Genomic DNA, 112,925 nt, shown 5'->3' on the forward strand with positions numbered 1-112,925 from the left:
GGTGTTTCCGACTCTATCAGATCTTTTCTCGATCCGATTTCCTCGGTGCTTTCCAGGTTCCCGCTCTCGCGTTTCCCTTTCCGGCGGTTCCGACTTTATCAGAAGCTTTTGGCCGGTCTGACCGGCCGCTCATTTCTGAGGAGTAAGTCGGAGGTGCTTCTCGGAATCGCAGTCGCGATTTCTTGGAAGCAGATAGATTCTAGCGATCTGCCCCGAACCTGTCCAGTTCTAGGCAACTCATTGAATCTACCTCCCCACTCCATCCGTGTCAACGGTTCTTGCGGGGCGAAGAGGAGACTAGCAGGTCACAGGGCCCGAACGCACATCAAGCGGCCGTGGGCACGGCGGCGCTTCGCTCGGTCGCCTCAAGGTCGCCCGTGTCGCCGGCGCGTGCCGCGCGACCGCCGAGCACGTAGACGTATGCCAGGAATGCCAGCTCGGCCGCGATCCCGATGCCTATGCGGGCCCAGGTGGGGAGGCCGGACGGAGTGACGAAGCCTTCGATGGCGCCGGAGACGAACAGGACCAGTGCGAGACCTATCGCCATGCCCACGGCGGCCCGGCCCTCCTCGGCGAGAGCGACACGGCGGCTGCGGGGACCTGGGTCGATGACGGTCCAGCCGAGGCGGAGGCCGGTGCCGGCGGCCACGAAGACCGCGGTCAGTTCGAGCAGGCCGTGCGGGAGGATCAGGCCGAGGAAGGTGTCCAGGCGGCCGGCGGAGGACATGAGGCCGAAGCCGACGCCCAGGTTGAGCATGTTCTGGAAGAGGATCCAGAGCACGGGCAGGCCCAAAAAGACGCCCAGGACCAGGCACATCGCGGCGGCCCGGGCGTTGTTCGTCCACACCTGGGCGGCGAAGGAGGCCGCGGGGTGGCTCGAGTAGTAGGTCTCGTACTCACCACCGGGGCGTGTCAGCTCGCGCAGCTGGCTGGGGGCCGCGATGGTCGACTGCACTTCCGGGTGGGTGCCTATCCAGCAACCCAGGAGGATCGCGACGACGGTGGAGACGAGCGCGGTGGGCACCCACCAGTGGCGCGCGCGGTAGACCGCGGCGGGGAAGCTCTGGCCGAGGAAGCGCGTGACGTCGCGCCATGAGGCGCGGCGGGTGCCGGTGACAGCGCTGCGCGCGCGTGCCACGAGTTGGCTGAGCCGTCCCGTCAGCTGCGGATCGGGAGCGCTGGACTGTATGAGCGAGAGGTGGGTCGCGGTGCGCTGGTAGAGGGCGACGAGTTCGTCGGCCTCGGTGCCGTTGAGGCGTCGCTGACGGCGGAGCAGGGCGTCGAGGCGGTCCCATTCGGCTCGGTGTGCGGAGACGAAGACGTCCAGGTCCATCGGGTCTGCCTGCTCCTCGGCTGGTCGTCCACTGCTCGTCGTGGAGGCTCGTGATGCTGTCAGCTTGTCGTACTGGGGCACGATGCGCCCTCAGCTTGGCAGACTTGCGGTTCACAGGGCAGACCAGGGAAGGACGGCGGGCGTGAGTGAGCTGGTGACCGGCGAGGCGGTGGCGCTCGAACTGCGGCCCGCGAAGCTGCCGAGCAGGGCGTTGGCGATCCTGCTCGACCTGGTGGTGGCCGTGCTCGTGTACATCGGCGCGACCTTCGCGCTGGTGTCCTCGACCTCGTCCTTGGACGACGCCGCTCAGATGGCGTTGTCGATCGCGGTCTTTCTGTTGGTGCTGGTCGGCGGGCCGATCGCGGTGGAGACCCTCAGCCGTGGGCGCTCGCTGGGGAAGCTGGCGTTCGGCCTGCGTGTGGTGCGGGACGACGGCGGGCCCATCCGGTTCCGGCATGCGCTGGTGCGGGGCGCGATCGGTGTGGTCGAGATCCTGATGACGTTCGGGATCGTGGCCTGCATCGCCTCGCTGGTGTCGGCGCGGGGTCGACGGCTCGGCGACGTCTTCGCGGGCACTCTGGTCGTGCGCGAGCGGATTCCCGTCGGGCGGGTGGGCCTGGTGCCTCCTCCTCCGCCGTGGCTCGCGGGACGGTTCGCCGAGCTGGACCTGTCGTCCGTGCCGGACGGGCTGTGGCTTGCCGTCCGGCAGTACCTGACGCGGATGCAGCAGCTCGATCCGCAGGTGTCCTGGGACATGGCGCAACGGCTCGCGGCCGACCTCGCGGCTCGTACAGGAGCTCAGCTCCCGCAGGGTGTGCACCCGGCCGCTTTCCTGGCCGCCGTGGTCCATGAGCGGCAGGCTCGCGACACCCGGCAGGCGTTCGGAGCCCCGGGTCCGGTCCCGGCGCAGGGCGCGCCTTCCGGCTACGCGCCCGGCATGCCCGGTGGTTATCCCCCGCCGGTGCCGCAGCCACCCACCGCGCACCCGTATCAGTCTCAGGCGCCCGGGCTGCCCGGGAATCCTGCTCAGCGTGCCCCGTCCCCGGCCCAGGACTCGCCGCAGCCGCAGGCTCCCGTCGCGCAGCCCGTGCGGCCGCCGCAGGACGAGCCGCCGTCGGGCCGCCCCGCCTCGGGATCCGGTTCCACCGGGTTCGCGCCGCCGGCCTAGCAGGCTGTGTCGCGCGTGTCGCCTCCGTCCGCTCAGTCGAATCGCGACGGCGGTGACTGAAGGTCCTCCAGCTCGATTCCGGGCGCCTGCAGGACCACGTCGCCGGCGATGTGCACGGTGTGCTGCTCGCCCGTGTCCAGGGCTGTGACCTGGTATTCGTCCACGGTCAGAGGGCCGCTGTCAGTGGCGTGTGCTTCGCTGTTCAGCAAGGCCCAGGACTGGTCCAGGGTGCGGGGGGCGAGGACCGGGTCCGTGAAGGCCACGAGGCGTACCCGGGTCGCGGCGGAGGGGGTGAGGCGCAGGAGACGGACGGTGGCGACGAGGAACGCGGGGGACGTGCCGGTGAAGGCATGGGCGCGCACATTGCCTTCGGTGGCCTGAGCGCCGGTGGGGTCGGTGCGGACCCAGGTGACGCCGTCGAGGGCGGCGCCGCGCACCTGCCAGCCTCCCGCGTGGAGTTCGAGGCGGATGGGGCGGCCGAGGTCGTCCAGGGTGAGGTCGACCGAGCCTTGGTGGTCGCCCGCGGGGGTGGTCAGCCGGGAGACGTAGCGCCAGCCGGACGGGCCGGGGGCGCACTGGAAGTGCTCTTCTGCGAGGGGGGTGTGATCGTGCGGATCGTGGAGCGAATATCGGCCGCGGGGCATGGGGGTCCTGGGTCTTGACGGTCCGGTCCGGCCAGAGGCCAAAGGGGCAGGCCCCCGGCACGGGGGTGCGGGGGCCTGCCTCGAAGGATCTGCGGACGTGCGGACTCAGTAGCGGTAGTGGTCCGACTTGTACGGGCCCTCGACGTCCACGCCGATGTACGCGGCCTGCTCGGGGCGCAGCTCGGTGAGCTTCACGCCTAGCGCGTCCAGGTGGAGGCGGGCGACCTTCTCGTCGAGGTGCTTGGGCAGCGTGTAGACGCCGGTCGGGTACTCGTCGGGCTTGGTGAACAGCTCGATCTGCGCCAGGGTCTGGTCCGCGAAGGAGTTGGACATCACGAACGACGGGTGACCGGTGGCGTTGCCCAGGTTCAGCAGGCGGCCCTCGGACAGCACGATGATCACCTTGCCGTCCGCGAAGGTCCAGGTGTGGACCTGCGGCTTGACCTCGTCCTTGACGATGCCCGGGATCTTGGCGAGGCCGGCCATGTCGATCTCGTTGTCGAAGTGGCCGATGTTGCCGACGATCGCCTGGTGCTTCATCTTCGCCATGTCCGACGCAAGGATGATGTCCTTGTTGCCGGTGGTGGTGATGAAGATGTCGGCGGTCTCGACGACCTCGTCCAGGGTCGTGACCTGGTAGCCGTCCATCGCCGCCTGCAGGGCGCAGATCGGGTCGATCTCGGTGATGATCACTCGGGCGCCCTGGCCGCGCAGCGACTCGGCGCAGCCCTTGCCCACGTCGCCGTAGCCGCAGATGACGGCGGTCTTGCCGCCGATCAGGGTGTCGGTGGCGCGGTTGATGCCGTCGACGAGGGAGTGGCGGCAGCCGTACTTGTTGTCGAACTTCGACTTGGTGACGGCGTCGTTGACGTTGATCGCCGGGAAGAGGAGGACGCCGTCGCGCTGCATCTCGTACAGGCGGTGGACGCCGGTCGTGGTCTCCTCCGTGACACCACGGATCTCGGAGGCCAGCTGGGTCCACTTCTGCGAGCCGTCGGTGATGGTGCGGTGCAGCAGTTGGAGGATGACGCGGTGCTCGTCGGACTCGGCGGTCTCCAGGCCGGGGACCTTGCCGTCCTTCTCGTACTCGACGCCCTTGTGGACGAGGAGGGTGGCGTCACCACCGTCGTCCAGGATCATGTTCGGGCCGCCGGTGGGGCTGTCCGGCCAGGTCAGCGCCTGCTCGGTGCACCACCAGTACTCCTCGAGGGTCTCGCCCTTCCAGGCGAAGACCGGGACGCCCTGCGGGCTGTCGGGCGTGCCGTTCGGGCCGACTGCGATGGCGGCCGCCGCGTGGTCCTGGGTGGAGAAGATGTTGCAGGAGGCCCAGCGGACCTCGGCGCCGAGGGCGACCAGGGTCTCGATGAGGACGGCGGTCTGCACGGTCATGTGCAGGGAGCCGGTGACACGGGCGCCGGCGAGGGGCTGGGCCTCGGCGTACTCCTTGCGGATCGCCATCAGGCCCGGCATCTCGTGCTCGGCGAGGGTGATCTCCTTGCGGCCGAACTCGGCCAGGGAGAGGTCGGCGACCTTGAAGTCCTGTCGGTTGTCGACAGTCGTCATTGCGAGCTGCTCCTCGGGATTGGGTCGAGGTGGGTAGGGCTGGTCTGCGCGGCGGCGGACACAGGGGTGCCCGAGAGGACACAGGCATGCCCGCGTACGCGCAGCGCAGTCCGTCGGAGGCCCTCTCTCCCTCGGTCGGTCCGCGCTGGGACCGCCCGACCGCCATCAGCAGCGACGTCTGGCTTCGTCCCAAGCTACACCGGAGGGCCGGGCCGTCCCCAGTCCGCCTCCGAACAGTTCGCGTCGTTCGGGGGATGCGGCCGGGGGTCGGAGCGGGGTGCGAAGAACGTCCGGGAGGCCGGCCGGAAAGCATGGGGCAGGAGACTGCAAACCGGCATGAACAGGGACTTTCGCACCTTTGAGTCGAGGGCGGGGTGTTGCAGGATGCAGGGAGATCGGGAGTTCCGATCGATCTCGCGGGGTGTCCGGGACAGTGCCTCGTGTGACAAAGGCGTTAGGAGATCGACGTGACCAGTCCGGCCGGCCCTCCCCCCACGGGCGGCGGTGACGAGCAGCAGCGGATCAGGCTGCTCGCGGTGACCGCATGCCCGACCGGCATCGCGCACACGTACATGGCGGCGGAGAAGCTCGCGCAGGCCGCCGCAGGCCTCGGTATCGAGATGAAGGTGGAGACACAGGGATCCATCGGAGCCGAGAACGTCCTCGATGACAACGATGTCAGAAGCGCCGACGGCATCATCGTCGCCGCGGACAAGGACGTCGACCTGAGCCGTTTCGCGGGCAAGCGCGTGCTGACGGTCGGGGTCGCCGAGGGCATCCACCACCCCGAGCGGCTGATCGAGCGGGTGCGGTCGGCACCCGTGCACACGCCCGGCGGCGCTCCCACCGGGAGAGCGGCCGCGGCGGGCGGCGGCAAGGAGCGGGGCCCGGTCTACAAGGCGCTGATGAACGGTGTCTCGTACATGATCCCGTTCGTGGTCGTCGGCGGTCTGCTGATCGCGGTCTCGCTGGCGCTCGGCGGCCATGCGACGGCCAAGGGGTATGTGATCCCGGAGGGCACCTTCTGGGCGCACGTCAACGCGATCGGCGGGATCGGCTTCCAGCTGATGATTCCGATCCTGTCCGGATACATCGCCTACGCGATCGCGGACCGGCCCGCGCTGGTGCCGGGCATGATCGGCGGCTGGATCGCCAACACGGGCGCGCTGTACGACTCCAAGGCGGGCGCGGGCTTCATCGGGGCGATCGTGACCGGGTTCCTCGCCGGATATCTGGTGCTGTGGATCAAGAAGGTCCGGGTCCCGAAGTTCGTACAGCCGATCATGCCGATCATCGTGATCCCGATCGTGGCGACGACGGCGCTCGGGCTGTTCTTCATATACGTCATCGGCAAGCCGATCTCCTGGGTGTTCGAGCATCTGACCAGCTGGCTCGGCGGAATGACCGGCAGCAGCGCGGTGCTGCTGGGCGCGATCCTGGGGCTGATGATCGCCTTCGACATGGGCGGGCCGGTCAACAAGACGGCGTTCCTGTTCGGCGCGGGGCTCATCGCGAGCGGCAACCAGACGGTCATGGGCATGTGCGCGGCCGCGATCCCGGTGATGCCGCTGGGCCAGGGTCTGGCCACGCTGATCCGCAGGCGGCTGTACACCGAGCAGGAACGGGAGACGGGGCTCGCGGCGCTGTTCATGGGCTGCTTCGGTATCTCCGAGGGGGCGATCCCGTTCGCGGCGGCGCGGCCCGCTCAGGTGATCCCGGCCAACATGCTGGGCGGGGCGGTGGCCGGTGCGGTCGCGGGGCTGGCCGGGGTGAAGGACGCGGTGCCGCACGGCGGGCCGGTGGTGGCGGTGCTGGGCGCGGTGGGCGGCGTACCGACGTTCTTCGTGGCCGTGGCGATCGGCACGGTGGTGACGGCGCTGACGACCGTGACGCTGGTGGACGTGGCCGAGCGCCGGAGGCGGTCCGAGTCGGCCGGCGGGGCCGAGCCCGTGCCGGCCGGGGCCGGTGCGGTCGTTCCCGGGCAGGCCCGGCGCGAGCCCATGACGGTCGCCGCTGTTCCGGCGCCTGCCGAGGCGGGGGCGGAGGCCCACGGGGCGCGTGCCGAAGGAGCGGCCGGTGCGGCGGAGACCTCCGGCGAGGCGCCCGAGGTGCTCTCCGGGTATCTCACCGAGCGGACGGTCGAGGTCGCTCTCGCCGCGGACGGCAAGGGGGCCGCGATCCGGGAGATGGCGGAGCTGCTGAGCCGCAGTGACCGGGTCGCCGACGTCGAGGAACTGGTCGCGGTCGCGCTGCGGCGCGAGGAGCAGGGGACGACCGGACTGGGCGAGGAGATCGCGATCCCGCATGCCAAGACGGACGCGGTGACCGCTCCGGTCGTCGGCTTCGCGCGGTCGGCGCGGGGCGTCGAGTGGGGCTCGCTGGACGGTACGAAGGCCCGGCTGTTCTTCATGATCGCCGTACCGGAGGCGGCCGCCGGTGACGAACATCTGCGGATCCTCGCGATGCTGTCCCGCAAGCTGATGGACCCCGGGTTCCGGGAGCGGCTGCTGGCGGCCGCGGACGAGCGAGCGGTACTCGACGTGCTAGGCGAGGTCGGGTGAGCTGAGGAAACGGTGTGCGGGGCCGGTTCCGGGCCCGCACACCGCCCTCTTCCCGGGCCGCACGGTGGGGTGCCGACGGCGCCCCGGCCCGTGCAGCCGGTCCGACGACCGGCGTGCGGAAAGCGGACGGGGCCTGCCCGGCCATGGGCAGGCCCCGTCGTCGCACCGGGTGATTCAGTGACCGGCCGTGTCCGGGGTCGGACCGCCCGGGGTCGCCTCCGGGTCCGGGCCCTTCGCGGCCTCGGCCTCGCTGTAGATGTCCGGCTCCAGGTAGATGACGCGGGCGATGGGGACGGCGGCGCGGATGCGGGCCTCGGCCGCGTTGATGGCGTTCGCGACCTCGGTGGCCGTGTCGTCGTGCTGGACGGCGATCTTGGCGGCGACGAGCAGTTCCTCGGGGCCGAGGTGGAGGGTGCGCATGTGGATGACGCCGGTGACCGTGTCGCCGTCGACGACCGCGGCCTCGATCTTCTTGACCTCCTCGATGCCCGCGGCCTCGCCGAGCAGCAGCGACTTGGTCTCGGCGGCCAGGACCAGGGCGATCAGGACGAGCAGGACACCGATGCAGACGGTGCCGATGCCGTCCCAGACGCCGTCGCCGGTGAGCAGGGCGAGACCGACGCCACCGAGGGCGAGGACGAGGCCGATGAGCGCACCGAAGTCCTCCAGCAGGACGACCGGCAGCTCGGGGGCCTTGGCGCGGCGGATGAACTGCGACCAGGACAGCTTGCCGCGCAGCTCGTTGGACTCCTTGATGGCCGTGCGGAAGGAGAAGCCCTCGGCGATGATCGCGAAGACGAGGACGCCCACCGGCCAGTACCAGTGCTCGACCTCGTGCGGGTGGCGGATCTTCTCGAAGCCCTCGTATACGGCGAACATGCCACCGACGGAGAAGAGGACGATCGAGACGAGGAAGGCGTAGATGTACCGCTCGCGGCCGTAGCCGAAGGGGTGCTGCGGGGTCGCCTCGCGCTGGGCCTTCTTGCCGCCGATCAGCAGCAGGAACTGGTTGCCGGAGTCGGCGAGCGAGTGGACGCCCTCGGCGAGCATCGACGAGGAGCCGCTGAACGCGAACGCCACGAACTTCGATGCCGCGATCGCGAGATTGGCGCCGAGTGCCGCCACGATCGCCCTGGTTCCGCCTGACGCGCTCATGTGTCCGCGTTGTCCCTTCGCCCTCGTACGTCTACGCCGTCCAGGCGTGTGCCCGTCTTTGCCCGTGCTTTGCCGGTGGGTCATTCTTGCAGCCCGGCCGGGCGGCGGCGTGTCAGGTATCCACAGTCCCGGTCATACGATCACGGTGGCGCGGAAGACCGTGCCTGCGCCGGACACTTCGGCCTTCTCGTCGGCCGGGACGAAGACCGACTGGCCGGGGGCGAGTTCGAGCTCGCCCGCCCGGACGGAACCGGCCGTGCAGAGCAGGATCTGCGGGGTGTCCAGGGTGAGGTCGTGCGCGGTGCCGCCCTCCGGGAGGACGTACCGGGAGAGCCGGAACTCGTCGATCGGCGTCTCGTAGACCTCCTCGCCGTCCGGGGAGGCCTCGGGGCGCAGCACGCCCGCGTCGCCGGCCTCGAAGCGGACGACGCGCAGGAGCTCGGGGACGTCGACGTGCTTGGGGGTCAGACCGCAGCGCAGGACGTTGTCCGAGTTGGCCATGATCTCCACGCCCATGCCGCTGAGGTAGGCGTGCGGGATTCCCGCGCCGAGGAACAGGGCCTCGCCGGGCTGCAGGCGGACGTGGTTGAGCAGCATGGCCGCGATGACACCGCGGTCGCCGGGGTAGTGGTGGGCGAGGCCGGCGTAGGGGGCGTGGTCGCCGCCGAGGCGGGTGCAGGCGGCGGTGGCCTCGGCGACCGTGTGGGCCATCTCCTCCGGGTCGGCGGTGAGGACCGCCGTGAGCACCTCACGCAGGGCCGCTTCCTCGGGGTGCGCGCGCAGCAGATCGACGTACGGCTTCAGGGAGTCGACACCGAGACCGTCGAGCAGGTCGGCGGTCCGGAGCGGGTCGCGGAAGCCGCACAGGCCGTCGAACTCGGTGAGCGCGCAGATCAGTTCGGGCTTGTGGTTGGCGTCCTTGTAGTTGCGGTGCGGGGCGTCCAGGGGGACGCCGCGCAGCTCCTCGTCCGCGAATCCCTCCTGCGCCTGCTCCAGGTCGGGATGCACCTGGAGGGACAGGGGCGCTCCGGCGGCGAGGATCTTCAGGAGGAACGGCAGCCGCGGGCCGAACTTCGCGACCGCCCCGGCACCCAGTTCGCGCTCCGGGTCGGTGTCGACGACCTCGACGAGCGTCCCGCGCTCGGTGCGCGAGGGAGCACCCGGGTGTGCGCCCATCCACATCTCCGCCTGCGGTTCGCCGGTCGGCTGGACACCGAGCAGGTGCGGGATGGCGGTGGGGGAACCCCAGGCGTACGGGCGGACGGTGTTGTCGAGGCGGTCCATGTGGTTTCTCTGTCTCCGTTTGTTCGCTGCGCGGCCGGCGCCGTTGCCGGTTCCTGTTCCGGTGGTGGGCGCGGGTCGGTCGACCCGGAGCAAGGTCAGGCCCCGGAAGCGAGCGCCAGGTAAACGGCGGCGAAATCCGTGATGGCGATCAGTTCAGCGAGGGTCTCCAGGTCCCCGCCCTCTTCCGGTTCGAGTTCGCTGATCGGCGTGTCGTGGCCGAGGGCCAGGTCACGGGCGGCGGGGGCGGCGGTGAGGCCGCCGATCGGCCGGTCGCGGAGGAGCACCACGCGCGCGTGCAGCGCGGGCGCCTCCTCCACGCGGTCACGGAAGAAGTCGTCGGGATCGGCGCTGGCCGCGAGGGGGCCGGCCAGCAGTGCGCTGTGCGCGGCGAGTGCCTCGGGAAGTTCGGCGACCACGGCGGGGCGGCCGGCGAGTTCGGCGAGGGCGTCGGCGAAACGACGGCCGGCGGGCCCGGCCGAGTTTCCCTCCGTCCATACGACGGGCAGCGCGTCGGCGAGTTCGGCGGCGAGTGTCTTGGCCGGGTTGCTGTAGGTGGCGATGGCCGGGCCGCAGCGTTCGGCGATGTGGTCCAGGCGGTCGGCGACCTTCTCCAGGGCGTCCGGCGCTGCGCCGATCAGGCCGATGCGGTCGAGAAGCACCAGCAGCGGGGCGAGGAGGGCCCAGAAGACGCCCGAGGAGGACGCGGCGACGGGTTCCTCCTGGTCGTACGGCGCCGTCGCCATCGGTACGAACAGGCCGTGCGCACCGGCCATCGCCTCGGCGAGCGGGGTGCCGGCCGGGGCCACGGCGACGACCGAGCAGCCGCGGCGGTAGGCCTGCTCGGCGAGCAGGGTGAGGCTGGGTTCGGTGCCGTCCGAAGTTGCGATCAGCAGCAGGTCGACGGAACCGGCCCAGCCCGGCAGTTCCCAGCGCAGGGCTCCCGCGGCCGGGGCGACGCCGGTCGGGGCCAAACGGGTGACGGGGCTGCCGGGACCGGCGAGGCTGCCGATGAGGTCGGCGGTGTGGGTGGCGGCGGCTCCCGGGCCCGCGATCAGCACGGCGCGGGGGCGGCCGTCGGGCTTCAGGTCGCCGACTCCGGCCTCGACGGCGTGCCGGGCCGCGGTACGGACGCGGGCGCCGGCCTCGGCCGCGCCGCGCAGGAGGCCTCGGCGGTCGGCCTCGGCGAGGCCTTCTGGGGTGTCGAGCAGCGATTCGTCGAGCATGGGCGGCAGCCTCCGATCGCCGGGGGTCCTGTGCGTGGGGTCGAGCACGGGGGTGGGCGCCGCGTCGTTCGCGCGGCGGCGGCCCTGTTACGCGGGGCGGCGGGCCTCGTCGACGAGCAGGACCGGGATGCCGTCGCGGACGGGGTATGTCAGACCGCAGTCCTGGCCGGTGCAGATCAGCTCGGTGTCCTGCTCCTTGAGGGCGGCGTGGCAGGCCGGGCAGGCGAGGATCTCCAGGAGGCCGGCTTCGAGCGGCATGGGGTGTCCCTTCTGGGCGGGTACGGCTTTGCTGATGTGCTGGTCAGCGTACCGCCGGTGGGGCGGTGCTGGAGGGTCCGGTGGGCTCGGGGGCGGCCCGGGGGGGGCGCCGCCCCCGGGCCCTCGGCCCGTGCCCACCCGGCATCCGGCCCGGTGGGCCGGACACGACCGGGTATCAACCCCGGATGATCGCCAGCGCCTCGTCGCGGATCTCGGTCATCGTCGCCTTGTCCTTCGCCTCCGCGTTCAGGCGGAGCAGGGGTTCCGTGTTGGACGGGCGCACGTTGAACCACCAGTCGGCGGCGGAGACCGTGAGGCCGTCGAGGTCGTCCAGGGTGATGCCCGGGCGGCCTTCGTAGGCGCTGCGGACGGCGGCGAGGCGAGCGGCCTGGTCAGCGACCGTGGAGTTGATCTCGCCGGAGCCGGCGTAGCGGTCGTACTGGGCGACGAGGGCGGACAGGGTGCCGTCCTGGCCGCCGAGGGCGGCGAGGACGTGCAGGGCGGCCAGCATGCCCGTGTCGGCGTTCCAGAAGTCCTTGAAGTAGTAGTGGGCGGAGTGCTCGCCGCCGAAGATCGCGCCGGCCCGGGCCATCTCGGCCTTGATGAAGGAGTGGCCGACGCGGGTGCGGACCGGGGTGCCGCCGTTCTCCTTCACCACCTCCGGGACCGTGCGGGACGTGATCAGGTTGTGGATGACCGTGCCCCGGCCGCCGTTGCGGGCCAGCTCGCGGGCGGCGACCAGCGCGGTGATCGCCGACGGGGAGACCGGGTCGCCGTTCTCGTCCACGACGAAGCAGCGGTCGGCGTCGCCGTCGAAGGCGATGCCCAGGTCGGCGCCCTCCGCCGGGACCCGCTTCTGCAGGTCCACGATGTTGGCCGGGTCGAGCGGGTTGGCCTCGTGGTTCGGGAAGGTGCCGTCCAGTTCGAAGTACATCGGGACGAGGGTCAGGGGCAGGCCGGCGAAGACCGTGGGGACCGTGTGGCCGCCCATGCCGTTACCGGCGTCGACGACGACCTTCAGGTGGCGGATGGAGGTCAGGTCGACGAGGGAGCGCAGATGCGCCGCGTAGTCCTCCAACGTCTCGCGCGCGGTGAGGGTTCCCGGCTCGGCGGCCGGCTCCGGAGCGCCCGACTCCAGCCACCGCTCGGCCAGTTCGCGGATCTGGGCGAGGCCGGTGTCCTGGCCGACGGGGGCGGCGCCCGCGCGGCACATCTTGATGCCGTTGTACTGCGCCGGGTTGTGGGAAGCCGTGAACATCGCGCCCGGGAGGTTCAGCGCGCCCGAGGCGTAGTACAGCTGGTCCGTGGAGCACAGGCCGATCTCGGTGACGTCCACCCCGCGGTCCGCCGCGCCGCGCGCGAAGGCGCGGGACAGGCCGGGGGACGAGGGACGCATGTCGTGGCCCACGACGATCGCCGTCGCGCCCGTCACCTCGGCGAAGGCGGCACCGAAGAGGCCGGCCAGCGACTCGTCCCACTGGTCCGGAACCACTCCGCGTACGTCGTACGCCTTCACGATCTGCGACAGATCAGCAGCCACGGCCAACCCTCCTGAAAGTCCTATGGGTGCCCACAAACTACCCGTCAGGGGCAGGGGGCGGGGGGCGGACACCAGGTGGACTCCCGGGCGCCTTCGAGTCGTAACGCCGCATGGGGGACGGCGGGAGGTGCTGGCGGAGGGCCGAATGCCGGTGAACGGGGCGCAGTTGTCCGGCGGGCGGGGCTCAGTTGTCCGGTGAGCGGAGGACGCGGAGGTGGCCTCGGCGGGCGACCTCCATGGGGTCCACGGTGCGTGCGCCGCCGCCTGCCTGTGCCGCCCGTTCCTGGGGACGGGCCGCCTCGCGCACGGCGTTGGCAAGCGCTTCCAGATCGTCTCCGCTGGGCCGTGCCGGAGCGGAGCCGTCGAGGAGGCGTACGACCTCCCAGCCACGGGGGGCGGTGAGGCGCTCGGAGTGCTCGGCGCACAGGTCGTAGCAGTGGGGTTCGGCGTAGGTGGCGAGCGGGCCGAGGACCGCGGTCGAGTCGGCGTAGACGTACGTCAGCGTCGCGACGGCGGGTCGGCCGCAGGCGGTTCGCGAACAGCGACGTACAGGGCTCACGACGTTGGACGGTACCGCACTCTTGAGCGGGCCGCGACGACTCTCCCCCAGGTCACTCCACCGTGTCGGCCTGTGAGACGCCCCACACGCCTTTCCGAACAGGCCTTGCTGACCTGCGTGGACGGGTCTGCGCGGAGTCTCGGGCGAGGCCGCGTCCGGTCATGAGTCCGTACAAACAACGTCAATTGCCTTGAGTTCACCGGTCTTGGAAGGTTACGGAAACGAGCCAGACCTTGGCCGGATCGGTCATCCGGCGACATGGGTCGGTGGTGGCCGGTTGCCGTTCGGTCAAGGTCCCGGTGCCGCGTGGGGCCGGGCGGGCGGAGCGCGCGGGGACTACGCTTCACCAGTGATGGACAACCGTGTACCGCCCCGTGCCGCCGGCCCCGGGCCCCGCCGCCGTGATCGTCATGGGCGGGGCATGCGGGGACCGATCGCGCCCCCGCAGGTGCCGCTGGCGGCCAGCCGTGCCGAGGTGTTCGCGGACCTGGTGCAGGACTCCGTGGAGCGTCTTGAGCGGCGGTGGCCGCAGCTGGCCGACATCGATTTCCTGGTGCTCGAGGTGCCTCGGCTGGAGGGGCGGAGTACGGAGGCCTGGGACGACGAGGCCGTGCCGCTGGGCGGGATCATCCCCGCGCGTGAGGGGCGGCGGGCTCGGGTCGTGGTGTACCGGCGGCCGGTGGAGATCCGGACCAAGGGGCGCGACGAGCGGGCGGCCTTGGTGCACGAGGTCGTTGTCGAGCAGGTGGCCGAGCTGCTGGGACTGACGCCGGAGACCGTGGATCCCCGGTACGGGGAGGACTAGTGCCGCGGCAGGCAACGTTCGCCCCGTCGCGACGCCCGGCCGCGGCCGGAGCCGCGGACCATGTCGGCCGGCGCCGCGGTCATGTCGCTGCCGGGGCGGGCCCGTTCCTGATCACTTCTGCAGTACCGACAAGTCCTCGTCCGTCCGGGGCACCGACACCAGGCCCCGGTCGTTCGGGAGGGTCTGGATGGTGAAGCCCGGGATGCCGGACTCGGTGGCCGCGAGGGTGCGGGAGGCATAGACCGGGGTGCCGGAGACGGGCTCCACGGTGAGGGCGTAGGTGCCCTTCGAACCCGAGGGGACGGGCGCGCTGATGTCCTGGGTGGTGCCGGACTTGATCGTGTAGGTCTTCGTGACCGGGGTGCCGCCCCCGCTGCCCGCCGATGCGGTGACCTTGACCGTGGCGGTGCCGGTGGGTGCGGTCAGGGAGAGGGTCGTGGTCCTGCCGCTGTTGTCGGCCGCGGTCGCGCGCGTGCCGACGGGGGCCGTGGCGGGGATGAACGCCGTCTCCTGCTTGGCCCCCTTGCCCCGGACCACCCGCAGTGCCGCCACGACCGGGACCGACTGGTCGGTGGGGGTCAGGACCAGGGAGCCCGCCTCGCCGCGGGTGATCTCGCCGAGGTCGGCTGCGGTCGTCATACCGGACTTGACGTGCAGCGTCTCGTTCCCGGCCGGGGTGATCAGGCCGTCGGGCGAGGCCAGGCGGACCTTCAGGTCCGCGTCGGCGTCGCCGGGCGTGAAAGCGATCAGGCGGACGTCGGTGGCGTCCTTCGGGATGCCGGGCAGGACCAGGCTGCCGGCCGGGTCGGCGGCCGCGGCCAGCCAGTCGCCGCCCGTCTTGTCGTCCAGGGCCTGCACCGCCGCGCCGACCCGGCCGCTGCGCACGTTGACGTGCACGGTCAGGTCGGACTGCCGCTCATCGGTGAGGGTGGAGAGCAGGATCGGTTTGCCGGCGTGCGGCGGGATCGCGATGCCGTCCCCCACCGCGGACTTGATGGCGCCGTTCTTGCCGTACAGCTCGATGTCGACGACGGCCGCGGAGTCGTCGGGGTTGGTGAGGTGCACGTAGTCGGTGCGGCCGGCGGCCGTGCTGGTGCCCGGGAACCAGAACTCGGTGTCGGGAGCGGTGCAGTTGACTCCCTGGAGGCCGCGGCCGGAGCCCGCGGCGACCTCGGTGGTCTCCTGGACGGTCCAGCCCGGTGCGAACTTCCCGTCGGCGGTGCCGACCAGCGCGGGCGCGTCGGCACCGGAGGTGTCGCCGGTGACCGGCGTGCCGGGTTCCTTCGGTGTGAGGACCGGCTTGCCGGCCTTCTTCTTGGCGCCCTTGCCCGTCTTGGTGCCGCCCGTGCCGTCCGCCGACTGCTCGGTGGCCGCCTGGAGTTCGGCCTTGCCGCCGCTCGCGGCACCCTTGGTGACGGGCGTGTACGACGTGTACGACGTGTCGGCGATGTCGGACATGCTCGGCGCGGGGCACAGCAGGCTGGTGCGCTCCACGGGCAGCTCGGCGGCCGCCTCGGCGGCGCCCGCACCGGACGCGGACGGGGTGTCCAGCGCGGCGAAGGCGGTGACGGCGGCCAGCGCGGTCGTGCCGGCGATCAGGGACAGGGTCGTGCGGTTCACTGCTGGCTCCCGTCGGGGCGCTCACTGCCGTTGCCGTAGGGCTGCTGGGCCGGGTCGTAGCCCTGCTGGTAGGCCGTCGGGTCGTACGGCATCTGCTCGGCCGTACCGCCGTAGGCGTAGGGGTCGTACTGGCCGGTCTGGTACGGGTCGGGCTGGTACGCCTGCTGGTCGTAGCCGTCGGCCGGGTACTGCCCGGTGCCCTGGTACTGGTCGGTGCCGTAGCCGCCGTACTCGGCGGCCGGGTAGTCCCAGTCGCCGTACGGCTGCTGCTGCGGGACGGCCGCCGGGGCCTCCTGCGGGGGAGGAGGCATGCTGCCGGGGGCGGGCTGCTCCGGGATGGACGGTTCCTCGGCCTGGGCGCGCAGGCGGCGGGCGCGGCGGCCCTCGCCCGCGGTGGCCTGGGCGGGCAGCGGCCGCTCCTCGGGGAGGTCGTCGTCGATGTCACGTCGGCGGCCGGGAAGCGCGAGGACGACGAGGACGACAGCGAGGGCGCCCTGGGCCCACAGCCAGGCGGTGTGGGTGATCGGGGCGTCGTAGGCGACGTCCAGCCTGCCGCCGCCGGAGGGCAGCTGGAAGCCCTGGGCCCAGCCGTCGACCGTGGTGCGGGTGAGCGGCTTGCCGTCCAGGGTGGCCGTCCAGCCGTCGGAGGCGGCGTCGGCCAGGCGCAGGACGCGGCTGCCCGAGCCCGCGGGGACGGTGGCGTGGACCTCCACCGGACCGGCGGCGACGGACTTGGCGGTGCCGGAACCGTCCGCGGACACGATGGTGGCCCGGGAGACCTGCTGGTCGACGCGCCACAGGGCGCTGCCGTCCTGCTGGCTGAGCCGGCTCAGGCCGTGCGTGGCGTCCAGGACGCGGGTGACCTCGCGGGGGGCACCCTTGTGAACGAGGACATAGCGGACCGCGAAGCCGCCGAGCTGGCCGGACTGGTCGGCGCCGGAGCCGGCGACGAGGTTGGCGACGACCTTGTCGAGCTTGGCGTTCTCCCCGTCGGCGGCGGCGAGTTCGGCGTCTCCCATCCGGGCGCCGGAGCCGCGCACGAGGGTGTAGCGCACGCGTGCGGTGGAGTCGCTGTCGAGAATCAGGGTGCGGGCCTGGTCGCGGGTGGCGGCGTCCTCGGCGACGAACGCGGGGACCTGTACCGGGTCGCGGCGCTCCAGCGGGCCGTCGGCGCCGCGGATCATCCAGCCGGCGGCGACGAGCAGCGGGCCCGCGGCCGAGGCGAAGGCGATGAGAGCGGCGACCGGCTGGCGCCAGCCGAAGCTCTGCTCGGCCACGCGCGCGCGTGCCCCGTCGGCGCCGAGCGCGGCGGCGGCCAGCAGGGCGAGGCCGTAGACGAGGGTGGCCGGTCCGGCCCACGTGGAGTGGTTGGACAGGACCGCGAAGACGAGGCCCACCAGGGCGACCGCCCAGGCGGTGCGGATGCCCGACCGGCGCTCGGAGCGCAGGAGTGCGGCCAGGGCGGCGAGGACGATGCCGATGAGCATCAGGCCGTGGACGGTGCCGGGGCCGCCCGGGCTCGCGCCGAGCAGGTCGAGGGCGGAGGCGGCCGAGGCGCCGTACTCCAGGCCCGCCTCCTTGAAGAAACCGGCCGGGAGCAGGGTGAGCGACCAGGGGGCGAGGACCAGCAGCGGGGTGCCGAGCTGGGCGAGGAAGCGCAGGCCGTGGGCGACGAGGTCACCGCGGCGCAGGACCAGCACGCCGAGGCCGAGGACCAGGGCGATGGGCCACACGATCGGCGTGAACGCGGTGGTGATGGTCAGCAGCAACGCGTACGCCCAGGTGGCGCGCCAGCTGCCGCGCGCGCCGGAGGCTCTGGTGAGGCCGCTCGCGGCGCTGCCCGCGCGCGCGATGAGCGGCAGGAGCACGGCGAGCACGGCGGTGCCGATGCGGCCTCCGGCCAGGGCGCCGGTGGCGGCGGGCAGGAAGGCGTAGGCGATGGCCGCCCAGGCGCGCAGCAGGCGGGAGGTGACGAGGGGCCGGGAGGCGAAGTAGGCGGTGAGGCCGGCCAGCGGCACCGAGCAGACCAGCAGGACGGTGACCGCGAGTCCGGTGGAGCCGAACAGGATCGAGGCGAGGGTCGCGACCGCGGCCAGGTAGGGCGGTGCGGACGGGGTGCCGCCGGCGCCGACGGGGTGCCAGCCGTCCAGATAGCGGGACCAGAGATCGCCGGCGGCGGCCGGCGCAGGCAGCAGGGCGCCGCCCGCGAGCGCGCCGCCCCCGAGCAGGGCGCGGCAGGCGGCGAGCGAGACCAGGAGCAGGGCCAGGAAGAGGACCGGGCCGGGCTTGCGGGCGATCCTCTTGAGCCGGGCGAACTGCTCGATCTCCAGGAAATCGGCGTCGTCGCCGCCGGGCCCGGACTCCACGGCACCGTGCCGGCCGGCCGAGGAGGTGTCGCTGTCGGAACCGCCGGAGAAGTTGCCCGCGACCTGTTCCACGGTGGCGCGGACGGTGGCGCCCGGCGGCGGGAAGAGCTGGCGCAGTTCGCCCTTGTCGAGCTGCGAGGGCCCGCGGCGGCGCCGTCCGGCGAGGATCCGCTCGGGCCGCAGCAGGGTGCCCAGCAGGCCGCGGATCTCGTCGACGGCCTGCCCCGGGACCTTGCCGACGAGGTAGGCGACGGTCCTCAGGAGGGTGCCGACGACGAGCCGCAGCAGCACCCAGGGCAGGGCGGCGGCGCGGGTGTTGACGAGGAGGGTGTAGACGGCGCCGGCCTTGTCGACCTTGTGCGGGGAGGCGGCGGTGCGGCCCATGCAGTCGACCGTGCGGCGCTCGCGGGAGGCCGCCTCGGCGTGCCGTACGACCGCCTCGGGGGCAACGAGGACACGGTGGCCGGCCGCGTGGGCGCGCCAGCAGAGGTCTACGTCGTCGCGCATCAGGGGCAGCCGACGGTCGAATCCGCCGAGCTGCTCGAAGACGTCGCGGCGGATGAGCATGCCGGCGGTGGACACGGACAGCACGGTGCGGACGTGATCGTGCTGGCCCTGGTCCTGTTCGCGGCGGTCCAGGCCGGTCCAGCGGCGGCCGGAGTTGGCGATGGAGACGCCGACCTCCAGCAGTTGCCGGCGGTCGTACCAGCCGCGCAGCTTGGGGCCGACGACCGCCACGTCGTCACGGCCGAGTTCGAGTTCGTTCTCGACGACCCGGAGCAGCTGGGCGAGGGCGTCGGGCTCGGGGGCGCAGTCGTCGTGCAGCAGCCACAGCCACTGGACGGGCTCGCCGTGCGGCAGCTCGGGCAGGTCGTAGGTGTCGTCGCGCCACGAGCGCGTGACCGGGTCCCAGCCGCTGGGGCGCCTGAGGTACGGCAGCTCGTCCGGGGTGAGGATGGGGGCCGTGCGGCTCGCCTCCTCGACGGCCTGGCCGAAGCCGGTGCGCCGGGCGAGGTGCAGCACGCGCTCGTCGCCGAGGGCCTCGGTGACCAGCTGGGCGGAGTCGTCCGCGCTGCCGGTGTCGGCCGCCACCGCGTACTGGACGGGGCGCTCCTGGCCGAGCAGCCCGGCGAGCGCGTCGGGCAGCCAGCGGGCGCCGTCGTGTGCGACGAGGACCGCGGTCACCACATGACGCGGGAACTCAGGAGTGGCAGCGTCGTGTTGGGCTGCCGTATGGCTGTGCACGGACATCGAGGTACGGGCCCCGGTTCGATGGACTGCGGTGGACGCCTGTGCCCCGAGGGGACAGCGGGTCGTCTCGGACGAGCGACCACACTATCGGCTGGCCACGACGACGGCCCGCCGCCTGTGGACAACCACTGGCGACGGGCCGTTCGTCACGTATGCGCGGAGGCTTTCCCGCCGTTCGGTAAGACGGCGGTCGGAGAATGATCAGGGGTCGGTCGGACGGCGGTCTTCCTCAGACGGCCGCCTTCTTCAGTCGACGGCGTTCACGTTCGGACAGACCGCCCCAGATGCCGAAGCGCTCGTCGTTGGCGAGGGCGTACTCGAGGCATTCGGAGCGCACCTCGCAGGCGAGACAGACCTTCTTCGCCTCTCTGGTGGAGCCGCCCTTCTCGGGGAAGAAGGACTCGGGGTCGGTCTGGGCGCACAGCGCGCGCTCCTGCCAGCCGAGTTCCTCGTCCGCGTCGTCGACCAGCAGTTGCTGCACCAGCTCGGTCATGTGCGCCCCTCGTCTGTCTTCCACGTCCCCGTGCGTAGCCGTTACCGATTTCGGCTGAACGACACGAGTGAAATTACAAGTGTGCTGCTCCGGGCGAGTCAAGCCGAGATCTGCTATTGGGCCCGTTATTCACTCTGCGGAACCAAGGCCATGCGGAAAGTGTTCAAATCGCCATAAACCTCGACACGCGGGCGAGACCCGAAGAGGCGGCGGACCCCGTACGGATCTCTGTACGAAGAAGGACGCCTCCGCGTTCGATCGCGTTCCGCGAGGCTTGAGCACTCGGATGTGCGCCATGTGTCCTGGGCGCCGAGTGAACAAACCTTTCACCTGACAGATGAACCGGATGAGGTGAACCATGTCCCACATTCCGGGCGCCGAGTTGACAGTGCGAGTGTGAACCGCTGTCCTAGTGGGCATGCTCGCGAACTTGGCGCTCACCTCGACCCGCTCCGCCGGGTCCCTCGGTGCTGCCCCGGTCCGCTGTAGCTGTTGTTGCTGTTCCAGCTGTTGAGCCGACGCGCTCCGGCTGTCGCCGCGTCTCACGACCCGGCCGGTCCCTCCTTCGCAGAACCCCCAGTTCAGGGCACCCCTCTCTTCCGCTCTTACGCCGAGGAATCACAGCACCCGATGAACAGCGACAACGACCTCCAGATCGCCGGCGACATCCTCGAAGTCCCGCACCTGCTCCAGCCGCCGCGCGAGCACCCGGCCACGGTGGCCGAGTACGTGGGCCTCGCCCGCGCCGTCGCCGCCGACCGCTCCCAGTGGGAGCACCTCGTCCGCTACGACGCCACCACCCGCTGGTACCACCGGCTGCGCACCGGCCCCGGCTACGAGGTGTGGCTGCTGTCCTGGGTGCCCGGACAGGGCAGCGGGCTGCACGACCACGGCCGCTCCGCCGGTGTCCTCACCGTCCTGGACGGCACGCTGACCGAGCGCACCGAGCGCGGCACGCGCGCGCTGACGGCCGGCGCGCAGCGGGTGTTCGCGCCGGGGTACGTGCACGAGGTGGTGAACGACGCGCTGGAGCCGGCGGTGAGCCTGCACGTCTACTACCCGGGCCTGACCGAGATGCCGATGCACACCTCCCCGCACTGCGAGGCGCGTACCGAGCCGCCCACGGTGACCGCCTGATCGACGCGTCGACCGCCCGATCGACGCACTGACCGCCTGACGCGTTGTCGTACCCGCCTGCCAGACTTGGGCCCATGCGCATTGTGGTTCTGGCAGGCGGCATCGGTGGTGCCCGTTTCCTGCGCGGTCTGAAGTTGGCCGTGCCGGACGCGGAGATCACGGTGATCGGCAACACCGGCGACGACATCCACCTGTTCGGGCTGAAGGTCTGCCCGGACCTCGACACGGTGATGTACACGCTGGGCGAGGGCATCAACGAGGAGCAGGGCTGGGGGCGGTCCGACGAGACCTTCCACCTCAAGGAGGAACTGGCGGCGTACGGCGTCGGCCCGGAGTGGTTCGGGCTCGGCGACCGGGACTTCGCCACACACATCGTGCGGACCCAGATGCTGGGCGCCGGCTATCCGCTGAGCGCGGTCACCGAGGCACTGTGCGAGCGCTGGAAGCCGGGCGTGAAGCTGATCCCGATGACCGACGACCGCGTGGAGACGCACGTGGCCGTCGAGCTCGACGGAGAGCGCAGGGCGATCCACTTCCAGGAGTACTGGGTGCGGCTGCGCGCCTCGGTCCCGGCCGAGGCGGTCGTGCCGGTCGGCGCCGAGCAGGCCGAGCCCGCGCCGGGGGTCCTGGAGGCCATCGCCGAGGCGGACGTCATCCTCTTTCCGCCGTCCAACCCCATCGTGTCCATCGGCACGATCCTCGCCGTGCCCGGCGTCCGGGAGGCGATCGCGGACGCGGGCGTGCCGGTGGTGGGCCTCTCGCCCATCGTCGGCGACGCGCCGGTGCGCGGGATGGCCGACAAGGTGCTGGCCGCGGTCGGCGTGGAGTCCACGGCCGCGGCGGTCGCCGAGCACTACGGCTCCGGGCTGCTGGACGGCTGGCTGGTCGACACCGTCGACGCGGGCGTGGTCGAGCGGGTCGAGGCGGACGGGATCCGCTGCAGGGCCGTACCGCTGATGATGACCGACGTCGACGCGACCGCGCAGATGGTGCGGGAGGCGCTGGCGCTGGCCGAGGAGGTGCGGGCAGCGTGAGCGAGCAGCGCGCCGAGTACCGGGTCTGGGCCCTGCCCGGCATCCCCGAGGTGCAGCCGGGCGACGATCTGGCCAAGCTGATCGCCGCGGCCGAGCCCGGCCTGGCCGACGGGGACGTGCTGCTCGTCACGTCCAAGATCGTGTCCAAGGCGGAGGGGCGGATCGTCCGGGCGGACGACCGGGAGGCCGCGATCGACGCCGAGACCGTGCGGGTGGTGGCCCGGCGCGGCACGCTGCGCATCGTCGAGAACCGGCAGGGCCTGGTCATGGCCGCCGCCGGGGTCGACGCCTCCAACACCCCTTCCGGGACCGTGCTGTTGCTCCCCGAGGATCCGGACGGCTCCGCGCGCGCGATCCGCGAAGGGCTGCGCGACACCCTCGGCGTCAACGTCGGTGTCGTCGTCACCGACACCTTCGGACGGCCCTGGCGCTCGGGGCTCACGGACGTGGCGATCGGCGCCGCCGGAGTGCAGGTGCTGGACGATCTGCGCGGGGGCACGGACGCGTACGGCAATCCGCTCAGCGCCACCGTCGTCGCCACCGCGGACGAACTGGCCGCCGCTGGCGACCTGGTCAAGGGCAAGGCGGCGGGACGGCCGGTGGCCGTGGTGCGCGGGCTGGCGCATGCCGTGGCCGACGAGCACGGCGCGGGAGCACGGGAGCTGGTGCGCAACGCGCGGGACGACATGTTCCGGCTCGGTACGTCCGAGGCCGTGCGGGAGGCCGTGACCCAGCGCCGTACCGTACGGGCCTTCGCCGACGCCCCCGTGGACCCGGGCGCGGTGCGGCGTGCGGTGGCCGCGGCGGTGACCGCGCCCGCCCCGCACCACACCACGCCCTGGCGGTTCGTGCTGCTGGAGTCGGCGGAGTCGCGGGTACGGCTGCTCGACGCGATGCGGGACGCGTGGATCGCGGACCTGCGCAGGGACGGCAAGAGCGAGGAGTCGATCGCCAAGCGGGTGCGGCGCGGGGACGTGCTGCGCAACGCGCCGTATCTGGTCGTGCCGTGCCTCGTCATGGACGGCTCGCACACCTACGGGGACACCCGGCGGGACGGCGCCGAGCGGGAGATGTTCGTGGTCGCCACGGGCGCGGGCGTGCAGAACCTCCTGGTCGCGCTGGCCGGGGAGCGGCTCGGGTCGGCCTGGGTGTCGTCGACGATGTTCTGCCGGGACGTGGTGCGCGAGGTGCTGGGTCTGCCGGCGGACTGGGACCCGATGGGGGCGGTGGCGGTCGGCCATCCGGCAGCGGAGCCGAAGCCGCGGGCGGAGCGGGATGCGGAGGCGTTCATCGAGGTGCGGTGAGCGTCCCGTACGACCGCTCGGTCTCGCCTAGTCTCGTAGGACAGCGGCCCCCGAGGCACCGCACCCCACCGACAGGACTCACTCGTGGCAGGACGATTCGCTCCGCGGCCCACGCGCACGACCGTGCGCGGCGGGGAGGTCGCCGTACCCGCCGGGGTGCCTCGGCAGGGGGCGGCGGCGCGGGTGCGGAGCTGGGCGCCGGACGGGCCGCTCGACCTCGGACTGGTGCTCGGTCCGCTGCGGCGCGGGCCCGCCGATCCGACGTTCCGGGTCACCCGGGACGGGTCCGTCTGGCGGGCCAGCCGGACACCCGCCGGGCCCGGGACGCTGCGGGTGTACGTCCACGGCGGTGAGGTGCGCGCGCAGGCGTGGGGGCCGGGTGCCGAGTGGCTGCTGGAGCGGCTGCCGGAGATGCTCGGTTCCGCCGATGATCCGGACGCGTTCGTCCCCCGGCACCGGGTGGTGGCGCTGGCGCGGCATCGGCGGCCGGGGTTGCGGCTGACGCGGACCGGGCTGGTGCTGGAGTCGTTGATTCCGTCGGTGCTGGAGCAGAAGGTCACGACCGATGAGGCGTATCGGGCGTGGCGGTTGCTGGTGCGGAGGTTCGGTGAGCCCGCGCCGGGGCCCGCGGGGGCGGGCGAGCGGCCGATGTGGGTGATGCCGGCGCCTCGCGCCTGGGCGCTGATTCCCTCCTGGGAGTGGCATCGGGCCGGGGTGGACGACAAGCGGGCGTCGACGATTCTGCGGGCCGTGCGGGTTGCTGCGCGGCTGGAGCAGGCTGTGGGGATGCCGGCGGTCGAGGCTCAGGCACGGCTGGAGGTCGTGCCGGGGATCGGGCCTTGGACGTCGGCGGAGGCGGTGCAGCGCAGTCACGGTGCGGCGGATGCGGTGACGGTCGGGGATCTGCATCTGCCCGGGATCGTGGGCTGGGCGCTGGCCGGGGATCGGTACGCGGACGATGCGGCGATGCTGCGGCTGCTGGAGCCGTATGCGGGGCAGCGGCATCGGGCGGCTCGGCTGATCCTGCTGAGCGGGAACACGCCTGCGCGCAGGGCGCCGAAGATGCCTCGGGTGGACATCGGGCTGTTGTAAGGGCGTTGCTTCGGTGCTCGGTGCTCGGTGCCTGGTGCTGCGGCTGGGCCGTTGTCGTGTGCCCGGTGCCGCAGCAAGGCGAGTGTGGGCATCGCTCGCCCGCGCCTACGGGGTGCCGCCGCGCCCACCCGTGCCGCCCCGGCGGCGCGACTGCCCGCAGCTACGCGGGAGCGGTCCGCCGCTGCCCGGCGGGCGACACACAACGGCACCACTGCCCGCGGCTGCCCGGCACCGCCATCCGCAGCCCGGCGTCCTGAAGGGGCGCGGGGAACTGCGCGATCGGGCACGGCGTGCCCGCAGGTGAACGGAGCGGCGCCGGCGGGGTCCGGGGGCGCGGCCCCCTGGGCGGTGCCCCCTGCCCACCCGTACGGCTACTGGTCGGAAGAGAAGCGCAGCGCTCCCGCCGGGATGCGGGCGTCGCACCACACGCGGACCCCGTCGCGGAGTTCGTTGTCGGGGCCGACGACCGCACCGTCGCCGATGACCGTGCCGGTGAGCACGGAACGTTCGCCCACTCGGGCTCGGGCGCCGATGAGGGAATCGGTGATGACCGCGCCGGGTTCGATGACGGCGCCGGGGAGGATCGTCGAGCCGAAGACCCGCGCGCCCTCCGCGACGAACGCGCCCTCGCCGACCACCGTGCCGCCCGTCAGCTTCGCGTCCGGCGCGACCGTGGCCGTGGGCAGGATCAGGCGGTCGCCGCAGCGGCCGGGAATCGCGGGAGACGGAGCCCGGCCGAGGACCAGATCGGCCGAGCCACGGACGAAGGCCGCGGGAGTGCCGAGGTCCAGCCAGTACGTCGAGTCGACCATCCCCTGCAGATGGGCTCCGGCCGACAGCAGTTCGGGGAACGTCTCGCGCTCCACCGACACGGGGCGGCCCGCCGGAATCGTGTCGATGACCGAGCGGCGGAAGACGTACGCCCCCGCGTTGATCTGGTCGGTGACGATCTCTTCCGGTGTCTGCGGTTTCTCCAGGAAGGCGAGGACACGGCCCGTCTGGTCGGTGGGGACCAGGCCGTAGGCGCGCGGGTCCGTCACCTTCGTCAGGTGCAGGGAGACGTCCGCGCCCGTCGACTCGTGCGTGTCCACCAGGGCCCTGATGTCCAGGCCCGTCAGGATGTCGCCGTTGAAGATCAGTACCGGGTCGTCGGGGCCGGAGTGGAGACGGGAGGCCACGTTGCGGATGGCGCCGCCGGTGCCGAGGGGCTCCTCCTCGGTGACGTACTCGATGTGCAGGCCGAGGGAGGCTCCGTCGCCGAAGCAGGGCTCGAAGACCTCGGCGAGATAGCTCGTCGCGAGCACGATGTGTTCCACGCCCGCCGCTTTCGCTCTCGCCAGCTGGTGCGTGAGGAACGGCACCCCGGCCGCCCGGACCATGGGCTTGGGTGTGTGCACCGTGAGCGGACGCAGCCGGGTGCCTTTGCCGCCGACCAGGAGGATCGCTTCTGTCACCTGTCGTCTCTGCTTCCTGCCGGGACCGGCCGAACTACTCGTTTCGGCCGGCCAGTGTATGCAGACCGTGCGACGGTGCCCTCGATGGCCGCGCGGTGTCCCGCGAGATCGGCGTCCGGTTTCCCCCAACCGCCCCCCGACGTCCCCCGAGCCGCCCCCACCCGTCCCCCGACGGCGGTGAACGCGCGCTCCTGCCCCGGCGCCCCCGGGCTCTCAGCGCCCCTGGTACTCCGCCGCGCTGGAACGGGCCGTGCCGAGCTTGGCGTAGAGCCGCTTGCCCGGACACGAGGTGCGGAACCCGTCCCGATGGCCTGAGATCACGTTCAGTCGTACGTTCTTCCCCTTTGGGTAGAGATTGCCACCCCCCGACTTCAGATATGTCTTTCCGCGCGGATTGCCGCCGTAGATGCCGAGCTTCCACGCGGTGAGCCGGGCGATGGCCTTCACGGCGGCGCCGGACGGCTTGCTGGAGCTGTAGGTGCCGATCACGGCGATGCCCATGCTGTTGGTGTTGAACCCGAGGGTGTGGGCGCCCATCACAGCCTTCGCCGCGCCCCCGGCCCGGCCCTCGTAGATGCTTCCGCACTTGTCGACGAGGAAGTTGTAGCCGATGTCCCGCCAGCCCATGCTCTTGACGTGGTAGCGGTAGATACTGCGGATGACGGAGGGGGCCTTGGCGCAGGTGTATTTGTTGCCCGAGGTCGTGTGGTGCACGAAGGCCGCCTTGACCTTCTTCGTGTAGACGAACCCGCTCTCCCGCAGTGACTCGTCCGCGCCCCAGCCACGGCGCGTCACGATCCGCGGGCGCGGCCCGATGTGGGGCTTCGTCCGCGGAACGCCCCCTTCCAGGAAGCCCAGTTCCCGCTCGGTGTCCCGCTTGTCCAGTTCGGGGATCTCCAGGGCGCCGAAGGGCGCGAGGTCGGTGTCGGCCGCGTAGGCGGCGACCGTGGCATCCGTCCCGACGCCGGTGCGGGGCGCGCCCGCCACGGGACCCTGGGGCGGTGTCCCGTCCCCCGGGTCCACGAGTTCCAGGCGCAGCCCCGGCGGCAGGGGCGGGCGCAGGACGCCTGCACCGCCGACCCGGACGCCTGCACCGCCGACCCGGACCCCGGCCGCCGGGGCCGGCGCGGAGTCCGCGAGCACCCGTACGTCCACGCCGTCCGAGTCGTCGACCCACAGCGGCGCCGTGGCCCCGCGCACCCGGCCGGAGGAGCGTTCCGCCGTACCCGGGTCGGCGCCGTGGTCCTCGTTGTGCGTCTCGACGTCCTGCCAGCCGGACCACGCCGAGGACCCGACGGAGCGGGTGCGGACCTGGACCCGGCCGCGCAGCTCGGCGTCCGGGTCGGCCCAGACCACACCGACCAGCGAGAAGTGCCGTACGTCGGAGCGGTACAGGCCCTGCTCCGGGGCCACGCCGAGGATGCGCCGGCCGGTGAGCGGGACCAGGGGCAGCGACTGGGTGCTGCCCGGCACCGCGGCCCCGGCCACCCTGCCCGCCACCGCCGTGCCCGTGCCCGCGCGCTCGGGCGCGGGCACAGCGGTCGCGGGCAGGGTCAGCGGGAGCGCGAGGGCGGTCGCACACGTGACGCCGATCGAGGTGGCCCCCATGGAGGAAGCAAGGAATCCACGCATGCCCATGATCCTGGACATAGCCATACAAATTTGTCCATCGATAAACTGACGGACCGTCGGGAACCGTTCCCCCGAACCGGTGGCCCCGGCACTCGGTGCGCGCGCCCGCCCCGGCGTACTCTTGCGCGGGTGAATGCCACCGATCGCACCCCTGCCGACCTGCTGAGTTCCGCGCTCGCCACGGATCCCGGCCGCCCGCTGGTGACCTTCTACGACGACGCCACGGGCGAACGTGTCGAACTCTCCGTGGCCACCTTCGCCAATTGGGTGGCCAAGACCGCCAATCTCCTTCAGGGCGACCTGGCCGCCGGCCCCGGCGACCGGGTCGCTCTGCTGCTGCCCGCGCACTGGCAGACGGCCGTGTGGCTGCTCGCCTGTGCGTCCGTGGGGGCGGTGGCGGACATGGCCGGGGACCCGGCGGCCGCCGACGTCGTCGTCAGCGGGCCGGACTCGCTGGAGGCGGCGCGGGCCTGCCGCGGGGAGCGGGTGGCGCTCGCGCTGCGGCCGCTGGGCGGGCGTTTCCCGCAGGCGCCGGACGGATTCGTCGACTATGCCGTGGAGGTGCCGAGCCAGGGTGACCGGTTCGCACCGTTCGCTCCGGTGGATCCGGAGGAGCCGGCGCTGATCGTCGCGGGCGCCGAGTTCAGCGGGGGCGAGGTGGTCGAGCGGGCCTTGGCGGATGCGCCGTCGCTGGATCTGACGGGCCCCGGGTCCCGTGCGTTGTCGGGGTTGTCGTACGACACCTGGGACGGGTTGAGCGCGGGTCTGTACGGGCCCCTGGCCGTCGGCGGGTCCGTGGTGCTGTGCCGTCATCTCGACCGGCTGGACGAGGAAGGTCTCGCCAAGCGGGTCGAGAGCGAGAAGGTGACCGCTCTGCGCCACTGAGAAGAGGCGGCGCGGCCGCATGGCGGGTGCGGGTGCGTGGCGCTGTTCGCGCAGGTCCCCGCACCCCTGGAGCCGGCTGCCATCACCCGTACGGAGCAGTACAGGGCGCCTTCGCACCCCCTCCCCGCCATCGTCGTAAGAGCAGAGACATGACGCTCGCACGCCATGAGGGGGTCCGCACTGTGACCGACACCGCCCCCCGGCCCCTCGGCCCCGGCCTCGGCTCCTCGGCCACCGGGGAAGGGCTCGTGCGGCGGCGGCGCCGGCGGTGGACCAGGGGCACGGCGCTCTCGGCGGCCGTGTTCGTCGTGGCGGCGGCCGGGGCCGGCTGGGCCGTGTACGCCAAACTGAGCGCCAACATCACCCCCGACGAGGCGGCCGCCGCCGAACTCGCCCGCTACGAGCGGGAGCGGCCCACCGCACTGGTGCGAGGTGCGCAGAACATCCTGCTGATCGGGTCGGACACGCGGGCCGGGGACGGCAACGGGGAGTACGGGCGGGACCTGGGCAGCGAGCGGTCCGACACCACGATCCTGCTGCACCTGGCCGCCGACCGGCGCAGCGCCACCGCCGTCTCGCTGCCCCGGGACCTGATGGTGGACATCCCCGGCTGCCGGCAGGAGGACGGGAGCCGCAGCGAGCCGGTGTTCGCGATGTTCAACCACGCCTTCCAGGTGGGCGGCTCGGCCTGCACCATCCGTACCGTCGAGAAGCTGACGGACGTCCGGATCGACCATCACATGGTGGTCGACTTCAGCGGGTTCAAGGAGATGGTCGACGCCGTCGACGGGGTCCGGGTGTGCCTGAAGGAGCCCATCCAGGACAAGGCCGCCAAACTGAAGCTGCCCGCGGGCCGGGTGACCCTCGACGGGGAGCAGGCGCTCGGGTACGTACGGGCCCGCAAGTCGATCGGCGACGGCAGCGACACCGAGCGGATGGAGCGGCAACAGCGCTTCCTCGGCGCACTGGTCAACAAGGTGCAGAGCAACGACGTCCTGCTGAACCCGGTGAAGCTCTACCCGGTGCTGGACGCGGCGACCTCCTCGCTCACCACCGATCCGGATCTGGCAAGTCTGCGTGGTTTGTACCAGTTGGTGCGTGGTGTGCGTGACATCCCCACCGAACATGTGCAGTTCCTGACGGTGCCCCGGGAGTCGTACGTCTACGACGCCAATCGCGACCAGCTCGTGGAGCCGGAGGCCGAGAGGCTCTTCGCCCGGCTGCGGGCGGACCAACCGGTGGCGGTGGCGCAGGACGCCGCACAGGACATACCCGGCGAAGTCCGGGAGGAGGACGGCGGGAAGGGGCCCTCCCCCGCCCCCACATTCCATGGGAACACCGCCGCCGAGCACGTCTGCGAGTAATGCGCGCACCAAGGCGACGAACCTCTGTCCAGAAAAATGAGGGGGATTGCCCAGTTGTATGAAGGTGGAATTTGTCACCGGCGTCGCATCACGCTGAACTGGGCGGATAGTGTGAGCGATCCGGTGCACCAGACCGAGGCCCGTCCTGGGGTCGTGCGCCGATTCACCGAGACCCGAGCGCCTCGAGGGGGAAGGCGCCGCGTGGCCCCGACGGAGGATTCGGACAACCGTGGACGCGCAAGGCCGTGGGCGGGCGGACAACATCGACCCCGCAGACCAGTGGGTACTCAATCCGAACACCGGCGAATACGAACTGCGACTGAGCCCTTCCGCACCGCAGTCGTCGGTCCCCGGACCCCGGAGACCGAATCCCCGTGACACCGGCGGCGCCGGACGCGGCCGTGGCGGCACGGCGGCACGGGCGACGCGCGAGATGCGGCAGACGCGCGGCGCCGAGGTGCCGCCGCCACGCCGGCGCCGGAGCCCCGAGCCCGAGCCGCCGCAGGGGCGGCGCAGCCGGCGGCCGGCGAAGAAGAAGTCGACGGCCAAGAAGGTGCTGGCGTGGACCGCCGGCGGCACGGCGTTCGTCCTGGTCGCCGTCGGCACGGCCGGCTACCTCTACCTCAAGCACCTCGAGGGCAACGTCACCACGACGGATGTCGGCAGCGCGGGCAAGAGCGGCTTCAGCAAGGACGACGCCTTCAACATCCTGATCATCGGTACCGACAAGCGCACCGGCAAGGGGAACGAGGGGTACGGCGACGCGAACAGCGTCGGGCACGCCGACACCAACATCCTGCTGCACGTGTCCAAGGACCGGACGAACGCGACCGCGTTGAGCATTCCGCGCGACCTGATCGCTGATGTGCCGGACTGCCCGACGAAGCAGCCGGACGGGTCGGAGAAGGTGATCCCCGGCTCCGACGACGTCCGCTTCAACATCAGTCTCGGGCAGGAGGGGCGCGACCCGGGCTGCACCATGCGGACGGTGGGTGAGCTCACCGGCGTCGTGCCCGACCACTTCATGATGGTGGACTTCAACGCGGTGAAGACGCTGACGGCGGCGGTCGGCGGCGTCGACGTGTGTCTCGCGCACGCCGTGAACGACAAGGACTCTCATCTGAAGCTGCCCGCCGGCAAGTCCAAGATCGAGGGCGAGCAGGCGCTGGCGTTCGTGCGCACCCGGCACAGCTGGGGCAATCACGGCGACCTGGACCGCATCAAGGTGCAGCAGCAGTTCATGGGCTCCCTGATGCGCAAGATGTCCTCCAGCGACACCCTCACCAGCCCGACCAAGCTGGTCAGCCTGGCGGAGGCGGCCACCAAGGCGCTGACCGTCGACAAGGGCATCGGTTCGGTGAGCACGCTCAAGGACATAGCGCTGGAGCTGAAGAAGGTGCCGCCGAAGAACATCTCCTTCGTGACGGTGCCCGTGCTCGACAACCCGGCCGACGGCGTCTTCCACAAGACGGTGATCGTCAACCAGAGCACGGCCCCCGAGGTGTTCGACGCGATCAAGAACGATGTGTCCTTCACCGAGGTGAAGAAGAAGGAGAAGGCGGCCAAGGACGCGGCGGCCGCCCGCCTGAAGGGCAGCAAGTCCGCGGCCTCCGAGGTACGGGTGCGGATCTTCAACGGCGGCGCCGAGGGCGGCAGTGCGCAGGACACCCTGCAGTGGCTGCAGACCGAGAAGGGCGTGCTCAAGTCGGAGAACGCGGGCAACGCACCCGCGGAGCTGAGCAGGACCACGCTCGAGTACGCGCCCGACCAGGCGTCCCAGGCGCGCGAACTGGCCTCCCTGATGGGGCTGCCCGGAACCGCGCTCAAGCCCGGCAAGAGCGTGAACAACGCCCAGGGACTGCCCACGATGACCCTGACCCTCGGCAAGGACTTCAAGGGCGCGGGTGTCTCCCTCACCGCTCCGGCCAAGGCGCCGACGGTCGACAAGTCCACGGCGGACAAGGCCCAGTGCGCCAGCTGAGGCCGCCGCACAGCCGGACGGGCCGGTGCTTCTGACCGGACCCGGCCGGCGGGCGGCGGGCGTTCCGGCGCGGCCGGGCCCTTCGCACCTCGCAGGATCCACAACGTCGGCTTCCACGACCACCACCGGGTCGTGGAGGCCGACGGGTCTGCCGTACGTCCGGCAGAGACACGGGGCAACGCCCGTTCCCCGGCACACGGGCGAGAAAGCCGTAACAGCACCGAGTGACGCGCGTCACGCCACTCGAACTTGCCGTCCCCGCGCGCGTGCCGACATGATCACTTGCGCTTGTCCGGCATTCCGCGTTCGCCCGGGAGTCGACCAGATCGCACAGGGAACTCTTACGCGGCTCTTACGTGAAGGCAGAATAGTGGTTGCCTCGATGTGGAGACAGCCGACGATGCCCAGAACGGGTGGGGGAGCGGCTGCCGGCGATGTGGTCTCTCACTCACAGCTCCGGCGAAGACACCGAGCGTTGATGAGTCCACGACAGACAAGGTGAAGTGCGCCTCGTAGGTAACCCAATGAGTCCGTCGTGCGTCTAACTGGGCGCGGGACGGACCCGTTGCACGGCGCACAGGGTGGGGAGGGCAGGGAGTTGGCGCAGAGCGAGGTGCGGGGGGAGGCTCCTGCGGTCGAGGACACGATGTCACTCGCGCGCAAGGCCTCGGGAGCGCAGGACGGGTCCGGCCGGCACGGCGGGGGGCGACGCAGGGGCGGCCCGAAGAACGAACGGCGACGGCGCAGGCGGCGCGCGCTGCGCTGGTCCGCGACGGTGCTCGCGGTGGTGATACTCGGCACGGCGGGAGCCGGCTACCTGTACTACCAGCACCTGAACGGCAACATCCAGAAGGGCCAGCGCAGCAGCGGCGACTCCAAGGCCCGGAGGACCGCGCCGAACGCGGCCGGGCAGACGCCGATGAACATCCTGCTGATCGGCTCCGACAGCCGTAACTCCGCCGAGAACCTGAAGCTCGGCGGCAGCAAGGACAACGTCGGCAATCCGCCGCTGGCCGATGTGCAGATGCTCATCCATCTGTCGGCGGACCGCGAGAGTGCCTCCGTGGTGAGCATTCCTCGTGACACGCGGGTCGACATACCGAAGTGCAAGGACCCCGACACGGGGAAGGCCTATCCGGCGACCAACGACATCATCAACACCACCCTGGCCCGGGGCGGAGCCGGCTGCACGCTGGCCACCTGGGAGAACCTCACCGGGGTCTACATCGACCACTGGATGATGATCGACTTCGCGGGCGTGGTGAGCATGGCGGACGCCATCGGCGGCGTCGATGTCTGCGTGAGACAGAACGTCTGGGACCGCCCGTTGCCCGGTGTGCCCGGCGGCTCCGGCCTCAAGCTGAAGGCCGGCACACGGAACATCAAGCACACGCAGGCCCTCCAGTGGCTGCGCACGCGGCACGCCTGGGGCAGCGACCCGCTGCGCGCGCGGGCCCAGCACATGTACCTGAACTCGATGATCCGCACGCTGAAGTCGCAGAACGCCTTCACCGACACCGGCCGGCTCATGGACCTGGCCGAGGCGGCCACGAAGTCCCTCAAGGTCTCCGAGGAGATCGGCACGGTCAAGAAGCTGTACGACCTGGGCATGCAGCTGAAGAAGGTGCCGACCAACCGCTTCACCATGACGACGATGCCGTGGGTCGAGGACAGCGCGGACAGCAACCACGTCGTGCCGGACGGCGCCAACGCCGACAAGATGTGGCAGATGCTCCGCGACGACGTGGCGTTCGACAAGCACGGCAAGGCATCGGGAACGAAGCAGGTCTCGGACAAGGACGGGGCGACCAAGACTCCTTCGGTCGACGCGGGCCGGCTGGGGGTGCTGGTGCGCAACGCCACCCAGACCTCCACCGAGACCCCGGTCGAGGGCCGGGCGCAGGCGATCAGCCAGGCCCTGGCGCAGAAGGGGTTCAGCAGGGCGACGTTCGACACCTCGGGAACGCTGTCCGAGGAGAAGACGGTCGTGCAGTACCCGAGCGCGGACCTGGAGGGTGACGCGCAGGCCGTGGCGAAGTCGCTGGGGATCCCGATGAGCGCGGTGAAGAAGTCGACCGGCGTCTCGGGGGTCACCGTCGTCGTCGGCGCCGACTGGCGTACCGGGACGACCTATCCGAAGCGGTCGGCACCGAAGGCGGGAGACCTGCCCAGCAACGCCGACGCCCTCAACGGCTCCGAAGCCGACCAGTGCATGGACGTGTACAAGCCCTACCGGTGGTAGTCGGCCGGACATGACCGAGGGGCTCGCCGCACGGTCGCGGCGAGCCCCTCGGTCGTCATGTCCAAAAGCGGCTCTGGATCAGTAGGCCGCGGTCCGCTGGTTGGCGGCGCCGCCCACCGCGTCGATCTCGGCCTGGGCGAACGAGGTCATGCCCTTGTCGTAGACCATGGGCGTGTAGCACTGGCTCTGGCCCTGGGAGATCGTGCACGAGTAGGTGCGGCCGTCGTTGTTGCGGACGACGTAGGCGTGCTGACAGTCGTAGCCCGCGGCCGCGTTGCCGCACGCGCCCTGGGTGTAGTTGAGGGTCAGCCTGGCCCACGCGGTGTGGCACGCGGTGCTGTAGCGCAGCTCGATGGTGCCGTAGGTGACGTGGGCGCTCTTGACGGTCGCCGAGGCCACCGTGGTGGCACCGCTGGCGCAGCCGGTGGCCGACGGGTCGCTGCCGTCATAGGTGTAGGCGTTGGAGACGCCCGTGGCCGCGACCATCGCGAGGCCGAGTCCGCCTGCCACGACGCCGGCACGTGCGAAGTTCCGCATCCTGGAACGCATGTGGTCCCCCTTCTGAACATGCGCGAGTACACCCGCGGACAAGGTCTGCCGCAGGTGTACGTGTGAGAAAGATGTGAGCGCCACATCTGATCATGGACACACCATCTGGTCAACTTCGCGCCAGGAAGGGGGCATTGGGGCGCCACCTAGGTGATCAGAACAAGCCATTCATGATCACTTAATGGCCATTCATGTCTCATGAGGACTATGGAAGGTGCCACGCGCGGGTGCTCGATGGTGAGATCGCCGCCGTTGATCTTCACAAGATGAGAAAGAGACAGACATGAACAAGCGGGCCACTCTGGCCATCGCCGGCGCAGCGGCGATGACGTCCGTACTGGCGTTCTCGGGCACCGCGTCCGCCGACAGCGCGAACGTGGCGTACAACGGGGCCTGCGGCTCCGGCTACTCCGTCGTCAACTGGAAGGACATGCAGTACCGCCTCGGCACCGTCTACTTGACGTACAGCCACGCGACGGGCAAGAACTGCGTCGTCACGATCCAGACGGAGCAGAAGTACGCGAACGAGATGGTCGCGAAGATCAGACGCACGGGCTCGTCCAGCTGGATCGTGGACAAGGGCGACTACCGGTACTACGCCGGGCCCGTCTACGTGAACGCAGCGGGCTCCTGCGTCGACTGGTACGGAAGCTACCTGGGCGGCTACGCCGGCGGGGACGCGACGAACTGCGGCTGACGCGGGCCGGGGCGCCGGCGGAGGCTCAGTTCGAGCTGAGAACCGCCGGCCGCCGCGACGCGACGACCTTCTTCGCCAGGGACCTGGGGCTGGTCAGGAAGCCCCAGCCCCACGACATGTGCATCGTCGCCAGAGCCACCGGGATCTGCAGCCTGGCCTTCAGGGGCAGGCCCTTGCCCGCCGGGACGGAGCCCGCCACGATCGCCGCGAGATAACCGCCGGGGATCACGAGGCCCCACGGCGTGAGGGCCGCGCCCACCACGAGACCCGCCGCGATCGCGCACACCGCCGTCGGCGGGGCGAGGTAGCGCAGGTTGATGGAGCCCTCGTGGTAGCGGGCGACGACATGGCGCCAGCGGCCGTAGTCCTTGTACTGCTTGGCGAGCGCCTTGACGCTCGGCCGCGGCCGGTACGACACCCTCAGCTCCGGCGAGAACCAGATCTGGCCGCCCGCCTCGCGGATGCGGAAGTTCAGTTCCCAGTCCTGGGCCCGGATGAACTCCTCGTTGTAGCCGCCCTGCTGCTCCAGCGCCTCGCGGCGGAACACCCCGAGGTAGACCGTCTCGGCGGGGCCCGCCTCCCCACCGGTGTGGAACGTCGCGTTGCCGACGCCGATCTTCGACGTCATGGCCGCGGCGACCGCGTGCTCCCAGTCGTTCTCGCCCTCGGCGTGCATGATGCCGCCGACGTTCTGCGCGCCGGTCTCCTCCAGGAGCCGTACGGCGGTCGCGATGTAGTTCGGCGAGAGCATGCCGTGGCCGTCGACGCGGACCACGATCGGGTGCCGGGAGGCCTTGATCGCCGCGTTCAGCGCGGCGGGGGTGCGGCCCGTCGGGTTCGGGACGGTGTGCACGCGGGGATCTTCGGCGACCAGCTCGGCGGCGATCTCGTCCGTGCGGTCCGTGGACGGACCGAGGGCGATCACGACCTCCGTCTCGCCGGCGTACTCCTGCGCGAGGATCGCTTGGACGGCCCCGCGCAGATGCCGCTCCTCGTTGAGGACGGGCATGATCACAGAAACGGCGGGGAGCTGCACGTCGGGCTTGGCGTTCATAGGGGGCTCACGTTACCGCGAATGGGGGACACCGGTGCGCGCCGCGGGGCGTGAACGCGGGCTGGAGATCGTATCGGCCTACGGTGTGCACAAATCCCACGTACGGCCGCAGCCCGGAGGTGTCCCGTGCCCAGCCCGCCGAGGTCCCCCGCCCGGCCGCAGCGCCGACCGCAGCCGCCCCGCCGGGTGCCACGGCCTGCCCAGCGGGCCGCGCCGCCCAGGCGCCCCAGGCGGCCACGCTGGGCCATGCGGGCGGTGACCACGCTGTCCGTGGTCGTGCTCGCCTCGGCCGGCATCGGCCACGCGGTCGTCACCAGCCTGGACGCCGGCATCGCCCGGGTCGACGCCTTCAAGGACATGAAGAACCGGCCCCGCGGGGGGCACGGGATGAACCTGCTGATGGTCGGCACCGACGGCCGCGACAAGATCAGCGAACAGGAACGGCGCGCCTACCGGCTGGGCGGGCAGCCGTGCCACTGCACCGACACGATGATGATCGTGCACATCTCGGAGGACCGGGAACGGGCGAGCGTGGTGAGCCTGCCCCGCGACTCCTACGCCGAGGTGCCCGCGCATCTCGACGCGGCCACCGGGCAGCAGCACGGCCCGCACCCCATCAAACTGAACGCGGCCTACGCCGAGGGCGGGCCCCAGCTCACCATCGGCACGGTCGAGAACATGACCCATGTGAAGATCGACCACTACCTGGAGGTCGACTTCACCAGCTTCATGAAGACCGTGGACGTGGTCGGCGGGGTCCGGGTCTGCACGGCGACACCGCTGAAGGACAAGTACACCGGCCTCGACCTCGTGCCCGGCACCCACGCCCTCAACGGCGGGCAGGCGCTGCAGTACGTGCGCGCCCGGCATCTGGACGGGGCGAGCGACCTGGGCCGGATGAAGCGGCAGCAGCGGTTCCTGGCCGCGCTGATCGAGCAGGCCACCTCCTCCGGCGTGCTGCTGAACCCGATGAGGTTCAGGGACGTGACCCGGGCGGTGCTCGGCTCGGTCCGGGCGGACGAGGGCTTCGGCACCGACGAGCTGCTCGACCTCGGCCGGGCGATGCGGAACTTCTCCCCGTCCTCCTCCGAGTTCACCACCGTGCCCATCGGGCAGATGAACTACCCCGTCAAGGCCATCGGCTCGACCGTGAAGTGGGACCAGGCGGCGGCCGGCCGGCTGTTCCAGTCCCTGCGCGACGACAAGCCGCTCGCCGCGGACCGCCCGAAGCGCACCCCGGCACCGATGCCGGTGGAGGTCGCCCCGCAGCAGATCCGGGTCCAGGTGGAGAACGGCACCGGAACGGCCGGGCTCGCCAAGCGGGTCGACGCGGCACTCGCGGCGGCCGGCTTCGCCACCACCCACCAGCCGACCACCGCGGCCGACCACGCGGTCAGGCGCACGGTGATCTCCTACGACCCGCGCTGGGACCGCTCCGCCCGCACCCTGGCCGCGGCCCTGCCCGGCAGCGAACTGCGCGCGGTGCCGGGCCAGGGTCCGCTGCTGAAGGTGACCGCCGGCGCCGACTTCAGGGCCGTGCGCCAGGTGAGGGTCGAGGACCCGGGCAAGCCCGACCAGAGCGTGCTGCGCGGCAACGAAGTGGTCTGCTCCGGCGGTGTGTAGAGGGGACCGGGCTCCGGGCGGCCGGTTCACCGCCGCCCGGAGCCCGGTCCACGGCGATCACTGCCGCAGGGCCTCCAGCGGCTCGATGCGGGCCGCGCGCAGCGCGGGATAGAGACCGGCCAGCAGGCCCACCACGGAGCCGACGAGCGGGGCGGGCAGGACGGTCATCGGGTCCACGATGGCGGTCCAGTGCTGGACCAGGGCGACCGCGACGACCGTGCAGACGCCGATCGCCGTACCGATCAGACCACCGAGCGTGCCCAGGGTGGTGGACTCGGTGAGGAACTGGGCCGCGATGTGCCGCGGGCGGGCGCCCAGCGAACGGCGCAGCCCGATCTCGCCCGTGCGCTCCAGGATCGCCACCAGCGTGGTGTTGGCGATGCCGAGCGCACCGATCACCAGGCAGATCGCGGCCAGCAGCAGGAACAGCCCGGACAGCGACGTGTTCACGGCGTCCCGCAGGGCGTGCGGGTCCGGCGGCGGGGCGGCGTGCAGCAGACGCGGGTGGTCCGGCAGCAGCGCGAGCGGAGCCTGATGAGCGATGAGACGGGCCGCGCCGATCCGGGTGTGGATGATCATCTCGGCCGGCTGGTCGGTCGGCGGCCCGAAGGCCCTGAGCGCCGTGCTGGTGGGCAGCATCGCGCCCATCAGCGCCTCCGGCTTGCGCTGCGCGTCGGAGATGATGCCGACGACCGTGTAAGCGGTGTCGTTGATGAAGACGACGGGCTGGTTGTCCAGCCGGGTGATGCCGAGGACACGCGCGGCGCCGCTGCCGAGCACGCAGACCGGCTCGGCGCGCCGCTGGTGGAAGCGGTTGTAGAGGGTGCCCGCCTGAAGGGTCGGCTGGATCGCCTTCAGCGCACCGGGAGAGGCGGCGAAGACCGTGACTCCGGTGCTGGGGTTGTCGCTCGGCGGCAGCGGCTGTGTGCCGACCCTCGGGTTGTGGAGTGGGGCGCCCCACCACACACCTGCGGCCACCACGCCGCTGAGCCGCTGCATCCGTTCGTCGGAGTCGTCCGGGAAGTGGACCACGGGTGTGTCGTCGGACTTGGGCGTGGCGTCGTCGACCGTCACCGTGGTGGCTCGCAGCACGTTGAAGGACGCGCTGATCTGCCCGGCCGCGGTCGAGGTGAGGCCCAGTACGGCCACGAAGGCGCCCACGCCGAGGACCGTGCCGAGCATGGTCAGCACCGAACGGCCCGGCCGCTGCACCAGGCCGGCCAGGGACTCGGCGAACATGTCCCGGATGAGCAACCGTGACGGTGGTGCCGGCGACGGTTGCCCCTCACGCCTGGTCCGCCCGAGCACGGACCGGAACCGGCCCCCCGTCACGCGGCCGACCGCCGATCGGTGTCGGTGTCGGTGAGGATGCGGCCGTCGCGGATCGTCAGCACCCGCCTGGCCCGTTCGGCCACGGCGGGGTCGTGGGTGATGACCACGACGGTGAGGCCCGCCGCGTGGAGTTCTTCGAGCAGATTCATGACGTGCGCCGAGGTCGCGGAGTCCAGGTTTCCGGTGGGTTCGTCACAGAGGACGAGTTCGGGACGGTTGACCAACGCACGTGCGATGGCGACGCGTTGGCGTTCACCGCCGGACATGGTGGGCGGCAGCGCGTCCAGCCGGTGGCCGAGGCCCACGGTGCGCAGAGCCTGCACCGCCCGGTCGTTGCGGGCCCCGCGTTCCGTCGTGACGTACAGCTGGGCGAGGGCCACGTTCTCCGTGGCCGTGCGGTGCGCCAGAAGATGGAAGGACTGGAAGACGAAACCGACCTTTCGCCCGCGCAGTGCCGTGCGCTCCCGTTCCCGCAGGGCGGAGACGTCGGTGCCGCTGAACTCGTAGCGCCCCGCCGAGGGCCGGTCCAGCATGCCGATCAGATTGAGCAGGGTGGACTTCCCCGAACCCGAGGGGCCGACCACGGCGACGAAGTCGCCGCGTTCGACATCGAGGTCCGTGGGGTGCAGGGCGTGTACCGCGACGGCGCCCGGATACGTCTTGGCGACGCCCCGCAGCCGGATCACGGGCGGCGACGCGGTCGGCTCGCTCACTGGCCGACCACCACACGGTCGCCCGCCGTCAGCCGCTCCGCACCGGCCGGGGTGACCTGCACCCTGCCGTCCGCCGAGACGCCCACGGTGACCCGCACCTTGTGCTGGGAGCCGTCCGCGCGCACCACGGTGACACTGGTACGGGCGTCCGCGCCGGCGTTGATCGCCGCTTCGGGGACGGTGAGCACCGCGCCGGTCGTGGCGGCGGCCGTGATGGTCATCCGCACGTTCTGCCCGTCGAGCCGGTTGTCCCAGGTGCCCGTGCGCGTCACCTGCACCGGCAGATAGGGGATCCCGCCGTTGGCGGGTGCGCCCGAGCCCTGGGCCGACGCGCTGCCGGCGGGGTCGTCGGAGGTCTGGGAGCCGGCCTTGTCGCCGGGGGTGACCAGTGCACCGACCGAGGCCACGGTGCCGGTGGCGTTCACGCCCAGGGACTCCGTGGAGATCCGGATCTTCATGCCCTCCTTGACCAGACCGCCGTAGGAGGGGTCCAGGTACCCGGTGAGCCGCAGACCGCCGGTGGCCAGGGAGACCACCGGCCCGTTCACCTTGTCGCCCACGGCCGTCGGCAGTCCGACGACCCTGACCGGCACCGAGGAGGCGAAGGCCATCTCGGAGGCCGGTACGAACGGCCCGCTCGTGGTCTTGGCCCGGCCGCCCTTCTCGCCGGACTCGTCGGCGTGGCCGGAGCCGGCGCCGCCGGTGACCGGCACCGGGTAGCCCAGACGCCGGTACAGCGCGACGACGGCCTTCTGGGTCGCCGTGCCGAAGGAGCCGTGTGTGTCGCCCCCGTGATAGAGGCCGAGGCCGGTCAGCGCGCTCTGCAGCTGGGCGATGTCGGCGCCGGACTCGCCGGGGAGCATGTCGCGGTAGACCGGGATCCGGCCCGGAAGCACGTACACCGGACGCCCGGAGAACTCCACCAGGGGGCGGGCCGCCTTGACCGTGTCGCCGACGTGCGCGAGCTTGCGGGTGAGCACCGGGGACGAGCCGCCCGGGTTGGTGCCGCCGCCCAGGGCACGGCTGTCCGCCACCGCGGTGGGGGTGACGGACAGGGTGGCACCGCTGGTCACATCGCCGCGCAGCACCACGGTGCGGGCAAGCCGCTCGGAGGTGACGGACGCGGTGATGACGCTGGCCTTGGGGGCACCGGTGTCCGCCGCCACCTGGGCCGGCGACTTCACCAGCATCGCCCCGCCGAGGCCGCCGAGGGACAGCAGCACGGCCGCTGCCGCCACCGCGAGCACGGCGCGCCGGCGACGTGCCAGGGCGGAGGTACGGGCCGGGGTCCCGGGGGCGGGCCCGGCCGTCTTGTCCGGCGGGCCGGGCGGCGCCGGCTCGGCCGTCGCCGGGACCGGCTCCGCGCCCTCGTGGTGCGCGGGCACGGTGCGGGTGGATCCCGGCTCGCTCTGCCGCGAGCCGGCGACCGTGCTCTTCATCAGGTCTGCCATCAGTTCTCTTCCGCTGCGCCTGCTCAGGAACCGGACAGCTTGCCGCCGGCCAGCACGGTCGCGACACGCTTCGACTGCTGCCGCAGCCCGTCCCGGGCCTGCTGCAGTTCTTCCGCGTGCTTCTCGATCTCGGCGTTCTGGTAGGCGCTCTCCACGGCGGACCAGACACCGACGAGGTTGACCTGCTTGGCGCACTGCCAGTCCGCCACGGCGACGGCGATCTCCTGCGATGTCGCCGTCGAGACGTTCCAGCGCTCGTCGCCCGAGGCGTCGAACGTCTTCTTGTAGTTGGTGTACCCCTGGGCGCTCATGCACTTCTTCCAGGCGGTCTGGGCCGCGATGACGCGCGGGTCCAGCTGCGAGTACTCGAAGGAGTGCGCCCGGATCTCCTCGGCCACCGGGGAGTGCCCGGCTCGCTGCTTCTCGTCGCCGCCCGTGAGGGCGCGGTCCGCCTCGGCGACACACCCGCCCTTGGGCAGGGAGATGCCGTGGTAACTGGTGAGGGGCCCCTGCGGGGAACTGGCCGTCAGGACCGTGCGCACCTCCTGCGAGGGAGGAGTGCCCAGGTGCTTCGGCAGGCTGCGGGGGTCGTTCTGCGTCATGTGGAAGCCGAACTCCCGCGCGACCTGCAGGGATTCGGGAACTCCGTAGCGGCGCGAGTTCTTGCTGAAGTTCGGCAGCCGCGCCTCGGTGGGCGTGTACTTCAGTCCGTACCGGCTGACGCAGCGCTGTTCCAGCGTCGTCATCGCGTCGGTCGTCTGCAGCAGGTCGCGCCCCGTCGGCATGTAGGCGTCCACGGGCAGTGCCAGGTCCGCGGTGTCGGTGAGGTGCGGGATCGAGGTGACGCCGGGCACCTTGGACACGGTCGGCTTCGGCGGCTTCTCCCCCTGCGGCGAGGCGTTCGAACAGCCCGCGAGGAGGCCGACGGCGGCGACGGCGCAGATCAGTCCGACGCCTGCCCGGCCAGCGGTAATCGTCATGTGTGGTCTCACGTCAAACGGCCCTCGCTGCCGTTCCGTCGAGGGAACGGCAGCGAGGGAGCGGGGATCAGGCAACCTTGGGGGCGGGCCGGTCAGCCGACGCCGATGCCGACCTGGGTGGAGGCGTTGTTGTTCCAGGTGTAGGAGAGCTGGCCGCCCTCACCGTCGTACGACCAGTCGTAGTTGCCGTTGTAGCCGCTGTTGAACCAGACGGTGCCGCCGCGGTTCTCGTAGTACTCGGACTCCATGGCGGTCGCGTTGTTCTTCACGGCCTGGCCCGAGCCCTGGCCCGAGCCGCTCTTGAAGGTCTGGCCGGCCAGGTTGTAGGTGCTGCCGTCCTTGCCCCAGATCGCACCCGAGCCGTCGTGGACGAAGAACAGGCACAGCGGCTGGTAGTTGCCGCCGCCGAGGACGGAGGCACCGCACCGGCCGGTGGAGTTGCCGGAGGAGTGGTGGTTGGCTGCCTGCGCGGGCATGGCGAGACCGAGCACCGCGGCACCGGTGACGGCGGCGGTGAAGAGCTTGGTCTGGATGCGCACAAGGACTCCCTTGATGTCGTGTTATGTGAATGGCAAACAACCCGAGTTGACGCCGTAGTGGATCACGCTTGTTGATGTTCCGTCAATCTCCATTTCTGTGTGGAGATGCTGCCCTGGACGTGAACAAACTTTGCGCTTGCCATGACAACCGAAGCGTCGGGTCGTGATCTTCCGGCCGGCAAGTCAGAACTTCCGGTCGGTGAAGTGATCAACGGCCGGAACGGGAGACCCACGATGGTTTGCGCGAGAGAATCGCCGGCTCAGCGGCCACCGGCGGCCGGTACGGCGGTCACGAGGCGCACTTCACTTCGCCGGCCGTCTGCTTCGGCACGTCCGGGCCCTTGGCCGAGCCGCCCAGCGGTACACCCGCGCCCTTGAAGTCCTGCCCCAGCGTCAGCACGATCGCCGGCAGCCCCTGCGCGTTGGTCTCGCTCTTGCCCGGCTGGAGAGCCGACGCCGGCAGCCCCATGATGTCCGCCAGTTCACGCGCCTGGTCGGCCTGCCCCGGCGCGTACTTCAGGGTCGTCTTCTTCTGCGTCGTGCCGGCGTTGCCCAGCTGACTGGACTTGGGCACACCCTTGCTGGTCTGCAGCCAGACGAGAACGTCCTGGGCGGAACCGCCGGGCGCGCCCGCGTTGTAGATGTCGACCCGGACGTCGGCGGCGGCGGAGCGGGGGCCCTTGAGCTTGGCGGCCTCCTTCGCCTTGTCCTTCTTGTGCACCTCGGTGAAGGAGACGTCATCGTTCATCATCGAGAAGATCTGCTGGGCGGGCGTCTTGTTCTGGATGACCGTCTTGTGGAACCTGCCGTCGGCGGGGTTGTCCAGGACCGGCAGGGTGACGAAGGTGATGTTCTTCGGCGGCACCTTCTTCAGCTCCATGGCCACGTCCTTGAGCGTGCTGATCCTGCCGATGCCCTTGTCCACCGTGAGCGCCTTGGTCGCCGCCTCGGCCAGGTCCAGCAGCTTGCTCGGATCGGTGAGCGTGTCGTCGGACTTCATCTTGCGGAACAGCGAACTCAGGAACTGCTGCTGGACCTTGATGCGGTCGAGATCGCCGTGGTTGCCCCAGCTGTACCGGGTGCGGACGAAGGCCAGGGCCTGCTCGCCCTCGACCTTCGAGGGTCCGGCGGGTAGGTCCAGGTGCGAGTCCTTGTCCTTCACCGCGTGCGTCAGGCAGACGTCGACGCCGCCCACGGCCGACGTCAGCGTCTTCACCGCGTTGAAGTCGGCCATCATGAAGTGGTCGACCTTGAGGCCGCCGGCGAGCCGCTCGACCGTCCGGACCGTGCAGCCCGGATCGCGGCCCAGCTGACCGAGGCTGGTGTTGAAACGGACACCGCTCGTACCCGGGATGGTCTTGAGGGAGCCGTCCTGCTGCCTGGTGGGACAGTTCGGGATGTCGGCGATCAGGTCCCGGGGGATGCTCAACGCGGTCGCGTTCGTACGGTCCTTGGAGACGTGCAGCAGGATGTTGGTGTCCGCGTGCCCGACGCTGTTCGCGTCGCCGTAGCCGGCGTCGCCCTTGCCCTGGCGCTTGTCGGTACCGATCACCAGGATGCTGAACGCCTTGTCCTTGCTGAACGAGTCACTGGTGGCACCGGCGGTGTCCGTCGTGGTGATGTTGCCGTCGAGGTGCTTGAGATAGAGGTAGACACCGGCGGCGCCGGCGACCAGGACGAACGCCAGGGTGCCGCTGGTCCACAGCAGAATCCTTTTGCCCGTCGACTTCTTCGTCGCCCGCTGCCTGCCGCGCCGACGGCCCGGCGCCGTGGATGCCGGCTCAGCGGCGGGGCGCCGGCGCTGGCCGGGTATCTCCCGGCCGGGCGCGTCGGTGCCGCGGTCCGGTGCGTTGCCGCGGTCCGGTGCGGGCTCCGGAGCGGAGCCGCGGGGCGCGGGCACGGACCGCTCCCCGACGGAAGGGTCCATTCGCAGCTCGTACTCACCCGTCAGCGGGTTCAGCACCCACTGGTCCGAGGGGTCGATCTCGCCGCCCCGCCCAGGGTCTTGTGTGTCCACCGTCGCTTTGCCCTCCGCCGGGGCAACACAACCGGCGCCCCCGAAAACCTCAATGAGTCGAATCGGTGGGCGACCCCGTGGTCCGCCGCACCGGATCGCTCACACTATCCGCACAGTTCAGCGACAGGCGGCGGCGGTGACAAAACCCACGTGCGGACAACCGGGCAATTGCCCAGCATCCGGGGCACGGTAGCCGTGACTTGGTCTCCGCTTTACTCAACTCACCCTGAGAAAAGCGGAGTTGGACTTCGACGTACTCCTTGGAGGGATAAGGAGTGGGCCAAGGGCCGTCCCGTAATCACCTCGGATCAGGCCGCGGCGCATGGTGCGGTGCATCGCAAGGCGGAGCATCACCCGCGCACTGGGCGTACCCGGGTGATGCGACGACGCGGCGAGGTGCCGTGCCAGGCACCGCGGACCCGGGGTGATCCGAACGGCACCCCTAGTCCTCGAAACCCTCCGCCGCACGCTTCTCGCGCAGCTCGCGGATCTCGCGACGGCGAGCCAGGCGGTGCGTGCGGCGGATCTGGGCTTCCTGGTGGCGGCGGCGGTCCCGGTCGGTCTCCGGGAGCACCTGGGGCACCCGGCGCGGCTTGCCGTCGGCGTCCACGGCCGCGAAGACCAGATAGGCCGAGCCGACCTGGGTGGCCGGGGTGGACTCGTTCCAGCGCTCGGCGAGGACCCGGACGCCGATCTCCATCGAGGTCCGGCCGGTCCAGTTGACCTGAGCCTTCACATGGACCAGATCACCCACGCGGACCGGCTCCAGGAAGGCCATCTCGTCCATGGACGCAGTGACGGCGGGACCGCCGGAGTGCCGGCCGGCCACCGCGCCCGCCGCGTCGTCGACCAGTTTCATGATCACCCCGCCGTGCACCGTCCCCAGCAGGTTGGTGTCGTTCTGGCTCATGATGTGGCTGAGCGTGGTGCGGGAAGCGGACGTCGGCTTGCCCGGAATGTCCGGATCCGTGTCCGGGGCCTGGTCTGTCATGGCCCCCACCTTATGCCGAAGTGACATTCGCGGAATTTGTGTCAGATTCGCAACAGCGGCGCTCTGATTTTCCGACACCCCTTGTAAGGCACACGGCTGAGCCCTGCACACTGGGGCGCATGAATGACTGGCCTCAGGGATGGTCCGACGACAACCGCGGCCCGCGCTACGGACGCGGCAGCGGCGGTACGCAGCCGGAAGGCGCCCGCGCGATGCGCCATGTGCAGCGCGGCCAGGCGGTACCGCCCGGGCAGCGCTCGTACGGCAACCCCGGCCCGTCGGCGCCGCCGTACGGCGCCGGGGTTCCGCAGCAGCCGTCGTACGTCGACGGCCAGGGACACGGCGACGACTACGACGACTACGACAGCGGCTACAACACGGGCCACGTCTACGGCGGCGGCCCGGGCGGCCCCGGCGGACCGGAGGGAACGCCCACCCGCGGCCCCCGTCCCGCCCCGAACTGGCGACGGCGCATCAAGTGGACCGCGATCACGCTGGCCAGTGTGCTGATCGTCACCTCGGTGGCGACCTACTTCTGGGCCGACTCCAAGCTGCACCGGGACGTCGACCTCTCCAAGGTCATCGACCGGCCCGAGACCGGCGAGGGCACGAACTACCTGATCGTCGGTTCCGACAGTCGCAAGGGCATGTCGACCGACGACAAGAAGAAGCTGCACACCGGCTCCGCCGAGGGCCAGCGCACCGACTCGATGATGATCCTGCACGTCGGCGACAACGGAGACACGCTGGTCTCGCTGCCGCGCGACTCGGACGTGGAGATACCTTCGTACAAGGGTTCGACGTCCGGGAAGGTCTACCCGGGCCAGGGCCGGCACACGAAGCTGAACGCGGCCTACGCCGAGGACGGCCCGACTCTGCTGGTCCGCACGATCGAGTACAACACCGGCCTGCACATCGACCACTACGTGGAGATCGGCTTCGGCGGCTTCGCGAAGATCGTGGACGCGGTCGGCGGGGTCGAGATCACCATCGACAAGGGCTTCAAGGACAAGGACTCCGGAGCGAACTTCAAGTCGGGCAAGCAGACGCTGAACGGCGAGGAGGCGCTGGCCTTCGTCCGCACGCGCCACGCCTTCGCGGCGCAGGACCTGCAGCGCACGAAGAACCAGCAGAAGTTCCTGTCGGCCCTGGCGCACCAGGTGGCCACCCCGTCGACGGTCCTCAACCCGTTCAAGCTCTACCCGACCATGGGCGCGGGCCTGGACTCGCTGACCGTCGACAAGGACATGAGCCTGTGGGACCTGGCGTCCATGTTCTGGGCGATGAAGGGCGTCAGCGGCGGTGACGGCACCTCGATGAACATGCCGGTCTCCGGCTCCACCGGCGGCAACCTCGTCTGGGACAAGGCGAAGGTGAAGACGCTGGTGAACGAGCTGAAGAACGACCAGAAGGTCACCGTCTCCGGAAACTAGGCGCTCCCCGCGCCGAGCAGTGCCACACGGGGAAGGGCCGGGTGCCCTTCCCCGTCGGCGTCCCCGGGCACGAACTCCGCGCTCAGCCGCCCGCACTCCCGCCGGATCCGTACGACGGTCCCGGCGTCCTGCGAGGTCACGACCAGCCCGACGGTGGCGACCCCGCCGGCCGCGCCGCGCCACCGCTCATCGACCGTGGTCCGGTGCTCCCAGGCCCGCTCACCGGCCTCGGCGTCGCTGAACCCGGCCCGGTCCAGCAGCCCGGCAAGGCCCTCCGGGGTGCGGATGAAGTCCTCGTCCGGGTCGAGGCGCGTCAGGTACGAGGGCGGTACGGCACCGCCGGCCGCGCACGCCCGGCCGAGCGGGTCCCGCCCGGCACCGCGCCGGGCCCTCGCAGCGCGCCGGGCCTCCGCAGTGTCAGGGCGATGCGGCCTCCCCCACTTCCGTCTCGATCATGGCCCAAGACCGCCGCACACCAGTTCAAGGGCACCCACGAAGGGCGCCCTTGAACGCCCTCAGGGGCGGTGGTTCACATCCGGGCGCCCGCCATCGAGCGACACATCTCCGCGCAGCGGCGACACGCCTCGGCACAACGCATCATCTGCTTGTCGTCGGGCATGGCCATACACGCCTCGGCGCACATGTCACAGGCTTTGGCGCACATCGCGCACATCTCGGCCGACATCGGCGAGCGGCGCATCATCATGTCCGCGCACATGCGGGTCATCTCGGAGCAGTCCATGAGCGCGCGCATGATCTGCATCTGGGCCTGGCCGCCCATCTGCATGCAGGAGCTCATGGTCTCCTCGCAGACGGTGTGGCAGGACATGCACGCCTCGACGCAGTCCTGCATCTCCTTGGTCATGGCGCTCATGGTTCCGGGCTGGGTCATGGCTCCTCCTCGGAGCAGGGGGGACCCGGGGGCGGGCCCCGTGTGGTTCCGTCCTACGCCCGCCCGACGCCCGGCGCCATTGGGCGAACGGCAACAATTCGCAGGGTAGGCCGCACATCACGCGATCCGGGGCAGATCACCGGACAGCGCGTCCCAGGTCCATTCGGGGGGTGGATGCGGCAGGGGAATCACCGGACAGCGGCCGCGGACGGTGTGGCAACCGTCACAAGGGGCGGACTTGTTGCGGGTGACCGCGGCCGACATGATCACGACGAGTTGATCACCATCGACCGCACCGATCACTGCGGCTGAGACCACCAGGGGGACAACACCTCATGAGCATCACCAAGAAGCTGGCCACCACCGGGATCGCGCTCGGCCTGGCATCCTGCGGCCTGATCGCCGGCGCCGGTGAGGCGTCCGCCGCGACGGCCTACAACGGCGCGTGCGGCTCGGGATACAGCGTCATCGACTCGATGAAGGTCGGTGGCACGCTGACCGAGGGCGTGACGTATCTGACGTACAACTCGTCGAACGGCTACAACTGCGTGGTCACGATGACGAACACGCCGAGTGACACGGACACGGACTACATCGTGGCGGAGCTCGAGGTCTCGGGCGGTTCGTGGCACACGAACGAGGGCTGGTTCAAGAAGTACGCGGGCCCGGTGTACGTGTACGCGAAGGGCCACTGCATCGACTGGGGCGGCACGGTCTCGGGCGTGAAGGCCTCCAGCAGCGAGATCGAGTGGAACGACCACTGCGGCTGACCAGGCGAACGGGCGTGGCCCGCACCCCTCGGGGGTGCGGGCCACGCCCGTGAACGGCTTCGGCTAGGGAAGGTTCCTGGCCATCACGATCCGCTGGACCTGGTTCGTGCCTTCGTAGATCTGCGTGATCTTGGCGTCGCGCATCATGCGCTCCACCGGGTAGTCACGGGTGTAGCCGTAGCCGCCGAGGAGCTGGACGGCGTCGGTGGTGACCTCCATGGCCACGTCCGAGGCGAAGCACTTGGCGGCCGCGCCCTGGAAGGTGAGGTCCTTGTCGCCGCGCTCGGAGGCGGCCGCGGCCTGGTAGGTCAGGGCGCGGGCGGCGGCGATCTTCATGGCCATGTCGGCGAGCATGAACTGGATGCCCTGGAAGTCGGCGATCGGCTTGCCGAACTGCTTGCGCTCCTGGACGTAGCCCTTGGCGTAGTCGAGGGCGCCCTGGGCGACGCCGAGGGCCTGGGCCGCGATGGTGATGCGGGTGTGGTCCAGGGTCTTCATGGCGGTCGCGAAGCCGGTGCCCTCCTCGCCGATGATGCGGTCGGCAGGGATGCGGACGTTGTCGAAGTAGACCTCGCGGGTCGGGGAGCCCTTGATGCCGAGCTTCTTCTCCGGGGCGCCGAAGGAGACGCCCTCGTCCGACTTCTCGACGACGAAGGCGGAGATGCCCTTGCTGCGCTTGGTCGGGTCGGTCACGGCCATGACCGTGTAGTACTCGGAGACGCCCGCGTTGGTGATCCAGCGCTTCACGCCGTTGAGGACGTAGTGGTCGCCGTCGCGGACCGCCTTGGTCGTCATGCCGCCGGCGTCCGAGCCCGCCTCCGGCTCGGAGAGGCAGTACGAGAACATCGCGTCGCCCTTGGCGAGCGGGGCGAGGTACTTCTTCTTCAGGTCCTCGGACCCGGAGAGGATCACCGGGAGAGAGCCCAGCTTGTTCACCGCGGGGATGAGCGAGGAGGAGACGCAGGCGCGGGCCACCTCCTCGATCACGATGACCGTGGCGAGCGCGTCGGCGCCGGCGCCGCCGTACTCCTCGGGGACGTGCACGGCGTGCAGGTCGCCCGCGACCAGCGCGTCGAGGGCCTCCTGCGGGAAGCGGGCCTCCTCGTCCACCGCTGCGGCGTACGGCGCGATCTTCGCCTCGACCAGCGAGCGGACGGCGTCGCGGAGCATGTCGTGCTCCTCGGACGGGCGGTACAGGTCGAAGTCAGCCGTTCCGGCCACGGTCTCTCACGCTCCAAAGACACAGTGATACTGACGCTAATTACCGTTAAGTAACTCAAATTTTAGAGGGCGGCCCGGAGGACGCCTACGTGAGCTTGGCGACAGCGGGGAAATTGCCCGGTGGACGGCCCGACTATGCTCGGCTCCGCATCACCGACGTACCCGATCTGGAGCACATCCATGAGCCTGAAGATGACCGTGATCGGCACCGGCTACCTCGGCGCCACGCACGCCGCGGCCATGGCCGAACTCGGCTTCGAGGTGCTGGGGCTCGATGTCGTGCCCGAGAAGATCGCGATGCTGGAGCGCGGCGAGACCCCGATGTACGAGCCGGGGCTCGAGGAGCTGCTGCGGAAGCATGTCGCGGGCATCGAGGGGTCCTCGGGCCGGCTGCGGTTCACCCAGGACTGGGCCGAGGTCGGGGCCTTCGGCGACGTGCACTTCGTGTGCGTGAACACCCCGCAGCGGCACGCGGAGTACGCGGCCGACATGTCGTACGTGGACGCCGCGATCGCCTCCCTCGCCCCGCATCTGACCGGCCCCTCCCTGGTCGTCGGCAAATCGACCGTGCCCGTCGGCTCCGCCGACCGCCTCGCCGCCTACCTGGCCGAGCACGCGCCCGCCGGCGCGGACGCCGAGCTGGCCTGGAACCCGGAGTTCCTGCGCGAGGGCTTCGCCGTGCAGGACACCCTGCACCCGGACCGGATCGTGGTGGGGGTGCGCAGCGAGCGCGCCGAGAAGCTGCTGCGGGAGGTGTACGCGACACCGGTGGGTGAGGGCACGCCGTTCGTGGTGACCGACTTCCCCACCGCCGAGCTGGTGAAGACCGCCGCGAACTCCTTCCTCGCGACCAAGATCTCGTTCATCAACGCGATGGCGGAGGTCTGCGAGGCCGGCGGCGGTGATGTGGCGAAGCTGGCGGAGGCCATCGGGCACGACGACCGGATCGGGAAGAAGTTCCTGCGCGCCGGGATCGGGTTCGGCGGTGGCTGTCTGCCCAAGGACATCCGGGCGTTCATGGCGCGCGCCGGTGAGCTGGGCGCGGACCAGGCGCTGACCTTCCTGCGGGAGATCGACTCCATCAACATGCGCCGGCGCGGCCAGATGGTGGAGATGGCCCGCGAGGCGCTCGGCGGCGGCTCCTTCCTCGGCAAGCGGGTCGCGGTCCTCGGCGCCACCTTCAAGCCCGACTCGGACGACGTCCGGGACTCCCCCGCGCTGAACGTGGCCGGCCAGATCCACCTCCAGGGCGGCCAGGTCACCGTGTACGACCCGAAGGGCATGGAGAACGCCCGCAAGGTCTTCCCGACGCTCGGTTACGCCGGCTCGGCGCGGGAGGCGGTCCGGGCGGCGGACGTCGTACTGCATCTGACCGAGTGGCGGGAGTTCCGCGAGCTGGACCCGGCGGCGCTGGGCGAGGTCGCGGCGGCCCGGCTGATCCTGGACGGGCGCAATGCCCTGGATCCGGAGGTGTGGCGGCGGGCCGGCTGGACGTACCGGGCGATGGGCCGCCCGACCGCGTAGCGGTGTCCGGAGAGGAAACCGGACGACGCCGGTTCGGCCGAGGCTCAGTCGGCCGAATCGGCGTCTTCTCGCATTCTGCACCACGGGGCACATACGTGGCCGATGAACCGCCTGTGGTTCACGGCTCCTTCGCCCGGTACCTGCGCATCTTCGCGCGTGCCCCGCACACCTGCATCGAGCACCAGCGGCTCCGTCCGGCGGGGCTGCGGTCGTAGTACGCCCAGTGGCAGGTCTCGGCCGCGCAGGCCTTCAGGCGGGTCCAGGTGCCCGCGACCAGGGCCTCGGCGACGGCGGCGGCGATCCGGGAGAGCAGCGGGCCGGTGTCGGCCGGGGCGAGGGCCGCCGAGCCGTCGCGGTCGTCGACGGCGACGTACAGCGGCGCGTGCGCGAGCAGCTCGCCGAGCGGGGTCACCTCGCTGTGCGGCGGGTGGCCGGCGTGGGCGAGCAGCGCGGCGCGCAGTGACTCGCGCAGCGTGCGGGCGTGCGGCACCTCCTCCTCGGTGAGTCCGAGGCGCGCCCGGCCGTCCGCCGAATCCAGCGAGTCGGCGCCCGACTCGATGTCCAGCGTGTTCACCAGGGACTCGACCAGGGCCAGGCCTCCCGGGGCGGGCGATCTCTCACTCATGCCTGCAAGTTACCTCCCGAATCCGGTTGCAGCGTTACCGCCGATGCGGGAGCATGCAGTAACCGTTACCGGTTACCCGTCTCCAAGGGTAACTCGGACTTCGAGGAGGAAGTCATGGCTCTCGCCAAGCTGGGTGTGGTCGTCCTGGACTGTCCGGACCCGCGCGCGCTCGCCGGTTTCTACGCCGAGGTGCTGGGCGGCAGCGTGGAGGGGGAGGGTGAGTGGGTGGACCTGAAGGTGCCGGGCGGCCAGGACCTCGCCTTCCAGCAGGCACCCGGGTTCACGCCGCCGCAGTGGCCCGCGCCCGACCGGTCGCAGCAGTTCCACCTGGACCTGGTGGCCGAGGACCTGGACGCGGCCGAGAAGGGGGTGCTGGAGCTGGGCGCGAAGCCGCTGGACGCCGAGGACCGCTCGCGCACCTGGCGTGTGTACGCCGACCCCGCGGGGCACCCGTTCTGTATCTGCGCCTGCTGACCCCGATATCTGTGCCTGCTGACCCCGATCTGTCCCTGCCACCCCGGGAGATCCCATGACCGCCGTCGCGCGTCTCCGTGCCGTCGTGCTCGACTGCCCCGACCCGGGTGCACTGGCCGCGTTCTACGCGGCCGTGGCCGGAGGCACCCCGCGGACCGGGGACGAGGACTGGGTGGTGCTGCAGATCCCGGGCGGGCCGCGGCTCGACTTCCAGCGGGCCGAGGGGTACACCCCGCCGGAGTGGCCGCGTGCCGACCGGAACTCGCAGCAGTTCCACCTCGACTTCGATGCGGGTTCGACCTGGGCGGAGGTCGACGCGGCCCACGAGAAGGTGCTCGCGCTGGGCGCCCGCCCGCTGGACCTGGAGGACCGCGAGAAGAAGGACTTCCAGGTGTACGCCGACCCGGCCGGGCATCCGTTCTGTCTGTGCCGGATCGAGGAGCCGTAGGAAGTAGCCGCAGGAACTGGCCGCAGGAAGTCCGGGACCTGGGGGATGTCGTTTGGATCACCCCGGGTCCGAGGTGATCCAAGCGACACCCCCTAGCCGTCCAGCTCCGCGATACGGGCCGTCGAGGGCTCCCGGCGGTGCTCGGCGGCGCGGGCCGTGAAGTCTGCGCTGCGGAGCACCCGCTGGACGTTTCCCCAGGTCAGCAGCGACAGATCCGACTCGGACCAGCCGCGGCGGAGCAGTTCGGCGATCAGGTGGGGATAGCGGGAGGCATCGCCCAGGCCGCGGGGGTGCGGGGCACCGGAGTCGAAGGTGCCGGACAGCCCGACGCTCCGGGGTCCGGCGACCGCGTGGACATGGTCGAGATGGTCGGCGACGTCCCGGACGGTGGGGCCGGTCTGCTCGGCGGTCAGCGGCACCATGCACAGGCCGCCGGCCGCGCCCAGCTCGGTGAGCAGGTCGTCGGGCAGGTTGGCCGGGTGCGGGCGCAGCGCCCGGGCGGCGGATCGGGTGCACAGCACCGGGGTCCTGGAGAGGGCGGTCGCCCGGCTGACGGTGGCATCGGAGGCACCGGAGAGGTCCGCGAGGACACCGAGGCGGTTCATCTCACGGACGACCTCCTCGCCGAACCGGGTCAGCCCAGCCTCGCTCGCCCAGGTGGTGCCCGCCAGGGTGAGGACGCGCAGGCCGAGCGCGTGCAGGATGCGCAGGATGCCCAGGGAGTCGTCGAGCGCGGCCGCGCCGGCCGGCCCCAGCACGATGGCGACCCGGCCGCAGTGGCGGGCGTCGATGACCTGTCCGGCGGTGCGCACCAGGCGCAGTCCCTGCGGATGCGAGGCGGTCACCGAGTGGGCGAGCTCCAGCTGCTCCAGGGTCGCGCCCACCGCGCGGTCCCCGGCGAGCCCCTCGGGCAGGTGCAGCGACCAGAACAGAGCGCCCACACGGCCCGCGCGCATCCGGGGCACATCGGTGTCGACGGCCATTTCGCCCAGCTCCAGGTCGTACCAGGGCAGATGGCGCAGGGCCCACGGCAGGCCGCTGTGGCCGTCGGCGACGGGATGGCGGGCCAGCACGGAGTGCGCCTGCTGAAGAGTCTCGTCGGCCGGATCGTACGGCTCTTCGGCGAAGGGGTCGTCCGGCAGGCCGTCGTCCGCGCAGACCTCGGTCGTGGCAGGGATGTCGTCCTGGAGGTCGGCCATGGCGGGCTCCGTACGTCGTCGTGAGCTACGTCGGTCGTGAGCCGCGTCGCGACGTCGGCGTACGGCCACGTTCGCACGGGGCGCGGGGATCCTCCTGGTGAGCAGGGCGTTCGGGGGTACGGCGCCGCAGGCCTTCCCGGCCGCCCGGAGCACCTCGGGCGGTGCCTGACACAGGTGGGCGGGGCCGACGGCCGAAACCGGCTGCCCCGCCCTCGTGGATCAGCCGTCGAGCGACTCGATGGTCGCGTTGGACGGGGCGCGCGTGGTCTGCAGGTCGCGGGCCACGTCTTCCGCCGCGCCCAGCACCCGTACCGCGTTCTGCCAGGTCAGCTTGGCCAGGTCGGCCCGGGACCAGCCGCGGTCGAGCAGTTCGGCGATCAGGTTCGGGTAGCCGGAGACATCGCTGAGGCCGTCCGGGGTGAACGCGGTGCCGTCGTAGTCGCCACCGATGCCGAGGTGGTCGATGCCTGCCACCGCGCGCATGTGGTCGAGGTGGTCCGCGACCGTGGACACCGTGGCGACCGGGCGCGGGTTCCGCTCCTCGAAGGCGCGGTGGATCTTCATCGCCTCGGGCGTGGTCTCGAGGTGGTGGAAGCCGTTCGCGCGCATGTTCTCGTCGGCCGCGGCCGTCCAGTCGACCGCCGCCTGGAGCACGAACTTCGGCACGAACGTCACCATCGCCATGCCGCCGTTGCCGGACAGCCGTTCCAGGACGTCGTCCGGGATGTTGCGCGGGTGGTTGCAGACCGCGAGGGCGGAGGAGTGCGAGAAGATCACCGGCGCGGACGAGGCGTCCAGCGCGTCCCGCATGGTCGTCGCCGCCACGTGGGAGAGGTCCACGAGCATGCCGAGCCGGTTCATCTCGCCGACGACCTCGCGGCCGAAGGCGGACAGGCCGCCGACGTTCGGCTCGTCGGTCGCCGAGTCCGCCCAGTCCACGTTGTCGTTGTGGGTGAGCGTCATGTAGCGCACGCCGAGCGCGTACAGACCCCGGAGCGTGCCCAGGGAGTTCGCGATGGAGTGGCCGCCCTCGGCACCCATGAGGGAGGCGATACGGCCGTCCGCGCGGGCCGCCTCCATGTCGGCCGCCGTCAGGGCGGGGGCCAGCTGTGCGGGGTAGCGGGCCAGCATCTGCCGTACGCCGTCGATCTGCTCCAGCGTCGCCGGGACCGGGTCCGGCCGGTCGGAGGGGACGTACACCGACCAGTACTGGGCGCCGACCCCGCCCTCGCGCAGCCGCGGGAGGTCGGTGTGCAGGCTGGCGTTCTGGGGGGCGGCGAGGTCGAGGGCGTCGAGGTCGTAACGGACCTGCTTGCGCAGCGCGTACGGCAGGTCGTTGTGCCCGTCGACGACGGGGAACTCGCGCAGCAGTGCGCGGGCTTCGTCCAGCGAGGTCACGGGCCTCACTTCCCGAAGCCGAAGCCGCCGGTGCTCTCGACCTTGGCGCGCAGCCGCTTGCCCTTCTCGATGGCCTGGTCGCCCAGGTCCTGCTGGAAGTCGCGCATCTTCTGCAGCAGGTCCTCGTCGTGCGCGGCGAGCATGCGGGCCGCGAGGAGACCGGCGTTGCGGGCGCCGGCGACGGAGACGGTGGCGACCGGGACACCGGCCGGCATCTGCACGATCGAGAGCAGGGAGTCCATGCCGTCGAGGTACTTCAGCGGCACGGGCACGCCGATGACCGGCAGCGGGGTGACCGAGGCGAGCATGCCCGGCAGGTGGGCGGCGCCCCCGGCCCCGGCGATGATCACCTTCAGACCGCGGTCGGCGGCCTGCTCGCCGTACGTGATCATCTCGCGCGGCATGCGGTGCGCGGAGACGACGTCGACCTCGTACGCGATCTCGAACTCGTCCAGGGCCTTGGCGGCGGCCTCCATGACGGGCCAGTCGGAGTCCGACCCCATGACGATGCCAACAACAGGGCTCATTCGGTGATCGTGCCTCTCAGGTAGCCGGCAGCGTGACGGGCGCGCTCCAGCACGTCGTCCAGGTCGTCGCCGTAGGTGTTGACGTGTCCGACCTTGCGGCCGGGCTTCACGTCCTTGCCATACATGTGGATCTTGAGCTTGGGGTCGCGGGCCATGCAGTGCAAGTAGGCGGAGTACATGTCCGGGTAGTCGCCGCCCAGGACGTTGGCCATGACCGTCCACCGGGCGCGCGGGCGCGGGTCGCCGAGCGGGAGGTCGAGGACCGCGCGGACGTGGTTGGCGAACTGGGAGGTGATCGCGCCGTCCTGGGTCCAGTGACCCGAGTTGTGCGGGCGCATCGCCAGCTCGTTGACGAGTATGCGGCCGTCGCGGGTCTGGAACAGCTCCACGGCGAGATGGCCGACGACGCCGAGTTCCTTGGCGATGGTCAGGGCCATCTCCTCGGCCCCGAGCGCGAGCTCCTCGTCCAGACCGGGAGCGGGCGCGATCACGGTGTCACAGACGCCGCCCACCTGCCGGGACTCGACCACCGGGTAGGCGACGGCCTGGCCGTGCGGGGAACGTACGACGTTGGCGGCCAGCTCGCGGACGTAGTCGACCTTCTCCTCGGCGAGGACCGGGACACCGGCCCGGAACGGGTCGGTGGCCTCCTCTGCGGTCTCCACGACCCACACGCCCTTGCCGTCGTAGCCGCCGCGGACGGTCTTGAGGACGACCGGGAAGCCGTCCCCCTCGGCCGCGAACCGGACCACGTCCTCCGGGTCGGTCACGATCCGGTGCCGCGGGCACGGCACGCCGATCGCATCGAGCCTGGCGCGCATCACACCCTTGTCCTGGGCGTGCACCAGCGCGTCGGGTCCGGGGCGCACGGGGATGCCGTCCGCCTCCAGGGCCCTGAGGTGCTCGGTGGGTACATGTTCGTGATCGAAGGTGATCACATCGCAACCGCGCGCGAACTCACGCAGCGTGTCCAGGTCGCGATGGTCGCCGATGACGACATCGCTCACCACCTGCGCCGCAGAATCCTGAGGGGTGTCACTGAGGAGCTTGAACCTGATGCCCAACGGGATGCCCGCTTCGTGCGTCATACGCGCGAGCTGCCCCCCGCCGACCATGCCGACTACCGGGAACGTCACCCCCCCAGCGTATCGGCCACACCGGCCGGGCCGAATCGCGTCCCTCTCACCCCCTCTTACCCGGGGCTTTCCCGGCTCTTTCCGACCCGTTCCCAAGCTGTGGCCTGGTCGGCAGGCGTCGGCCTGGCCGCGTGGATAGCATGGCTGGGTTGACGAAACCTACCGACGGGAGCTGCACAGCCATGGAACCTCGTTCCTCGGGGCTGCAACGGCTCGTACGCGAGGTGGCCAAGTTCGGCGCCGTCGGCGGGGCCGGCGTCCTTGTCAATCTCGGCGTGTTCAACCTGGTCCGGCATGTTTCCGAGCTGCCGGTGGTGCGCGCCAGCATCATCGCGACCGTCGTCGCGATCGCCTTCAACTACGTCGGCTTCCGTTACTGGACGTACCGGGACCGCGACAAGAACGGCCGCACCAAGGAACTCACCCTGTTCCTGATCTTCAGCGCGATCGGCCTGGTGATCGAGAACGGCGTGCTGTACCTGGCCACCTACGGCTTCGGCTGGGACAGCCCGCTGCAGAGCAACGTGTCCAAGTTCGTCGGCATCGGCGTCGCCACCCTGTTCCGGTTCTGGTCCTACCGCACCTGGGTGTTCCGGGCGATGCCGGCCCGGGAGGCCGTGGCGGGTGCGGAATCGATCCTGGAGCAGGAGTCGAAGAAGCCCACGCCGAAGCAGCGCGTCCCGTAGGAACCTGCCGGACGGGGCCTGGGTCCTGTCGGCCTAGCGGACGGTCGGCCGGTCCTCGTCGTCCAGCTTGTGGGCCGCCGGGGGTGTGCGGGACAGGAAGAGACCGAAGACCGGCGGCAGTGACTGGAGCAGCTCCAGACGGCCGCCGTCGGCCTCCGCGAGGTCCCGTGCGACGGCCAGCCCGATGCCGGTCGAGTTGCGCCCGCTGATCGTGCGCTCGAAGATCCGGGCGCCCAGGTCGGCCGGGACGCCCGGCCCCTCGTCCGTGACCTCGATCACGGCCTGGTTGCCGGTGACCCGGGTGCGCAGGGCGACCGTGCCGCCGCCGTGCATGAGTGAGTTCTCGATCAGCGCGGCCAGCACCTGTGCGACCGCGCCGGGCGTACCGACGGCCTGCAGATGCCGTTTGCCGGAGCTGACGATGGCCCGGCCGACGCTGCGGTAGGCGGGCCGCCACTCGGCGAGCTGCTGCTGGATGACCTCGTCCAGGTCGAAGGAGACGGCGGAGCCGGTGCGCGGGTCCCGCGAGTTGGTCAGCAGCCGTTCCACCACGTCCGTCAGCCGCTCCACCTGCGTGAGCGCCACGTTCGCCTCCTCCTTCACCGTGTCCGGGTCGTCGGTGAGGGTGATCTCCTCCAGCCTCATGGACAGCGCGGCGAGGGGCGTACGGAGCTGGTGGGAGGCGTCGGCGGCGAGGCGCCGTTCCGCCGTGAGCATCCGGCCGATGCGTTCGGCGGAGGAGTCGAGCACATCGGCGACCCGGTCCAGCTCGGGGACGCCGTAGCGCTTGTGCCGGGGGCGCGGGTCGCCCGAGCCGAGGCGCTCGGCGGTCTCGGCGAGATCGGTCAGCGGGGAGGCGAGCCGGTTGGCCTGGCGTACGGCGAGCAGCACGGCGGCGACCACCGCCAGCAGCGCCACCAGCCCGATGATCAGCAGGGTCCGGCCGACCTCGCGGGTCACCGCGGAGCGGGGCTCCTCGACGGTGACCGTCTCACCCTCCTCGCCCCGCTGCGTGGAGCGGATGACGTCGCCCTCGGGCTTGGTGCCGATCTCGATCGGCGGCCGGCCCGGGACCCGGATCTCCGCGTACTGGTCCTTGCTGACCGGATTGCGCAGGACGTCGGCGTTGACGTTCTCCTCGGCGAGGATGCGGCTGTCGATGATGCTGGCCAGCCGCACCGCCTCGGACTCCACCCGCTCCTGGGCACTGTTGCTGATCGTCCGTGTCTCGACGATCACCAGGGAGACACCGAAGACGGCGATCACCACGAGCACGACGGCGAGGGTGGACTGGATGAGACGTCGGCGCATGTTCCGTCACCCGCAGTGATCGCTGGACCCCTGGTGGGGGTTCAGCTCTTCTCGAAGCGGAAGCCGACGCCGCGTACCGTCGCGATGTACCGGGGGTTCGCCGCGTCGTCGCCCAGCTTCTTGCGCAGCCAGGAGATGTGCATGTCCAGCGTCTTGGTCGAGGACCACCACGTGGTGTCCCAGACCTCGCGCATCAGCTGGTCGCGCGTCACGACCCGGCCGGCGTCCCGCACCAGGACCCGCAGCAGATCGAACTCCTTCGCCGTGAGCTGGAGTTCCTCGTCACCCATCCAGGCGCGGTGCGACTCGACGTCGATCCGCACGCCGTGCGTGGCCGGCGGCTGCTGCGGTTCCGCTGCGCCGCGGCGCAGCAGGGCCCGTACCCGGGCGAGCAGTTCGGCGAGGCGGAAGGGCTTGGTGACGTAGTCGTCGGCGCCCGCGTCCAGGCCGACGACGGTGTCCACCTCGTCGGCACGCGCGGTCAGGATGAGGATCGGCACGGTGTGGCCGTCGGCGCGCAGCCGGCGGGCGACCTCCAGGCCGTCCATGCCGGGCAGGCCCAGGTCCAGCACGACCAGATCGACACCGCCCTGCATGCCGGCGTCGAGCGCACTGGGTCCGTCCTCGCGCACCTCGACCTCGTAACCTTCCCGGCGCAGGGCGCGGGCCAGCGGCTCCGAGATGGACGCATCGTCCTCGGCGAGCAGTACACGGGTCATGAGGTGATGGTAGACCGCCCGCGAGCAGTGCTGGGGTGTGATCGGTTCCAGGAGTTCTTACCTTCGCGGGCCGGTGGTACGAACCATTGCCCCGGAGGTGCGATGGTAGGGGGGACCTTCGATCCAGACGCCGCGGTTCCCCCGACACCTGTGATCCGTGTCTCAAGTCCTTCCATATCCGGCACTGTCCTGCCGTATGGTGACCTGAACGCCTGTAGCACACTGGGGACCTTTGGCGGGCACTTGACGCTGAAGGTCTCTTTTGTGTGCGGGCTGGTGAAGACCAGCCTCGAAAGGAATGACCTCTGGCCGGGCTCCGGACGCACTGACGCGTCACGGGGCGTGGATCCCGGTGGTCGCCGTCCGCCGCTCCGCGATCCGGAACGGACTCCCCCTGGGCGTGGGGGTGGACGACCGACCCTGCCGGTGCCGGCCGCACCCCCACCGGGCGCGCAGCGCTCCAACGCGCGTCCCGACCAGCAAGGAACGACCATGGCGTCCAGCCTGACGAAGGACTCGGTCCGACCGGGCACCCCCGGTTCCGAGAAGACCTTCTTCGGCCACCCCCGCGGACTGGCCACTCTCTTCATGACCGAGATGTGGGAGCGGTTCTCCTACTACGGCATGAGGGCCCTGCTCCCGCTGTACCTGGTGGCCCCGGGCGGCCTGCATCTGAACGCGGGCACGGCGACCGCGATCTACTCGGTGTACGTGTCGCTCGTGTACCTGCTCGCCCTGCCCGGCGGCTGGTTCGCGGACCGCGTCCTCGGCCCCCGCAAGACCGTTGCCGTCTCCGGCCTGATCATCATGCTCGGCCATCTGTGCCTGGCACTGCCGGTCACGGCCAGCTTCTTCGTCGGCCTCGGCCTCGTCGCCATAGGCTCGGGTCTGCTCAAGGCCAACATCTCCACGATGGTCGGTCACCTCTACAAGGGCGCGGACGACCCGCGCCGTGACGGTGGCTTCACGCTCTTCTACATCGGCATCAACCTGGGTGCCTTCGCCGCGCCGCTGATCATCGGCACCGTCGGTGAGAACTACAACTGGCACCTCGGCTTCGCGCTGGCCGCGCTCGGCATGGCGCTGGGTCTGGCCCAGTACCTGCTCGGCAGCCGCCACCTGAGCGAGAAGAGCAGCGTCGTTCCCACGCCGCTGTCCGCCGAGGAGAAGTCCGCCACCCTGCGCAAGGGCCTGACCTGGCTGGCGATCGCCGCGGTCTTCTACGGTGCCGTCAGCTTCTCCGGCCACTTCACCCTGAACTGGGCGCTGATCCCGCTGACCATCATCGGTCTGCTCGTGCCGATCGTGGTCATCGGCCGCATCCGCCGGGACAAGGACCTGGACACGGCCGAGCGTTCGAAGGTATCGGCGTACATCTGGTTCTTCGTCGCCGCCGCCGTCTTCTGGATGATCTACGACCAGGGTGGTTCGACCCTGTCGATCTTCGCCAGCGAGTCCGCGGAGAACAGCGTCTTCGGCTGGAAGTTCCCGGTCTCCTGGTACCAGTCGGTGAACCCGGTCATGATCATGGCCCTGGCGCCCGTCTTCGCCTGGGCATGGCTGTGGCTGAACCGGCGCGGCAAGGAGCCGAGCACGATCGTGAAGTTCGCCTCCGGCCTGGTGCTGGTCGGTGCGTCCTTCTTCCTCTTCCTCGCTCCGCTGTCGATCGCCGAGGGCGGTCACAAGGCCGCGGCGATGTGGCTGGTCGCGATCTACTTCGTCCAGACGATCGGTGAGCTGACGCTGTCGCCGGTGGGTCTGTCCGTGACGACGAAGATGGCGCCGAAGAAGTACGCCTCGCAGATGATGGGCGTCTGGTTCCTCGCGGTCACCGCGGGCGACTCGGTCACCGCGCTGCTGTCCAACCCGGCCATTGGCGGTGTCAACCTCGACAAGATGGGCTTCGTCGTCCTGGAGGCCATACTCGCCGTGATCGCCGGCGTCGCGGTGTGGATGTACCGCAACAAGGTCAAGGCGCTCATGGGCAGCGTCAACTGACGCTGCCGCGCCGGAGAAGGGCCACCGCATCCCTGACGATGCGGTGGCCCTTTTCCTGTGTCCGGGAACTGCCGCGGTCCGGGAACTACCGCGTCCTGCGCTTCGGCATGAACGTGAACACCGCGCCGCCCAGCAGGATCGCCGTGCCCGCCACCAGGCCCAGCGCCTTGAGGGCGCCGTGGTCTCCGGAACCGGTCTCGGCGAGGCCGCCCGCGCCACTGCTGCTGCCGCCCGAGGACGACGATCCCCCGGAGCTCGACGTGCCGCCCGAGGCACCGCCCGGCTGCTGGGCGGTGTCCAGGGTGAGGGAGACCTCCGTCCTGGTCGGCGTGCAGGTCGTGGTCGTACCCAGGGCCTTGATGGTGAGGACCCCCGGGGCCAGGGTCGAACTGCCGCTCGCGCCCGGCTTGTAGGTGCCGGTGAGGTCGGGGATCTCGATCGGTTCGCCGGACTTGATGGCGTCGGCGTTCGTCGGTCCCTCCACGTGCACGGTGCCCTTGTCCGCGCCGCCCAGCACCACCTCCATCGACGGTTTCACGGAGTCCTTCGGGATGTCGGCGGGGCTGTCCATCACCGACTTCTTGAACTGCACGGTGAGGTCGTAACTCCCGCCGTTCTTCTTGGCGTTGATCTGCACCGGAGAGGTCGCGTTCTTGTCGCCGATCGGCGTCTTGCAGGCGTAGGGGACCTGGACCTCCTTGCCCGTGAAGTCGGTCTGGCCGGTGCCCCCGGTCGCCGTCGGGGTCGCGGTGTCCGACGGCGTCGTCGACTGGGTGGGCGTCGTCGACGAGGTCGGTGTCGTCGACTGGCTCGGCGTCCCGCTGGAGGTGCCCCCGCCGCCCGGCGTCACCTGGATCGTCGCCGCCTTCTGCACGGTCTCCTTCGGCGCGCACTTGGTGTCCGTCGACATCGCGTTGACCGTGTACGCGTCCGGTGTCAGCGTCACCTCACCGGCCGTCGTCAGCTTCAGGCTGCCCTTCATGTCGGACAGCACCATGTCGCCGCCCTTGGGGATCGCCGGGTTCTCCCGCGGGCCCTGCATGGCGATGTCACCGGTCTGCGCCCCGGCCGCCTTGAGCACCCCGGACGGCTGCACCGAGTTGGCGGGCAGGTCGATGATGTCCGGGTTCTTGGAGGCGGCCTGTGCGAACTTCCACACGATGTCCACCGTGTCGCCCACCTTCGCCGTGGCCGGCGCGGTGATCTCGACCTTCGTGGTGCCGTCGACCGGGTCGATGCCCGCGGGCGGCACGCAATGGGTGGCGAACGACACCTGGGCCGCCTGTGCGGGCGTGGCGGCCACGCCCAGCAGCAGGCCTGCCGAGCAGAGCACCAGTGCGGCGCCCGCGGCGCCCGTCCGGCCGGCCGGTGTGCCTCTCCTTCGCATGCTCACGTGGGTCCCTTCCTGGTGGGAGTCGTAGGACTCGTCGGGCTGTCGTCGTGCGGTGCGGAGAGCCGGCCGGCCGGGCCGCCCGGAACGGAGTCCGGGGTGAACCACGGCAGGGTCGGAGTCGGGTCGGGCAGCGGCCCGGGGGTGGGGGGGCGGGGCAGCCGCAGCGCGGGCCGGGTGAGCCGCCGGTGGCGGACGCCGCCCGGCCGGCGCGGCCGTACCCGGTCCACAACGGCCATTCCGGCGCGGAACACCGCGGCCGGCACGACCAGGCAGAGCAGGATCCAGAACAGCGTCACGCCCCAGGGGCGGCCCACTCCCCACGGCTGCTCGGCGAGGACCTTGCCGCCGTACTCGAGGGCCACGGTGTAGTCGCCGTGCGCGCCGGCCGACAGCTCGACGGGCAGCTCGATCTGCGCCTTCTTCCCGGGCACTAGAGTGCCGCGCCACTGCTGCTCGTCCCACTGGGGGGCGAAGACGCCGTGCGCGGTGCCGACCCGGAACACCGGGTCCTTGATCGCGGCGGAGCCGATGTTGCCCGCGGTGAAGACCAGAGTGCGGCTCGGCGGCGCCCCGAACCAGGTCAGCACGCCGCTGGAGCCGGTCAGCCGGGTGTCGGACAGGATCGACAGCCGGCCGCCGGCGGACTCGGCGGGCAGCGGGGCGACGGGATGCCCGGCGACCTGGAGGACGGTGTCCGCCTCGGCCTTCGCACCGGTCACCGTGGCCACGTGCACCACGCAGGGGCACGGCACGGGCGGCTCGGCGACCGGCAGCTTCCTGGCGAAGGAGCCGCCGGCGTCGGTGGTGACCGCCCGGCCGTCGCCGTTGGCGCAGGAGTTGGTGCCGCCGACGACGCCGCGGGACGGGGTGGCCCGCCCGCAGACCAGCATCATCAGCAGCGTGTGCGGACGCCAGCCGCTTCCGCTGACGGTGACCGAACCGCCCGTTCCCGCCTGGGACTCGGACAGCTTCACGACGGGACCGTCCGCCGCGGCCGCGGGGACGGTGAGCGGCAGCAGGAGCAGCGCGAACACCACCGCAAGCACGGGCATCCGGGCCGTTCGTCTCCTGTTGGCCCCGGCTGTGCCGCTCACGTCGCCGCTCCCGTCAACTCGACTTCCTTGTGCGTGGGTTCGTCGTCCTCGGTCTCGGTCCCGCGACGCCTGTGCCGTCGTACGGCCAGCAGTGCGGCCGCCGCCACGGCCGCCCCGCAGACGCCGGCCACCGCGCCCCGGGGCACGAACCGGGCCGAGGCGTGCGTGGTGTCGTGGGCGCCGCCCGCCGCGGTCACCGTCAGCCGTACGTCGACGTCGTCCAGGGCGGGCCGGCCGGGCCACGGCTCGCCGAGGGTCCGGCGGGCTCCCGGGGGCAGGTGGACCGGCAGGGTGTGCGCGGCGCGGTCGAGGACCTGTCCGAAGAGGCCGTCCGCGTGGACCGCGAGCTTCGGTACGAGAACGGTCGTACCGCGGTTGACCAGCTCGTACGTGATGCGGTCGCCGTGCACCGCCACATGCTCGACGGTGAGCGCGGACAGCGCCGGGCCGCCCACGCGCAGGTTGAGCGCGACCGTCGCCGTACGGCCGTCCGCGTCCCGGGCGGCGATGGTGCCGGAGCGGTCACCGGGTGCGGCGCCGGCCGGCACCGGCACGGTGAACGGCACGTCGGCGCGGGTGCGCGCGGGCACCCGGAGGGCGGCCCGGGCGAACGCGATCCGCAGGCCGGAGCCGCTCAGCCGTACGGTGAGCGGCTGCCGGCTGCGGTTGGTCACGGACACCGTGTCCTGCAGGACCGTTCCCGGGGCACCCTCGGCGTAGAAGGAGGGGCGTCCGGCGCCGGCGGGCGTGAGGGACCAGCCTGCCGCGGCTTCCGCGTGCGGTGCGGACGCCAGCAGCAGGAGCAGGGTGAGGCCGAGGACACGGGCGGCGGTCGGCATGGGCGGCTCCAGCGGTCTACGGCTGCGGTTCAGCGGCGTACGGCCGGGTTCCGCCGGGTCAGCCACAGCGCGCCCGCCGCACCCGCGAGGAGGACCGTGCCGCCGAGCGTGCCGAGGGCGACGGCCGAGTCCGTGGGGCCGGTCTGCGGAAGCTGTCCGCCGGAGCCGCCCGACGAGGAGGACGAGGAAGAGCCGGAGGACGACGCTCCGCCCGCCGCCGTCACGTCCAGCGTCAGGGACGGCTTGGGGTTGTTGGCGGGGGTGCAGGTGGTCGTCGTACCGAGCGCCTTGATGATGAGCGTGCCCGCCGTGAAGGTGACCTTGCCGGTCTTCTTCGGCGTGTAGGTGCCGCTCAAGTCACTGATCTTGATGGGGGTGTTGGCGGGTATCGCGGCCGAGTTGGCCGGGCCGGTGACAGCGAGGGTGCCGCTGTCGGCGCCGCCGAGCCTGATGGCGGCGCTCGGGCTCATCGCCCCCTTGCCCAGCTCCACCGGGCTGGAGGAGACGCCCTTCTGCCAGGACATCGTGATCCGGTAGCCGCTGCCGCTCTTGACGCCCTTGATGTCGATGGGCGAGACGGCGCTCTTGTCGCCGATCGGCGTCTTGCACTGGTAGTTGACGTCCACGACGTCGGCGTGGGCCGCCGGCGCGGTCAGCAGCACCGCCGCTCCGGCCAGGGCCGCGGCGGACACGAGCGCGGCGGTTCGTTGCGGGTACGACACGGTCGGTCCACCCCATTCATTCCTGACGACGTATCAGATTCGGCCGTCAAGGTACGCCCGGGGTCGTGAGGAAGGAAGATGCGTCACACGCCGGAGTTGTGTCGATCCGGCGTGTGCGACGGGGGAATCGAGTGGAGACGGAGGCCGAGGGGGCCCCGCACGGGCGGCCGTCGGGACGCTCAGGCGGGGGCTCCGAGTTCGGCCCACACGGTCTTGCCCGAGCGGCCGGGCGTGCGGAGGACCCCCCAGTCCAGGCACAGCCGCTGCACGATGAACATGCCGTGGCCGCCGGGGCGGCCGGCGCGGTGCGGGGTGCGGGGGGCCGGCTGGCCGGTGCCGCGGTCGGACACCTCCACCCGGATGACCTTGTTGTCGCAGGCGAGGAACAGCTCCTCCGGGCCCTCGGCGTGCAGGCAGGCGTTGGTGACCAGCTCGGACACGACGAGCAGCACGTCCTCGGCGGCGGCCCGCTGGTCGGCGGAGCCGGCGGGCAGCCAGCCCCACGCGTACAGCGCCTGCCGGGCGAAGTCGCGGGCGAGCGGGACGACCCCGCTCTCGCCCTCCAGGCGCAGCCTGCGGACCTGCCGCCCCGGGGTCTTCCGCACATCCTCGGACGGCACGGACGGCACGGCTGCCCGCGCGGACACGCCGCCCTCCGGCGCACCCCCCTCGGACACCCCGGAAGCGCCGCTGGGCTCCGGGCCGCGGTCGCCCGGCGAGTAAGGCCGGGTGGTGCTCATCAGCGCTTCACCTCACCGATCCACCAGTTCACGATTCAAAAAAGTCCGGCACCGTTCGGTGCCTGCCGGTCCGTACACCGTCCGCCCACGGTCCGTACGCGACCGCCGTCCGGGGCTGACAGGTATCAGGATCTCTTCTGCCCGACCGATCCGGGGGAACACCCCCGTTTTGGGCATGGCCTGTGCGACACGCGACACCACCCCCGAGGGGCGGCCGGGGCACGGGTTCAGTCGGTCTCGCCGGCGAGTGCGGCATCCAGGGAGTCATGGACGGTGAAGACCGCCTCGGCTCCGGTGATCTCGAACACACGGGCGACCACCGGGAGCATCCCCGCCAGGTGCACTCCGCCGCCGGCGGCCTCGGCCTTCAGCCGGGCGCCCAGCAGCACGTTCAGACCGGTGGAGTCGCAGAACTCCAGCCGTGAGCAGTCCACCACGAGCCGTGAGAACCCTTTTCCCAGGAGGTCGTCGAGTGGCTCGCGCAGCAGATCGGCGGTGTGGTGATCGAGCTCACCCGCCGGTGTCACTACGGCGCTGGAGCCCGCTTCCCGCACCTCCACCAGAAGCCGGCCCGACTGTGCGCTGCCGACCGTCCCGTGGTCCATGCCGTCTCTCTCCCGAGGTCGTGGCTGCTGATGCCCTCGAACATTACGCCTTCCCTGCGCACTCCGACACCCGAACAAGCTCACATAGTGGGACATATCGCTACGGAACGTACTTGCGATCGTCTCGGGGTAGCAGGTAGGGCTAGTACGACACACATCCCTACACGCCGGCTTCGGAGGCGCCGCACACCGCAGTGCACGTACTGGCTTCGGCAGCCATATGCCGAGAACGATGGAGGACACCCATGTCAGCCCGGCTCGACGGATCCCATACCCGTATGGCGACGTCGACACCCCCACCGGAACAACTGGATCATCCCATCGATCCCGTCGACACCCTCGACCCCCTCGAGGGACTTCCGGAGATCCCCCCCTTCGACGAGGTCGGCCCGGTCGACGCGCGGGCCCTGTCCAAGACGCTCTTCGAGCGGCTCGAGTCGCTGGAGGAAGGGACGTACGAGTACTCGTACGTCCGCAACACCCTCGTCGAGCTGAACCTCGCACTCGTCAAGTTCGCCGCCTCACGCTTCCGCTCCCGCAGCGAACCGATGGAGGACATCGTCCAGGTCGGCACGATCGGACTGATCAAGGCGATCGACCGGTTCGAGCTCACCCGCGGTGTGGAGTTCCCCACCTTCGCGATGCCGACCATCATCGGCGAGATCAAGCGCTTCTTCCGTGACACCTCGTGGTCCGTGCGCGTACCGCGCAGGCTGCAGGAGCTGCGGCTCGACCTGGCCAAGGCCGGGGACGAGCTGGCCCAGCAGCTGGACCGCGCCCCCACGGTCACGGAACTCGCCGAGCGCCTCGGCCTCTCCAACGACGAGGTCGTCGAGGGCATGGCCGCCTCGAACGCCTACACCGCCTCCTCGCTGGACGCCCAGCCCGAGGAGGACGACTCCGAGGGCGCGCTCGCGGACCGCATCGGGTACGAGGACCACGGGCTCGAAGGCATCGAGTACGTCGAGTCGCTGAAGCCGCTGATCGCCGAACTCCCGCCCCGGGACCGGAAGATCCTCTCGCTGCGCTTCGTCGCGGGCATGACCCAGTCGGAGATCGGCGACGAACTCGGCATCTCCCAGATGCATGTCTCCCGGCTGCTGTCGCGGACCCTCGTGCGGCTGCGCAAGGGGCTGACCCTGGAGGAGTGACCCTCCGACACGCGTGTGAGGCGGCTCGGCCGACCATGCCGGGCCGCTTCGCCGTGTCCGGGCACCGATGTCCCGAGCGGCCGGTGCCCGGGAGCCCAACCGTTACGCGGTTACCCGGGGAAACCTCTTTCCCGAACCGCACCCCTCCACCACGATGGGCCCCCGTACCGGCGGGTACGCCAGTGACCACGGGGACGGAGGGTACGGAATGGCTCAGGGCGGCGACCGGGCCGAGGCGGGCGCGGAGCACGAGGGCACGGAACACGCGGACGTTCCGGACGCGCGGCTGACGGAACTGCTGCGCACCCCCACCCCGACGGCCTACCCGGCCCTGCAGGAGCTGCGCCGCCGGCACCACCCGGCGGTCCTCGGCTACGCCCGCCTGTGCGCCGCGAGCGAGTCCGCCGCACACCGGCTGGCGGCGGAGGCCTTCACCACGACGGCCCGCGAGACGGCCCGCGGCAGGGAGCCGAGCGTCCCGCTGCGCCATCAACTCCTGCTCCTCACGGCGCGCTTGGCGGCCGGCTGGGCGACCGACGAGCGGTCGGCGGGGGTGGATCCCGCCCTCCTCCTGGTGCTGAACTCCGGCGGCTTGCCCGAGGGCCCGACCCCTCCCCTGCTCCCGGCGTTCCAGACGCTCCCTCCGCGTACCCAGGGCCTGATCTGGTACGGCGTCCTCGAAGCGGAACCCGTGGAGCGCACCGCCGCCTTCCTCGGTCTGAGCCGCGCCGACGTCGCCCATGGCACGCCGCCTGCTCTCAAGGCCCTGGCCCAGACCTGTCTGAGACACCGTCTGGCGGCCTCCGACGATCCGCGTTGCGCCGACTTCCGCCGTCTGATCGAGGAGGCGGTGCGCCGCGAGGGCCCCCGGTACAGCGCCGACCTGGACGCCCACAGGACCCACTGCCCGCACTGCACGGCCGCCTTCGAGGATCTGAGCGCACTGCGGGACACCCCGAGGCAGGCTCTGGCGGAGGGCCTGCTGCCCTGGGCCGGAACGTCGTACATACGCGCCGACGAGCCGGTCCCGGCACCCGGGCCGGCCGCGGTCCACGGGAGTTGGCCGCCCCGGCGCCGCTACCTGCTGGCGTCGGCGGCCCTGGGCGTGGCCCTGGCCCCGCTGCTGGTGTTCCTGCTGTCCTCGACCGACGAACCCGGCCGGCAGCCGACGGCGGCGACGCCCCGGCCCCCGGCAGTGACGGTGACGGCGACGGTCTCCGCCTCCCCCTCCCCTTCTCCTTCTCCGACTCCTTCGCGCACGACCAAGTCGCCTTCTCCGACGAAGACTTCACACCGCCCGACCGCGTCCCCGCACCCCCGCCGCACACCGAGCCCGTCCCTCACGCCCTCGCCCCCGGGCAGCGCCTACGCCCCGGTGGTGAACGTGGCGACGGGCCGCTGCCTGGACATCCGCGACGGCGACCTCTCGCAGGGCAACGACGTCATCACGGCGCCCTGCGACTCCTCCTCCAGCCAGCGCTGGCGCGTCGACACCTACCTGGGCGTACTCCGCTCGGCCGCCGACTCCGAGTTCTGCCTGGACAGCCGCGGCTCGACCGACCGGGGCGTGGGCATCTGGGGCTGCGACTCGGTGTACGGCAGCAACGGCCAGAACCTGCGCTTCACCGTCGACCCCGACGGCACGATCCGCCCGGCGATCGCCATCGAGACGGCGGTGACTCCGGAGGGCGGGGACGGGGTGGGGCTGGAGCCGTTGAACGGGGGGCCGGGGCAGCGGTGGCGGGCCGGGACCTCCTGAACGCGATCCCGGAGCAGCGACGGCGGGCCGGGGCCGCCTGAACACGGTCCCGGAGCAGCGACGGCGGGCCGGGGCCGCCTGAACACGGTCCCGGAGCAGCGACGGCGGGCCGGGGCCGCCTGGACACGGTCCCGGCCTGCCCGGTCACACGACCTGCTCGCCCCTCCGCCAGACCGCGCCGACCAGCGGGACGCCCGGCCGGTAGGCCAGGTGGACGTGGCTCGGGGCGTCCAGCAGGGTCAGGTCGGCGCGGGCGCCGGGGGTGAGGCGGCCGATGTCGGTGCGGCGCAGGGCCGCCGCGCCGCCCGCGGTGGCCGACCAGACCGCCTCGTCCGGTGTCATCCGCATGTCCCGGACGGCCAGGGCGATGCAGAACGGAACGGAGGAGGTGAAGGACGAGCCGGGGTTGCAGTCCGTGGAGAGGGCGACCGTCGCGCCCGCGTCCAGGAGGCGGCGGGCGTCCGGCCACTCCGCGCGGGTGGAGAACTCGGCACCGGGAAGCAGCGTGGCCACGGTGTTGCCGTTGGCCAGGGCGTCGACGTCCGCGTCCGTGAGGTGGGTGCAGTGGTCGGCGCTCGCCGCGTCCAGCTCGACGGCCAGTTGGACACCGGGGCCGTAGGAGAGCTGGTTGGCGTGGACACGCGGGTGCAGGCCCTTCGCCCGGCCCGCGGTGAGGATCGCCCGCGCCTGGTCGCCGTCGAAGGCGCCCTTCTCACAGAAGACGTCGACCCAGCGGGCGTGGGGCGCGCAGGCGTCCAGCATCTCGCCGGTGACCAGGGCGACATAGGCCGCCGGGTCGTCGGCGTAGTCGGGGGAGACGATGTGGGCGCCGAGGTACGTCACCTCGTCGGTGTGGCGGGCCGCGATGCGCAGGGCGCGGGACTCGTCCTCGACCGTCAGGCCGTAGCCCGACTTCGTCTCGAAGGTGGTGGTGCCCTGGCGGAGTGCCTCCGCCAGGTAGTGGGTGAGGTTCGCCTCCAGTTCCGCGTCGGTCGCGGCGCGGGTGGCCGCGACCGTGGTACGGATGCCGCCCGCGGTGTAGGAGCGGCCGGACATGCGGGCGTTGAACTCCTGCGTGCGGTCGCCGGCGAAGACCAGGTGGGAGTGGGAGTCCACGAAGCCGGGCAGCACCGCCCGGCCGCCCGCGTCGACCCGGTTGTCGGTGGCGGGTGCTTTGCTGGATTCACCGGTCCACGCGATGCGGTCGCCGTCGATGACGACGGCCGCGTCCTGAATCAGACCGAGGGCGGATCCTCCCCCGCTCTCGAACTTGCTCGAGCGGGGGGACCCCCATCCGAGGGAGGGGTCGTTGGTGACCAGCGTGGCGATGTTGGTGATGACGGTGCTGCTGCTCATGACGTCCTCAAGGGTGGCCGGATGGTATTCGGCGGTGGTCAGCCGCGCAGGGCTTCGATCGCGTCCGCCAGTGCCGACGGCACGTCCGGCACGAGCGCGTGGACGCCGTCCCGTACGACGGCACGGCCGCCCACGATCGTGTGCCGCACGTCCGCCGCACCCGCCGCGAATACGGCCGTCTCGGCGCCCAGCCTGGGCAGCGGACCGGCCGTCCTGACCGAGTCGAGGGCGACCGTCGTCAGATCGGCGAGCGCACCGGGCTCGATGGCACCGGCCTCCTCCCAGCCGAGGGCGGCGTGGCCGTCGGTGGTGGCGGCCCGCAGCAGCGCGGCGGCGGTCCAGTGGCCCCGGGTGCGGGTGCGCAGCCGCTCGTTCAGCTCCATCGCGCGCGCCTCTTCGAGCAGGTCGATGACGGCGTGGCTGTCGGAGCCGAGGGAGAGCGGGGAGCCCGCCCGCTGCAGGGCGACGGCGGGGCCGATGCCGTCCGCCAGATCGCGTTCGGTCGTCGGGCACATGCAGGTGCCGGTGCCTGAGCCGCCGAGCAGGGCGATGTCCTCGTCGGTGAGATGGGTGTTGTGCACACCGGTGGTGCGCGGCCCGAGGACTCCGTGGTCGGCGAGCAGCCGGGTGGGGGTGCAGCCGTGCGCCGCCCGGCAGGCGTCGTTCTCGGCGGTCTGCTCCGAGAGGTGCACATGCAGCGGGGCCCGCCGCTCCTCGGCCCATCGCGCCACGGTCGCCAACTGACCGGCGGGCACGGCCCGTACGGAGTGGATCGCCGCCCCGATCCGCGCGTGATCCCGTTCCTTGAGAACTGCACAGCGTTCGGCCCAGGCCTCCGCGCTGCCGTCGGAGAAGCGCAGCTGGTGGGTGCTGGGCGGCTCGCCGAAGCCGGAGGAGAGATAGGCGGTGTCCAGCAGGGTGATGCGGATACCGGCATCGGCGGCGGCCGCGATCAGCGCCTCGCCCATCGCGTTGGGGTCGGCGTAGCGGGTGCCCCCGGGGGCGTGGTGCACGTAGTGGAACTCGCCGACGCAGGTGATGCCGGCCAGTGCCATTTCGGCGTACACCGCGCGGGCGAGGGCGTGGTAGGTCTCCGGGGTCAGGTGGTCGGCGACGGAGTACATCACCTCGCGCCAGGTCCAGAAGGTGCCGCTGCCGACCTGGACCGTGCCGCGCAGCGCCCGGTGGAAGGCGTGGGAGTGGGCGTTCGCCAGGCCGGGCAGGGTCAGCCCGCGCAGGATCTCGGCTCCGGGCGGCGGGGTGGGTACGCCGGTGCGGACGGCGGTGATCCGGCCGTCCGCCACCTCGACGGCCACGCCCGGCTCGACGTGGGTGCCGAGCCAGGCGTGCTCCAGCCAGTACGTCCGCGTCGTCTGCGTCGTCACGTGCAGGCCAGCCCTTCCAGTACGTCGGCGAGGGCGCTCACCCCGGCCACGCAGTCGTCCTCGGCCGCGAACTCGGCAGGGGAGTGCGAGACACCCGTGGGGTTGCGCACGAACAGCATGGCGGTCGGAATGCTCCCGGAGAGGATTCCGGCGTCGTGTCCGGCACCGGTTCCCAGGACGGGCACCTTCAGACCGGTTTCCGCGCCCAGGACGCGGCCGAGTTCGTCGCGCAGCGCGTGGTCGAACTCGACGACCGGGGTGAAGGACTCCCGGACGATGTCGAGGTCGATGCCGTGGGCGTCCGCGTACTCCCGCGCGGCCTTCTCGATGCCGCCGACGACCGTGTCCAGGCTCTCCTGGTCGGCGGCGCGGGAATCGAGCCAGCCGCGCACCAGGGAGGGGATGGCGTTGACGCCGTTCGGCTCGACGGAGATCTTGCCGAAGGTGGCCACGGCACCGGCGAGTTCGGCCTCCCGGCGGGCGGCGAGCACGGTCTCGGCGTACGACAGCATCGGGTCGCGCCGGTCGACCAGCCGGGTGGTGCCCGCGTGGTTGGCCTCGCCGCGGAAGTCGAAGCGCCAGCGGCCGTGCGGCCAGATGGCGCTGGCGATGCCGACCCGGTCGCCGGACAGGTCCAGCGCGCGACCCTGTTCGACGTGCAGCTCGACGAAGGCGCCGATACGGGCCAGCCGTTCCGGGTCGGCCCCGATGGCGTCGGGGTCGTATCCGGCGGCCTCCATGGCCCGCGGGAGGCTGATGCCCTCGCCGTCGGTGAGCCGGCGGGCCTGCTCGACGGTCAGCTGCCCGGCGGTGAGCCGGGAGCCGACACAGGCGAGCCCGAACCGGGCGCCCTCCTCGTCACCGAAGTTGACGATGGCAAGGGGCTTGGTGAACCGCACGTTCCTGCTGCGCAGTTCGTCGAGGGCGGCGAAGGAGGAGACGACACCGAGGGGCCCGTCGAAGGCACCGCCGTCCGGCACCGAGTCCAGATGCGACCCGGTGACGACGGCGTCCCCGGCGGTCGGGTCCCCGAGCCAGGCCCACTGGTTCCCGTTCCGGTCGACCTCGTGGGTGAGCCCGCGTGCCTCGGCCTGCTCCTGGAACCAGGCCCGGCACTCGGCATCGGCACCGGTCCAGGCGTAGCGGCGGTAGCCGCGGGAGTCGGGGTGCCGGCCGATGGGAAGCAGCTCGCGCCACATCTCGTGGAAGGACGGCGCGGTCCGTCCGGGCTCCGGGGCGGCACCGGTACCCGCGGGCCGCACAGGCTGCGTGCCGTCGTTCGGCAGGGCGACGGGGGTCCCCCCGGTCGGGCGAGGCCGAGACTGGGGGCGGGCGGGCACGGCCGGACCCGTACCCGGCGAGGGGACCTCGGTCCCCGCCGGAGAGGTGCCGTGCCCGACCTGATCCTGGCTCACGCGTCGTCACCCTCGCGCATGGGCACCCGGACCCCGCGCTCCTGCGCAACGGACTCCGCGATGTCGTACCCGGCGTCCACGTGCCGGATGACACCCATGCCGGGGTCGTTGGTGAGGACACGGCGGATCTTCTCACCGGCCAGCTTCGTGCCGTCGGCCACCGTGACCTGGCCGGCGTGGATGGAGCGGCCCATGCCGACGCCGCCGCCGTGGTGGAGGGACACCCAGGAGGCACCGGAGGCCACGTTGACCATGGCGTTCAGCAGCGGCCAGTCGGCGATCGCGTCGGAGCCGTCGAGCATGGCCTCGGTCTCGCGGTACGGGGAGGCGACGGAGCCGCAGTCCAGGTGGTCGCGGCCGATGGCCAGCGGGGCCGCCAGCTCACCGGAGGCCACCATGTCGTTGAAGCGCTCGCCGGCCTTGTCGCGCTCGCCGTAGCCGAGCCAGCAGATACGGGCGGGCAGGCCCTGGAAGTGGACGCGCTCGCCGGCCATCTTGATCCAGCGGGCCAGGGACTCGTTCTCCGGGAAGAGGTCGAGCATCGCCTTGTCGGTCTTGGCGATGTCGGCGGGGTCGCCGGACAGGGCGGCCCAGCGGAACGGGCCCTTGCCCTCGCAGAACAGGGGACGGATGTAGGCGGGGACGAAGCCGGGGAAGGCGAACGCGCGGTCGTACCCGGCCAGCTGGGCCTCGCCGCGGATGGAGTTGCCGTAGTCGAAGACCTCGGCGCCGGCGTCCATGAAGCCGACCATGGCCTCGACGTGCTTGGCCATCGACTCGCGGGCGCGGGTGGTGAAACCGGCCGGGTCCTTGGCGGCGGCGTCGGCCATGTCCTCGAAGGCGACACCCACCGGCAGGTAGGCCAGCGGGTCGTGGGCGGAGGTCTGGTCGGTGACGATGTCGATCGGCGCGTTCATCGCGAGCAGCTGCGGGACCAGCTCGGCCGCGTTGCCGAGGACGCCGATGGAGAGCGGGCGGCGGGCGTCGCGAGCCTCGGTGGCCAGCTGGAGCGCGTGGTCGAGGTTGTCGGCCTTGACGTCCAGGTACCGGTGCTCGATGCGGCGGTCGATGGCGCGCGGGTCGCAGTCGATACAGAGGGCGACGCCGTCGTTCATGGTCACGGCGAGGGGCTGGGCGCCGCCCATGCCGCCGAGGCCGGCGGTGAGGGTGATGGTCCCGGCGAGGGTGCCGCCGAACTTCTTCGCGGCGACGGCGGCGAAGGTCTCGTAGGTGCCCTGGAGGATGCCCTGGGTGCCGATGTAGATCCAGGAGCCGGCGGTCATCTGGCCGTACATGGTCAGGCCGAGGGCCTCCAGACGGCGGAACTCCTCCCAGTTGGCCCAGTCGCCGACCAGGTTGGAGTTGGCGATGAGGACGCGCGGGGCCCACTCGTGGGTCTGCATCACGCCGACCGGGCGGCCGGACTGGACCAGCATGGTCTCGTCCTGCTTGAGGGTCTGCAGCGTGCGCACCATCGCGTCGAAGGAGCGCCAGTCACGGGCGGCCTTGCCGGTGCCGCCGTAGACGACGAGCTTGTCGGGGTGCTCGGCGACCTCGGGGTCGAGGTTGTTCTGCAGCATCCGCAGGGCGGCTTCCTGCTGCCATCCCAGGGTGCTCAGTTCCGTGCCGCGCGGTGCTCGTACGGGGCGGGGTCCCGACATCGTCTGCCTCCTCCTGTTGCTACCTCTATTCACATCCTGACTCCCTGAATAGAACTAGTCAATAGATGGGCGGTGCAGCGTCCGCGCGGCGCGGGTGTTTGGCTGGAACCACGTGAATATGCCGGAAGGCCGACAGGAGGAGACAGGTCGTGGACCAGGACACCGACAGCGAGGCCCGGGAGCGGGCCGCACGGCGGGACGAGGCGGTGCGCGGCGCGGTGGAGCAGGGACTGCTGGGGCCGGACGCCACCGTGGTGGGACTGCTGGACGTCAGCGGCATCAGGGAGTCGGCGGCGGCCCTGCGCGCGGCGTTCGACGCGGTCGCGGCGCCGGGGACACCGGTGCTGCACGCCTTCGCGGTGAAGGCGTGCCCGCTGGTGCCGGTGCTGCGGCTGCTGCACGAGGAGGGCATCGGCGCGGAGGTCGCGAGCCCGGGCGAGCTGGCACTGGCGCGGGCGGCGGGGCTGCCGCCGGACCGGACGGTGCTCGACTCGCCCGCCAAGACCCCGGCCGAGCTGCGCGAGGCGCTCGCGCTCGGCATCGCCGTCAACGCGGACAACCCGCAGGAGCTGAGCCGGCTCGACGAACTGCTCCGGTCGGCAGCCACCCGCTCCCCGCTCGGCATCCGGGTCAACCCGCAGATCGGCGGGGGCAGCATCGGGGCGACCTCGACGGCGACGGAGACCTCCAAGTTCGGGGTGGCCCTGCGCGACGAGGGTGCCCGGGAGTGGGTCGTACGGGCCTACGCCGACCGGCCGTGGCTGACCCGGCTGCACTCCCACACCGGGTCGCAGGGCATCCCGCTGTCGCTGATGGCGCGGGGCGTGGCGGAGACGTACGCGCTCGCCGAGGAGATCAACGCACGGATCGGGCGGCCGCAGATCGACACGCTCGACATCGGCGGCGGACTGCCGGTCGACTTCACGGCGGAGGCGACGTCACCGACGTACGCGCAGTACGCGCGTGCGCTGGCCGAAGAGGTACCCGGGCTGTTCGACGGGCGGTACGGGCTCGTGACCGAGTTCGGACGGTCGCTGCTGGCCAAGCACGGCACGGTGGTGGCTCAGGTGGAGTACACCAAGAGCTCCGGCGGGCGGCGGATCGCGGTGACGCACGCGGGCGTGCAGGTGGCCACACGGACCGTGTACGCACCGGAGGCATGGCCCCTGAGGATCGCCGCGTACGACGCCAAGGGGCGGCCGAAGGCGGCCCCCGGGGTGGTGCAGGACGTGGCGGGCCCGGCCTGCTTCTCGGGCGACCTGCTCGCCGAGGGGCGCACACTGCCCCTGCTGGAACAGGGCGACCATGCGGCAGCACTGGACACGGGGGCGTACTACTTCGCCCACCACTACGCCTACAACTCCCTCACCCGGCCCGGGATCTACGGCTTCACGCCGGACGGAGCGGGAGGCGTGACCTTCGCGACCGCGCGGGAGCCGCAGACCGTGGCGGAAGTGGTGGCCGAATCCGGAGGGGCGCACTTGGACGCGCTCACCACCCTGCACGCGCCCGGGAGCCGTTGACACGCCCCCGCTCCATCTCGAACAAATGGATCAACTGCCGTGAAACAGTCGTCAGTTGACCCACACTAGTACGCCGGACGCATGTTCCACTGGAAAATGCCAAAGGCCTCACCTCCCGCGCACACGTTGCGTAGTGTCCCTGTCACTCAACCGGAGTACAGCGGGGAGGGGAGCCGGCGTGCCCGGAATCGACGAGTGCCTACTGGAAGCGATGCGGCTGCCCGGTGCCCGGGGGGCCGCGCTGGTGGACTGGACGAGCGGACTGGCCCTCGGAACCGTCGGGGACGCCCCCGGCGGTGACCACGAGACCACCGCGGCCGAGGCCGCCGAGCTGGCCCGGCTGGCCGCCGAACACGGCGCCTTCGCGGCCGGGGAGGACGGGGACGGACGCCCGCCCGTCGAGGACGTGATCGTCAGCAACCGCGACAGCTATCACCTGCTGCGGTTCGTGGACACGTCCTTCGACAGCAGCGTCTTCCTGCACCTGTGGCTCGGCCGCGAGGAGGGCAACCTCGCCCTCGCCCGGATCCGGCTCGGCGAGATGGCCTCCCGGCTGGTGCTGGGATGACGATGGTCGGAACGCCTCCCCCGCTGCCGGTGCGGGACAAGCCCACGGCAGGGGACCGTACGGCGGGCGCGCTGTCGCCGATGCTCCGGCGGCTCGCCGAGGAGCAGGCCACCGGCGTCCTCGTCCGCGAGCACGGCACCCTGCACCTCGCCGAGGGCCGGGTGGTGCACGCCGAGAGCCCCCATGCCCCCGGTCTCGACGTGCTCCTCACGGCCCACGGCACCCTCGCCACGGCCGCCTGGCAGCGGGCGGCCGGGCAGGCCGGCGGACCGGCGGACGCGGCCCGGCTGCTGCTGGACGCCGGGCTGCTGCCCGAGGGCGCCCTGGAGCTGTGCCACCTGGACGCGCTCTACGACGCCGGGTACTTCGCCCTGTCGCCGAGCAGCGCTCCGGGCCGCTTCCGCTACGACAGCACGCCCCGCCTCGGCCCGCTGCCCTCGGTTCCGGTCATCGCGCTGGAACGCGAGACGCTGCGCCGCCGTCTGCTGCTGCACCGCCTCTGGCCGGACCCGGCGGCCGACACCGCCCCGCTGATCCGCGCCGACCCGGTCGCCGCGGCGCCGGTCACCCCCCGCCGGCGGGCGGTCCTGGACCGGGTGGACGGCGTCCGCGCGGCCCCGGAGATCGCCCGCAACCTGGGCAGACAGGCGTTCCACACGCTGGTGGACGTACGACGGCTGGCGGCGGCCGGACTCGTCCGGCCGGTGCCCACGGCCCCCGCCCCGCCGCCGGCCCGCACCGCTTCCCCGCTCACGGTCACCGACCCCGACATCGCGCTGCTGAAGAGGCTCAGGAATGCGCTGGAGGCGCTTTGAACGGCACCGCCCCGCCGAGAGGAGAGAGCTGATGGTGTCCGAACAGGACCTCGGCGCCGTCCAGGACGAGCTGCGCCGGCTGCGGACCCGCGTGCCGCAGCTCACCGGCGCCCTCGCGGCCGGCGTCGACGGTCTCGTCGTCGCCCACGACACCCCCGGCGTCGACCCGGAGGGCCTGGCGGCGCTCACCGCCGCCGCGCTCGGCGTGGCCGTACGGGTGGCCGACGCCACCGGGAACGGCGGCTTCCGGGAGCTGCTGGTGCGCGGCGAGCACGGCTACGTCGCCACCTACGCGGCCGGCCGCACCGCCGTCCTGACACTGCTCACCCAGGACCGGGTCAACGTCGGCCGGCTGCACCTGGAGGGCCGCCGGGCCGGCGCCCGCGTCGGGGAGCTGCTCGACGCCGCCGAGGCCGCCGCCCGGGCCGCACGCCCGGCCCCCACGACCACATCCGCACGTACCCGCACCACACGCGCGCCACGGGGCACGGCCACCGAAGCGCGCACCGCAACCGACAGTTGAGAGGACGATCATGGCCAACACCGAGACCGCACTGAAAGAGGCGCTGACCTCCATCGAGGGCGCCACCGGCGTCGCGCTCGTCGACTACACCAGCGGGATGGCCCTCGGCACCATCGGCGGCAGCAAGAGCTTCGACCTGAACGTGGCGGCCGCCGGCAACACGGACGTGATCCGCGCCAAGATGCGCACCATGGAACACCTGGGCCTCAAGGGCGAGATCGAGGACATCCTGATCACGCTGTCGGACCAGTACCACCTGATCCGCCTGCTCAAGGGGCGCGGCGGCAACGGTCTGTTCCTGTATCTGGTCCTGGACGCGAGCCGGGCCAACCTGGCGATGGCCCGGCACCAGCTCAAGAGGATCGAGCTGGAACTGGAGGTCTAGCCGGAGGTCCAGGAGGTCACACGAGTTCCGCGGTACGGCGGCGGGCCCCGCCCGGGGCCGCGTCGCCGGCCGCGATGCCCGTACCGCGCAGGCCCTTCACGGCCCTGCCCGCCGGGCTCCCGCCCCGCGCGTCGAGCCAGTCGACACGCACCCACAGCAGCGAGTCCCCGGCCCGCTCGCGCCGCCCGAGCCACACGGCCTTCAGCCGCAGCCCGGTACCGGCCCCGGCGAGCAGCATGCCCCCGGCCGCGGGCACCGCGAAGGAGCTGCCGAGCGCGACGGCGAAGGCGAGCAGCAGCCACCAGCGGTGCCCGCGGCGCCAGGTGCGGACGGTGACCGCCCGGTCCTGCAGCACGTCGTACTTGCCCGCGCGGGTGACCTCGCGGGCGAGGACGGCGTACCGCTTCCGCCGCGCCGCCGCCACGCCGGCCGCGGCGACGAGGAACAGCGCCGCCCCGGCGAGCACCCCGATCCGCCGTCCGGTCACCCCGGGCGCCGCCGCACCGATCCCGGCGGCGAACACCCCGCACCACCACAACGGTGCTGCCCCGGCCCGTACGACGACGGCCACCCGGGCCAGCCCCTGTCCTCCGCGCGCCACCTCGGCCTCCCGTGTCCTGTGTCCGCACAGCTCCTGTGCTTGCGCACGAAGCTAGTGGCAGAACGTGAGACGAGTCTGAGAGCGCGCCAGGTCACTCGACGAACAGTCCGCGGGCCGCCGCGTTCGCGTCGAACTCCTCCAACCGGGCCTGGGCGTCCGGGAGGTCGTCGCAGACCGCCTCCAGCAGCACCCGCCCGAGCAGCATGGGCGCGCACGCGGTGTCGAAGGCGAGCCCGGTGCCGACGGCGGCGGGCAGCAGCAGGTCGGAGTGCTTGGCGACGGGCGCGAACGCGGAGTCGGCGACCGTGACGACGGTCAGGCCCGCCTCCTTGGCATAGGCGAGGGTGTCGACGACCTCGCGCGGATGCCGGGGCAGGGCGAAGCACAGCAGGGCGGAGGCGCCCGCGCGGACGGCCGCGTCGATGCGGTCGTGGATCATCGTGCCGCCCTCGTTGAGCAGCCGTACGTCCGGGTGCACCTTGGCGGCGAAGTACGCGAAGCCGTAGGCCTGGGAGGCGGCGGCGCGCAGCCCGAGCACCGGCAGCGGGCGGGAGGCGGCGAGGATCTTGCCGGCCTTCTGCACCGGGCGGGGATCGGCGAGCAGCTCCGCGAGGTGCTTCAGGTTCTCGATCTCGGCCTCGACGGCCTGCTGGTACTCGTTGTACGAGCCAGCCTCCGCGGCCGGTTCGGCCGGGACGACCTCGCGCAGGTGCTTGCGCAGGGCGGGGTAGCCGTCGAAGCCGAGGGCGACCGCGAACCGGGTCACCGAGGGCTGGCTGACCCCGGCCAGCTCGGCCAGTTCCACACTGGACAGGAAGGGCACGTCGGCGGCCCGCCGCACCATGCTGTGCGCGATGCGGCGCTGGGTGGGCGTGAGCCGGTGCCCCTCGAAGAGCGCCTGCAGCCGGGTGGCCGGACTGTCCGTCGCGGCCGTACTCCTGTCCACGCTCATGACGTGCTCCCCCTCCAGATGTCCGTGAACCGGTCGAGCAGGTGGGCCGCGGCCGTCACGTCGTCCGTGAGCGGCCGGTCGGCCTGGTCGTCGTCGAGGACCGACTCGGCGAGCGCGAACGCCCGTCCGGCCTCGAGCCCCGGGTCGGGCCTCAGGTCGCGCTGGCGCAGCGCCCGGACGGCGGCGACGAGTTCGCAGCCGACCACCAGACGGTACGCACCGCACGCGCGCAGTGTCTGGCGCGCGGCGAGCGAGGCGAAACTCGCCTGTTCCTCGACGCCCCGGGAGAGTACAGCGTGCCCGAGCGACGCGGGGGCCGAGAAGGCCCGCAGATCGCCGAGGGCCGCACCGGCCGCGTACTCCAGGATCATCACGCCGGAGGAGGCCGGCTCGGGGTCGGCGAGGAAGGGCCGCAGCCGGGTGTAGGCGGGCTCGTTCAGCGTGGACAGGCGGGAAGTCGACAGACGGGCAACCTGCGTCACGGCGAGCCTGAAGTGGTCCAGGGCAAGGGCGAGTTGAGCCTGGTAGAAACCGCCGTGGTGGTAGGCGGCCAGGTCTTCGGGTGCGATGAGCGGGTTCTCGGCCGCCGCGTTGATCTCCACGGTCAGGACCTGTTCCAGGGCCTCGGCCGCATCGTGCGCGGGGCCGTGTATCTGAGGCAGGCAGCGGAAGCCGTAGGGGTCCTGGATCCGGCCCAGCGGCGGAGTCGGCCGGTCGGCGGCACCGATCAGCTCCCGCATCCGCCGGGCCACCTCGGCGCTGCCGCGGTGCGGGCGGGCGGCGTGCACGGGAGCGGCGTAGGCCTCGTGGGAGCCGTCGACGGCGAGCAGGGACAGCGCGGCGACGACCTGGGTGGCGCCGATCAGTCCGCGCAGTTCGTGCAGGGCGAGCGCGGACTGGCCGAGGGTGAGGGCGTTGCTGCTGATCAGGGCGAGGGCGTCGTTGTTGTCGAGGGCCTGCGGCTCGGGGGCGCCCGCGCCTCGCCAGGGGTGCTCCCCGGCCAGTGCGAGGCCCATCTGGGCCAGCGCCGCGATGTCACCGGTGCCGACGGAGCCGAACTCGTTGACGACCGGATACGCGCCCGTCTCCAGCGCCTCGCACAGGGCGGTGACCACGCCGGGCCGCAGCCCGGCGCCTCCGGCCAGCAGCTGGTTGGCCCGGACGGCGAGCATCGCGCGCACCTGCCGGGCGGGGAGTTCCTCGCCGATGGCGCCGGCATGGCTGCGCAGCAGGCGCAGGCCGTGTCCGGCGGCGGCTTCGGTGGGCACGTCCTCGTTCCGGTTCGCACCCACGCCGGTGGAACGGCCGTAGACGCGTCCGGTGGCGGCGATCTGGCGGGCGGCGTTCCAGGACTCCTCCACCCGCCGCATCGCGCCGGACTCGGGCACCGGGCACGCGGCTCCGTCGGCGAGGCGCACGACGTCCTCGACGCCGAGTCCGCTCCCGTCGAGGGCCACCGCCCCGGACCGCACGGACTCCGGCGCGTCCAAAATGCGAGACGACATAAAGCCCAAACTCCCCTCAACCCTGACATCGGGTCTTGCCCTGCGGTCATCGGTTACCTCGGATTAACGCCAGAGCATTGACAACCTATTCAGACACCAAGAACTCTGCATGACGTTATACAGCCGGGCAAGGGACATCTCATGATCCAGTTCGATGCGGTCCACAAGCGCTTCCCCAACGGCACCACAGCAGTCCACGACCTCAGCCTGGAGATGCCGGAAGGCGGCATCACGGTCCTGGTCGGATCCTCCGGTTGCGGCAAGACGACCACCCTGCGGATGATCAACCGGATGGTGGAACCGACCTCCGGCACCATCCGCGTCGGCGGCAAGGACGTGACCCGGCAGGACGCGGCGGAGCTGCGCCGCTCCATCGGCTACGTCATCCAGCAGGCCGGCCTCTTCCCGCACCGCACGGTGCTCGACAACATCGCCACCGTTCCGCTGCTGCTCGGCTGGAACCGCAGGAAGGCCCGGGCCCGCGCGGCCGAGCTGCTGGAGACCGTCGGTCTCGCCCCCGACGCCGGCAAGCGCTACCCGCACCAGCTCTCCGGCGGCCAGCAGCAGCGCGTGGGCGTGGCCCGCGCCCTGGCCGCCGACCCCCCGGTCCTGCTCATGGACGAGCCCTTCGGCGCGGTCGACCCGGTCGTGCGCAGCCAGCTCCAGGACGAACTGCTGCGCCTGCAGAAGGAGTTGAGCAAGACCATCGTCTTCGTCACCCACGACGTCGACGAGGCCGTCCGGCTCGGCGACCGCATCGCGATCTTCCGCACCGGCGGCCACCTGGTCCAGTGCGCCCCGCCCGCCGAACTCCTGGCCCGCCCCGCCGACGACTTCGTGGCCGGATTCCTCGGCGCCGAGCGCGGGCTGAAGCTGCTCTCGCTGAAGACCCTCGCCGAGGTCCCCAAGGGCCCGGCCCCCGAGGGCGGCTCCTGGACCCTCGTCCTCGACGCGGCGAAGAGGCCCCTGCACTGGGCCTCGGCGGACGCCGAACTCCCCGTACGACCGCTCAGGGACACCGACTCCCTGCTGTCGGCCCTCAACGAATCGATCGCCTCCCCCGCCGGCCTGATCGCCCGCGTCGACGCGGACGGCGTGTTCACCGGCGTCTCCTCGCGCGACGACATCCACGAGCACGCGGGCCGGGCCCACACGGAAGCGAGCGTGGCGGCATGACCATCGACTGGTCCTGGACGGCCGACCACACCGACGAACTCACCACCCTCACGGTCTCCCATCTCCAGGCCGCCCTGACCGCCGTCCTCCTCGGCCTGCTGATCTCGCTCCCGCTGGCCGTCGTCGCCCACCGGATCCGCCCCCTGCGCGGCTTCCTGCTCGGCATGTCGAACATCCTGTTCACGATCCCGTCGATCGCGATCTTCGTCCTGCTCCTGCCGGTGAGCGGCCTGACCCGCACCACCACCGTGATCGGCCTGACGGTCTACACCCTGGTCGTCCTGCTGCGGAACACGGTCGAGGGCCTCGACTCGGTCCCGGTGAAGGTCAAGGAGGCATCGAAGGCGATGGGCACACGCCCGCTGCGCACCCTCCTCACCGTGGAGCTGCCGCTCGCCCTGCCCGTGATCATGGCGGGCGTCCGCATCGCCACGGTCATGTCGATCTCCCTCGTGTCCGTCGCGACGTACATCGGCGACGGCGGCCTCGGTCAGCTCTTCACCGACGGCTTCCAGCGCAACTTCCCGACCCCGGTGATCGTCGGAGTGGTCCTCACCCTCCTCCTCGCCGTCGTCGCGGACGCGCTGCTGGTGGCCCTCCAGTACGTCCTCACCCCGTGGAAGAGGCGGCGAGCCTGATGTACGAACTCTTCGAGGACCTCGGCAAGTGGCTGGTCAGCGGCTCCCAGTGGACCGGCCCCGATGGCATCGGGCACCGGCTCGCCGAGCACCTCCAGTACTCCCTGCTGGCCACCCTCATCGCGGCCGCCATCGGCCTCCCGCTGGGCCTGCTGATCGGCCACACCGGCAAGGGCGCCTTCCTCGCGATCAACCTCGCGTCCTTCGGCCGCGCGCTGCCGACCGTCGGTCTGGTGGTCCTGGTCTTCCTGGCCGGCGGCCTGTCGATGCTGCCGGTGTACGTCGCCCTGGTCGCGCTCGCGGTCCCGGCGATCGTCACCAACACCTACGCGGGCATGACGGCCGTCGACCCGGAGGTGAAGGACGCGGCGCGCGGCCAGGGCATGCGGGGCCACCAGGTCCTCCTCCAGGTCGAACTGCCGCTCGCGCTCCCCCTGATCATGACCGGCCTGCGCCTGGCCCTGATCCAGGTCGTCGCCACGGCGACCGTCGCCGCGTACGTCTCCTTCGGCGGCCTGGGCCGCTACGTCTTCGACGGACTGGCCCAGCGCGACCTCGTGCAGGTGCTCGGCGGCGCGGTACTGGTCGCCGTGGTCGCCGTCGTCCTGGACGTGGGCCTCGCCGGCCTGCAGCGCTTCCTCTTCCGCCACCGCACTGCCTAAGGATCCCCCGATGAATCGTCGTACCGTCCTCGGCGGCCTGTTCGCGGTCGCCTCCGTCCCCGCCCTCTCCGCGTGCGCCGGCGGCATCACGTCCCTCGACAGCCAGGGCACCGGCGGTGGCGGGGGCGGCTCCAGCAAGGGCGGAGTCACCATCGGCACCGCCAACTTCACGGAGAACCAGGTCCTCGGGTACCTCTACGCCGCCGCCCTGAAGGCGGCCGGCGTGAAGGTGACCGTCCGCCCCAATCTCGGCACCCGCGAGATCGTCATCCCGGCCCTGAAGGCCGGCGACATCGACCTCCTCCCGGAGTACCAGGGCGCTCTCCTCAACTACCTCGACCCCAAGGCCACCCCGACGGAGTCGGGCGCGATGCAGAACGCCCTCACCCTCGCCCTGCCGGCCGGCCTCCAGGTCCTGCCGTACGGCATGGCGGAGGACTCCGACGCCTTCGCCGTCACCCGCGAGACCGCCCGGAGGTACGGCCTGGCCTCCCTCGCCGACCTGCGGAAGCAGAACGGCAAGCTCGTCATCGGGGCCGCCCCCGAGGTGAAGAAGCGTCAGGTCGGCGCGGTCGGGCTGAAGGAGGTCTACGGCGTGGAGTTCAAGGAGTTCAAGTCGCTGGACTCCGACGGCCCGCTGGTCAAGGGCGCCCTGAAGAAGGGCGATGTGGACGTCGCGAACCTCTTCACCACCGACACCGACATCAAGGCCAACGACTGGGTGGTGCTCGCCGACCCCGAGCATCTGATCCCCAGCCAGCACATCGTCCCCCTCATCGCCGACCGCAAGGCCGACGACACGGTCCGCAAGGCCCTCGCCCGGCTCGGCAACGTCCTGACCACCGCCCAGCTGACCGAGCTGAACCGCCAGGTGGACAAGGACAAGAAGGACCCGGAGGACGTGGCGGACACATACGCGAAGCAGCACGGGCTGGCGAAGTGACGGTCCTTCCGCGGCCGCCCATCAAGGAGCGGTATCGCCGTGGCGATGATCTGACGACGAATGAGCCAAGTGTCGTTAAACCGCAACCCAGGGTGACCACGTGGGTGCTTACGGTGAACAAGCCTACTGGCACCACACCTGAGGAAGCGTCATGGCCTCCAACCGCAGGGCCTTCCTGACGGCCACCGCCGTCACCGCGCTGTCCGCCGCCTCGGCGGCGGCCGCACCCGGTCCTCGTGCCCACCCCCCACACACCGCACACACCGCGCACGCCGCCCTCGACGAACTCCTCGCGGGCAACCGGCGCTACGCGGCCGGCCGCCCCGGCCACCCGCACGACACCCCCGGCCGGCGCCGTCTGCTGGCCGCCGCACAGCACCCGTTCGCGGTGATCGTCGGCTGCATCGACTCCCGGGTGCCGCCCGAGCTGGTCTTCGACCAGGGACTCGGCGACCTGCTGTGCATAAGGACGGCCGGCCAGGTGCTGGACGAGGCCGTCCTCGGGTCCGTCCAGTACGGCGTGCAGGAGCTGGGCGTCGCGCTCGTGCTGGTCCTCGGACACGAGCGCTGCGGCGCCGTCGCCGCCACGCTGGAGCATCTGCGCTCCGGCGCGCCGGTACCGGGCCACCTGGAGCTGCTGGTGGAGGAGATCGCCCCCGCCGCCCGCCGCACCCGGGGCCTGTCCGGCGACTGGGCCGAGCACACCATGCGTGCCCACACCGCCTGGGTCCGGGACGCGATCCGCGCCGACCCGGCCTTCACCCCGGCCCATGTCGCGGCCGCCCGCTCCGACCTCGACTCCGGGCTCGTGTCCCTGCTGCCCTGAGCCGCCCGAACCCCCTCCCGAAGAAGCACCGTGAACCTGTCACGAGCCCTGTCCGTCCTGCGGTGGCCGCACGGTGGCCGGCTCCGGTGCGAACAGGGGGGTTGTCCCCAGTGCGGCGGGCGTGACGGCTCCCTAGGGTGGAGAGCATGAGCGCACTGGACTCGCGGGACGTCGACCTCAAGAAGGACCTGGACGCCACCGTGCGGGCACGCAGGGAACTGGGCGAGGAGTACGACTCCGCGCTCGTCGAATCCTTCCTGGAGAAGGTCGATCAGCGGATCGACGACGTGGTGGACCGCCGGGTGCGGCGGCACCTGGCCGAGCAGCGGATGGCGGACGCGCGCGGCGCCCGGCGGCCGAAGGGGTCCGACACCTGGGCCGAACGCTTCGGCTTCGCCATCGTGTCGCTGGTCCTGGCGATCCCGCTGTCCGCGATCGGCGGCGCCCTGGCCGGGATGTCCGGGATGGTGACCACCTGGGTCGGCATCGTCGGCGTCAACGCGGCCCAGGCCATGCGCCTCAACCCGGAGCTGGTCACCGGACGCCGCTCGGGCCGCTCCGCCGAGGACGACCGGGAGGACTGAGCGGACCGGTCCCCGCGCGGGAGCAGGAGCGCGGACGGCGGACCGCCGTGCGCGGGCGGGCGGCCGGGAATCGGGCGCAGCGCCCGCGGGAAGACTTGCGCGGGGACCGCCGCACCCCCGTTGCCGGGGGGCGGGACGACGGCGGTCCCCGCGAAGGACGCGGGCCGGGTCAGGGCCGGGCTTGCGCGTCCTGGGCGTCCATGGAGGTCCGGGAGCCGCTCCGGAGGTCCTTGGCGCCGTTCGGTGCCGGCCGGGGCGGGGAGCCGCTCCCGCCCTGCCGACACCCACCAATGTGCCGGAGCCGTGTTAAGCCGGTGCTGCGCGCACGTGACACGCTCGTACCACTTGCGAGACGACTCGGTCGGCCGAGGACACCGTAAGTTCGCCGCCGCCAGGGGCAGTTCACCTCGGGTTTGCTACTTGTTCCCGCCCTTGGCCAGGAAGGCCAGCAGGTCCTGCCGGCTGACCACGCCGGTCGGCTTGCCCTCGACCAGGACGATGGCCGCGTCCGCCGAACCCAGCACCTGCATCAGGTCGCCGACCGCCTCGCCGGAGCCGACCTGCGGCAGCGGGGCGCACATGTGCTTCTCCAGCGGGTCGTCGAGCGATGCCCGCTTGTTGAACAGGGCGTCGAGCAGCTCCCGTTCGACGACCGACCCGACGACCTCGGCGGCCATCACGTCCGGGTGACCGGCGCCCGGCTTGACGACCGGCATCTGCGAGACGCCGTACTCGCGCAGCACCTCGATGGCCTCACCGACCGTCTCCTCGGGGTGCATGTGGACGAGGGACGGGATGGAGCCGCCCACCTTGTCGTTGAGGACGTCGGCGACGCGGGCGCTGGGGCCCTCGTCCTCCAGGAAGCCGTAGTCGGCCATCCACTCGTCGTTGAAGATCTTGCTGAGGTAACCGCGGCCGCTGTCGGGCAGGAGGACGACGACGACGTCGTCCGGGCCGAGCCGCTCGGCGACCCGCAGCGCGGCCACGACGGCCATCCCGCAGGAGCCGCCCACCAGCAGGCCCTCCTCCTTCGCCAGCCGGCGGGTCATCTGGAAGGAGTCCTTGTCCGAGACCGGGACGATCTCGTCGGCGACGGTCCGGTCGTAGGCGGTGGGCCAGAAGTCCTCACCGACGCCCTCGACCAGGTACGGCCGCCCGGAGCCGCCGGAGTAGACGGATCCCTCGGGGTCGGCGCCGACGACCTTGACCTTGCCGTCGCTCGCGTCCTTCAGATAGCGGCCGGTGCCGGAGATGGTGCCGCCGGTGCCCACGCCCGCCACGAAGTGGGTGATCTTCCCCTCGGTCTGCTCCCACAGCTCGGGGCCGGTCGAGTGATAGTGCGAGAGCGGGTTGTTGGGGTTGGAGTACTGGTCGGGCTTCCAGGCGCCGGGGGTCTCGCGGACGAGCCGGTCGGAGACGTTGTAGTAGGAGTCCGGGTGCTCCGGGTCGACCGCCGTCGGGCAGACGACGACCTCGGCACCGTAGGCCCGCAGCACGTTGATCTTGTCGGTGCTCACCTTGTCGGGGCACACGAAGATGCACTTGTAGCCCTTCTGCTGGGCCACGATGGCGAGGCCGACACCGGTGTTCCCACTGGTCGGCTCGACGATCGTGCCGCCCGGCTTCAGCTCCCCGCTCTCCTCGGCGGCCTCGATCATGCGCAGGGCGATGCGGTCCTTCACGGAACCGCCCGGGTTGAAGTACTCCACCTTGGCCAGGACGGTGGCCTGGATGCCCTTGGTCACGTTGTTGAGCCTCAGCAGCGGGGTGTTGCCGACGAGGCTGATCATCGAGTCGTGGAATCGCACCGTTGTCTCCGGTTGCTTTCAAAAAACAGTGGTCGTAGTGGTTCCGCCAGCCTAAGGCCCCTGGGTGACGTGGGGCGGGCGTTCACTCCCCGTTGAGATTGACGAACGGGCTGTACGGGGCAAGGAGTGGATGTACGGCTACGAGGAGGTGGCGGCGACGCATGACGAGCATGTCGAGGGCGAGAGTGGCCCGGCGCATCGCGGCCGGAGCGGCGTACGGCGGTGGCGGGGCCGGGCTGGTCGGGGCGGCCGCCGTCGGCCTGCTGCTTGCGGAGATGCGGCTGGCCCGGCGCCATGTGGGCAACGGCAGCGGCGGCCGGGTACCGGCAGCCGACGGTGTGTACGGACAGGGGTACGACGTCCCGGGTGAACCTCCCCTCAGGCTGAGGCTGCTCGGCGACTCCACGGCGGCCGGGCAGGGGGTGCACCGGGCCGGGCAGACACCGGGGGCGCTGCTGGCCTCGGGGCTCGCGGCGGTGGCGGAACGCCCGGTGGAGCTGCGGAACGTGGCGTTGCCGGGGGCGCAGTCGGACGATCTGGACCGGCAGGTGGCGCTGGTGCTCTCGTCCCCGTACCCGCTTCCCGACATCTGCGTGATCATGATCGGTGCGAACGACGTGACGCACCGGATGCCGCCGACGCGTTCGGTACGGCACCTCGCGGCAGCGGTACGACGGCTGCGCACGGCCGGCGCGGAGGTGGTCGTCGGCACCTGTCCCGACCTCGGCACCATCGAGCCGGTGCAGCAGCCGCTGCGGTGGCTGGCCCGCCGGGCCTCGCGGCAGCTTGCGGCCGCGCAGACGATCGGGGCGGTGGAGCAGGGCGGGCGGACGGTGTCGCTGGGCGACCTGCTCGGGCCCGAGTTCGAGGCGAATCCGCGGGAGTTGTTCGGGCCGGACAACTACCACCCCTCCGCGGAGGGGTACGCCACGGCGGCGATGGCGGTCCTGCCCACCGTGTGTGCGGCGCTGGGCCTGTGGCCGGCCGAGGAGGAGCGGCCCGACGTGTCCCGTCGCGAGGGCTTCCTGCCGGTCGCCCGGGCCGCGGCGGAGGCCGCGTCGGAGGCGGGCACCGAGGTCACGGCGGCGATGCCGACCGGACCCCGGGGTCCGTGGGCGTTGCTGAAGCGCCGCCGCCGGCGCCGGGTGCCGGAGGCCGAGCCGGCGAGCCCGTCGGTGTGACCCCCCGGGGGGCCGTCTCCCGGGGCTGGAATCAACGCAGCCAAGCAAGCGCTTAGTAAATTGCGGTCAGTGTCACACCACGACACCAGTGACCTGGACCATACGGCCGGGTAACTTCCCAAGCGGCCCTGCCAACCTCGTACGCCCACTGGAGCCGTGATGCCCGAAGCCGTCATCGTCTCGACCGCCCGCTCCCCCATCGGCCGCGCCGGCAAGGGTTCCCTCAAGGACCTGCGCCCCGACGACCTGACCGCGACCATCATCCAGGCGGCGCTCGCCAAGATCCCCGAGCTGGACCCCAAGGACATCGACGACCTGATGCTCGGCTGCGGTCTCCCCGGCGGCGAGCAGGGCCACAACCTCGGCCGGATCGTCGCCGTGCAGATGGGCATGGACCACCTGCCGGGCTGCACGGTCACCCGGTACTGCTCCTCCTCGCTCCAGACCTCCCGCATGGCCCTGCACGCCATCAAGGCCGGCGAGGGCGACGTCTTCATCTCGGCCGGTGTCGAGACGGTCTCCCGCTTCGTCAAGGGCAGCTCCGACGGCCTGCCGGACACGCACAACCCCTTCTTCGCCGAGGCCGAGGCGCGCACCGTGGCCGTCGCCCAGCAGGAGGGCACCACGTGGCACGACCCGCGTGAGGACGGCCTGGTCCCCGACGCGTACATCGCGATGGGCCAGACCGCCGAGAACCTCGCCCGCTCGAAGGGCGTGACCCGCCAGGACATGGACGAGTTCGGCGTCCGTTCACAGAACCTCGCCGAAGAGGCCATCAAGAACGGCTTCTGGGAGCGCGAGATCACCCCGGTGACCCTCCCCGACGGCACGGTCGTCAGCAAGGACGACGGCCCGCGCGCCGGCGTCACGCTGGAGGGTGTCCAGGGCCTCAAGCCGGTCTTCCGCCCGGACGGGCTGGTCACCGCCGCCAACTGCTGCCCGCTCAACGACGGCGCCGCCGCCCTCGTCATCATGAGCGACACCAAGGCACGCGAGCTGGGCCTGACCCCGCTCGCCCGCATCGTGTCGACCGGCGTCTCCGGCCTCTCCCCGGAGATCATGGGCCTCGGCCCGGTGGAGGCCAGCAAGCAGGCCCTGCGCCGCGCCGGCCTGACCATCGGCGACATCGACCTGGTCGAGATCAACGAGGCCTTCGCCGCCCAGGTGATCCCCTCCTACCGCGACCTCGGCATCGACCTGGACAGGCTGAACGTCAACGGCGGCGCCATCGCCGTCGGCCACCCGTTCGGCATGACCGGTGCCCGCATCACCGGCACGCTCATCAACTCCCTGCAGTGGCACGACAAGCAGTTCGGCCTGGAGACGATGTGCGTCGGCGGCGGCCAGGGCATGGCGATGGTCATCGAGCGCCTGAGCTGATCAACTCTCGGTGTCCGAACGGGCACCGAAGGTCAGGGAACGGCCCGGAACCCGGAAAACACCCGGGTTCTGGGCCTGTTTGTGATCCAATCTCCCCCAGGATGTGACCTATCTCCCTAGCCGGGGGTATCACTGCAGGTCAGCGCAGGTCGATGCGATGACGGACGAAACCGCGGAACCAAAGTCCTGTCCGTTTCGTGACCTTACGCACTGACAACTGCTTAGTCCGCCCTTCAAGCTGATGTAGGAAGTCGGGGGTCGACTTTGAACCTGGGAGTACGTCAGTGAGCGCCATGCCCATCGCCCTGCTGCTCACCACGGCCGCCACGGGCGCCGTGGGCGTCGCCGTCCTGCGCACCGTCCTGAAACTGCGCCGTCAGCTCACGGAGCTGCAGGCCCAGCTCACCGCGGACCGGGCGGCCGCTCTGGGCGCCCTGCTGCCGGCCGCCCGCAGCGCCGCCGACGCCGACGAGATACGCGCGGCCGTGGCCGAGGCGCTCGCCGAGGAGCGGGAGCGGGAGCTGGCCGAGGCCCGCGCCTTCTGGGCCGCCCAGGAAGCCCGGGACGCCTCCGACACCCCCTCCCTGCTGGGTCTCGCCGACGGCGACCTGTTCCTGCCCCGGCAGACCGACTTCGCGGGCCTCGAACCGCTGGAGCCGGTCTCCGAGCCGACCACCGAGGCCGACGAGTTCGCCGGGGACTCCCCCGAACTGGCCGCGGCCCGCCGCCGCCACCCCTCGCACCCCGACTTCGTCCCGGTGCAGTCGCCGGCCGTGAACGACCACGAGCGCACGGTGACCACGCTGGAACAGCTGGCCGCCGAGCAGGTCGAACTCTCCGACGTCCGCCCCGGCCCCCTCGGCACCCTCGACGTCTACGTCTTCACCGACGGCACCACCCTGTGCATGACGCCCGGCCACCGCGAGACGGCCGAACATCTCGCAGCGGCCCTCCGCGACGGCCAGACCCCGTACCTGCTGGGCGGCTCGGGCATCTCCGGCGCCTACACCCTGACCTTCGCCTGCGGCGAGGACACGGTCTACATCCTGGCCGACCGGGTCATAGCGTCTCTCTGACGTCACACCCCCGCCCTCTTGCGCGCCTCCTCCACCAGACCCACCGCCTCGGCGACCTCGTCGGCACTCCGCAACACCACCGCCAAGTCATGTCCGGCGACGGTGATTTGGTCGGCCGCCGCGAACATGCCCGCGTCCGGCATCTCCCGAGGCTCCGCTTCCGGTTCCTCCAGCAGCTGGGCCCGCCGGGAGAGTTCCCTGGCCACAGCCAGGGCCTCCGCGGCGGCCCCCCGTTGCAGCCTGCTCTGCGGAGCGGCCCGCAGCTGGTCGGCGAAGTGATCCACTGCTCGGGTCAAGGGCGTCGTATCAACCACGCGCCGAGCGTAACGCGCCGCACTGTTGCCAATACGCGAACGCTCAGGCACGGTGACGTGAAGGACCGGCTTACATCCCCTTTGCGTTCGGAGGCGCCGATGTCCCAACTCTTCTCCGAGGAGACCCACCGCAATCTGCTCGCCCGCATCCCCCACTGCACCGGTCGTGAAGTATCCGACTGGCTGCGCACCGTTGAAGAAGGCCCCGCCCTGTTCCGCTTCGAGGAGAAGGTCAGCTGGCTCCGGCACGAGTACGACCTCGCGTACGGCCACGCCAAGGCGATTGTCCATGAGTACGACCTGAGGAGGGCGGCCCGGAAGCTGCTCTGAGACGCCGAAAGGGCCCCGGGTCGAACCCGGGGCCCTTCCCACGACCGGCGTGTCGGCTAGTCGTTGCTGCTGAAGATCGCCACCAGCCGCAGCATCTCCACGTAGATCCACACCAGGGTCATGGTGAGACCGAACGCGGCGAGCCAGGACTCACTGCGCGGGGCTCCGTAGGCGATGCCGTCCTCGATCTGCTTGAAGTCCAGCGTCAGGAAGAACGCACCGAGCACGATGGCGATGATGCCGACGATCGCACCGAGCGGACCGAAGCTGCGCAGGCCGCCGTTCTCGGCGACGCCGAACGCGACCAGCAGCAGGTTGACCACCATGACGAGCACGAAGGCGATGGCGATGGCCATGCCGATGCGGGCGTAGCGGGCGGTGACGCGGATCCAGCCGGCCTTGTAGATGAGCAGGGTCGCCGCCGAGACCGCCATGGTCCCGAGCACCGCCTGGAAGGGGGCACCGCTCCAGCGGCTGTTGTACATCTCGCTGATGACGCCGAGGAAGACGCCCTCGAAGGCGGCGTAGCCCAGGATGAGCGCGGGCGACGCGGTGCGCTTGAAGCTCTGCACCAGGGCCAGGACCATCGCGATGATCGCGGCGCCGACGGCGAGGTGGTAGCTCGTCGTCGAGACGGGCAGCAGCGCCCAGGCGAGGACGGCGCCGACGGCGACCGTGCCGAGCGTGAGGGCCGAGCGCATGACGACGTCGTCCATCGTCATCCGGTCGGTGGTGGCCGGGGCCTGCGGCGGGGCGCCTTGCTGCACGCCCTGCTGCGCATAGGGGTTCTGCGCGTACGGGTTCTGCCCGTAGGGGTTGCCCTGTGCGTACCCGGCCTGCGGTGCGGTGTTGAAGCCGGCGTAGCCGTTGTCGCGGCTGAACCCCCGTCGCGAGAAGACCGGGTTACTGCTCCTCATTTCACTCCTCCATGGCCACCCTGCGTGGCCTTGGCTCAAGAGTAATGGATTGGCAAAGGATCGACCGTAATACCTGGGGAGGATCTTTCCCCCGCCGTGCTCGGCAACACGCTACGCGCAGGGCTCATTCCCGGCCACGGGCGGGGCGGTCCAGGGGGAAGCCGGTGTAGGCCTCGGCCAGGTCGGTCTCGGCCGCGCGGGAGGAGGCGATGCGTTCCAGCCGGGCCAACTGGAGGCGGCCGTCGAACACGGTGGCGTCCGGGGCGCGGTGCAGCAGGGTCGTCATGTCGTAGGAGAACCGCTCGGCCTGCCAGACACGGTGCAGGCAGGTGGCGGAGTAGGTGTCGAGGAGGTCCGGGGAGCCGGTCTCCCGCTCGTGGACGAGCGCCCGTACGAAGGTCACGACGTCACCGACGGCCAGGTTCAGTCCCTTGGCGCCCGTGGGCGGCACGATGTGGGCGGCGTCGCCGGCGAGGAAGAGCCGGCCGTGGCGCATCGGCTCGTGCACGAAGGACCGCATGGGCGTGACGGACTTCTGGGTGATCGGGCCGCGGTCCAGCGTCCAGGCGTCGTCGGTCTCCAGGCGCCGTTCCAGTTCGGCCCACATCTCCTCGTCGCCCCATTCCCCGGCCTCGGTCCCGGCGGGCACCTGGAGGTAGAGGCGGGAGACGGACGGGGACCGCATGGACAGGAGGGCGAAGCCGCGGTCGTGGCGGGCGTAGACGAGTTCGTCGTGCGAGGGGGCGACGTCGGCGAGGACGCCGAGCCAGGCGTAGGGGTACGACCGCTCGAACACCCGGGAGGCGGCGGCCGGGAAGGCCTTCCGGGACACACCCCAGAATCCGTCGCACCCGACCACGTACTCGCACTCCAGCACGTCCTCGCGCCCCTGATACCGGAAGGGCACCCGCGGCCGGCCGCCCTCGGCCCCCTCGACGGCGAGCGCCTCCGCCTCGAACAGCAGCGGGCCGCCCTCCTCCAACTGGAGGGCGATGAGGTCCTTGCAGACCTCCGTCTGGGCGTACACCGTCACCGACCGACCGCCGGTCAGCCCAGGGAAGTCCACGCGGTGCCGCTGCCCGGCGAACCGCAGCTCGATCCCGTCGTGCCGCAGCCCCTCCCGGTCCATGCGCCGCCCGGCACCGGCCGCGCGCAGCACGTCCACCGTGCCCTGCTCCAGGATCCCGGCCCGCTGCCGGTGCTCGACGTAGGCGCGGTCACGGCTCTCCAGGACGACGGAGTCGATGCCGGCCGCATGCAGCAGCCGCGCGAGGAGGAGTCCGGCGGGGCCGGCTCCGATGATGCCGACAGTGGTGCGCATCGGTCGTGTCCTTCCGAGTGAGCGCCGTTCGCTGTTCGCCAGGTGAAGTTTCCTTCACCATCTGGAACGCGAGTCTCCGGCCGCGAACGTCTGCTGTCAACGGTCGCGCGGCGGACGTCAGCGGCGACCCGGGCCCGCGGCCGGACGCGGAGAACCGCACCGAAAGAGCCGCACCCACTCGCCTACTCGGACCAGGGCTGGAAGCCGGTGTCGAGGACGGCTTCCAGGGACGCGCGCAGCCGAGCCGCCTCCTCGGCGCCGAAGCTCTCCTCGAACTCGGCCTGCACGGCCCTCCACAGCGGGAGAGCCTCCTTCAGCCGGGCGGCGCCGTCCGGCGTGATGGCGGCGATCCGTGCGCGCCGGTCGGCCGCCGACGTCTCGACGGTCACCAGACCCTCGCGCGCGAGCGGCTTGAGGTTCGAGGCCATCGTCGTACGGTCCATGGCGATCATGTCGGCGAGCGTGGTGATCGTCGTCTCTCCGTGCGCGCTGAGCCTCTGCAGGATGCTGAACTGCGTGGCACGGAGACCGACCGGGGCCAGGGCCTTGTCGTAGGTCGCACCGAGATAGCGGGCCGCCTTGCGCAGCGCCAGGTTGTTGCACAGACCTGCGATGTTCGTCGGCGTAGGGGGCATGGTCTCCTCCGGAAATTCCCCTACACGATATGAGCTTATGCTCCTAATCGCACCTGCGGGCGGTCCCGGGCGGCCGTCCCGCCGGGGATGGCCGGAGGGCGCCGCAGATCAGCGGTCGTGGTCGCGGTCGCGGTGTGGACTTTTCCGCTCGACTCCTCTTCGGCCGAGACCCCCCGCTCCACGGGGCGGGCTTGCCGCCCCACAGATAGGAGCATATGCTCCTAATTACCGGTGCCGCCCACCCTCGGCATGCCCCCGCACGGCATCCAGCCGCACCGCACGCCTCCTCCCCCCAATCCAGAAAGCCCCGTCATGGAAACCCCGGTCCGATCCGCTCCCGAGCCTGGCCAGACACCCTCCGCAGCCACCGAGCGCTCCCCCGGGCCGGGCCGGGCCGCCCGCCGCCGGCCGCCCGTGCGGACCTGGCTCCAGCCGGCCCTGATCGCCCTGATCGTCGCGGCGGCCTTCGTCAGCTGCTACGTCGGCCTGCAGCGCAGCCCCCAACCGCACCAGATACCCATCGCCGTCGCCGCGCCCCACCTTCCGGACGAGATCCGCCAGGCGCTCGGCGACAGCGTGGAGGTCCACCCCGCCGCCGACGCCGCGACCGCACGCCAGGCGGTGGAGCACCATGACGCCGTCGCCGCGCTCAGCGCCGACGGCCCGGACCGGCTGCGCCTTCAGATCGCGGGAGCCGACGGCACGTCGACCACCTCGGCGGTCAAGACCCTCGTCGGTGCCTACGCGCGCGGCGCGGGCGAGCACGTCACCGTCGACGACGTCGTCCCCCTGACCCGCTTCGACACCCGGGGTCTGGCCGGCTTCTACATGGCCTTCGGGGTGACACTGGCCGGCTTCGTGCTCGGCTCGAACGCCCTCGGCCTGGCCGGTCACCTGCGCCTGCGGCACCGGTTCTGGCTGCTCGGCGGCGCCTCCGTGGCCATCGGCACGGTCGCCGCGGTCATCGCCGGACCCCTTCTGGGGGCGGTACCGGCCCCCCTCGTTTCGCTGATCTTCACGCTCGGCCTGCTGGCGGGTGCGGCCGCCTTCACCACCAAGCTGCTCGGCACCTACCTCGGTCCGGTCGGGATCCCGGTCGCCACGCTCGTGCTCCTCACCGTCGGCAATGCCACCAGCGGCGCCACCATCGGCGCGGATCTGCTGCCCGCCGGGGCCCGCGCCGTCTCGGCGCTGCTGCCACCGGGCGCGGCCGTCCGCGCCATCACCGGCCTGAGCTACTTCGACGGCGCGCACACCACAGGCCCCCCTGATCACGCTCGCGCTGTGGGCCGTCGTCGCCGCACTCCTGGTCGGCCTGCGGCACCGCCTGACGCAGCGTCGCGCCGCCGCGAGCTGACCCGGAGTCCCGGCCACCGCCCGCCGATGGGCGGAACCCCGCCGGCCTCCATAAGTTGGGAAGCGGCCGCCGCACACCACGGCACAGGTCGATCCACCCCCTCACGCGGGTGCGATCACCCCACACCCCCGACTCGGCCGTCCAGAAGGAGATCGAACGATGGTTTCCAGCAACCCCGTTCTCATCGCCAACGCCGGTGACGTCGGCCGCACCGCGCTGGAGCAACTGCGCGCGCAGGACGTGCCCGTGCGCGTGATGGTGCGCCGCGACGACGAGCGTGCCGCTGAGCTGCGGGCGCTCGGCGCGGACGTCGTCCTCGGCGATCTGACCCGGCCCGAGACCGTCGCGGCCGCCCTGAAGGGTGTCCGGAGCATGTACTTCGCGATGCCCGTCTCACCGGACCATCTGCTGGCGGCCACCGTGGTGGCCAGCGTGGCCCGGGAGCACGGGGAACTGGACGGCCTGGTCGGCATGTCCCAGATGACCGTCTCGCAGATGACCGCCACCAGTACCGCGGAGTCGCACCAGCAACGGCTGCACTGGCTGGCCGAGCAGGTGCTGAACTGGTCGGGACTGCCGGTGGTGCACATCCGGCCGACGTCGTTCCTGGACAATCCGCTGTTCACCACGGTGGCCGCACGGTCGATCCGGGCGAACGGCACGATCGCGCTGCCGTTCGGCACCGGGCGCACTTCACCGATCGCCGCGGAGGACGTCGCCCGGGTGGTCGCCACCGTGCTCCGCGACCCGGCACCGCACGTCGGGAAGGCCTACGAGCTGACCGGGCCCCGTACCCTCGACATGACGGAGATGGCCGGGGAGTTCTCGCGGGCACTGGGGCGTCCGGTGACCTACGTGGACGTGCCGCTGGACCGGTGGCGAAACGAGGTGCTCGCGAAGGTGGGTCTGCCGCCGCACACCGAACAGCACATCGCCACGATGGCCCGGCTGCACCGCGAGAACCGCTACGACCGGGCGTCCGACGACGTCGAACGGATCACGGGTGTGCCCGCCCAGTCGGTCGAGGTGTTCGTGGCCGCTCGCAAGGACCTCTACCTGGGCTGAGCCCGAGAGTGACTCGCAGCCTGTGCTGGAGGGGCGGAAAGTGCCCGGAGCCGGACTTGAACCGGCACGCCCGCGAAGGGGCAGCGAGGTTTAAGCTCGCCGTGTCTGCATTCCACCATCCGGGCAGGCCATGGGCTCCGCTTCGAGTGTCCGAGCCTATCGGGACGCATCCCTCGAACAGCGGAAGGGACGGCCCGATGTTGTCTTATTTTATTGACGTCTGAGGGTGCATCAGCCCATGGAACGGGCCATCCGCACTTGCCAACAGCGTGACGTGGCGTGGGCACGCGCGTACGCGGAATGACGGAATTTCACCTACCGAACGAGGGCGGCCCACCTGTTCTGGACCATGGAGGGTCTCAGGGTCGCCCGTCCTCCCCAGGTATGACTCGGGCCCGCTCCGTCCGACCGGAGTCGCCCTCAGGAACGGGAACAGCGACTGACTACACGGGCCGCTGACGCCTGGACGATGGATCAGTCCCCACGAACAGTCGTCGTCCCGACAGGAGCACCCTCCCGTGACCACCACACCCACCGCCGGCCGAACCACGGCCGTGGCCGCACGCGCCACGGAGCTGTCGAAGATCTACGGGCAGGGCGAGACCCGGGTGGTCGCCCTGGACCGGGTCTCCGTCGACTTCCGGCAGGCCGAGTTCACCGCGATCATGGGCCCCTCCGGTTCCGGCAAGTCCACGCTGATGCACTGCGTGGCGGGCCTGGACAACTTCTCCTCGGGATCCGTGCGCATCGGCGAGACCGAGCTGGGCTCGCTGAAGGACAAGCAGCTCACCAAGTTGCGCCGGGACAAGATCGGCTTCATCTTCCAGGCGTTCAACCTGCTGCCGACGCTGACCGCGCTGGAGAACATCACCCTTCCGATGGACATCGCGGGCCGGAAGGCCGACAAGGCGTGGCTGGACCAGGTCATCCAGATGGTCGGCCTGTCCGGGCGGCTCACCCACCGGCCCTCGCAGCTGTCCGGCGGCCAGCAGCAGCGGGTCGCCGTCGCCCGCGCGCTCGCCTCCAAGCCCGACATCATCTTCGGTGACGAGCCGACCGGAAACCTCGACTCGCGCTCCGGCGCCGAGGTGCTGGGCTTCCTGCGCAACTCCGTGCGCGAGCTGGGCCAGACGGTGGTCATGGTGACCCACGACCCGGTGGCGGCGGCCTACGCGGACCGCGTGGTCTTCCTCGCCGACGGCCGGATCGTGGACGAGATCCACGGCCCCACGGCGGACTCCGTGCTCGACCTCATGAAGCAGTTCGACGCGAAGGGCCGTACCAGCTGATGTTCCGCACCGCGCTGCGCAACGTACTCGCGCACAAGGCCCGGCTCCTGATGACCGTGCTCGCCGTCATGCTCGGTGTGGCGTTCGTGTCCGGGACCCTGGTCTTCACCAACACCATCTCCGACGCCTACCAGAACAGTTCCGCCAAGGGCTTCGACCAGGTCGACGTCGCCGTCCGGGCCAAGTACCAGGACTCCGAGGGCGACCGGGTCGGCAAGACCCCCGAGCTGACCCAGGCGCTGCTCGACAGGGCCACGAAGGCCCCGGGCGCCGCCTCCGCCACCGGTGTCGTCACCGGCTTCACCGCACTCGCCGACAAGGACGGCAAGCTGATCGGCGGCGGCTGGCAGTCCGAGGGCGGCAACTACTGGGGCACCAAGGACGCCCGGTATCCCCTCACCGACGGCCACGCGCCGCGCGGCAAGGACGAGGTGCTGATCGACTCCAAGACCGCCGAGCGCGCGGGCTACAAGGTCGGCGACACCGTGCGCATGTCCGTGAACGGCCCGGTGCTCACCCCGCGCGTCAGTGGCATCTTCACCACCGACGACGGCAACGTGGCCGCGGGCGGCAGCCTCGCCCTGTTCGACACGCCGACCGCGCAGCAGCTGTTCGGCAAGAAGGGCACGTACGACGAGATCGACGTGAAGGCGGCGGCCGGTACCGGCCAGAGCGCGCTCAAGTCCGCCCTGGACAAGACCCTGCCGTCCCGGCTCGTGGAGACCACCACCGGCCGGCAGCTCGCCGACGACCAGGCGCGGATGATCTCCTCGTCGATGAGCGGTCTGAAGCAGGGCCTGCTGGTGTTCGCCGGCATCTCCCTGTTCGTCGGCACGTTCATCATCGCCAACACCTTCACCATGCTGGTCGCCCAGCGCACCAGGGAACTGGCCCTGATGCGGGCGGTCGGCGCCTCCCGCCGGCAGGTCACCCGCTCGGTGCTGATCGAGGCGTTCGTGGTGGGCACGGTCGCCGGTGCGACCGGTCTGGTCGCCGGCATCGGCATCGGGGCCGGGCTGCGGACGCTGCTGGGCTCGTTCGGCGCGAGCATGCCCGACGGGCCGCTGGTGATCACGCCGGGCACCGTGGTCGCCGCGCTCGCGGTGGGCATCGTGATCACTGTGCTGGCCGCCTGGCTGCCCGGCCGCCGGGCCGCGAAGATCCCGCCGGTGGCGGCGATGAGCAGCGTGCACGCCAAGGCGACCACCAAGTCGCTGGTGCTGCGCAACACGTTCGGCGCGCTGTTCTCGGCGGCCGGCGTCGCGGTGATCCTCTCGGCCACCTCGATGAACGCCGACACCGGCCAGGGCCTGATGGGGATGGGCGCGGTCCTGCTCATCATCGGTGTGTTCGTCCTGACCCCGCTGCTGTCCCGCCCGCTGATCGCGGCCGCCGCCCCGGTGCTGCGCGTGTTCGGTGTCTCGGGCAAGCTGGCCCGGCAGAACTCGGTGCGCAACCCGCGCCGTACGGCGGCCACGGCGTCCGCCCTGATGATCGGTCTGACCCTGATCACCGGTATGACGGTGATGGCTGGCAGCCTGCAGACGGCGATCGACAAGATGGCAAGCTCGGCGATCCGCGCCGACTACGTCGTGTCCATGGCCAACCGCGGCCCGCTCTCCCCCGGAGTGGCGAAGAAGATCGCCGCCGACACCGACGTCACCGCCAGCAGCCCGCTGCGCAACGCCGAATCCCGCATCGACGGCCAGACCGAGTTCCTGACCGGCGTGAACGGCTCGGCCATCGGCAAGCTGACCGACCTCAAGGTGGACGACGGCTCCTTCACGGTCGGTGGCACACAGGTCGTCGTCGACCAGGACCGGGCCAAGTCGTTCGGCTGGAAGACCGGTTCGCAATTCACCGTCCACTACGAGGACGGCAAGTCGCAGAAGCTGACCGTGGCCGGGGTCTACGAGGGCAACGACATGCTCAACGGGATCATGCTCGACAACCGGACCCTCACCCCGCACCTGAGCGATCCGTCCGACATGCAGGTCATGGTCAAGACGGCGGACGGCGCCTCCGACGCGGCCAAGGACAAGCTGGAGAAGTCCCTCGGCTCCAACCCGGCGATCAAGGTTCAGGACAAGCAGGACATCTCCAACGACATCGCACAGATGTTCACGATGATGCTGAACATGCTCTACGGCCTGCTCGGCATGGCGGTGATCGTCGCGGTCCTCGGCGTCATCAACACCCTGGCCATGTCGGTGTTCGAGCGCTCACAGGAGATCGGCATGCTCCGCGCGATCGGCCTGGACCGCAAGGCCGTCAAGCGGATGGTCCGCCTGGAGTCCCTGGTGATCTCCCTGTTCGGCGGCGTGCTCGGCATCGGTCTGGGCGTGTTCTTCGGCTGGGCGGCGGGCGAGCTGCTGGGCACGAAGATGCCGACGTACGAACTGGTCCTGCCCTGGGGCCGGATGGCGGTCTTCCTGCTGCTGGCGGCGACGGTCGGCATCCTGGCCGCGCTGTGGCCGGCCCGGCGCGCGGCCCGGCTGAACATGCTGGCCGCGATCAAGGCCGAGTAGCCCTGCCCCAGGACGCCCGGGGCCCCGTTCCGCGACCGGAACGGGGCCCTTCGCCGTGTCAGGGGTTCCAGGTACGGGTGCGCAGCGGGAGCCCGGAGGCGCCGGACTGCGGGGTGCGGACCGCCAGGACCTGGTTGACGCCGATGCGGTTGCGCTCGAAGGCGAGCGCGGACGCGGCCATGTACAGCCGCCAGACGCGGGCGCGGCCGGGACTGGTGAGGCGGGCCGCGCGGTCCCAGCCGGCTTCCAGGTTGGCGACCCACTGGCGCAGGGTGCGCGCGTAGTGCTCGCGGATCGACTCCACGTCCCGGACCTCGAAGCCGGCGCGCTCCAGCTGGGTGACGGTGGTGCCGATCGGGGCGAGTTCTCCGTCCGGGAAGACGTAGGCGTCGATGAACCGGTCGGTCTCGTACGCCGTTTCGTCGTGCTGCGGGCGGCGGGCGATCTGGTGGTTGAGCAGCCGTCCGCCCGGCTTCAGCAGGGCGTACAGACTGTTCGCGTACTCCAGGTAGCGTTCGGCGCCGACGTGCTCGGCCATGCCGATGGACGAGATGGCGTCGTAGGGCCCGTCCGCGACGTCCCGGTAGTCCTGGACCCGGATCTCCACCCGGTCGGTCAGGCCTTGGTCGGCGACGCGTTTGCGGGCGTACGCGGCCTGCTCCTGCGACAGCGTGACCCCGACGACGCCGACTCCGTGCTCACGGGCCGCGTGGATGGCCATCGAGCCCCAGCCGCAGCCGATGTCCAGCAGCCGCTGACCCTCCCTCAGGCCGAGTTTGCCGCAGACGAGTTCGAGCTTGTCGCGCTGGGCGGACTCCAGGGTGGCACCTGTTTCCACGGGCTCCCAGTAGGCGCACGAGTAGACCATCGACGGCCCGAGGACCGTCTCGTAGAAGTCGTTGCCGACGTCGTAGTGGTGGCTGATGGCCCGCTTGTCGCTGTGGCGTGTGTGCAGATGACGGCGTCGGCGCACCTCCTCGCGCGGTGGGGCGGGCGGGATCGGCGGCCCGGCGAGCTTCAGCAGGCCGCGACCGGCGGCCCGTACCCGGGGGTCGCGCAGTGCCTGGACGAGGCCCGGTGCGTCCTCCCCGCGCTCCCACACCAGCCCGGCCATGGCGTCGAGAACGGCGTACAGGTCGCCCTCGACATCCAGGTCTCCGGCGACCCAGGCGCGGGCGAGGCCCAGCTCACCCGGCTTGAACAGCATGTGGCGCAGGGCGCGGCGGTTGCGCAGGACGAGGGCCGGCGCATCCGGCGGTCCCGCCTGCGACCCGTCCCAGGCCCGTACCCGCACCGGGAGCGGCACTCCCAGCATCTGCTCGGCAAGACTCCTCAGCCGCGACGCGGCGTCGGCCATGGCGCACCTCCGGTGAAAGGAATCGGCCCGCTGGATCGTCTCCATCCGGCTTGCAGAGGAACGACCCCGCACGGCGACGTCATTCCCCGCCGCGCGCTCCTGCCGACACGATGGCCGATCCTTCACCCCTGACGCACCAGTGCGGCGGGATTGTGCAGGCACCGGTGGCGCCGGTCAAGTCCCGATATGCAGGGGCGTGCCCGGCCTGGGACGAAAGGCCCTAATGGATGACAGAACATCCCGTTCGCCCCTCCCCCCCCAAACTCTTCGGATGTGAACTGCCATGACTCGTCTCTCCAAGTTCCAGCGCGTTGCCCTGCTCGCCGCTTCGACCACGGTGATCACCGGAGGCCTGATGCTGCCGGGCACGGCGTTCGCGGCCCCGCAGACCGCCACCGTCGCCACCGACGCCCACGGCGCCGACTCGGCCGCGCAGTGGGCGGCGACCACCGACCACACGAGCGGCGTCACGGCCGAGCTTCCCGGACAGCCCGAGAAGGAGACGATCTCCGAGAACGGCGTGGAAGGCCGTACCTATACGGTGCCGACCGAATACGGAGCCATGGCCTTCGGGGTCTTCGACGCGCCGGACGGCAGCGCGTGGGATCTCGCGGCCAACCTGCAGAGCGCACTGGACGGCTACAACAGTGACTCCAAGTCCCCCGACGACGTGCTCACCAGCAGCGATGTCCAGGAGGGCACCACGGCCGACGGCCAGCCCGCCCTCGACGCCGCGCTCTCCGCCCCTGACGGCACCATCGGCCACGTCCGTTTCATCGACGCCGGCGACCACATGGTCGAGATCGTGGTCCTGGGCACCCAGGACGCCCAGCAGGACGTGGACGCGGACTACATGCAGCTCCTCAACGGTCTCCAGCTGCCGGGCGGCACCACCACCCAGTCCTACTGACCCGACATCCCCGCTACAAGCGGCTCAGCATGAGCGAGAGGGCGCCCAGGGCGTCCTCTCTGTTCCGTCCCTGGCCGCCTGCGCGGGCGACGTACGTCTGCAGCAGGACCTGCCCTTTGCGGCCGGTGATCTGCGTGTAGTAGTCGTCCGTCTTCAGGCCCGTTTCGTCGACGACCCGGCGGCCCTGCTCGACCGTGACCTCGTCGAAGCCCTTCGGCGCCGTCATGCCGATGTCGCGAACGTCTTCGTACCGCTGCTTGCTCCCGGAGTCCCGCTCGGTCTGGCAGCGCTGCGCATCCGCGCGGTAGCGCGCGACGTCCGCCGCGGCGCCGTCGTCGTCCCGGTGGACGATGACGATCGACGTGCCGATCACCGTCTGATCCGACTTCTGGGCACTGCGCTGCAGGGCGGCCAGCGCGTCGACCGCCGGTTGCGAGACGAGGGCGCAGCTGTCGTCGGCGAAGGCCTCCGTGGCGTCATCGGTTTCGTAGGGACTGCCGCGCACAAAGCCGGAACCCCAGTCCGCGGGGGCCAGCGTCACACGTTTCGCGAGGTCCCGGGCCTGTGCGGCCGTCTCGACGGGCGCGCTCCCCTTGTCCCGGCCGCCGAGAACGATCACCAGCGCCACGGCCACCACGACCGCGGCACCGGCGCCGATCAGCACGGGAGGCCTGCGCCACCAGACACGCCGGGGAGGTGGCGGGCTGGAGTCGCGTACCCCGTAGAGGGGGCCCGGCGGCGGGCCGGGGGGCGGGCCGGGGGGCGGGCCCGGCGGCGGGCCGGGCGGTTGGGTGGTCACGTCCGTCCTGTACCACCGGCGACCGCGATGCGGTGGCACCACGGGCAGAGATCACCTGACTGACAGCGGAATCGGCCGCCCCTGACGGTCCGCGCACATGCCGAAGGGGCCGCCCGCACCACGGATGGCAGGCGGCCCCTTCGGGCTGAACAGGGTGACCGGAGGTCAGGAGGCCTTGGCCTTCTCCTCGGTCTTCGCGGCGGCGACCGGAGCCGGCTTGGCGGCCTCGTAGAACTCCTCGCGCGGGTTCTCCATGGCGCCGAGGGAGACGACCTCGCGCTTGAGGAACATGCCGAGGGTCCAGTCGGCGAAGACGCGGATCTTGCGGTTGAAGGTCGGCATCGCCATGCCGTGGTAGCCACGGTGCATGTACCAGGCGAGGCGGCCCTTGAGCTTGATCTTCATCTTGCCCATGACGATCATCGCGACGCCCTTGTGGAGGCCGAGACCGGCCACCGCGCCCTTGTTGGCGTGCGAGTAGTCCTTCTGCGGGAAGCCCCGCATACCGGAGATCACGTTGTCGCCGAGCGCCTTGGCCTGGCGCAGCGCGTGCTGGGCGTTCGGCGGGCACCAGGCGTTCTCGTTGCCCGCCTTGCGGCCGACGAGGTCCGGGACCTGTGCGTTGTCGCCGGCGGCCCAGATGTAGTCCGTGCCCTTGACCTGGAGGGTCGGCTCGCAGTCGACATGGCCGCGGGGGCCGAGGGGCAGGCCGAAGCGGGCGAGCGCCGGGTTCGGCTTCACGCCGGCGGTCCAGACGATGGTGTTGGAGTCGACCTCGAGGCCGTTCTTCAGCACCACGTGGCCGTCCACGCAGGAGTCCATGGAGGTGGAGAGGTAGATCTCCACGCCCCGGCTCTCCAGGTGCTCCTTGCCGTACTGGCCGAGCTTGGGGCCGACCTCGGGGAGGATCTTGTCGGCGGCGTCGACGAGGACGAAGCGCATGTCCTCGCGGGAGACGTTCTTGTAGTACTTGGCCGCGTCCCGGGCCATGTCCTCGACCTCGCCGATGGTCTCCGCGCCCGCGAAGCCACCGCCGATGAAGACGAAGGTGAGCGCCTTGCGGCGGATCTCCTCGTCGGTCGTGGAGTCGGCCTTGTCCAGCTGTTCGAGGACGTGGTTGCGCAGGCCGATGGACTCCTCGATGCCCTTCATGCCGATGCCCTGCTCGGCGAGGCCGGGGATCGGGAAGGTGCGGGAGACCGCGCCCATCGCGATGACCAGGTAGTCGAAGGGCAGCTCGTACGCCTCGCCCACGAGCGGGGCGATCGTGGCGACCTTGCGGTCCTGGTCGATGGTGGTGACCCGGCCGGTGAGGACCTCCGCCTTCGGCAGCACGCGTCGCAGCGGGACGACGACGTGCCGGGGAGAGATGTTGCCGGCGGCGGCTTCGGGGAGGAAGGGCTGGTAGGTCATGTACGACCGGGGGTCGACGACCGTGACGGTCGCCTCTCCGTAGCGCATCTTCTTCTGGATGCGCCGAGCTGCGTACAGGCCTACGTACCCACCGCCTACTACGAGGATCCTGGGACGCTCCGTGGTGCTCATGCCATCGAGTATCCACCCGCCCTCGGAGGGGTGCTCGTGCGCCCCTTCACAAGGTCTGACAGGCCCTGTGCTAAACTCCGCGGCCCGCGTGACACAGGTCATGACACGGAACGGGAACCGCGGGGCGGTTCGACCCGTTGTCAAGGGCGCGTGAGCTGCCCCTCCGGGCTCCGGGACACCCCGTGAGCCACTCGCCCGGACCGTCCGGAACGCCTTCGCACGGCACCCGCGCGAGGCGCTCGCGAGCGTGCTCCAGGGCCCGTTGAGCCCCCGGACGGGCCAACAGGGACCCTCGGATCGCCCGACAGAGCCCAATTCCTTGTGAAGAACTTCACGAAGTTTTCCGGCGGGGTGTCGCGGAGCGGCTCGCTGACCGCCCCGCAACAGCGCTCATACGTTATCCGGACTGCTCAGCCGCGGGCTACCGTCCAGTAACAAAGGAGACCTAGGCCACGGACCACGCGATGCCGTCGAGGATGTCGTGCTCGCTGACGACGACCTCCTCGGCCCCGATCCGCTCCATGATCGCGAGCAGGACGAGGGCGCCCGCGCCGATGACGTCGACCCGGCCCGGGTGCATGGACGGGATCGCCGCGCGCTCGGCGTGCGTGGAGCGCAGCAGCCGCTCGGTGATCTCGCGGACGCGCTCCCGGGAGATACGGGAGTGGTGGATGCGCTCGGAGTCGTAGTCGGGCAGGTCCTGGGCGATCGCGGACACGGTGGTGACCGAGCCGGCGAGGCCGACCAGAGTGTGCGCCTCGCGCAGCGGGACCGTCTCCTCGGCGAGGTCCAGGGCGGCCTCGATGTCGGCGCGCACGGCGGCGATCTGCTCCTCGGTGGGCGGGTCGCTCACCTTGCCGTCGTGCACCAGGTGACGTTCGGTCATCCGCACGCAGCCGATGTCCACGGACCGCGCGGCCCGTACGTGGTCGTCGCCGACGACGAACTCGGTGGAGCCGCCGCCGATGTCCACCACCAGGTAGGGCTTGGCGAGGTCGTCGCGGCCCCTGAGCTCCTTCGTGGCACCGGTGAAGGAGAACTCGGCCTCCCGGTCGCCGGTGATGACCTCGGGCTCGACGCCCAGGATGTCCACGATGCCGCGCACGAACTCGTCCCGGTTGGACGCGTCCCGGGAGGCCGACGTCGCCACGAACCGCACCTTCGTGGCGCCCAGTTCGCGGATGAGGGCCGCGTACTCACGGCACGCCGCGAACGTCCGCTGAAGCGCCTCGGGCGCCAGCCGTCCGGTGCGGTCCACGTCCTGGCCGAGCCGCACGATCGTCATGCGCCGGTCCAGTTCCAGCAGCTCACCGGTGGCCGGGTTCACGTCGGCCACGAGCAGCCGGATGGAGTTCGTTCCGCAGTCCACGGCCGCCACCCGCGAGAAGCCGTCGGTGACCAGCGGCTTGTAGGCGAAGAACCCGCTGCGCGTCTCGGCGGGGTCGAGGACCGTGCCCTCCTCGCCCGGGTGCTCGTCCGCCGGGTCGGGCGCCTCGAGCGGCTGCACGCACGGTCCCTTCCGCCACCACTCGGGCAGCATCGCGATGGCCTCGTCGCCGAGCGGGTTCACCCCCGGGCCCGCGGCCAGCGAGTGGCCGACCAGGACGTGCAGGCACTTCACCCGGTCCGGCATGCCGCCCGCGCTCGGGAAGCCCTCCAGGACCTCGATCTCGTCCCGGCGCCGGATGTAGTCCTCGTGCGCGGCCCGGTAGGCGGCGGCCAGCTCGGGGTCGCTCTGCAGCCGCTCCGTCATCTCCTTCATGACGCCGTTCGCCTCCAGCGTGCCGATCGCCGAGGCGGCGCGCGGGCACGTCAGGTAGTACGTCGTCGGGAACGGCGTGCCGTCGGGCAGGCGAGGTGCCGTCTCCACGACGTCCGGCTGACCGCACGGGCAGCGGTGCGCGATGGCCCTGAGGCCCCGCGGCGGGCGGCCGAGCTGCTGCTTGAAGGCCTCTACGTCCGCGTCGGTGGGCTCGGTGCGCGGAGTGGGCGGCGGAGGCGTTTCCATGACTGCTTTCAGAGTGGCTTTCTGTCGGTTCACCGGCCGGGGGCCGGCTACTGGTCGGAGGCGTCGGACTTGTCGACCCCGTCCCAGACGTTCGCGTACCAGGGCCGGTGGGCGGCCCGGAGGTCGGCGCGGGACTGCTTGGCCGCGCCCGGGTCGATCACGACGTACCCCGTCTCCCCGGGCATCACATAGTGCAGCCGGCGCCGGATCTGCTGCTTGGCGTAGGCGTCGTCCTGCCAGCGCGCCTTCAGGTCACGCAGCTGCTCGACGCGCTTGCGGGCCCGCTCCTGCTGCCGTTGCTGGTCGGCGATCTCGGCGCGCTGGGAGACGTACTGCCGCATCGGGTAGGCGAGCGCGACGATCAGCGTGCACAGCACCAGGGCGAGCAGGGCGGCGCGGCCGGTGAGCCGGGAGCGGCGGGCCTGCCGCTTGGTCTGGGAGCGGTAGACCCGGGCCGCCGTCTGCTCCCCGAGCAGCCTGAGCCTGGTCGCGGTGGAGAACCGGTCCCGGTCCTTCACGGCCATGTCCCGCCTCCCCTTCACACGTGCGTACGTCCCCGCACACGGTACGGGACCGGGTACGGGGACGTACGTACGACTGGCTAAGGCTTGCCCGGGGTTGAGCCCCGGTTGGGTCAGCCCTTGAAGCGCGGGAAGGCGCTGCGGCCGGCGTAGACCGCGGCGTCGTCGAGGATCTCCTCGATGCGCAGCAGCTGGTTGTACTTGGCGACGCGGTCCGAGCGGGCCGGGGCGCCGGTCTTGATCTGACCGCAGTTCACCGCGACGGCGAGGTCGGCGATGGTGACGTCCTCGGTCTCACCGGAGCGGTGGGACATCATGCACTTGAAACCGTTGCGCTGGGCCATCTCGACGGCGTCCAGGGTCTCGGTCAGCGAACCGATCTGGTTCACCTTCACGAGCAGGGCGTTCGCGGAGCCCTCCTCGATGCCGCGGGCCAGGCGCTCCGGGTTGGTGACGAAGAGGTCGTCGCCGACGATCTGGACCTTGTCGCCCAGCTTGTCGGTGATGACCTTCCAGCCGGCCCAGTCGTCCTCGAACAGCGGGTCCTCGATGGAGACGAGCGGGTAGGCCGCCACAAGCTCCTCGTAGTACTCCGTCATCTCGGCGGCCGAGCGGGACTTGCCCTCGAACTCGTACTTGCCGTCCTTGTAGAACTCGGACGCGGCGACGTCGAGCGCGAGCGCGATCTGCTCGCCGGGGACGTAACCGGCCTGCTTGATGGCCTCGACGATGAGGTCGAGGGCGGCGCGGTTGGACTCCAGGTTCGGGGCGAAGCCGCCCTCGTCACCCAGGCCGGTGGACAGGCCCTTGGTCTTCAGCACCTTCTTGAGGGTGTGGTAGACCTCGGCACCCCAGCGCAGGGCCTCGGAGAAGGACTCCGCGCCGATCGGGGCGATCATGAACTCCTGGATGTCCACGTTGGAGTCGGCGTGCGAGCCGCCGTTCAGGATGTTCATCATCGGCACCGGCAGCAGGTGCGCGTTCGGGCCGCCCAGGTAGCGGAACAGGGGGAGGTCGCTGGCCTCGGAGGCGGCGTGGGCGACGGCGAGGGAGACGCCGAGGATGGCGTTGGCGCCGAGGGAGCCCTTGTTGTCGGTCGCGTCCAGGTCGAACATGGCCTGGTCGATCAGGCGCTGCTCGGTGGCGTCGTAGCCGACCAGCTCCGGACCGATCTGCTCGATGACGGCGAGGACGGCCTTCTCGACGCCCTTGCCCTGGTAGCGGTTCGGGTCACCGTCGCGCAGCTCGATGGCCTCGAAGGCGCCGGTGGAGGCGCCGGAGGGGACGGCGGCACGACCCGTGCTGCCGTCGTCGAGGCCGACCTCGACCTCGACCGTGGGGTTGCCTCGGGAGTCCAGGATTTCCCGGGCTACGACGACGTCGATGGACGGCACGAGCATCTCCTTCGTGGATGTGACGCTGGTAGTGCGCGGCTGGTGTGCCTTGCGACTAGAGCCTAACCGTCCCGGGGGCGTCGGCCACCGACCGACCGTCCCGTGGACAAGGAGACGGTACCTATTGTTCACGCTCGGAACAAAGGGGCCTCCGAATGAGGCCCGGTCGAAGAGTGGGGAAACAGAGCCGGGAACCGTGGGCGGGAAACGGGGGCGGCCAACAGGGTGCGGAACCCGAGCGGGGAAACAAACGACCCCGCCCCGGCGCGTACGGGGGAACACGCGCCGGGGCGGGGAGCCCGTGGGGACGGGGGGATGACCCTCACGAGGCCCTCGGTCTGGGGGCAGGCCTTGTGAGGGCGCTGTGGTTCTGGTGGGAGCCGGGTGTTACTTCAGGTGCAGCTGCTGGCCCGGGTAGATGAGGTCGGCGTCCGCGACGACGTCCTTGTTCAGCTTGAACAGCTTCTCCCAGCCGCCCTCGACCTTGTGCTTCTCGGCGATGGTGCTGAGGGTGTCGCCCTTGACGACCTTGTACTCGCCGTCGCCCTTCTTGACCTTCTTGCCGGTCGGGGTGGTGACGGTCTTGCTCGCGGCCGGACGCTCGGCGGAGCGGGAGGCGGCCTGCTCGTCGGTGGAGCGGGTGGCGGTGCTCGGCGCGGTGGTCTTCGAGGGGGCGGCAGGGGCGGCACCGCCGTTGGGGGTGCTGGACAGGCCCGTGCCGCACACCGGCCAGGCGCCCTTGCCCTGGGCGGCGAGAACCTTCTCGGCGACGGCGATCTGCTGCGCCTTGGTGGCCTGGTTGGCCTGGGCGGCGTACTGGGCGCCGCCGTACGCGGCCCAGGTGGAGGCGGAGAACTGCAGACCGCCGTAGTAGCCGTTTCCGGTGTTGATGGACCAGTTGCCGCCGGCCTCGCACTGGGCGACCGCGTCCCACTCGGAGGCGGTGGCGGCGGAGGCGTTGCCGGCCGCCATCAGCGGGGCGGCGACAACGGCGCCGGTGACACCGGCGAGCGCGATGGCCCGGGTGGCCTTGGACGGACGACGGTGCTTGCCCTTGCCGGAAAACAGCATGGATCGATCCCCTCACCGACGCCTGCGAGGTGAGCTGTCGGGT

General features: G+C 71.3%; 101 protein-coding genes, 1 tRNA gene, 1 pseudogene and 1 riboswitch (1 of these 104 running past the window's edge). Of the genes and pseudogenes, 42 read left to right on the top strand and 61 right to left on the bottom strand.

All coding sequences use genetic code 11. The features are described 5' to 3' along the window. Positions 1-325: 325 nt before the first annotated feature. Positions 326-1,333 carry a stage II sporulation protein M gene (locus ACIRU3_RS32855; RefSeq protein ID WP_404064112.1) on the bottom strand — a complete coding sequence of 336 codons (1,008 nt, stop codon included), beginning with the start codon at positions 1,331-1,333 and terminating at the stop codon, positions 326-328. A gap of 142 nt (positions 1,334-1,475) precedes the next feature. Between ACIRU3_RS32855 and ACIRU3_RS32860 the strand changes: the two genes are divergently transcribed. Beyond that, on the top strand, positions 1,476-2,501 hold the full coding sequence (locus tag ACIRU3_RS32860) for an RDD family protein (RefSeq protein WP_404064115.1): 1,026 nt from the start codon (positions 1,476-1,478) through the stop codon (positions 2,499-2,501). Positions 2,502-2,533: 32 nt separating this feature from the next. On the opposite strand, the gene ACIRU3_RS32865 is transcribed toward ACIRU3_RS32860, so the two are convergent. Both ACIRU3_RS32865 and ahcY read right to left on the bottom strand, forming a co-directional pair. Continuing rightward, positions 2,534-3,145, bottom strand: coding sequence for a hypothetical protein (locus ACIRU3_RS32865; protein WP_404064117.1), 612 nt, complete (start codon positions 3,143-3,145; stop codon positions 2,534-2,536). 105 nt (positions 3,146-3,250) lie between these two features. Further along, positions 3,251-4,708, bottom strand: a complete 1,458-nt coding sequence (gene ahcY, locus ACIRU3_RS32870) for an adenosylhomocysteinase (RefSeq protein WP_404064120.1) — start codon at positions 4,706-4,708, stop codon at positions 3,251-3,253. A 467-nt stretch (positions 4,709-5,175) separates the two neighbouring features. Between ahcY and ACIRU3_RS32875 the strand changes: the two genes are divergently transcribed. Then, positions 5,176-7,269 (top strand): fructose-specific PTS transporter subunit EIIC, encoded by a 2,094-nt coding sequence (locus ACIRU3_RS32875; protein ID WP_404064123.1) that lies wholly within the window; start codon positions 5,176-5,178, stop codon positions 7,267-7,269. Between the two features lie 174 nt (positions 7,270-7,443). Here ACIRU3_RS32875 and ACIRU3_RS32880 read toward each other — a convergent pair whose 3' ends face one another. The 6 genes from ACIRU3_RS32880 to ACIRU3_RS32905 form a co-directional block, all read right to left on the bottom strand. Next, positions 7,444-8,424 carry a cation diffusion facilitator family transporter gene (locus ACIRU3_RS32880; RefSeq protein WP_404064125.1) on the bottom strand — a complete coding sequence of 327 codons (981 nt, stop codon included), beginning with the start codon at positions 8,422-8,424 and terminating at the stop codon, positions 7,444-7,446. Positions 8,425-8,556: 132 nt separating this feature from the next. Then, positions 8,557-9,708, bottom strand: coding sequence for a mannose-6-phosphate isomerase, class I (gene manA / locus ACIRU3_RS32885; protein ID WP_404064128.1), 1,152 nt, complete (start codon positions 9,706-9,708; stop codon positions 8,557-8,559). 95 nt (positions 9,709-9,803) lie between these two features. Then, a complete protein-coding gene (locus ACIRU3_RS32890) occupies positions 9,804-10,931 on the bottom strand; it encodes an SIS domain-containing protein (RefSeq protein WP_404064130.1) in 1,128 nt (375 codons plus the stop codon). Between the two features lie 87 nt (positions 10,932-11,018). Beyond that, positions 11,019-11,189, bottom strand: a complete 171-nt coding sequence (locus tag ACIRU3_RS32895) for a Trm112 family protein (protein WP_404064133.1) — start codon at positions 11,187-11,189, stop codon at positions 11,019-11,021. Between the two features lie 175 nt (positions 11,190-11,364). Beyond that, entirely contained in the window at positions 11,365-12,729 is a 1,365-nt protein-coding gene (locus ACIRU3_RS32900) for a phosphomannomutase/phosphoglucomutase (RefSeq protein ID WP_404064135.1), read from the bottom strand. Between the two features lie 184 nt (positions 12,730-12,913). Next, positions 12,914-13,288: a DUF3499 domain-containing protein gene (locus ACIRU3_RS32905; RefSeq protein WP_404064138.1), complete on the bottom strand. Its 375-nt coding sequence runs from the start codon at positions 13,286-13,288 to the stop codon at positions 12,914-12,916. 352 nt (positions 13,289-13,640) lie between these two features. Between ACIRU3_RS32905 and ACIRU3_RS32910 the strand changes: the two genes are divergently transcribed. Next, positions 13,641-14,093, top strand: a complete 453-nt coding sequence (locus tag ACIRU3_RS32910) for a metallopeptidase family protein (RefSeq protein ID WP_404064405.1) — start codon at positions 13,641-13,643, stop codon at positions 14,091-14,093. Positions 14,094-14,204: 111 nt separating this feature from the next. Here the strand turns inward: ACIRU3_RS32910 and ACIRU3_RS32915 are convergent, their stop codons facing one another. The 3 genes from ACIRU3_RS32915 to ACIRU3_RS32925 all read right to left on the bottom strand — a co-directional run bounded on the left by ACIRU3_RS32915 (position 14,205) and on the right by ACIRU3_RS32925 (position 19,823). Further along, entirely contained in the window at positions 14,205-15,713 is a 1,509-nt protein-coding gene (locus ACIRU3_RS32915; protein WP_404064141.1) for a DUF5719 family protein, read from the bottom strand. Next, positions 15,710-19,330, bottom strand: a complete 3,621-nt coding sequence (locus tag ACIRU3_RS32920; protein ID WP_404064144.1) for a glycosyltransferase — start codon at positions 19,328-19,330, stop codon at positions 15,710-15,712. Before ACIRU3_RS32920 ends, ACIRU3_RS32915 begins: the two co-directional genes overlap by 4 nt. 229 nt (positions 19,331-19,559) lie before the next feature. Next, the gene (locus tag ACIRU3_RS32925; RefSeq protein ID WP_003975777.1) at positions 19,560-19,823 is read right to left on the bottom strand and encodes a WhiB family transcriptional regulator; all 264 of its coding nucleotides are present in this window, start codon (positions 19,821-19,823) and stop codon (positions 19,560-19,562) included. A 630-nt stretch (positions 19,824-20,453) separates the two neighbouring features. On the opposite strand from ACIRU3_RS32925, the gene ACIRU3_RS32930 reads away from it, so the two are divergent. The 4 genes from ACIRU3_RS32930 (at position 20,454) to ACIRU3_RS32945 (ending at position 24,390) form a co-directional block, all read left to right on the top strand. Beyond that, positions 20,454-20,960 (top strand): cysteine dioxygenase, encoded by a 507-nt coding sequence (locus tag ACIRU3_RS32930; RefSeq protein ID WP_404064147.1) that lies wholly within the window; start codon positions 20,454-20,456, stop codon positions 20,958-20,960. 74 nt (positions 20,961-21,034) lie between these two features. After that, complete coding sequence (gene cofD / locus ACIRU3_RS32935; protein WP_404064150.1) at positions 21,035-21,994, top strand: 2-phospho-L-lactate transferase; 960 nt, start codon at positions 21,035-21,037, stop codon at positions 21,992-21,994. After that, a complete protein-coding gene (locus ACIRU3_RS32940) occupies positions 21,991-23,298 on the top strand; it encodes a coenzyme F420-0:L-glutamate ligase (RefSeq protein ID WP_404064153.1) in 1,308 nt (435 codons plus the stop codon). Before cofD ends, ACIRU3_RS32940 begins: the two co-directional genes overlap by 4 nt. Positions 23,299-23,382: 84 nt before the next feature. Continuing rightward, entirely contained in the window at positions 23,383-24,390 is a 1,008-nt protein-coding gene (locus ACIRU3_RS32945) for a DNA-3-methyladenine glycosylase family protein (RefSeq protein WP_404064156.1), read from the top strand. A 371-nt stretch (positions 24,391-24,761) separates the two neighbouring features. On the opposite strand, the gene ACIRU3_RS32950 is transcribed toward ACIRU3_RS32945, so the two are convergent. Together ACIRU3_RS32950 and ACIRU3_RS32955 are read right to left on the bottom strand one after the other, a co-directional pair. Then, entirely contained in the window at positions 24,762-25,844 is a 1,083-nt protein-coding gene (locus ACIRU3_RS32950; protein ID WP_404064159.1) for a sugar phosphate nucleotidyltransferase, read from the bottom strand. 213 nt (positions 25,845-26,057) lie between these two features. Beyond that, the gene (locus tag ACIRU3_RS32955) at positions 26,058-27,476 is read right to left on the bottom strand and encodes a peptidoglycan recognition protein (RefSeq protein WP_404064162.1); all 1,419 of its coding nucleotides are present in this window, start codon (positions 27,474-27,476) and stop codon (positions 26,058-26,060) included. 129 nt (positions 27,477-27,605) lie between these two features. On the opposite strand from ACIRU3_RS32955, the gene ACIRU3_RS32960 reads away from it, so the two are divergent. The 4 genes from ACIRU3_RS32960 (at position 27,606) to ACIRU3_RS32975 (ending at position 33,948) form a co-directional block, all read left to right on the top strand. Further along, a complete protein-coding gene (locus ACIRU3_RS32960; RefSeq protein ID WP_404064165.1) occupies positions 27,606-28,361 on the top strand; it encodes a TIGR03089 family protein in 756 nt (251 codons plus the stop codon). Between the two features lie 182 nt (positions 28,362-28,543). Beyond that, complete coding sequence (locus ACIRU3_RS32965; protein WP_404064168.1) at positions 28,544-29,725, top strand: LCP family protein; 1,182 nt, start codon at positions 28,544-28,546, stop codon at positions 29,723-29,725. 229 nt (positions 29,726-29,954) lie between these two features. After that, a complete protein-coding gene (locus ACIRU3_RS32970) occupies positions 29,955-31,706 on the top strand; it encodes an LCP family protein (protein ID WP_404064171.1) in 1,752 nt (583 codons plus the stop codon). A 646-nt stretch (positions 31,707-32,352) separates the two neighbouring features. After that, entirely contained in the window at positions 32,353-33,948 is a 1,596-nt protein-coding gene (locus ACIRU3_RS32975) for an LCP family protein (protein WP_404064407.1), read from the top strand. A 78-nt stretch (positions 33,949-34,026) separates the two neighbouring features. On the opposite strand, the gene ACIRU3_RS32980 is transcribed toward ACIRU3_RS32975, so the two are convergent. Beyond that, entirely contained in the window at positions 34,027-34,497 is a 471-nt protein-coding gene (locus tag ACIRU3_RS32980; protein WP_404064173.1) for a DUF2690 domain-containing protein, read from the bottom strand. Between the two features lie 283 nt (positions 34,498-34,780). On the opposite strand from ACIRU3_RS32980, the gene ACIRU3_RS32985 reads away from it, so the two are divergent. Then, on the top strand, positions 34,781-35,194 hold the full coding sequence (locus ACIRU3_RS32985; RefSeq protein ID WP_404064176.1) for a spore-associated protein A: 414 nt from the start codon (positions 34,781-34,783) through the stop codon (positions 35,192-35,194). 25 nt (positions 35,195-35,219) lie between these two features. On the opposite strand, the gene ACIRU3_RS32990 is transcribed toward ACIRU3_RS32985, so the two are convergent. After that, a complete protein-coding gene (locus ACIRU3_RS32990) occupies positions 35,220-36,248 on the bottom strand; it encodes a glycosyltransferase family 2 protein (RefSeq protein ID WP_404064179.1) in 1,029 nt (342 codons plus the stop codon). Positions 36,249-36,494: 246 nt separating this feature from the next. On the opposite strand from ACIRU3_RS32990, the gene ACIRU3_RS32995 reads away from it, so the two are divergent. Then, a complete protein-coding gene (locus tag ACIRU3_RS32995; protein WP_404064182.1) occupies positions 36,495-37,871 on the top strand; it encodes an LCP family protein in 1,377 nt (458 codons plus the stop codon). Positions 37,872-37,928: 57 nt separating this feature from the next. On the opposite strand, the gene ACIRU3_RS33000 is transcribed toward ACIRU3_RS32995, so the two are convergent. The 7 genes from ACIRU3_RS33000 to ACIRU3_RS33030 form a co-directional block, all read right to left on the bottom strand. Next, complete coding sequence (locus ACIRU3_RS33000) at positions 37,929-39,110, bottom strand: ABC transporter permease (protein ID WP_404064186.1); 1,182 nt, start codon at positions 39,108-39,110, stop codon at positions 37,929-37,931. A gap of 89 nt (positions 39,111-39,199) precedes the next feature. Continuing rightward, positions 39,200-39,916 carry an ABC transporter ATP-binding protein gene (locus ACIRU3_RS33005; protein WP_404064189.1) on the bottom strand — a complete coding sequence of 239 codons (717 nt, stop codon included), beginning with the start codon at positions 39,914-39,916 and terminating at the stop codon, positions 39,200-39,202. Then, positions 39,913-41,367, bottom strand: a complete 1,455-nt coding sequence (locus tag ACIRU3_RS33010; RefSeq protein ID WP_404064191.1) for a peptidoglycan-binding protein — start codon at positions 41,365-41,367, stop codon at positions 39,913-39,915. The genes ACIRU3_RS33005 and ACIRU3_RS33010 overlap by 4 nt, the downstream gene beginning before the upstream one ends. 23 nt (positions 41,368-41,390) lie before the next feature. Further along, entirely contained in the window at positions 41,391-42,347 is a 957-nt protein-coding gene (locus ACIRU3_RS33015) for a hypothetical protein (RefSeq protein WP_404064193.1), read from the bottom strand. Between the two features lie 92 nt (positions 42,348-42,439). After that, entirely contained in the window at positions 42,440-42,886 is a 447-nt protein-coding gene (locus ACIRU3_RS33020) for a hypothetical protein (RefSeq protein ID WP_404064196.1), read from the bottom strand. Positions 42,887-43,175: 289 nt separating this feature from the next. Next, positions 43,176-44,903 carry an LCP family protein gene (locus tag ACIRU3_RS33025; RefSeq protein ID WP_404064198.1) on the bottom strand — a complete coding sequence of 576 codons (1,728 nt, stop codon included), beginning with the start codon at positions 44,901-44,903 and terminating at the stop codon, positions 43,176-43,178. Between the two features lie 442 nt (positions 44,904-45,345). Next, the gene (locus ACIRU3_RS33030; protein WP_404064201.1) at positions 45,346-45,894 is read right to left on the bottom strand and encodes an acyl-CoA thioesterase; all 549 of its coding nucleotides are present in this window, start codon (positions 45,892-45,894) and stop codon (positions 45,346-45,348) included. Between the two features lie 119 nt (positions 45,895-46,013). Between ACIRU3_RS33030 and ACIRU3_RS33035 the strand changes: the two genes are divergently transcribed. Then, complete coding sequence (locus ACIRU3_RS33035; protein ID WP_404064203.1) at positions 46,014-47,327, top strand: LCP family protein; 1,314 nt, start codon at positions 46,014-46,016, stop codon at positions 47,325-47,327. On the opposite strand, the gene ACIRU3_RS33040 is transcribed toward ACIRU3_RS33035, so the two are convergent. The 3 genes from ACIRU3_RS33040 to ACIRU3_RS33050 all read right to left on the bottom strand — a co-directional run bounded on the left by ACIRU3_RS33040 (position 47,324) and on the right by ACIRU3_RS33050 (position 48,537). Further along, complete coding sequence (locus ACIRU3_RS33040) at positions 47,324-47,467, bottom strand: hypothetical protein (protein ID WP_404064206.1); 144 nt, start codon at positions 47,465-47,467, stop codon at positions 47,324-47,326. The genes ACIRU3_RS33035 and ACIRU3_RS33040 overlap by 4 nt on opposite strands. Before the next feature lie 389 nt (positions 47,468-47,856). Continuing rightward, the gene (locus ACIRU3_RS33045; RefSeq protein WP_404064208.1) at positions 47,857-48,219 is read right to left on the bottom strand and encodes a four-helix bundle copper-binding protein; all 363 of its coding nucleotides are present in this window, start codon (positions 48,217-48,219) and stop codon (positions 47,857-47,859) included. A 117-nt stretch (positions 48,220-48,336) separates the two neighbouring features. Next, complete coding sequence (locus ACIRU3_RS33050) at positions 48,337-48,537, bottom strand: hypothetical protein (protein ID WP_404064211.1); 201 nt, start codon at positions 48,535-48,537, stop codon at positions 48,337-48,339. Positions 48,538-48,554: 17 nt separating this feature from the next. Between ACIRU3_RS33050 and ACIRU3_RS33055 the strand changes: the two genes are divergently transcribed. Then, positions 48,555-48,989: a spore-associated protein A gene (locus ACIRU3_RS33055; protein ID WP_404064213.1), complete on the top strand. Its 435-nt coding sequence runs from the start codon at positions 48,555-48,557 to the stop codon at positions 48,987-48,989. A gap of 63 nt (positions 48,990-49,052) precedes the next feature. On the opposite strand, the gene ACIRU3_RS33060 is transcribed toward ACIRU3_RS33055, so the two are convergent. Then, positions 49,053-50,210, bottom strand: a complete 1,158-nt coding sequence (locus tag ACIRU3_RS33060) for an acyl-CoA dehydrogenase (RefSeq protein ID WP_404064216.1) — start codon at positions 50,208-50,210, stop codon at positions 49,053-49,055. 180 nt (positions 50,211-50,390) lie between these two features. On the opposite strand from ACIRU3_RS33060, the gene ACIRU3_RS33065 reads away from it, so the two are divergent. Next, positions 50,391-51,734: a UDP-glucose dehydrogenase family protein gene (locus ACIRU3_RS33065; protein ID WP_404064218.1), complete on the top strand. Its 1,344-nt coding sequence runs from the start codon at positions 50,391-50,393 to the stop codon at positions 51,732-51,734. A gap of 118 nt (positions 51,735-51,852) precedes the next feature. Here the strand turns inward: ACIRU3_RS33065 and ACIRU3_RS33070 are convergent, their stop codons facing one another. Further along, entirely contained in the window at positions 51,853-52,359 is a 507-nt protein-coding gene (locus ACIRU3_RS33070; protein WP_404064221.1) for a CGNR zinc finger domain-containing protein, read from the bottom strand. A 114-nt stretch (positions 52,360-52,473) separates the two neighbouring features. Here ACIRU3_RS33070 and ACIRU3_RS33075 point away from each other — a divergent pair, with 114 nt between their 5' ends. Both ACIRU3_RS33075 and ACIRU3_RS33080 read left to right on the top strand, forming a co-directional pair. Then, the gene (locus tag ACIRU3_RS33075) at positions 52,474-52,833 is read left to right on the top strand and encodes a VOC family protein (RefSeq protein WP_404064224.1); all 360 of its coding nucleotides are present in this window, start codon (positions 52,474-52,476) and stop codon (positions 52,831-52,833) included. 55 nt (positions 52,834-52,888) lie between these two features. After that, complete coding sequence (locus ACIRU3_RS33080; protein ID WP_404064226.1) at positions 52,889-53,281, top strand: VOC family protein; 393 nt, start codon at positions 52,889-52,891, stop codon at positions 53,279-53,281. A gap of 92 nt (positions 53,282-53,373) precedes the next feature. On the opposite strand, the gene ACIRU3_RS33085 is transcribed toward ACIRU3_RS33080, so the two are convergent. The 4 genes from ACIRU3_RS33085 to ACIRU3_RS33100 form a co-directional block, all read right to left on the bottom strand. Then, on the bottom strand, positions 53,374-54,480 hold the full coding sequence (locus ACIRU3_RS33085; RefSeq protein WP_404064229.1) for a dipeptidase: 1,107 nt from the start codon (positions 54,478-54,480) through the stop codon (positions 53,374-53,376). Between the two features lie 219 nt (positions 54,481-54,699). Then, on the bottom strand, positions 54,700-55,878 hold the full coding sequence (locus ACIRU3_RS33090) for a dipeptidase (RefSeq protein WP_404064232.1): 1,179 nt from the start codon (positions 55,876-55,878) through the stop codon (positions 54,700-54,702). A 5-nt stretch (positions 55,879-55,883) separates the two neighbouring features. Further along, entirely contained in the window at positions 55,884-56,405 is a 522-nt protein-coding gene (gene purE, locus ACIRU3_RS33095; RefSeq protein ID WP_404064235.1) for a 5-(carboxyamino)imidazole ribonucleotide mutase, read from the bottom strand. Continuing rightward, on the bottom strand, positions 56,402-57,541 hold the full coding sequence (locus tag ACIRU3_RS33100) for a 5-(carboxyamino)imidazole ribonucleotide synthase (RefSeq protein ID WP_404064237.1): 1,140 nt from the start codon (positions 57,539-57,541) through the stop codon (positions 56,402-56,404). Before ACIRU3_RS33100 ends, purE begins: the two co-directional genes overlap by 4 nt. A 182-nt stretch (positions 57,542-57,723) precedes the next feature. On the opposite strand from ACIRU3_RS33100, the gene ACIRU3_RS33105 reads away from it, so the two are divergent. After that, a complete protein-coding gene (locus tag ACIRU3_RS33105; protein WP_404064240.1) occupies positions 57,724-58,227 on the top strand; it encodes a GtrA family protein in 504 nt (167 codons plus the stop codon). Positions 58,228-58,260: 33 nt separating this feature from the next. Here ACIRU3_RS33105 and ACIRU3_RS33110 read toward each other — a convergent pair whose 3' ends face one another. Both ACIRU3_RS33110 and ACIRU3_RS33115 read right to left on the bottom strand, forming a co-directional pair. Next, the gene (locus ACIRU3_RS33110) at positions 58,261-59,538 is read right to left on the bottom strand and encodes an ATP-binding protein (RefSeq protein WP_404064242.1); all 1,278 of its coding nucleotides are present in this window, start codon (positions 59,536-59,538) and stop codon (positions 58,261-58,263) included. Between the two features lie 41 nt (positions 59,539-59,579). Continuing rightward, the gene (locus ACIRU3_RS33115; RefSeq protein ID WP_023550006.1) at positions 59,580-60,257 is read right to left on the bottom strand and encodes a response regulator transcription factor; all 678 of its coding nucleotides are present in this window, start codon (positions 60,255-60,257) and stop codon (positions 59,580-59,582) included. Between the two features lie 492 nt (positions 60,258-60,749). On the opposite strand from ACIRU3_RS33115, the gene ACIRU3_RS33120 reads away from it, so the two are divergent. Continuing rightward, entirely contained in the window at positions 60,750-62,255 is a 1,506-nt protein-coding gene (locus tag ACIRU3_RS33120; protein ID WP_404064246.1) for an oligopeptide:H+ symporter, read from the top strand. Positions 62,256-62,340: 85 nt separating this feature from the next. On the opposite strand, the gene ACIRU3_RS33125 is transcribed toward ACIRU3_RS33120, so the two are convergent. From ACIRU3_RS33125 to ACIRU3_RS33150, 6 genes are all read right to left on the bottom strand, one after another. Further along, positions 62,341-63,642 (bottom strand): hypothetical protein, encoded by a 1,302-nt coding sequence (locus ACIRU3_RS33125; RefSeq protein WP_404064249.1) that lies wholly within the window; start codon positions 63,640-63,642, stop codon positions 62,341-62,343. A gap of 2 nt (positions 63,643-63,644) precedes the next feature. Beyond that, a complete protein-coding gene (locus tag ACIRU3_RS33130; protein ID WP_404064252.1) occupies positions 63,645-64,700 on the bottom strand; it encodes a hypothetical protein in 1,056 nt (351 codons plus the stop codon). Between the two features lie 38 nt (positions 64,701-64,738). Further along, positions 64,739-65,581 (bottom strand): hypothetical protein, encoded by an 843-nt coding sequence (locus tag ACIRU3_RS33135; RefSeq protein ID WP_404064254.1) that lies wholly within the window; start codon positions 65,579-65,581, stop codon positions 64,739-64,741. Between the two features lie 29 nt (positions 65,582-65,610). Continuing rightward, positions 65,611-66,303: an LPXTG cell wall anchor domain-containing protein gene (locus ACIRU3_RS33140; protein WP_404064257.1), complete on the bottom strand. Its 693-nt coding sequence runs from the start codon at positions 66,301-66,303 to the stop codon at positions 65,611-65,613. 179 nt (positions 66,304-66,482) lie between these two features. Beyond that, positions 66,483-67,043: an ATP-binding protein gene (locus tag ACIRU3_RS33145; RefSeq protein ID WP_404064259.1), complete on the bottom strand. Its 561-nt coding sequence runs from the start codon at positions 67,041-67,043 to the stop codon at positions 66,483-66,485. A 227-nt stretch (positions 67,044-67,270) separates the two neighbouring features. Further along, the gene (locus ACIRU3_RS33150; RefSeq protein WP_404064262.1) at positions 67,271-67,648 is read right to left on the bottom strand and encodes an STAS domain-containing protein; all 378 of its coding nucleotides are present in this window, start codon (positions 67,646-67,648) and stop codon (positions 67,271-67,273) included. A gap of 245 nt (positions 67,649-67,893) precedes the next feature. Between ACIRU3_RS33150 and ACIRU3_RS33155 the strand changes: the two genes are divergently transcribed. After that, positions 67,894-68,799: an RNA polymerase sigma factor SigF gene (locus ACIRU3_RS33155; protein ID WP_404064265.1), complete on the top strand. Its 906-nt coding sequence runs from the start codon at positions 67,894-67,896 to the stop codon at positions 68,797-68,799. Between the two features lie 208 nt (positions 68,800-69,007). After that, positions 69,008-70,558 (top strand): ricin-type beta-trefoil lectin domain protein, encoded by a 1,551-nt coding sequence (locus ACIRU3_RS33160; protein WP_404064268.1) that lies wholly within the window; start codon positions 69,008-69,010, stop codon positions 70,556-70,558. Positions 70,559-70,702: 144 nt separating this feature from the next. Here ACIRU3_RS33160 and hutI read toward each other — a convergent pair whose 3' ends face one another. The 4 genes from hutI to hutU form a co-directional block, all read right to left on the bottom strand. Continuing rightward, the gene (gene hutI, locus ACIRU3_RS33165; RefSeq protein WP_404064270.1) at positions 70,703-71,914 is read right to left on the bottom strand and encodes an imidazolonepropionase; all 1,212 of its coding nucleotides are present in this window, start codon (positions 71,912-71,914) and stop codon (positions 70,703-70,705) included. 38 nt (positions 71,915-71,952) lie between these two features. Then, entirely contained in the window at positions 71,953-73,305 is a 1,353-nt protein-coding gene (locus ACIRU3_RS33170) for a formimidoylglutamate deiminase (RefSeq protein WP_404064409.1), read from the bottom strand. Beyond that, a complete protein-coding gene (locus tag ACIRU3_RS33175; protein WP_404064412.1) occupies positions 73,296-74,498 on the bottom strand; it encodes an allantoate amidohydrolase in 1,203 nt (400 codons plus the stop codon). The genes ACIRU3_RS33170 and ACIRU3_RS33175 overlap by 10 nt, the downstream gene beginning before the upstream one ends. A gap of 212 nt (positions 74,499-74,710) precedes the next feature. Further along, complete coding sequence (hutU, locus tag ACIRU3_RS33180) at positions 74,711-76,375, bottom strand: urocanate hydratase (protein ID WP_404064273.1); 1,665 nt, start codon at positions 76,373-76,375, stop codon at positions 74,711-74,713. Between the two features lie 149 nt (positions 76,376-76,524). Between hutU and ACIRU3_RS33185 the strand changes: the two genes are divergently transcribed. The 5 genes from ACIRU3_RS33185 to ACIRU3_RS33205 all read left to right on the top strand — a co-directional run bounded on the left by ACIRU3_RS33185 (position 76,525) and on the right by ACIRU3_RS33205 (position 80,189). Beyond that, positions 76,525-77,898 carry a diaminopimelate decarboxylase gene (locus tag ACIRU3_RS33185; protein WP_404064276.1) on the top strand — a complete coding sequence of 458 codons (1,374 nt, stop codon included), beginning with the start codon at positions 76,525-76,527 and terminating at the stop codon, positions 77,896-77,898. Between the two features lie 178 nt (positions 77,899-78,076). Beyond that, complete coding sequence (locus tag ACIRU3_RS33190) at positions 78,077-78,466, top strand: hypothetical protein (RefSeq protein WP_404064278.1); 390 nt, start codon at positions 78,077-78,079, stop codon at positions 78,464-78,466. Then, positions 78,463-79,281: a transcriptional regulator gene (locus ACIRU3_RS33195; protein ID WP_404064281.1), complete on the top strand. Its 819-nt coding sequence runs from the start codon at positions 78,463-78,465 to the stop codon at positions 79,279-79,281. The genes ACIRU3_RS33190 and ACIRU3_RS33195 overlap by 4 nt, the downstream gene beginning before the upstream one ends. Before the next feature lie 31 nt (positions 79,282-79,312). Continuing rightward, positions 79,313-79,804 carry a roadblock/LC7 domain-containing protein gene (locus ACIRU3_RS33200; RefSeq protein ID WP_404064283.1) on the top strand — a complete coding sequence of 164 codons (492 nt, stop codon included), beginning with the start codon at positions 79,313-79,315 and terminating at the stop codon, positions 79,802-79,804. Positions 79,805-79,814: 10 nt separating this feature from the next. After that, positions 79,815-80,189 (top strand): hypothetical protein, encoded by a 375-nt coding sequence (locus ACIRU3_RS33205; protein WP_404064286.1) that lies wholly within the window; start codon positions 79,815-79,817, stop codon positions 80,187-80,189. A gap of 16 nt (positions 80,190-80,205) precedes the next feature. On the opposite strand, the gene ACIRU3_RS33210 is transcribed toward ACIRU3_RS33205, so the two are convergent. The 3 genes from ACIRU3_RS33210 to ACIRU3_RS33220 form a co-directional block, all read right to left on the bottom strand. Next, complete coding sequence (locus ACIRU3_RS33210) at positions 80,206-80,790, bottom strand: hypothetical protein (protein ID WP_404064288.1); 585 nt, start codon at positions 80,788-80,790, stop codon at positions 80,206-80,208. A 91-nt stretch (positions 80,791-80,881) separates the two neighbouring features. Beyond that, the gene (locus ACIRU3_RS33215; protein WP_404064291.1) at positions 80,882-81,742 is read right to left on the bottom strand and encodes a MurR/RpiR family transcriptional regulator; all 861 of its coding nucleotides are present in this window, start codon (positions 81,740-81,742) and stop codon (positions 80,882-80,884) included. After that, positions 81,739-83,247 (bottom strand): aromatic amino acid ammonia-lyase, encoded by a 1,509-nt coding sequence (locus tag ACIRU3_RS33220; protein WP_404064294.1) that lies wholly within the window; start codon positions 83,245-83,247, stop codon positions 81,739-81,741. Before ACIRU3_RS33220 ends, ACIRU3_RS33215 begins: the two co-directional genes overlap by 4 nt. Positions 83,248-83,388: 141 nt before the next feature. Here ACIRU3_RS33220 and ACIRU3_RS33225 point away from each other — a divergent pair, with 141 nt between their 5' ends. From ACIRU3_RS33225 to ACIRU3_RS33250, 6 genes are all read left to right on the top strand, one after another. Then, positions 83,389-84,423, top strand: a complete 1,035-nt coding sequence (locus ACIRU3_RS33225) for an ABC transporter ATP-binding protein (RefSeq protein ID WP_404064297.1) — start codon at positions 83,389-83,391, stop codon at positions 84,421-84,423. Next, positions 84,420-85,061 carry an ABC transporter permease gene (locus tag ACIRU3_RS33230; protein ID WP_404064300.1) on the top strand — a complete coding sequence of 214 codons (642 nt, stop codon included), beginning with the start codon at positions 84,420-84,422 and terminating at the stop codon, positions 85,059-85,061. Before ACIRU3_RS33225 ends, ACIRU3_RS33230 begins: the two co-directional genes overlap by 4 nt. Then, on the top strand, positions 85,061-85,723 hold the full coding sequence (locus ACIRU3_RS33235) for an ABC transporter permease (protein WP_404064414.1): 663 nt from the start codon (positions 85,061-85,063) through the stop codon (positions 85,721-85,723). Before ACIRU3_RS33230 ends, ACIRU3_RS33235 begins: the two co-directional genes overlap by 1 nt. A gap of 10 nt (positions 85,724-85,733) precedes the next feature. Beyond that, positions 85,734-86,666, top strand: a complete 933-nt coding sequence (locus ACIRU3_RS33240; RefSeq protein WP_404064303.1) for an ABC transporter substrate-binding protein — start codon at positions 85,734-85,736, stop codon at positions 86,664-86,666. 151 nt (positions 86,667-86,817) lie between these two features. Continuing rightward, positions 86,818-87,492: a carbonic anhydrase gene (locus ACIRU3_RS33245; RefSeq protein WP_404064306.1), complete on the top strand. Its 675-nt coding sequence runs from the start codon at positions 86,818-86,820 to the stop codon at positions 87,490-87,492. A 146-nt stretch (positions 87,493-87,638) separates the two neighbouring features. Further along, positions 87,639-88,076, top strand: coding sequence for a hypothetical protein (locus ACIRU3_RS33250; RefSeq protein ID WP_404064309.1), 438 nt, complete (start codon positions 87,639-87,641; stop codon positions 88,074-88,076). Positions 88,077-88,492: 416 nt separating this feature from the next. On the opposite strand, the gene ACIRU3_RS33255 is transcribed toward ACIRU3_RS33250, so the two are convergent. Then, positions 88,493-89,884, bottom strand: a complete 1,392-nt coding sequence (locus ACIRU3_RS33255; RefSeq protein ID WP_404064311.1) for a cystathionine beta-synthase — start codon at positions 89,882-89,884, stop codon at positions 88,493-88,495. A 161-nt stretch (positions 89,885-90,045) separates the two neighbouring features. On the opposite strand from ACIRU3_RS33255, the gene ACIRU3_RS33260 reads away from it, so the two are divergent. The 3 genes from ACIRU3_RS33260 to ACIRU3_RS33270 all read left to right on the top strand — a co-directional run bounded on the left by ACIRU3_RS33260 (position 90,046) and on the right by ACIRU3_RS33270 (position 93,521). Then, entirely contained in the window at positions 90,046-91,065 is a 1,020-nt protein-coding gene (locus tag ACIRU3_RS33260; RefSeq protein ID WP_404064314.1) for an SGNH/GDSL hydrolase family protein, read from the top strand. Positions 91,066-91,224: 159 nt separating this feature from the next. Continuing rightward, complete coding sequence (locus tag ACIRU3_RS33265) at positions 91,225-92,445, top strand: acetyl-CoA C-acetyltransferase (protein WP_404064317.1); 1,221 nt, start codon at positions 91,225-91,227, stop codon at positions 92,443-92,445. 293 nt (positions 92,446-92,738) lie between these two features. After that, positions 92,739-93,521 (top strand): hypothetical protein, encoded by a 783-nt coding sequence (locus ACIRU3_RS33270; protein ID WP_404064417.1) that lies wholly within the window; start codon positions 92,739-92,741, stop codon positions 93,519-93,521. A gap of 2 nt (positions 93,522-93,523) precedes the next feature. Here ACIRU3_RS33270 and ACIRU3_RS33275 read toward each other — a convergent pair whose 3' ends face one another. Continuing rightward, positions 93,524-93,835: a hypothetical protein gene (locus tag ACIRU3_RS33275; protein ID WP_404064320.1), complete on the bottom strand. Its 312-nt coding sequence runs from the start codon at positions 93,833-93,835 to the stop codon at positions 93,524-93,526. A gap of 99 nt (positions 93,836-93,934) precedes the next feature. Between ACIRU3_RS33275 and ACIRU3_RS33280 the strand changes: the two genes are divergently transcribed. Further along, on the top strand, positions 93,935-94,165 hold the full coding sequence (locus ACIRU3_RS33280; RefSeq protein ID WP_020940491.1) for a DUF4287 domain-containing protein: 231 nt from the start codon (positions 93,935-93,937) through the stop codon (positions 94,163-94,165). A 56-nt stretch (positions 94,166-94,221) separates the two neighbouring features. On the opposite strand, the gene ACIRU3_RS33285 is transcribed toward ACIRU3_RS33280, so the two are convergent. The 3 genes from ACIRU3_RS33285 to ACIRU3_RS33295 form a co-directional block, all read right to left on the bottom strand. Continuing rightward, positions 94,222-95,082 carry a Bax inhibitor-1/YccA family protein gene (locus tag ACIRU3_RS33285; RefSeq protein ID WP_404064323.1) on the bottom strand — a complete coding sequence of 287 codons (861 nt, stop codon included), beginning with the start codon at positions 95,080-95,082 and terminating at the stop codon, positions 94,222-94,224. 124 nt (positions 95,083-95,206) lie between these two features. Next, entirely contained in the window at positions 95,207-96,403 is a 1,197-nt protein-coding gene (locus ACIRU3_RS33290; protein ID WP_404064326.1) for a 4-hydroxybenzoate 3-monooxygenase, read from the bottom strand. Between the two features lie 182 nt (positions 96,404-96,585). Continuing rightward, a complete protein-coding gene (locus ACIRU3_RS33295) occupies positions 96,586-97,038 on the bottom strand; it encodes a MarR family winged helix-turn-helix transcriptional regulator (RefSeq protein WP_404064328.1) in 453 nt (150 codons plus the stop codon). Between the two features lie 312 nt (positions 97,039-97,350). Between ACIRU3_RS33295 and ACIRU3_RS33300 the strand changes: the two genes are divergently transcribed. Both ACIRU3_RS33300 and ACIRU3_RS33305 read left to right on the top strand, forming a co-directional pair. After that, entirely contained in the window at positions 97,351-98,595 is a 1,245-nt protein-coding gene (locus ACIRU3_RS33300) for a hypothetical protein (RefSeq protein ID WP_404064330.1), read from the top strand. Beyond that, positions 98,555-99,460, top strand: a complete 906-nt coding sequence (locus tag ACIRU3_RS33305) for an NmrA family NAD(P)-binding protein (protein WP_404064332.1) — start codon at positions 98,555-98,557, stop codon at positions 99,458-99,460. The genes ACIRU3_RS33300 and ACIRU3_RS33305 overlap by 41 nt, the downstream gene beginning before the upstream one ends. Before the next feature lie 41 nt (positions 99,461-99,501). On the opposite strand, the gene ACIRU3_RS33310 is transcribed toward ACIRU3_RS33305, so the two are convergent. Then, positions 99,502-99,585 (bottom strand) — tRNA-Leu (locus ACIRU3_RS33310). 393 nt (positions 99,586-99,978) lie between these two features. On the opposite strand from ACIRU3_RS33310, the gene ACIRU3_RS33315 reads away from it, so the two are divergent. Both ACIRU3_RS33315 and ACIRU3_RS33320 read left to right on the top strand, forming a co-directional pair. Beyond that, on the top strand, positions 99,979-100,749 hold the full coding sequence (locus ACIRU3_RS33315) for an ABC transporter ATP-binding protein (protein ID WP_404064335.1): 771 nt from the start codon (positions 99,979-99,981) through the stop codon (positions 100,747-100,749). Beyond that, a complete protein-coding gene (locus ACIRU3_RS33320) occupies positions 100,749-103,277 on the top strand; it encodes an ABC transporter permease (protein WP_404064338.1) in 2,529 nt (842 codons plus the stop codon). Before ACIRU3_RS33315 ends, ACIRU3_RS33320 begins: the two co-directional genes overlap by 1 nt. Positions 103,278-103,335: 58 nt before the next feature. Here ACIRU3_RS33320 and ACIRU3_RS33325 read toward each other — a convergent pair whose 3' ends face one another. Next, positions 103,336-104,634, bottom strand: a complete 1,299-nt coding sequence (locus ACIRU3_RS33325; RefSeq protein ID WP_404064341.1) for a class I SAM-dependent methyltransferase — start codon at positions 104,632-104,634, stop codon at positions 103,336-103,338. 283 nt (positions 104,635-104,917) lie between these two features. Between ACIRU3_RS33325 and ACIRU3_RS33330 the strand changes: the two genes are divergently transcribed. Further along, the gene (locus ACIRU3_RS33330) at positions 104,918-105,544 is read left to right on the top strand and encodes a hypothetical protein (RefSeq protein WP_404064344.1); all 627 of its coding nucleotides are present in this window, start codon (positions 104,918-104,920) and stop codon (positions 105,542-105,544) included. Between the two features lie 13 nt (positions 105,545-105,557). Here the strand turns inward: ACIRU3_RS33330 and ACIRU3_RS33335 are convergent, their stop codons facing one another. From ACIRU3_RS33335 to ACIRU3_RS33365, 7 genes and pseudogenes are all read right to left on the bottom strand, one after another. Further along, on the bottom strand, positions 105,558-106,343 hold the full coding sequence (locus ACIRU3_RS33335; RefSeq protein ID WP_404064347.1) for a hypothetical protein: 786 nt from the start codon (positions 106,341-106,343) through the stop codon (positions 105,558-105,560). Between the two features lie 165 nt (positions 106,344-106,508). After that, entirely contained in the window at positions 106,509-107,888 is a 1,380-nt protein-coding gene (locus ACIRU3_RS33340; protein ID WP_404064350.1) for an NAD(P)/FAD-dependent oxidoreductase, read from the bottom strand. A gap of 445 nt (positions 107,889-108,333) precedes the next feature. Further along, the gene (locus ACIRU3_RS33345) at positions 108,334-109,266 is read right to left on the bottom strand and encodes an exopolyphosphatase (protein ID WP_404064420.1); all 933 of its coding nucleotides are present in this window, start codon (positions 109,264-109,266) and stop codon (positions 108,334-108,336) included. Between the two features lie 228 nt (positions 109,267-109,494). Continuing rightward, positions 109,495-109,896: pseudogene (locus ACIRU3_RS33350) on the bottom strand (DUF501 domain-containing protein); the annotation flags it as partial. A gap of 47 nt (positions 109,897-109,943) precedes the next feature. Next, positions 109,944-110,420: a septum formation initiator family protein gene (locus tag ACIRU3_RS33355; RefSeq protein WP_404064353.1), complete on the bottom strand. Its 477-nt coding sequence runs from the start codon at positions 110,418-110,420 to the stop codon at positions 109,944-109,946. Positions 110,421-110,530: 110 nt separating this feature from the next. After that, positions 110,531-111,817 (bottom strand): phosphopyruvate hydratase, encoded by a 1,287-nt coding sequence (gene eno / locus ACIRU3_RS33360; protein WP_404064356.1) that lies wholly within the window; start codon positions 111,815-111,817, stop codon positions 110,531-110,533. A 381-nt stretch (positions 111,818-112,198) separates the two neighbouring features. After that, a complete protein-coding gene (locus ACIRU3_RS33365; RefSeq protein WP_404064359.1) occupies positions 112,199-112,882 on the bottom strand; it encodes a transglycosylase family protein in 684 nt (227 codons plus the stop codon). Positions 112,883-112,886: 4 nt separating this feature from the next. Continuing rightward, positions 112,887-112,925: riboswitch (cyclic di-AMP (ydaO/yuaA leader) on the bottom strand (it continues 130 nt past the right edge of the window).

Source organism: Streptomyces sp. NPDC101151 (assembly GCF_044768335.1).
Lineage (GTDB): Bacteria > Actinomycetota > Actinomycetes > Streptomycetales > Streptomycetaceae > Streptomyces.

Coding starts and splice junctions, on each gene's coding strand:
- ACIRU3_RS32855 (WP_404064112.1), bottom strand. CDS start 1,333: ATGGACCTGGACGTCTTCGTCTCCGCACACCGAGCCGAATGGGACCGC.
- ACIRU3_RS32865 (WP_404064117.1), bottom strand. CDS start 3,145: ATGCCCCGCGGCCGATATTCGCTCCACGATCCGCACGATCACACCCCC.
- ahcY (WP_404064120.1), bottom strand. CDS start 4,708: ATGACGACTGTCGACAACCGACAGGACTTCAAGGTCGCCGACCTCTCC.
- ACIRU3_RS32880 (WP_404064125.1), bottom strand. CDS start 8,424: ATGAGCGCGTCAGGCGGAACCAGGGCGATCGTGGCGGCACTCGGCGCC.
- manA (WP_404064128.1), bottom strand. CDS start 9,708: ATGGACCGCCTCGACAACACCGTCCGCCCGTACGCCTGGGGTTCCCCC.
- ACIRU3_RS32890 (WP_404064130.1), bottom strand. CDS start 10,931: ATGCTCGACGAATCGCTGCTCGACACCCCAGAAGGCCTCGCCGAGGCC.
- ACIRU3_RS32895 (WP_404064133.1), bottom strand. CDS start 11,189: ATGCCGCTCGAAGCCGGCCTCCTGGAGATCCTCGCCTGCCCGGCCTGC.
- ACIRU3_RS32910 (WP_404064405.1), top strand. CDS start 13,641: ATGGACAACCGTGTACCGCCCCGTGCCGCCGGCCCCGGGCCCCGCCGC.
- ACIRU3_RS32920 (WP_404064144.1), bottom strand. CDS start 19,330: ATGTCCGTGCACAGCCATACGGCAGCCCAACACGACGCTGCCACTCCT.
- ACIRU3_RS32925 (WP_003975777.1), bottom strand. CDS start 19,823: ATGACCGAGCTGGTGCAGCAACTGCTGGTCGACGACGCGGACGAGGAA.
- ACIRU3_RS32930 (WP_404064147.1), top strand. CDS start 20,454: ATGAACAGCGACAACGACCTCCAGATCGCCGGCGACATCCTCGAAGTC.
- cofD (WP_404064150.1), top strand. CDS start 21,035: ATGCGCATTGTGGTTCTGGCAGGCGGCATCGGTGGTGCCCGTTTCCTG.
- ACIRU3_RS32955 (WP_404064162.1), bottom strand. CDS start 27,476: ATGCGTGGATTCCTTGCTTCCTCCATGGGGGCCACCTCGATCGGCGTC.
- ACIRU3_RS32975 (WP_404064407.1), top strand. CDS start 32,353: ATGTCACTCGCGCGCAAGGCCTCGGGAGCGCAGGACGGGTCCGGCCGG.
- ACIRU3_RS32980 (WP_404064173.1), bottom strand. CDS start 34,497: ATGCGTTCCAGGATGCGGAACTTCGCACGTGCCGGCGTCGTGGCAGGC.
- ACIRU3_RS32985 (WP_404064176.1), top strand. CDS start 34,781: ATGAACAAGCGGGCCACTCTGGCCATCGCCGGCGCAGCGGCGATGACG.
- ACIRU3_RS32990 (WP_404064179.1), bottom strand. CDS start 36,248: ATGAACGCCAAGCCCGACGTGCAGCTCCCCGCCGTTTCTGTGATCATG.
- ACIRU3_RS32995 (WP_404064182.1), top strand. CDS start 36,495: ATGCGGGCGGTGACCACGCTGTCCGTGGTCGTGCTCGCCTCGGCCGGC.
- ACIRU3_RS33000 (WP_404064186.1), bottom strand. CDS start 39,110: ATGTTCGCCGAGTCCCTGGCCGGCCTGGTGCAGCGGCCGGGCCGTTCG.
- ACIRU3_RS33010 (WP_404064191.1), bottom strand. CDS start 41,367: ATGGCAGACCTGATGAAGAGCACGGTCGCCGGCTCGCGGCAGAGCGAG.
- ACIRU3_RS33015 (WP_404064193.1), bottom strand. CDS start 42,347: ATGACGATTACCGCTGGCCGGGCAGGCGTCGGACTGATCTGCGCCGTC.
- ACIRU3_RS33030 (WP_404064201.1), bottom strand. CDS start 45,894: ATGACAGACCAGGCCCCGGACACGGATCCGGACATTCCGGGCAAGCCG.
- ACIRU3_RS33035 (WP_404064203.1), top strand. CDS start 46,014: ATGAATGACTGGCCTCAGGGATGGTCCGACGACAACCGCGGCCCGCGC.
- ACIRU3_RS33045 (WP_404064208.1), bottom strand. CDS start 48,219: ATGACCCAGCCCGGAACCATGAGCGCCATGACCAAGGAGATGCAGGAC.
- ACIRU3_RS33055 (WP_404064213.1), top strand. CDS start 48,555: ATGAGCATCACCAAGAAGCTGGCCACCACCGGGATCGCGCTCGGCCTG.
- ACIRU3_RS33065 (WP_404064218.1), top strand. CDS start 50,391: ATGAGCCTGAAGATGACCGTGATCGGCACCGGCTACCTCGGCGCCACG.
- ACIRU3_RS33070 (WP_404064221.1), bottom strand. CDS start 52,359: ATGAGTGAGAGATCGCCCGCCCCGGGAGGCCTGGCCCTGGTCGAGTCC.
- ACIRU3_RS33075 (WP_404064224.1), top strand. CDS start 52,474: ATGGCTCTCGCCAAGCTGGGTGTGGTCGTCCTGGACTGTCCGGACCCG.
- ACIRU3_RS33080 (WP_404064226.1), top strand. CDS start 52,889: ATGACCGCCGTCGCGCGTCTCCGTGCCGTCGTGCTCGACTGCCCCGAC.
- ACIRU3_RS33085 (WP_404064229.1), bottom strand. CDS start 54,480: ATGGCCGACCTCCAGGACGACATCCCTGCCACGACCGAGGTCTGCGCG.
- purE (WP_404064235.1), bottom strand. CDS start 56,405: ATGAGCCCTGTTGTTGGCATCGTCATGGGGTCGGACTCCGACTGGCCC.
- ACIRU3_RS33105 (WP_404064240.1), top strand. CDS start 57,724: ATGGAACCTCGTTCCTCGGGGCTGCAACGGCTCGTACGCGAGGTGGCC.
- ACIRU3_RS33110 (WP_404064242.1), bottom strand. CDS start 59,538: ATGCGCCGACGTCTCATCCAGTCCACCCTCGCCGTCGTGCTCGTGGTG.
- ACIRU3_RS33115 (WP_023550006.1), bottom strand. CDS start 60,257: ATGACCCGTGTACTGCTCGCCGAGGACGATGCGTCCATCTCGGAGCCG.
- ACIRU3_RS33120 (WP_404064246.1), top strand. CDS start 60,750: ATGGCGTCCAGCCTGACGAAGGACTCGGTCCGACCGGGCACCCCCGGT.
- ACIRU3_RS33125 (WP_404064249.1), bottom strand. CDS start 63,642: ATGCGAAGGAGAGGCACACCGGCCGGCCGGACGGGCGCCGCGGGCGCC.
- ACIRU3_RS33130 (WP_404064252.1), bottom strand. CDS start 64,700: ATGCCCGTGCTTGCGGTGGTGTTCGCGCTGCTCCTGCTGCCGCTCACC.
- ACIRU3_RS33135 (WP_404064254.1), bottom strand. CDS start 65,581: ATGCCGACCGCCGCCCGTGTCCTCGGCCTCACCCTGCTCCTGCTGCTG.
- ACIRU3_RS33145 (WP_404064259.1), bottom strand. CDS start 67,043: ATGAGCACCACCCGGCCTTACTCGCCGGGCGACCGCGGCCCGGAGCCC.
- ACIRU3_RS33150 (WP_404064262.1), bottom strand. CDS start 67,648: ATGGACCACGGGACGGTCGGCAGCGCACAGTCGGGCCGGCTTCTGGTG.
- ACIRU3_RS33155 (WP_404064265.1), top strand. CDS start 67,894: ATGTCAGCCCGGCTCGACGGATCCCATACCCGTATGGCGACGTCGACA.
- ACIRU3_RS33160 (WP_404064268.1), top strand. CDS start 69,008: ATGGCTCAGGGCGGCGACCGGGCCGAGGCGGGCGCGGAGCACGAGGGC.
- hutI (WP_404064270.1), bottom strand. CDS start 71,914: ATGAGCAGCAGCACCGTCATCACCAACATCGCCACGCTGGTCACCAAC.
- ACIRU3_RS33175 (WP_404064412.1), bottom strand. CDS start 74,498: ATGTGGCGCGAGCTGCTTCCCATCGGCCGGCACCCCGACTCCCGCGGC.
- hutU (WP_404064273.1), bottom strand. CDS start 76,375: ATGTCGGGACCCCGCCCCGTACGAGCACCGCGCGGCACGGAACTGAGC.
- ACIRU3_RS33195 (WP_404064281.1), top strand. CDS start 78,463: ATGACGATGGTCGGAACGCCTCCCCCGCTGCCGGTGCGGGACAAGCCC.
- ACIRU3_RS33200 (WP_404064283.1), top strand. CDS start 79,313: ATGGTGTCCGAACAGGACCTCGGCGCCGTCCAGGACGAGCTGCGCCGG.
- ACIRU3_RS33205 (WP_404064286.1), top strand. CDS start 79,815: ATGGCCAACACCGAGACCGCACTGAAAGAGGCGCTGACCTCCATCGAG.
- ACIRU3_RS33215 (WP_404064291.1), bottom strand. CDS start 81,742: ATGAGCGTGGACAGGAGTACGGCCGCGACGGACAGTCCGGCCACCCGG.
- ACIRU3_RS33220 (WP_404064294.1), bottom strand. CDS start 83,247: ATGTCGTCTCGCATTTTGGACGCGCCGGAGTCCGTGCGGTCCGGGGCG.
- ACIRU3_RS33225 (WP_404064297.1), top strand. CDS start 83,389: ATGATCCAGTTCGATGCGGTCCACAAGCGCTTCCCCAACGGCACCACA.
- ACIRU3_RS33230 (WP_404064300.1), top strand. CDS start 84,420: ATGACCATCGACTGGTCCTGGACGGCCGACCACACCGACGAACTCACC.
- ACIRU3_RS33235 (WP_404064414.1), top strand. CDS start 85,061: ATGTACGAACTCTTCGAGGACCTCGGCAAGTGGCTGGTCAGCGGCTCC.
- ACIRU3_RS33240 (WP_404064303.1), top strand. CDS start 85,734: ATGAATCGTCGTACCGTCCTCGGCGGCCTGTTCGCGGTCGCCTCCGTC.
- ACIRU3_RS33245 (WP_404064306.1), top strand. CDS start 86,818: ATGGCCTCCAACCGCAGGGCCTTCCTGACGGCCACCGCCGTCACCGCG.
- ACIRU3_RS33250 (WP_404064309.1), top strand. CDS start 87,639: ATGAGCGCACTGGACTCGCGGGACGTCGACCTCAAGAAGGACCTGGAC.
- ACIRU3_RS33260 (WP_404064314.1), top strand. CDS start 90,046: ATGACGAGCATGTCGAGGGCGAGAGTGGCCCGGCGCATCGCGGCCGGA.
- ACIRU3_RS33265 (WP_404064317.1), top strand. CDS start 91,225: ATGCCCGAAGCCGTCATCGTCTCGACCGCCCGCTCCCCCATCGGCCGC.
- ACIRU3_RS33270 (WP_404064417.1), top strand. CDS start 92,739: ATGCCCATCGCCCTGCTGCTCACCACGGCCGCCACGGGCGCCGTGGGC.
- ACIRU3_RS33280 (WP_020940491.1), top strand. CDS start 93,935: ATGTCCCAACTCTTCTCCGAGGAGACCCACCGCAATCTGCTCGCCCGC.
- ACIRU3_RS33285 (WP_404064323.1), bottom strand. CDS start 95,082: ATGAGGAGCAGTAACCCGGTCTTCTCGCGACGGGGGTTCAGCCGCGAC.
- ACIRU3_RS33290 (WP_404064326.1), bottom strand. CDS start 96,403: ATGCGCACCACTGTCGGCATCATCGGAGCCGGCCCCGCCGGACTCCTC.
- ACIRU3_RS33295 (WP_404064328.1), bottom strand. CDS start 97,038: ATGCCCCCTACGCCGACGAACATCGCAGGTCTGTGCAACAACCTGGCG.
- ACIRU3_RS33300 (WP_404064330.1), top strand. CDS start 97,351: ATGGAAACCCCGGTCCGATCCGCTCCCGAGCCTGGCCAGACACCCTCC.
- ACIRU3_RS33305 (WP_404064332.1), top strand. CDS start 98,555: ATGGTTTCCAGCAACCCCGTTCTCATCGCCAACGCCGGTGACGTCGGC.
- ACIRU3_RS33320 (WP_404064338.1), top strand. CDS start 100,749: ATGTTCCGCACCGCGCTGCGCAACGTACTCGCGCACAAGGCCCGGCTC.
- ACIRU3_RS33325 (WP_404064341.1), bottom strand. CDS start 104,634: ATGGCCGACGCCGCGTCGCGGCTGAGGAGTCTTGCCGAGCAGATGCTG.
- ACIRU3_RS33330 (WP_404064344.1), top strand. CDS start 104,918: ATGACTCGTCTCTCCAAGTTCCAGCGCGTTGCCCTGCTCGCCGCTTCG.
- ACIRU3_RS33340 (WP_404064350.1), bottom strand. CDS start 107,888: ATGAGCACCACGGAGCGTCCCAGGATCCTCGTAGTAGGCGGTGGGTAC.
- ACIRU3_RS33355 (WP_404064353.1), bottom strand. CDS start 110,420: ATGGCCGTGAAGGACCGGGACCGGTTCTCCACCGCGACCAGGCTCAGG.
- eno (WP_404064356.1), bottom strand. CDS start 111,817: ATGCTCGTGCCGTCCATCGACGTCGTCGTAGCCCGGGAAATCCTGGAC.
- ACIRU3_RS33365 (WP_404064359.1), bottom strand. CDS start 112,882: ATGCTGTTTTCCGGCAAGGGCAAGCACCGTCGTCCGTCCAAGGCCACC.